The organism is Martinezella sp. CNPSo 3890, assembly GCF_057784455.1.
This window is the reverse complement of record NZ_JBXSOR010000001.1, coordinates 617409-729882: the sequence shown is the minus strand read 5'-3', so window position 1 is coordinate 729882 and position 112474 is coordinate 617409. Positions and strand designations below refer to the sequence as shown.

Annotated in this window: 110 protein-coding genes and 1 tRNA gene (1 of these 111 running past the window's edge); 61 read left to right on the top strand and 50 right to left on the bottom strand. The window is 59.8% G+C overall.

Annotation, left to right across the window (positions count from 1 at the left end):
- Positions 1-54: 54 nt before the first annotated feature.
- The gene (gene ndk, locus AC13RC_RS03595) at positions 55-477 is read right to left on the bottom strand and encodes a nucleoside-diphosphate kinase (protein ID WP_069616210.1); all 423 of its coding nucleotides are present in this window, start codon (positions 475-477) and stop codon (positions 55-57) included.
- A 192-nt stretch (positions 478-669) separates the two neighbouring features.
- On the opposite strand from ndk, the gene AC13RC_RS03590 reads away from it, so the two are divergent.
- From AC13RC_RS03590 to AC13RC_RS03565, 6 genes are all read left to right on the top strand, one after another.
- Positions 670-1179 carry a DinB family protein gene (locus tag AC13RC_RS03590; RefSeq protein ID WP_488556511.1) on the top strand — a complete coding sequence of 170 codons (510 nt, stop codon included), beginning with the start codon at positions 670-672 and terminating at the stop codon, positions 1177-1179.
- Positions 1180-1335: 156 nt separating this feature from the next.
- Positions 1336-1836: a hypothetical protein gene (locus AC13RC_RS03585; RefSeq protein WP_488556510.1), complete on the top strand. Its 501-nt coding sequence runs from the start codon at positions 1336-1338 to the stop codon at positions 1834-1836.
- 49 nt (positions 1837-1885) lie between these two features.
- Positions 1886-3775, top strand: coding sequence for an ABC-F family ATP-binding cassette domain-containing protein (locus tag AC13RC_RS03580; RefSeq protein ID WP_488556509.1), 1890 nt, complete (start codon positions 1886-1888; stop codon positions 3773-3775).
- A gap of 104 nt (positions 3776-3879) precedes the next feature.
- A complete protein-coding gene (locus AC13RC_RS03575) occupies positions 3880-4773 on the top strand; it encodes a polysaccharide deacetylase family protein (RefSeq protein WP_113329071.1) in 894 nt (297 codons plus the stop codon).
- Between the two features lie 116 nt (positions 4774-4889).
- Entirely contained in the window at positions 4890-6950 is a 2061-nt protein-coding gene (locus AC13RC_RS03570) for a prolyl oligopeptidase family serine peptidase (protein ID WP_152096027.1), read from the top strand.
- A 143-nt stretch (positions 6951-7093) separates the two neighbouring features.
- The gene (locus tag AC13RC_RS03565; RefSeq protein WP_069616205.1) at positions 7094-8203 is read left to right on the top strand and encodes a TRAP transporter substrate-binding protein; all 1110 of its coding nucleotides are present in this window, start codon (positions 7094-7096) and stop codon (positions 8201-8203) included.
- Positions 8204-8298: 95 nt separating this feature from the next.
- Here the strand turns inward: AC13RC_RS03565 and AC13RC_RS03560 are convergent, their stop codons facing one another.
- Together AC13RC_RS03560 and AC13RC_RS03555 are read right to left on the bottom strand one after the other, a co-directional pair.
- Entirely contained in the window at positions 8299-10059 is a 1761-nt protein-coding gene (locus AC13RC_RS03560; protein WP_488556508.1) for a TRAP transporter large permease, read from the bottom strand.
- The gene (locus AC13RC_RS03555; RefSeq protein WP_488556507.1) at positions 10059-10634 is read right to left on the bottom strand and encodes a TRAP transporter small permease subunit; all 576 of its coding nucleotides are present in this window, start codon (positions 10632-10634) and stop codon (positions 10059-10061) included. The genes AC13RC_RS03560 and AC13RC_RS03555 overlap by 1 nt, the downstream gene beginning before the upstream one ends.
- Before the next feature lie 227 nt (positions 10635-10861).
- On the opposite strand from AC13RC_RS03555, the gene AC13RC_RS03550 reads away from it, so the two are divergent.
- Positions 10862-11785, top strand: a complete 924-nt coding sequence (locus AC13RC_RS03550) for a Gfo/Idh/MocA family protein (protein WP_488556506.1) — start codon at positions 10862-10864, stop codon at positions 11783-11785.
- Positions 11786-11860: 75 nt separating this feature from the next.
- Entirely contained in the window at positions 11861-12406 is a 546-nt protein-coding gene (locus AC13RC_RS03545) for a GrpB family protein (protein ID WP_183811695.1), read from the top strand.
- Between the two features lie 21 nt (positions 12407-12427).
- Here the strand turns inward: AC13RC_RS03545 and AC13RC_RS03540 are convergent, their stop codons facing one another.
- Together AC13RC_RS03540 and AC13RC_RS03535 are read right to left on the bottom strand one after the other, a co-directional pair.
- The gene (locus AC13RC_RS03540) at positions 12428-12877 is read right to left on the bottom strand and encodes a DNA polymerase III subunit chi (protein ID WP_488556505.1); all 450 of its coding nucleotides are present in this window, start codon (positions 12875-12877) and stop codon (positions 12428-12430) included.
- Between the two features lie 135 nt (positions 12878-13012).
- Positions 13013-14509: a leucyl aminopeptidase gene (locus AC13RC_RS03535; protein ID WP_488556504.1), complete on the bottom strand. Its 1497-nt coding sequence runs from the start codon at positions 14507-14509 to the stop codon at positions 13013-13015.
- 202 nt (positions 14510-14711) lie between these two features.
- On the opposite strand from AC13RC_RS03535, the gene AC13RC_RS03530 reads away from it, so the two are divergent.
- From AC13RC_RS03530 to rsmA, 7 genes are all read left to right on the top strand, one after another.
- Entirely contained in the window at positions 14712-15494 is a 783-nt protein-coding gene (locus tag AC13RC_RS03530) for a phosphatase PAP2 family protein (RefSeq protein ID WP_488556503.1), read from the top strand.
- Positions 15495-15596: 102 nt separating this feature from the next.
- Positions 15597-16775, top strand: a complete 1179-nt coding sequence (gene lptF, locus AC13RC_RS03525; protein ID WP_113329079.1) for an LPS export ABC transporter permease LptF — start codon at positions 15597-15599, stop codon at positions 16773-16775.
- On the top strand, positions 16772-17857 hold the full coding sequence (gene lptG, locus AC13RC_RS03520; protein WP_113329080.1) for an LPS export ABC transporter permease LptG: 1086 nt from the start codon (positions 16772-16774) through the stop codon (positions 17855-17857). Before lptF ends, lptG begins: the two co-directional genes overlap by 4 nt.
- The gene (locus tag AC13RC_RS03515) at positions 17858-20251 is read left to right on the top strand and encodes an LPS-assembly protein LptD (RefSeq protein WP_113329081.1); all 2394 of its coding nucleotides are present in this window, start codon (positions 17858-17860) and stop codon (positions 20249-20251) included.
- A 310-nt stretch (positions 20252-20561) separates the two neighbouring features.
- The gene (locus AC13RC_RS03510; RefSeq protein WP_069616195.1) at positions 20562-21506 is read left to right on the top strand and encodes a SurA N-terminal domain-containing protein; all 945 of its coding nucleotides are present in this window, start codon (positions 20562-20564) and stop codon (positions 21504-21506) included.
- A gap of 6 nt (positions 21507-21512) precedes the next feature.
- A complete protein-coding gene (pdxA, locus tag AC13RC_RS03505; RefSeq protein WP_488556502.1) occupies positions 21513-22538 on the top strand; it encodes a 4-hydroxythreonine-4-phosphate dehydrogenase PdxA in 1026 nt (341 codons plus the stop codon).
- Entirely contained in the window at positions 22538-23365 is an 828-nt protein-coding gene (gene rsmA / locus AC13RC_RS03500) for a 16S rRNA (adenine(1518)-N(6)/adenine(1519)-N(6))-dimethyltransferase RsmA (protein WP_488556501.1), read from the top strand. Before pdxA ends, rsmA begins: the two co-directional genes overlap by 1 nt.
- Before the next feature lie 6 nt (positions 23366-23371).
- Here rsmA and gmk read toward each other — a convergent pair whose 3' ends face one another.
- The 7 genes from gmk to fabD all read right to left on the bottom strand — a co-directional run bounded on the left by gmk (position 23372) and on the right by fabD (position 30071).
- Complete coding sequence (gene gmk, locus AC13RC_RS03495; protein ID WP_488556500.1) at positions 23372-24034, bottom strand: guanylate kinase; 663 nt, start codon at positions 24032-24034, stop codon at positions 23372-23374.
- Between the two features lie 3 nt (positions 24035-24037).
- Positions 24038-24925 (bottom strand): YicC/YloC family endoribonuclease, encoded by an 888-nt coding sequence (locus AC13RC_RS03490; protein ID WP_488556499.1) that lies wholly within the window; start codon positions 24923-24925, stop codon positions 24038-24040.
- A 110-nt stretch (positions 24926-25035) separates the two neighbouring features.
- A complete protein-coding gene (gene mltG, locus AC13RC_RS03485) occupies positions 25036-26250 on the bottom strand; it encodes an endolytic transglycosylase MltG (RefSeq protein WP_113351698.1) in 1215 nt (404 codons plus the stop codon).
- A 213-nt stretch (positions 26251-26463) separates the two neighbouring features.
- Complete coding sequence (gene fabF / locus AC13RC_RS03480) at positions 26464-27726, bottom strand: beta-ketoacyl-ACP synthase II (protein ID WP_488556498.1); 1263 nt, start codon at positions 27724-27726, stop codon at positions 26464-26466.
- Between the two features lie 114 nt (positions 27727-27840).
- Entirely contained in the window at positions 27841-28077 is a 237-nt protein-coding gene (locus AC13RC_RS03475) for an acyl carrier protein (protein WP_004122114.1), read from the bottom strand.
- A gap of 286 nt (positions 28078-28363) precedes the next feature.
- The gene (fabG, locus tag AC13RC_RS03470) at positions 28364-29101 is read right to left on the bottom strand and encodes a 3-oxoacyl-[acyl-carrier-protein] reductase (RefSeq protein WP_092710547.1); all 738 of its coding nucleotides are present in this window, start codon (positions 29099-29101) and stop codon (positions 28364-28366) included.
- A 25-nt stretch (positions 29102-29126) separates the two neighbouring features.
- Positions 29127-30071: an ACP S-malonyltransferase gene (gene fabD, locus AC13RC_RS03465; RefSeq protein WP_488556497.1), complete on the bottom strand. Its 945-nt coding sequence runs from the start codon at positions 30069-30071 to the stop codon at positions 29127-29129.
- A gap of 194 nt (positions 30072-30265) precedes the next feature.
- On the opposite strand from fabD, the gene AC13RC_RS03460 reads away from it, so the two are divergent.
- The gene (locus AC13RC_RS03460) at positions 30266-31309 is read left to right on the top strand and encodes an aldo/keto reductase (RefSeq protein WP_488556496.1); all 1044 of its coding nucleotides are present in this window, start codon (positions 30266-30268) and stop codon (positions 31307-31309) included.
- A 48-nt stretch (positions 31310-31357) separates the two neighbouring features.
- Here the strand turns inward: AC13RC_RS03460 and AC13RC_RS03455 are convergent, their stop codons facing one another.
- Both AC13RC_RS03455 and AC13RC_RS03450 read right to left on the bottom strand, forming a co-directional pair.
- A complete protein-coding gene (locus AC13RC_RS03455; protein ID WP_488556495.1) occupies positions 31358-32539 on the bottom strand; it encodes a hypothetical protein in 1182 nt (393 codons plus the stop codon).
- 156 nt (positions 32540-32695) lie between these two features.
- Positions 32696-33442, bottom strand: coding sequence for a histidine phosphatase family protein (locus AC13RC_RS03450; RefSeq protein WP_488556494.1), 747 nt, complete (start codon positions 33440-33442; stop codon positions 32696-32698).
- A 388-nt stretch (positions 33443-33830) separates the two neighbouring features.
- On the opposite strand from AC13RC_RS03450, the gene rpsF reads away from it, so the two are divergent.
- The 4 genes from rpsF to rplI all read left to right on the top strand — a co-directional run bounded on the left by rpsF (position 33831) and on the right by rplI (position 36281).
- Positions 33831-34277: a 30S ribosomal protein S6 gene (rpsF, locus tag AC13RC_RS03445; RefSeq protein WP_069616186.1), complete on the top strand. Its 447-nt coding sequence runs from the start codon at positions 33831-33833 to the stop codon at positions 34275-34277.
- 13 nt (positions 34278-34290) lie between these two features.
- On the top strand, positions 34291-34539 hold the full coding sequence (gene rpsR, locus AC13RC_RS03440) for a 30S ribosomal protein S18 (RefSeq protein WP_004122103.1): 249 nt from the start codon (positions 34291-34293) through the stop codon (positions 34537-34539).
- Positions 34540-34704: 165 nt separating this feature from the next.
- On the top strand, positions 34705-35682 hold the full coding sequence (locus AC13RC_RS03435) for a DUF2232 domain-containing protein (protein ID WP_113351693.1): 978 nt from the start codon (positions 34705-34707) through the stop codon (positions 35680-35682).
- Positions 35683-35702: 20 nt separating this feature from the next.
- Positions 35703-36281 (top strand): 50S ribosomal protein L9, encoded by a 579-nt coding sequence (gene rplI / locus AC13RC_RS03430; protein WP_069616184.1) that lies wholly within the window; start codon positions 35703-35705, stop codon positions 36279-36281.
- 97 nt (positions 36282-36378) lie between these two features.
- On the opposite strand, the gene AC13RC_RS03425 is transcribed toward rplI, so the two are convergent.
- The 3 genes from AC13RC_RS03425 to AC13RC_RS03415 are packed head-to-tail and all read right to left on the bottom strand — an operon-like array spanning position 36379 to position 39562.
- Complete coding sequence (locus tag AC13RC_RS03425) at positions 36379-37446, bottom strand: HlyD family secretion protein (protein ID WP_488556493.1); 1068 nt, start codon at positions 37444-37446, stop codon at positions 36379-36381.
- Positions 37447-37463: 17 nt separating this feature from the next.
- Positions 37464-39110 (bottom strand): MFS transporter, encoded by a 1647-nt coding sequence (locus AC13RC_RS03420; protein ID WP_488556492.1) that lies wholly within the window; start codon positions 39108-39110, stop codon positions 37464-37466.
- 8 nt (positions 39111-39118) lie between these two features.
- Positions 39119-39562, bottom strand: coding sequence for a MarR family winged helix-turn-helix transcriptional regulator (locus AC13RC_RS03415; protein ID WP_069616181.1), 444 nt, complete (start codon positions 39560-39562; stop codon positions 39119-39121).
- 329 nt (positions 39563-39891) lie between these two features.
- On the opposite strand from AC13RC_RS03415, the gene AC13RC_RS03410 reads away from it, so the two are divergent.
- Positions 39892-41388 (top strand): replicative DNA helicase, encoded by a 1497-nt coding sequence (locus AC13RC_RS03410; protein WP_069616180.1) that lies wholly within the window; start codon positions 39892-39894, stop codon positions 41386-41388.
- A gap of 60 nt (positions 41389-41448) precedes the next feature.
- On the opposite strand, the gene AC13RC_RS03405 is transcribed toward AC13RC_RS03410, so the two are convergent.
- The 3 genes from AC13RC_RS03405 to AC13RC_RS03395 form a co-directional block, all read right to left on the bottom strand.
- Positions 41449-41751 (bottom strand): AzlD family protein, encoded by a 303-nt coding sequence (locus AC13RC_RS03405; protein WP_488556491.1) that lies wholly within the window; start codon positions 41749-41751, stop codon positions 41449-41451.
- Positions 41748-42452, bottom strand: a complete 705-nt coding sequence (locus tag AC13RC_RS03400) for an AzlC family ABC transporter permease (RefSeq protein ID WP_488556490.1) — start codon at positions 42450-42452, stop codon at positions 41748-41750. The genes AC13RC_RS03405 and AC13RC_RS03400 overlap by 4 nt, the downstream gene beginning before the upstream one ends.
- A 115-nt stretch (positions 42453-42567) precedes the next feature.
- Positions 42568-43389 carry an AraC family transcriptional regulator gene (locus tag AC13RC_RS03395; protein ID WP_145631826.1) on the bottom strand — a complete coding sequence of 274 codons (822 nt, stop codon included), beginning with the start codon at positions 43387-43389 and terminating at the stop codon, positions 42568-42570.
- Positions 43390-43615: 226 nt separating this feature from the next.
- Here AC13RC_RS03395 and AC13RC_RS03390 point away from each other — a divergent pair, with 226 nt between their 5' ends.
- Both AC13RC_RS03390 and alr read left to right on the top strand, forming a co-directional pair.
- Positions 43616-44116, top strand: coding sequence for a GFA family protein (locus tag AC13RC_RS03390; RefSeq protein WP_069616177.1), 501 nt, complete (start codon positions 43616-43618; stop codon positions 44114-44116).
- Positions 44117-44431: 315 nt separating this feature from the next.
- Positions 44432-45595, top strand: coding sequence for an alanine racemase (alr, locus tag AC13RC_RS03385; protein ID WP_488556489.1), 1164 nt, complete (start codon positions 44432-44434; stop codon positions 45593-45595).
- 21 nt (positions 45596-45616) lie between these two features.
- Here alr and AC13RC_RS03380 read toward each other — a convergent pair whose 3' ends face one another.
- Positions 45617-46252, bottom strand: a complete 636-nt coding sequence (locus AC13RC_RS03380) for a LysE family translocator (protein WP_488556488.1) — start codon at positions 46250-46252, stop codon at positions 45617-45619.
- Between the two features lie 151 nt (positions 46253-46403).
- Here AC13RC_RS03380 and radA point away from each other — a divergent pair, with 151 nt between their 5' ends.
- The 12 genes from radA (at position 46404) to rarD (ending at position 58384) form a co-directional block, all read left to right on the top strand.
- Complete coding sequence (radA, locus tag AC13RC_RS03375; protein ID WP_113351685.1) at positions 46404-47807, top strand: DNA repair protein RadA; 1404 nt, start codon at positions 46404-46406, stop codon at positions 47805-47807.
- A 92-nt stretch (positions 47808-47899) separates the two neighbouring features.
- Positions 47900-48520, top strand: a complete 621-nt coding sequence (locus AC13RC_RS03370) for a CvpA family protein (RefSeq protein WP_069616173.1) — start codon at positions 47900-47902, stop codon at positions 48518-48520.
- A 164-nt stretch (positions 48521-48684) separates the two neighbouring features.
- The gene (gene purF / locus AC13RC_RS03365; RefSeq protein ID WP_113351684.1) at positions 48685-50169 is read left to right on the top strand and encodes an amidophosphoribosyltransferase; all 1485 of its coding nucleotides are present in this window, start codon (positions 48685-48687) and stop codon (positions 50167-50169) included.
- 69 nt (positions 50170-50238) lie between these two features.
- A complete protein-coding gene (locus AC13RC_RS03360) occupies positions 50239-50979 on the top strand; it encodes an SDR family NAD(P)-dependent oxidoreductase (RefSeq protein WP_488556487.1) in 741 nt (246 codons plus the stop codon).
- A 221-nt stretch (positions 50980-51200) separates the two neighbouring features.
- Complete coding sequence (cysS, locus tag AC13RC_RS03355) at positions 51201-52592, top strand: cysteine--tRNA ligase (RefSeq protein ID WP_488556486.1); 1392 nt, start codon at positions 51201-51203, stop codon at positions 52590-52592.
- A gap of 260 nt (positions 52593-52852) precedes the next feature.
- Positions 52853-53173 carry an endonuclease domain-containing protein gene (locus AC13RC_RS03350; RefSeq protein WP_488556485.1) on the top strand — a complete coding sequence of 107 codons (321 nt, stop codon included), beginning with the start codon at positions 52853-52855 and terminating at the stop codon, positions 53171-53173.
- A complete protein-coding gene (locus AC13RC_RS03345) occupies positions 53170-53652 on the top strand; it encodes a GFA family protein (RefSeq protein WP_488556484.1) in 483 nt (160 codons plus the stop codon). The genes AC13RC_RS03350 and AC13RC_RS03345 overlap by 4 nt, the downstream gene beginning before the upstream one ends.
- Entirely contained in the window at positions 53649-54140 is a 492-nt protein-coding gene (locus tag AC13RC_RS03340) for a GFA family protein (protein WP_488556483.1), read from the top strand. The genes AC13RC_RS03345 and AC13RC_RS03340 overlap by 4 nt, the downstream gene beginning before the upstream one ends.
- Positions 54133-54609, top strand: a complete 477-nt coding sequence (locus AC13RC_RS03335) for a GFA family protein (RefSeq protein WP_069616166.1) — start codon at positions 54133-54135, stop codon at positions 54607-54609. The genes AC13RC_RS03340 and AC13RC_RS03335 overlap by 8 nt, the downstream gene beginning before the upstream one ends.
- On the top strand, positions 54606-55565 hold the full coding sequence (pip, locus tag AC13RC_RS03330; protein ID WP_488556482.1) for a prolyl aminopeptidase: 960 nt from the start codon (positions 54606-54608) through the stop codon (positions 55563-55565). The genes AC13RC_RS03335 and pip overlap by 4 nt, the downstream gene beginning before the upstream one ends.
- Before the next feature lie 182 nt (positions 55566-55747).
- On the top strand, positions 55748-57364 hold the full coding sequence (gene cimA / locus AC13RC_RS03325; RefSeq protein ID WP_488556481.1) for a citramalate synthase: 1617 nt from the start codon (positions 55748-55750) through the stop codon (positions 57362-57364).
- A 108-nt stretch (positions 57365-57472) separates the two neighbouring features.
- Positions 57473-58384 (top strand): EamA family transporter RarD, encoded by a 912-nt coding sequence (rarD, locus tag AC13RC_RS03320; protein WP_488556480.1) that lies wholly within the window; start codon positions 57473-57475, stop codon positions 58382-58384.
- Between the two features lie 126 nt (positions 58385-58510).
- Here rarD and AC13RC_RS03315 read toward each other — a convergent pair whose 3' ends face one another.
- Positions 58511-59134, bottom strand: a complete 624-nt coding sequence (locus AC13RC_RS03315) for an LOG family protein (protein WP_113329107.1) — start codon at positions 59132-59134, stop codon at positions 58511-58513.
- Between the two features lie 155 nt (positions 59135-59289).
- On the opposite strand from AC13RC_RS03315, the gene AC13RC_RS03310 reads away from it, so the two are divergent.
- From AC13RC_RS03310 to AC13RC_RS03285, 6 genes are all read left to right on the top strand, one after another.
- Positions 59290-61341: a LysM peptidoglycan-binding domain-containing protein gene (locus AC13RC_RS03310; protein WP_488556748.1), complete on the top strand. Its 2052-nt coding sequence runs from the start codon at positions 59290-59292 to the stop codon at positions 61339-61341.
- 203 nt (positions 61342-61544) lie between these two features.
- Complete coding sequence (locus AC13RC_RS03305; protein WP_488556479.1) at positions 61545-63431, top strand: ABCB family ABC transporter ATP-binding protein/permease; 1887 nt, start codon at positions 61545-61547, stop codon at positions 63429-63431.
- Between the two features lie 133 nt (positions 63432-63564).
- On the top strand, positions 63565-64263 hold the full coding sequence (locus AC13RC_RS03300; protein ID WP_488556478.1) for an acid phosphatase: 699 nt from the start codon (positions 63565-63567) through the stop codon (positions 64261-64263).
- A 306-nt stretch (positions 64264-64569) separates the two neighbouring features.
- Positions 64570-65268: a phosphatidylserine decarboxylase gene (locus tag AC13RC_RS03295; protein ID WP_488556477.1), complete on the top strand. Its 699-nt coding sequence runs from the start codon at positions 64570-64572 to the stop codon at positions 65266-65268.
- A 20-nt stretch (positions 65269-65288) separates the two neighbouring features.
- Complete coding sequence (pssA, locus tag AC13RC_RS03290) at positions 65289-66149, top strand: CDP-diacylglycerol--serine O-phosphatidyltransferase (RefSeq protein WP_015339321.1); 861 nt, start codon at positions 65289-65291, stop codon at positions 66147-66149.
- Positions 66150-66476: 327 nt separating this feature from the next.
- Positions 66477-66617, top strand: coding sequence for a hypothetical protein (locus tag AC13RC_RS03285; RefSeq protein WP_015339320.1), 141 nt, complete (start codon positions 66477-66479; stop codon positions 66615-66617).
- Positions 66618-66693: 76 nt separating this feature from the next.
- Here the strand turns inward: AC13RC_RS03285 and AC13RC_RS03280 are convergent, their stop codons facing one another.
- Both AC13RC_RS03280 and AC13RC_RS03275 read right to left on the bottom strand, forming a co-directional pair.
- Positions 66694-67458, bottom strand: coding sequence for an SOS response-associated peptidase (locus tag AC13RC_RS03280; protein ID WP_113329111.1), 765 nt, complete (start codon positions 67456-67458; stop codon positions 66694-66696).
- 43 nt (positions 67459-67501) lie between these two features.
- Positions 67502-67822: a YnfA family protein gene (locus tag AC13RC_RS03275; protein WP_145320590.1), complete on the bottom strand. Its 321-nt coding sequence runs from the start codon at positions 67820-67822 to the stop codon at positions 67502-67504.
- A 162-nt stretch (positions 67823-67984) separates the two neighbouring features.
- On the opposite strand from AC13RC_RS03275, the gene AC13RC_RS03270 reads away from it, so the two are divergent.
- From AC13RC_RS03270 to AC13RC_RS03240, 7 genes are all read left to right on the top strand, one after another.
- Complete coding sequence (locus AC13RC_RS03270) at positions 67985-68404, top strand: NUDIX hydrolase (protein ID WP_069616156.1); 420 nt, start codon at positions 67985-67987, stop codon at positions 68402-68404.
- A 94-nt stretch (positions 68405-68498) separates the two neighbouring features.
- Entirely contained in the window at positions 68499-68933 is a 435-nt protein-coding gene (locus tag AC13RC_RS03265) for a TIGR02301 family protein (RefSeq protein ID WP_488556476.1), read from the top strand.
- A 104-nt stretch (positions 68934-69037) separates the two neighbouring features.
- The gene (locus AC13RC_RS03260) at positions 69038-69295 is read left to right on the top strand and encodes a hypothetical protein (protein WP_068385602.1); all 258 of its coding nucleotides are present in this window, start codon (positions 69038-69040) and stop codon (positions 69293-69295) included.
- 16 nt (positions 69296-69311) lie between these two features.
- A complete protein-coding gene (locus tag AC13RC_RS03255; RefSeq protein ID WP_488556475.1) occupies positions 69312-70070 on the top strand; it encodes a hypothetical protein in 759 nt (252 codons plus the stop codon).
- A 177-nt stretch (positions 70071-70247) separates the two neighbouring features.
- Positions 70248-71087, top strand: coding sequence for a CAF17-like 4Fe-4S cluster assembly/insertion protein YgfZ (ygfZ, locus tag AC13RC_RS03250; protein WP_488556474.1), 840 nt, complete (start codon positions 70248-70250; stop codon positions 71085-71087).
- Positions 71084-71701 (top strand): YfbR-like 5'-deoxynucleotidase, encoded by a 618-nt coding sequence (locus tag AC13RC_RS03245; RefSeq protein WP_488556473.1) that lies wholly within the window; start codon positions 71084-71086, stop codon positions 71699-71701. The genes ygfZ and AC13RC_RS03245 overlap by 4 nt, the downstream gene beginning before the upstream one ends.
- A complete protein-coding gene (locus AC13RC_RS03240) occupies positions 71698-72231 on the top strand; it encodes a tyrosine phosphatase family protein (RefSeq protein ID WP_488556472.1) in 534 nt (177 codons plus the stop codon). The genes AC13RC_RS03245 and AC13RC_RS03240 overlap by 4 nt, the downstream gene beginning before the upstream one ends.
- Positions 72232-72289: 58 nt before the next feature.
- Here the strand turns inward: AC13RC_RS03240 and AC13RC_RS03235 are convergent, their stop codons facing one another.
- The 3 genes from AC13RC_RS03235 to AC13RC_RS03225 form a co-directional block, all read right to left on the bottom strand.
- On the bottom strand, positions 72290-72922 hold the full coding sequence (locus AC13RC_RS03235; protein WP_488556471.1) for an EF-hand domain-containing protein: 633 nt from the start codon (positions 72920-72922) through the stop codon (positions 72290-72292).
- Positions 72923-73193: 271 nt separating this feature from the next.
- Positions 73194-73706 carry a superoxide dismutase family protein gene (locus AC13RC_RS03230; RefSeq protein WP_113329117.1) on the bottom strand — a complete coding sequence of 171 codons (513 nt, stop codon included), beginning with the start codon at positions 73704-73706 and terminating at the stop codon, positions 73194-73196.
- Positions 73707-73853: 147 nt separating this feature from the next.
- Complete coding sequence (locus tag AC13RC_RS03225) at positions 73854-74192, bottom strand: hypothetical protein (RefSeq protein ID WP_113351666.1); 339 nt, start codon at positions 74190-74192, stop codon at positions 73854-73856.
- Between the two features lie 294 nt (positions 74193-74486).
- Here AC13RC_RS03225 and AC13RC_RS03220 point away from each other — a divergent pair, with 294 nt between their 5' ends.
- From AC13RC_RS03220 to AC13RC_RS03210, 3 genes are all read left to right on the top strand, one after another.
- A complete protein-coding gene (locus tag AC13RC_RS03220; RefSeq protein ID WP_488556747.1) occupies positions 74487-77246 on the top strand; it encodes a DUF2339 domain-containing protein in 2760 nt (919 codons plus the stop codon).
- A gap of 70 nt (positions 77247-77316) precedes the next feature.
- A complete protein-coding gene (locus tag AC13RC_RS03215; protein ID WP_488556470.1) occupies positions 77317-77970 on the top strand; it encodes an HD domain-containing protein in 654 nt (217 codons plus the stop codon).
- Positions 77971-77979: 9 nt separating this feature from the next.
- Positions 77980-78828 carry an MOSC domain-containing protein gene (locus AC13RC_RS03210; protein ID WP_488556469.1) on the top strand — a complete coding sequence of 283 codons (849 nt, stop codon included), beginning with the start codon at positions 77980-77982 and terminating at the stop codon, positions 78826-78828.
- Positions 78829-78858: 30 nt separating this feature from the next.
- Here AC13RC_RS03210 and recO read toward each other — a convergent pair whose 3' ends face one another.
- From recO to rpoZ, 11 genes are all read right to left on the bottom strand, one after another.
- The gene (recO, locus tag AC13RC_RS03205) at positions 78859-79638 is read right to left on the bottom strand and encodes a DNA repair protein RecO (protein ID WP_152093491.1); all 780 of its coding nucleotides are present in this window, start codon (positions 79636-79638) and stop codon (positions 78859-78861) included.
- Between the two features lie 58 nt (positions 79639-79696).
- Positions 79697-80179, bottom strand: a complete 483-nt coding sequence (locus AC13RC_RS03200; RefSeq protein WP_488556468.1) for a response regulator — start codon at positions 80177-80179, stop codon at positions 79697-79699.
- Between the two features lie 219 nt (positions 80180-80398).
- Positions 80399-81154, bottom strand: a complete 756-nt coding sequence (locus AC13RC_RS03195; protein ID WP_113329121.1) for a Crp/Fnr family transcriptional regulator — start codon at positions 81152-81154, stop codon at positions 80399-80401.
- An 84-nt stretch (positions 81155-81238) separates the two neighbouring features.
- On the bottom strand, positions 81239-82183 hold the full coding sequence (era, locus tag AC13RC_RS03190; RefSeq protein ID WP_113329122.1) for a GTPase Era: 945 nt from the start codon (positions 82181-82183) through the stop codon (positions 81239-81241).
- A gap of 20 nt (positions 82184-82203) precedes the next feature.
- Positions 82204-82923 (bottom strand): ribonuclease III, encoded by a 720-nt coding sequence (rnc, locus tag AC13RC_RS03185; RefSeq protein ID WP_113351662.1) that lies wholly within the window; start codon positions 82921-82923, stop codon positions 82204-82206.
- Positions 82920-83666: a signal peptidase I gene (gene lepB, locus AC13RC_RS03180; RefSeq protein WP_113351661.1), complete on the bottom strand. Its 747-nt coding sequence runs from the start codon at positions 83664-83666 to the stop codon at positions 82920-82922. The genes rnc and lepB overlap by 4 nt, the downstream gene beginning before the upstream one ends.
- 114 nt (positions 83667-83780) lie before the next feature.
- Positions 83781-84185, bottom strand: coding sequence for a holo-ACP synthase (acpS, locus tag AC13RC_RS03175; protein WP_488556467.1), 405 nt, complete (start codon positions 84183-84185; stop codon positions 83781-83783).
- Positions 84186-84224: 39 nt separating this feature from the next.
- Entirely contained in the window at positions 84225-84812 is a 588-nt protein-coding gene (locus AC13RC_RS03170; protein ID WP_488556466.1) for a DUF2062 domain-containing protein, read from the bottom strand.
- Positions 84813-85033: 221 nt separating this feature from the next.
- Positions 85034-85183: a DUF3563 family protein gene (locus tag AC13RC_RS03165; RefSeq protein WP_015339295.1), complete on the bottom strand. Its 150-nt coding sequence runs from the start codon at positions 85181-85183 to the stop codon at positions 85034-85036.
- Positions 85184-85374: 191 nt separating this feature from the next.
- Positions 85375-87597 (bottom strand): RelA/SpoT family protein, encoded by a 2223-nt coding sequence (locus AC13RC_RS03160; protein WP_113329125.1) that lies wholly within the window; start codon positions 87595-87597, stop codon positions 85375-85377.
- 100 nt (positions 87598-87697) lie between these two features.
- Entirely contained in the window at positions 87698-88096 is a 399-nt protein-coding gene (gene rpoZ, locus AC13RC_RS03155) for a DNA-directed RNA polymerase subunit omega (protein WP_069616142.1), read from the bottom strand.
- Positions 88097-88407: 311 nt separating this feature from the next.
- Here rpoZ and AC13RC_RS03150 point away from each other — a divergent pair, with 311 nt between their 5' ends.
- The gene (locus AC13RC_RS03150) at positions 88408-88992 is read left to right on the top strand and encodes a LabA-like NYN domain-containing protein (protein WP_069616141.1); all 585 of its coding nucleotides are present in this window, start codon (positions 88408-88410) and stop codon (positions 88990-88992) included.
- A gap of 284 nt (positions 88993-89276) precedes the next feature.
- On the opposite strand, the gene smpB is transcribed toward AC13RC_RS03150, so the two are convergent.
- Positions 89277-89756, bottom strand: a complete 480-nt coding sequence (gene smpB / locus AC13RC_RS03145) for an SsrA-binding protein SmpB (RefSeq protein WP_069616140.1) — start codon at positions 89754-89756, stop codon at positions 89277-89279.
- A gap of 128 nt (positions 89757-89884) precedes the next feature.
- The gene (gene dapA / locus AC13RC_RS03140) at positions 89885-90769 is read right to left on the bottom strand and encodes a 4-hydroxy-tetrahydrodipicolinate synthase (RefSeq protein WP_095434357.1); all 885 of its coding nucleotides are present in this window, start codon (positions 90767-90769) and stop codon (positions 89885-89887) included.
- 217 nt (positions 90770-90986) lie between these two features.
- Here dapA and AC13RC_RS03135 point away from each other — a divergent pair, with 217 nt between their 5' ends.
- Both AC13RC_RS03135 and AC13RC_RS03130 read left to right on the top strand, forming a co-directional pair.
- Positions 90987-93038 (top strand): lytic transglycosylase domain-containing protein, encoded by a 2052-nt coding sequence (locus AC13RC_RS03135; protein WP_488556465.1) that lies wholly within the window; start codon positions 90987-90989, stop codon positions 93036-93038.
- A gap of 126 nt (positions 93039-93164) precedes the next feature.
- Positions 93165-94058: an alpha/beta fold hydrolase gene (locus AC13RC_RS03130; protein ID WP_488556464.1), complete on the top strand. Its 894-nt coding sequence runs from the start codon at positions 93165-93167 to the stop codon at positions 94056-94058.
- Between the two features lie 125 nt (positions 94059-94183).
- Here AC13RC_RS03130 and AC13RC_RS03125 read toward each other — a convergent pair whose 3' ends face one another.
- The 4 genes from AC13RC_RS03125 to AC13RC_RS03110 all read right to left on the bottom strand — a co-directional run bounded on the left by AC13RC_RS03125 (position 94184) and on the right by AC13RC_RS03110 (position 98350).
- Complete coding sequence (locus tag AC13RC_RS03125) at positions 94184-95251, bottom strand: porin (protein ID WP_112723018.1); 1068 nt, start codon at positions 95249-95251, stop codon at positions 94184-94186.
- Positions 95252-95698: 447 nt separating this feature from the next.
- On the bottom strand, positions 95699-96760 hold the full coding sequence (locus AC13RC_RS03120) for a porin (protein WP_145320617.1): 1062 nt from the start codon (positions 96758-96760) through the stop codon (positions 95699-95701).
- A gap of 541 nt (positions 96761-97301) precedes the next feature.
- Positions 97302-97586, bottom strand: coding sequence for an Atu4866 domain-containing protein (locus AC13RC_RS03115; protein ID WP_488556746.1), 285 nt, complete (start codon positions 97584-97586; stop codon positions 97302-97304).
- Between the two features lie 35 nt (positions 97587-97621).
- The gene (locus tag AC13RC_RS03110) at positions 97622-98350 is read right to left on the bottom strand and encodes an SDR family oxidoreductase (protein ID WP_145320621.1); all 729 of its coding nucleotides are present in this window, start codon (positions 98348-98350) and stop codon (positions 97622-97624) included.
- Positions 98351-98468: 118 nt separating this feature from the next.
- Here AC13RC_RS03110 and AC13RC_RS03105 point away from each other — a divergent pair, with 118 nt between their 5' ends.
- Complete coding sequence (locus tag AC13RC_RS03105; protein WP_488556463.1) at positions 98469-99383, top strand: LysR family transcriptional regulator; 915 nt, start codon at positions 98469-98471, stop codon at positions 99381-99383.
- A 72-nt stretch (positions 99384-99455) separates the two neighbouring features.
- On the opposite strand, the gene AC13RC_RS03100 is transcribed toward AC13RC_RS03105, so the two are convergent.
- The 3 genes from AC13RC_RS03100 to AC13RC_RS03090 form a co-directional block, all read right to left on the bottom strand.
- Positions 99456-99545 (bottom strand) — tRNA-Ser (locus tag AC13RC_RS03100).
- A 129-nt stretch (positions 99546-99674) separates the two neighbouring features.
- Positions 99675-100892, bottom strand: coding sequence for an NAD(P)/FAD-dependent oxidoreductase (locus AC13RC_RS03095; RefSeq protein WP_488556462.1), 1218 nt, complete (start codon positions 100890-100892; stop codon positions 99675-99677).
- Between the two features lie 136 nt (positions 100893-101028).
- Positions 101029-102147, bottom strand: coding sequence for a Gfo/Idh/MocA family protein (locus AC13RC_RS03090; RefSeq protein ID WP_488556461.1), 1119 nt, complete (start codon positions 102145-102147; stop codon positions 101029-101031).
- Positions 102148-102380: 233 nt separating this feature from the next.
- On the opposite strand from AC13RC_RS03090, the gene AC13RC_RS03085 reads away from it, so the two are divergent.
- The 5 genes from AC13RC_RS03085 (at position 102381) to iolB (ending at position 109200) form a co-directional block, all read left to right on the top strand.
- Positions 102381-103253 carry a MurR/RpiR family transcriptional regulator gene (locus AC13RC_RS03085; protein WP_488556460.1) on the top strand — a complete coding sequence of 291 codons (873 nt, stop codon included), beginning with the start codon at positions 102381-102383 and terminating at the stop codon, positions 103251-103253.
- A 179-nt stretch (positions 103254-103432) separates the two neighbouring features.
- Complete coding sequence (locus AC13RC_RS03080) at positions 103433-105367, top strand: bifunctional 5-dehydro-2-deoxygluconokinase/5-dehydro-2-deoxyphosphogluconate aldolase (RefSeq protein WP_488556459.1); 1935 nt, start codon at positions 103433-103435, stop codon at positions 105365-105367.
- A gap of 25 nt (positions 105368-105392) precedes the next feature.
- Positions 105393-107243 (top strand): 3D-(3,5/4)-trihydroxycyclohexane-1,2-dione acylhydrolase (decyclizing), encoded by a 1851-nt coding sequence (gene iolD, locus AC13RC_RS03075; RefSeq protein WP_488556458.1) that lies wholly within the window; start codon positions 105393-105395, stop codon positions 107241-107243.
- A gap of 65 nt (positions 107244-107308) precedes the next feature.
- Entirely contained in the window at positions 107309-108226 is a 918-nt protein-coding gene (gene iolE, locus AC13RC_RS03070; protein ID WP_488556457.1) for a myo-inosose-2 dehydratase, read from the top strand.
- 176 nt (positions 108227-108402) lie between these two features.
- Positions 108403-109200 (top strand): 5-deoxy-glucuronate isomerase, encoded by a 798-nt coding sequence (gene iolB / locus AC13RC_RS03065; RefSeq protein ID WP_113354087.1) that lies wholly within the window; start codon positions 108403-108405, stop codon positions 109198-109200.
- 462 nt (positions 109201-109662) lie between these two features.
- Here iolB and AC13RC_RS03060 read toward each other — a convergent pair whose 3' ends face one another.
- Both AC13RC_RS03060 and AC13RC_RS03055 read right to left on the bottom strand, forming a co-directional pair.
- Positions 109663-111030 carry an MATE family efflux transporter gene (locus AC13RC_RS03060; RefSeq protein ID WP_488556456.1) on the bottom strand — a complete coding sequence of 456 codons (1368 nt, stop codon included), beginning with the start codon at positions 111028-111030 and terminating at the stop codon, positions 109663-109665.
- A gap of 64 nt (positions 111031-111094) precedes the next feature.
- Positions 111095-111529, bottom strand: coding sequence for a glyoxalase superfamily protein (locus AC13RC_RS03055; RefSeq protein ID WP_488556455.1), 435 nt, complete (start codon positions 111527-111529; stop codon positions 111095-111097).
- 310 nt (positions 111530-111839) lie between these two features.
- Between AC13RC_RS03055 and AC13RC_RS03050 the strand changes: the two genes are divergently transcribed.
- A complete protein-coding gene (locus tag AC13RC_RS03050) occupies positions 111840-112238 on the top strand; it encodes a PilZ domain-containing protein (protein WP_173002491.1) in 399 nt (132 codons plus the stop codon).
- A gap of 16 nt (positions 112239-112254) precedes the next feature.
- On the opposite strand, the gene AC13RC_RS03045 is transcribed toward AC13RC_RS03050, so the two are convergent.
- Positions 112255-112474, bottom strand: the end of a protein-coding gene (locus AC13RC_RS03045; RefSeq protein WP_488556454.1) for an AraC family transcriptional regulator. 689 nt of this gene lie beyond the right edge of the window; only the last 220 of its 909 coding nucleotides appear in the window; the start codon falls outside the window, past its right edge; its stop codon occupies positions 112255-112257.

Below are 112474 nucleotides of genomic sequence, written 5' to 3'. Positions count from 1 at the left end.
CCCGGCTTTCATGAGTCAATTCAAATCGTTCAGCGCTGAAGCTGAGAGGCTGATTCAGCCGACGATTTCGGTTTCGGAGAACCAGTAGGCGATTTCGACGGCAGCCGTTTCCGGAGCGTCCGAGCCGTGAACGGAGTTTTCGCCGATCGAAAGGGCGAAGGTCTTGCGGATCGTGCCTTCGGCAGCGTTGGCCGGGTTGGTCGCGCCCATGATTTCGCGGTTCTTCAGGATGGCGTTTTCGCCTTCCAGAACCTGAACGACGGTCGGGCCGGAGGTCATGCCTTCGACGAGTTCGCCGAAGAACGGACGTTCCTTGTGAACGGCGTAGAAGCCTTCAGCTTCGCGCTTGCTCATCCAGACGCGCTTGGAGGCGATGACGCGCAGGCCGTTGTCTTCAAAAACCTTGGTGATGGCGCCGGTCAGGTTGCGCTTCGTCGCATCCGGCTTGATCATCGAGAAAGTACGTTCAATCGCCATGGGTCCATTCCTTGTAATCAGAGAAAAGTGGGCGGTCTTTACCTGCCCCAAGGCCCGAAAACAAGGGGGATCGGCCAATTTCACGCCGCTGTCACAGTCCGAGCAGCTGATTCGCGATCTGCTGGGTGGCGAAGCGGCTGTCCGCCACCAAACTTCGCGATAAAATCACCACCACTATAAGAGGAGACGCATATGCTCAAACATTTCAAGATGCTTGCCGACTATAATCGCTGGGCCAATGTCCAGGTCTACAATGCCGCAGTAGACCTCAGCGACGCCGAATTTCACGAAGACCGCGGCGCCTTCTTCGGCTCGCTCCACGGAACGCTCAATCATCTGCTGATAGCGGACCGGCTGTGGATGCACCGTTTCAACGGCACTGGCGGCGTACCTGCGTCACTCGATACCGTCCTACATGACACCCTTGGAGGGCTTTACAGCTTACGGGAGGCGGAAGATCGAAATATCATTACTTGGTTGGAAACGCTCGATGCCGATGCACTTGCCTCCGACATCACCTATACCTCGATCCTGCGCCCGGGCGCCATCACCGTTCCCCTCCATGCGGCGGTATCCCATATGTTCAACCATCACACCCATCACCGCGGCCAGTGCCACACTATCCTCACATCCATGGGCAAGCCGTCACTGGTGCTGGACCTCCTGCATTTTCTGCGCAGTGAAGGACAGCACTGGATGTAGCCAAGGGGAGAACCGTCGTTTCCATCTTCGCCCAGACGTTGATCACATGCCTCATTTTGTTGCGCTGCGGCGAGGATCGGCCGTCTTGTTCATGTTCCCTTAACCTGCCGACCTGCAGATTGATAAGATATATCAGCTCACGGTCCAAAGGCAGGCATGAAGAACTCGCAGACAAGCGTTTCGGCATATTCCATCGATGACGATGAAACGGAAACCGAGCTTGAGGTTATCGGCCGCTTCATGACGCGGCTGAAGGTGAAAAACCTGCCGCGCAACTATCAGCTCTTCTATGAAGCGCTCTATGGCCAGGACCGCTGTCTTGCCGAAGAAATCGAAGCACTTGGCCCCCTTCCCCCGCAAAGCGGGCTCGACGAGATTGGCCTGAAGCATCGCCTTGTCAGCCATTGCAAGCTGGTGGCGCGCAAATCCGAGAGCGACGCGGCCGAGATGCTGCGCGAAGTCGCCGATCAGCTCGCCAAGGGGCTGATGAAAAAGCAGCATTTTGCCCGCGGGATCGACACGACTCCGCATGCCAATGCTGCACTCGACAGCCTCAATGCCTCCCTCAGCAATCTCATGCTCTATGAAACGGAGCTGACCGAGCGGCTGCGTAACTGCGCCAATCTCTCGAAATCCTCGCAGAAGGCCGGCGCCTAAGCGCCGTCCCGCTCTTGCCTTCAGCGTCGAGTTCGGCCAAAACCGCGCCATGATTTCGATTTCAGACCTTTCCGCCCGCATTGCCGGCCGCCTTCTCATCGACCATGCCAGCGTGACGCTTCCGGCGGGCACGAAGGCTGGCCTCGTCGGCAAGAACGGTGCTGGCAAATCCACGCTGTTCAGGATCATCACCGGCGATCTCGCTGCCGAGAGCGGCTCGGTCTCGATCCCCCGCAATGCCCGCATCGGCCAGGTGGCGCAGGAGGCACCCGGCACCGAGGAGCCTTTGATCGATATCGTCCTGGCAGCCGACAAGGAACGCTCCGCATTGCTTGCGGAAGCCGAGACCGCGACCGATCCGCACCGCATCGCCGATATCCAGACGCGTCTGGCCGATATCGATGCTCATTCGGCCGAAGCACGTGCCGCCAGTATCCTTGCCGGCCTCGGCTTCGACCACGAAGCGCAGAAACGCCCCGCCTCCTCCTTCTCCGGTGGCTGGCGCATGCGCGTGGCTCTCGCGGCCGTCTTGTTTTCCGAGCCGGATCTGTTGCTGCTCGACGAACCGACGAACTATCTCGACCTTGAAGGCACGCTCTGGCTGGAGGACTACATCCGCCGCTATCCGCACACGGTCATCATCATTTCGCACGACCGCGATCTGCTGAACACGGCGGTCAATTCCATCGTGCATCTCGACCAGAAGAAGCTCACCTTCTATCGCGGCTCCTACGATCAGTTCGAGCGACAGAAGGCTGAGGCCGACGAGTTGCAGATGAAGGCGAAGGCGAAGAACGATGCAGCCCGCAAGCACCTGCAGAGCTTCATCGACCGCTTCAAGGCCAAGGCCTCGAAGGCGCGGCAGGCGCAATCGCGCATCAAGGCACTGGAGCGCATGGGAACGGTCGCCGCCGTCATCGAAGACCATGTGATGGGCTTCAGTTTTCCGGAACCCGAAAAGCAGCCCGCCTCGCCGATCATCGCAATCAGCGGCGGTGCCGTCGGCTATGAGCCGGGCAAGCCGATCCTGAAACGGCTGAACCTGCGCATCGATGCCGACGACCGCATCGCGCTGCTCGGCTCCAACGGTAACGGCAAATCGACCTTCGCGAAGTTCATTTCCGGGCGGCTGGGCGCAGAAAGCGGCGAAGTCAGGCTCGCACCGAACCTGAAGATCGGCTTCTTCGCCCAACACCAGCTCGACGACCTCATCCCCAACCAGACGGCCGTCGAGCATGTCCGCCGCCGCATGCCCGAAACGCCGGAAGCGAAGGTGCGCGCCCGCGTCGCGCAGATGGGGCTGGCGACCGAAAAGATGGATACGCAGGTCAAGGATCTCTCCGGCGGCGAGAAGGCACGGCTTCTCATGGGCCTTGCCGCCTTCGACGCACCGAACCTGCTGATCCTCGACGAACCGACGAACCATCTCGATATCGACAGCCGCAACGCGCTGATCCAGGCGCTGAACGATTATTCCGGCGCCGTCATCCTGATCTCGCACGACCGTCACCTGATCGAAGCCACCGTCGATCGGCTGTGGCTGGTGCGCGACGGCACCGTCTCGACCTTCGACGGCGATCTTGAAGAATACCGCAGCCTCGTTGTTGCCAGCCCGAAAGCCAAGGACGACAAGGCCAAGGCAAATACCAGCGACGATTCCGTTTCCAAAGCGGATCAGCGCAAGCTTAATGCCGATCGGCGCGCCTCGCTGGCGCCGCTCAAGAAGAAGATCAATGAAATCGAATCCTTGACCGGCAAGCTTGAGAAACTGATTCAGGCTCTTGACGCAGAACTTGCGGACCCCGCCCTCTATGAGAAGGCACCGGCCAAGGCTGCGGAAAAGGCAAAACAGCGTGCCGATGCGGCAGAAAAGCTCGCGGCGGCCGAGGAGCAGTGGCTGGAACTTTCATCGGAATATGAGAGCGGCATGGCCAGTTGAAGCTGACCGCTTGTTAAGGAATTCGCGGCCGCTCCTAACCGATCATTAACCATAACTGCAGAATATGCGCTCAACTTTCATAGACATAGTGTTGAGCGATTCTGATGAACTACCGTGTGTTGCTGGCTGGCCTCGCCGTGTCCCTGGCTCTCGGAGGATGTGCCACGAAACCAGGCAATGAAGCGTCGCTCAAGAGCAGCTATGCCGCCGAAGAGCCGCGTCACAAGCCGCTGAAGGCCAACGATCCCATCGAGATGGAGCCGAAGAAATGGCTCGTCGCCGATCTCGAAACAAGGAGTGACCTGGCGGGCATGAATGGCCCGCACAATCTCGCCGGCCGGACGCTGGAGGTCTCGTCGCTCAAAGATATCAGGCTCGCCGACAAGGAGGTCATCCTGACCTTCGATGACGGCCCGGCTCCCGGCAAGACGGAGCGCATTCTCGCCACGCTCGACAAATTCGGCGTCAAGGCCGCCTTCATGATGGTCGGCGAAATGGCGCAGGCACATCCGGCGACGGCACGCGAGGTGCTTGCGCATGGCGATGCGATCGGCAGCCACACCTTCCGCCATCCGGATCTCGACAAGATGACCTTCGACGCGGCGATGACCGAGATCGCCCGCGGCAAGGATGCCGTCACCAAGGCGATCGGCACGGACGTTCCCTTCTTCCGCTTCCCCTATCTTGCCGACTCCAAACGCCTGCGCACGGCGATTGCCGCTCGCGACATGATCGTCATGGATGTCGATATCGACAGCAAGGATTACTTCACTTCGACCCCAGCCTCAGTGGTCGATCGCACCATGAAGCAGCTCCATCAGCGCGGCCGCGGCATCGTTCTGATGCACGACATCCACCAGCGCACGGTTAGGATGCTGCCCGTTCTCCTCAGCCGACTGGAGAATGAGGGCTACAAGGTCGTCACGCTGAAATACAAGCGCGAACCGGCCCCGGCGAGCAATATGGTCGCACAGGCCGACACAAAGATGGTCCGCTAAGGCGGGTCGACACCGAAAAATCTATGACCGATACGGGCGCGGAAGCATGGTTGCTTCAGCGCCCGTATTTTGGTTTGCTGAGGGCGACCACCACCAACAATGGAATGGCGAGCCCCATGCACCTTCACCTTGAACGCGACGACGACCCACAAACTCTGCAGTTCGTTGCAGAGAAGGATACCGAATCCGAGCGGCTGCTAATGACGCCGGAATTCGAGGCGGATCGCAACGCGATCAAGGAGATGATCGAACGCGAGGATCGGCTGATCGCCACGACCCGGCGCGGCAGCTGGCTGTTCGATTTTCATCGCAGCGCCGATCATCCGCTCGGTTGCTGGTATCGGCTGCCGGCCGATCTTACCCCTCTACCCGACGCTCCCTGGGAACCAATCTTCGATCTCGACGCCTTCTGCGCCGAGGAGGGCAGAAAATGGCTCTGGCGCGGTGCGCTCACCTGCCCCTGGGAGCCGACGCGCGTGCTGCTTTGCCTTTCCGATGGCGGCTCCGATCCCATTCGGATGCTCGAATTCGATTGCGAGACGAAGAGCATCGTCGAAGGCGGCTTCGACACGCCGGCCGTGCGCAGTCACGCGACCTGGCTCAGCCGCGACGAAATCGCCTATTTCGGCTCCATCGACCGCGAATCCTCGACGCGTTCCGGTTGGCCGCGTGTCGGCCGCCGCCTGAGGCGTGGTCAGGTGCCGTCCGATGCACCGGCACTCTATGCCGCCGATGACAGCGACATCTATGGCTCCTGTTCGGTCTTCGATCCGCAACTCGCCGGTCTGGCGACGGGAGATGCGGCTAGGCCGATCCGTATTTTTAGCGCAGGTCACGAAATCGGCAGCGCCAGCCATTTCATCGAGGATGGGGACGGTTCGCTGCGGCGGATCGACCTGCCGAAGGATGCCGAGTTCGGGTTCAACCACTCCCATCTGATCTGGCTTGCCAAGACAGACGAACGGATCCCGGCCGGCAGCCTGGCCCTGCAACCCCTGCCTCGAGAGCCCGGCAAGACCGGTATCGATGCAAGACGCATCCTGTTTTCGCCCAATGACCGACAATCGGTTTCGCAATTCCTTTTGATGCGCGAATGGTGCGTCTTCATCGTCTCGGACAATATGCAACCGCATCTCTTCGTTCTCGACCTGACGAGCGCCGATGCCGAAATCCGCGAAATCGCACTGCCTGATGATGTTCAGACGGTGTCGGTCGCCCCGCTCTATTCCGATCTGCATCTCGGTGACGACACGCTGCAGGTCTATGGCGCGGGCTTTCTGCAGCCGCCCTCCTCCTACCGGCTGGATCTTGGCGATCGCAAGGCCCCGCTTGAACTCAAGCACATTGCCAGTTCGCCGACCTATTTCGACAGCGAAGGCATGACGTCCCTCCTGCTGGAAGCTACCTCCGAGGACGGGACGAAGGTGCCCTATCATATCGTACTGCCGAAGGCCTGGACCAAGGGCGAACTGCCGGTGCTGCAATATGGCTACGGCGGCTTCGACGTCCCGCTCGGCCCATATTATTCCGGGGTCATCGGCCGCTGGCTGGAACAGGGTAACGCCTTTGTGACGGCCTATATTCGCGGCGGAGGCGAATTCGGGCCGAACTGGCATCGCGTCGCAAAAGGCCAGGGTCGCCACAGGGCATTCACGGACTTTGCCGCCGTCGCCCGCGACCTCGTCGCCCGCGGCTATACCAAGCCATCGCGCATAGCCGGCAATGGCGGCAGCAATGGAGGTTTGCTGACTGGCGTCATGGCGACACGCTATCCGCAGGATTTCGGCGCGATCTGGTGCCAGGTGCCTGTTCTGGATATGACCCGCTTCCATGTCTTCCCGGCCGGAAAAGCCTGGATCGACGAATATGGCGATCCCGACAATCCGGCTGATCGCGATTACCTGCTGAGCTATTCGCCGCTGCACAATGTCAAGCCTACCTCCGAGATCACGTATCCGTCGATCTACATCGAAAGCTCGAGCAATGACGACCGGGTTCATCCTTCGCATGCCCGGCGCTTCGCCGCCCAGCTGGAAGCGCTCGGCCATCATCCGCTGTTCCACGAATTCGGCTCGGGTGGCCATGGCGGCGACGGCGCATCAATCGAGCTCGCGACGCGCACGGCTCTGGGCTACAGTTTTTTGCGGGAGACGATCGTGAAGGGCAAAAGCCTTTAGATCACGCTTACGGCTCGCAGCAAAAATCAATGGTTGCACCAGCTTCCGATACGCTTGAAACGCGCCGAGCGGCATGATTAGCTGCGGCCGTGATCACGAAGAGCGGGCGAGTCCGCCCCGCTCGTATCCGGGGGGAGTAATAGATGGATCGTCGTTCATTTCTGCGGAAAGCCGGCGTCGCCGGCGCCGGGTCCGTGGCAGCGGCTGCAACACTTGCAGCACCGGCCATTGCGCAGAGCAATCCGAAAATCAACTGGCGCCTCACATCGTCGTTTCCGAAGTCGCTCGATACGATCTATGGCGGCGGTGAAGTGCTATCGAAATATGTTTCCGAGGCTACCGACGGCAATTTCAACATCCAGGTATTTGCAGCCGGCGAAATCGTGCCTGGCCTGCAGGCTGCAGACGCAACTTCGGCCGGAACCGTCGAAGCCTGTCATTCGGTCGCCTATTATTATTGGGGCAAAGATCCGGTCTGGGCATTGGGAGCTGCCGTTCCTTTCGCGCTCAATGCCCGTGGCATGAATGCCTGGCAATATCACGGCGGCGGCATCGATCTCTTCAATGAATTCCTGGCGACGCAGGGGCTGATCGGCTTCCCGGCCGGCAATACCGGCGTGCAGATGGGCGGCTGGTTCCGCAAGGAAATCAACACCGTTGCCGATCTCAAGGGTCTGAAGATGCGTATCGGCGGCTTTGCCGGCAAGGTGGTCGAACGCCTCGGCGTCGTGCCCCAGCAGCTCGCCGGCGGAGATATCTACCCAGCGCTCGAGAAAGGCACGATCGATGCGGCCGAATGGGTCGGCCCCTATGACGACGAGAAGCTCGGCTTCTACAAGGTAGCACCCTATTACTATTATCCCGGCTGGTGGGAAGGCGGCCCGACCGTGCATGTCATGTTCAACAAGGCGGCTTATGAAGGCCTCCCGAAGGCTTATCAATCGCTGCTGCGCACAGCCGCGCAGGCGACCGACGCCAACATGCTGCAGAAATACGACTACCTGAACCCCGCCGCCATCAAGCGGGTCGTCGCCGAAGGGGCGAAGCTCAGGCCTTTCAGCACCGAAATCTTGAATGCCTGCTTCGACAAGGCCAACGAGGTCTATGCCGAAATGGAAGCCAACAACCCGACCTTCAAAAAGATCTGGGAATCAATCAAGGGCTTCCGCGGCCAGCATTATCTCTACACTCAGGTCGCCGAATACAGCTACGACGTCTACATGATGACGCTGCAGCGCTCAGGGAAGATTTGAGCAACCGGTAGGTCCAAAAGAGAAAACCCCGGAGCGATGCTCCGGGGTTTTTCGTTGCGTCAGATCGACAAGCAGGCCGATGCAGACCGTATGCCTCAATTAAACGACGGTGGCTGGCTGAGATCGTTGGCCGGCGGGTTTGACGCGCCGCCGCCCCTATCGGCTGGCTTGCTGTCAAGCGGATTGCCCCCTGGAAGCTGCAGTCCCGGCAGGCCATTGGTATTGTCCTGGCCCGGTGCGCCGAAGCCGGGGACCTCGATCTTGATCGTGTTGGGATCGACGCCGGTGCCGGCTCCCTTGTAGTGCATGACCATCTGCGGGAACATGATCGTCAACGCCACCATCAGGATCTGAATGCCGACGAAGGGCACGGATCCCCAGTAGATCTGCCCGGTCGTGACGGGCGCGATCTGCTTGCCGGTCACCCTGTCGAGATAGGGCACGCGCGCGGCCACCGAGCGGAGATAGAACAGCGCGAAGCCGAAGGGCGGATGCATGAAGCTCGTCTGCATGTTGACGCCGAGCAGCACGCCAAACCAGATGAGATCGATGCCGAGCTTTTCGGCAGCAGGTGCCAACAACGGTACGATGATGAAGGCAAGCTCGAAGAAATCGAGAAAGAAGGCCAGCACGAAGACAAGGATGTTGACGGCAATCAGGAAGCCGACCTCCCCGCCGGGCAGCGATACCAGCAGATGCTCGACCCAGACATGGCCATTGACGCCATAGAAGGTCAGCGAAAAGACGCGCGAGCCGATGAGGATGAACAGCACGAAGGCCGAAAGCCGGGTGGTCGAGGTCAGTGCCGAACGGATGACCTCCATGTTCAGCCGGCCTTTCGCAGCGGCCATTATGAGCGCGCCCACTGCCCCCATTGCGCCGCCTTCCGTCGGCGTCGCGATGCCGAGAAAGATCGTGCCAAGCACGAGGAAGATCAGCGCCAGCGGTGGAATGAGGACGATGATGACCTGCTGGGCCAGCCGCGACATCACGTTGAGCTTCATCCCCTTATCGAGCACGGCGATCGCGTAGATGAAGGCGACGCCAACCGTTGCACCGAGAATATCGGCGTTTTCGCCATAGGCGGGCGTCAAGTAAACGTGGGCGGCATAGGCCACGCCGGCGCATATCAGCAATGCGATCAGCAAGGACGTGACGCCGGAGCCAAGCGAGCGAGCTTCCTTCGGCAATGCCGGCATGGAGTTCGGCTTCACGATCGACATAATCAATACATAGAGCATGTAGAGACCGGTCAGCACCAGGCCGGGAATCAGGGCGCCGGCATACATGTCACCGACCGAACGGCCGAGCTGGTCGGCAAGCACGATCAGGACGAGCGACGGCGGGATGATTTGCGCCAGCGTGCCGGAAGCGGCGATGACGCCGGAGGCGACCCGCCGGTCATAGCCATAGCGCAACATGATCGGTAGGGAGATCAGACCCATGGCAATGACCGAAGCGGCAACGACGCCGGTGGTGGCCGCCAGCAGTGCTCCGACGAAAATCACCGCATAGGCAAGCCCCCCGCGGATCGGCCCGAACAGCTGGCCGATCGTGTCGAGCAGGTCTTCGGCCATGCCAGATCGCTCCAGCACGATGCCCATGAAGGTGAAGAACGGGATCGCCAGCAGCGTGTCGTTCGACATCACCCCCCAGAATCGATCCGGCAACGCGTTGAGAAGCGGCCATGAGAGATTGATGGTGCCGCCCGAATAGGGTGCGAGCTCGACACCGATCCAGAAGAACAGCAGTCCGTTCGCAGCAAGCGCGAAGGCGACAGGATAGCCCAGAAGCAGGAAAATAATCAGCGAGGCGAACATGATCGGCGCCATGTTCACGGCAATGAATTCGATCATCAGCGCGCCTCCCCGGCCGGGGTTTCGACATCGAGCGGCGCATGCGTCGGCACATAGGGGGTCGGATCATCCATATCGCCGCGCATGACGGCGATCTTCTTGATGATTTCGGAGATCCCCTGCAGCGCCAGCAGAAAGAAGCCCGCCAGCAACAAGGCCTTGCCCGGCCAGATGATCAGGCCGCCGGCACTCGAGGAAACTTCCCCTGATAGGAAGGAGGTGCGGACATAGGGCACGAGATCGTAGACCATCAGCAGCACGAAAGGCATCAGGAACAGGCAGTGGCCGATGAGATCGATCCAGTGCTGCACGCGGCGCGGCAGGGAGCCGTAGATGATGTCGATGCGGATATGCTCGTTCTGGCGCAGCGTATAGGCGGCGGCGAGCATGAAGGCGGCGCCGAACAGATACCATTGCGCTTCCAGCCAGGCATTGGACGATGTGTTGAAGACCTTGCGGACAACGGCATTTCCGGCGCTGACCAAGACAGCGACCAGAATAAGCCATGAGACTGATTTTCCGACGATCTCAGTCACATAGTCCACGATTCGGCTGAAGCCGAGCAATGTTTTCATGATTTCCCCCCGCAGCGATTCTTCCCGGATCTTTTGGCTGCGCAGAGGAAGAGTGCCGATTTCAGGCTGTGAATCAAGAGCCGGCACCCGTTTTCCAAGCATGATAACGCCTGGGTACAATGATCCAAGATTGGACCTGACGGCTGCATTTGCGATTTGCCGCCCTTGCCCGCATGCGGCATTCTGATAAAGATCGCATCAATAATCATACTAATCGAGAGACACCCATGTCCCCCATCAACCTCGCTATCGTCGGTGTCGGCAAGATCGTCCGCGACCAGCATCTTCCGTCCATCGCGAACAATGCGGATTTCAAACTGATCGCTACGGCAAGTCGTCATGGCACTGTCGAAGGCATTCCCGCCTTCACGACCATCGAAGCCATGCTCGATGCTGTGCCGGAGATCGACGCCGTTTCACTTTGCATGCCGCCGCAATACCGCTATGAAGCCGCCTACAAGGCGCTGTCGGCCGGCAAGCATGTTTTCCTGGAGAAGCCGCCGGGCGCGACGCTCAGCGAAGTGGCCGATCTCGAGAACCTGGCAAAAGGTAAGGGCGTCTCGCTCTTTGCAAGCTGGCACTCGCGCTATGCGCCGGCCGTGGAGGCTGCAAAGAGCTTCCTCGCCAGCACAAATATCCGCAGCGCTCATGTGATCTGGAAGGAAGATGTCCGTCACTGGCATCCGAACCAGGAATGGATCTGGCAGGCTGGCGGTCTCGGCGTCTTCGATCCCGGCATCAATGCGCTGTCGATCGTCACCCACATTCTGCCGCCGCTCTTCCTGACCGGCGCGACGCTCGAATTCCCGGAAAACCGTGATTCGCCGATCGCGGCCGATCTGCGCTTCAAGAGCGGAACCGGCCTTCCCGTCCACGCCGAATTCGACTGGCGCCAGACCGGCAAGCAGAGCTGGGATATCGTCGCCGAAACGGACGCCGGCCAGATGCTTCTTGCCGAAGGCGGTTCCAAGCTTTCCGTCAATGGCGAGCTGAAATTCTCGGCGCCCGAGGCAGAATATCCCTCGCTCTATCGCCGCTTTGCCGAGATCGTCAAAGCCAGTACATCCGACGTCGACGTTTCGCCGCTGCGCCACGTCGCCGATGCCTTCATGCTCGGCAAGCGCAAATTCGTTGAAGCATTTTACGATTGATGAGGCTTTCCCGGTGAAGACAATGCCGCCCACGGCGTGCTAGCGTGGCGCATCGTCTTCACTGGAGAGATGCCTATGGCATCGGAGCATGAACAATCTTTTGGCCTCGGCGTCGGCAACAAGTCCGTCAAGCTCGCCGACCCGAACCAGAGCTGGCACGAAGCCTATTTGCTGGAGGAAGCTGCCATTCGCAAGGCTCTCGGCGACCTTGCCGTCGATGTCCAGCATTTCGGCAGCACGTCGATCCCAACGATAAAAGCCAAGCCGATCATCGATATTGCCGTTGGTGTGCGGCGCTTCGAGGATGGGCTTGCCTGTGTCGAGCCCATGGCCTCCATCGGCTACGTCTATGCCGGCAGCAATATCGTGCCGGACGACCATATTTTCGGCCGAGACATAGAAGGGGACACCCGCACGCATCTCGTGCATGTGGTCGAATATGGCGGCCCGACCTGGCGCAACTTCCTCATCTTTCGCGACCGGTTGCGTAGAGAACCGGATCTGGCGCATGCCTATGAGGCACTGAAGATCGAGCTTGCGGCAAAATATGCCAATGATCGCGCATCCTATACGGCAGCGAAGAAGGATTTCATTCAGAAGATCCTGTCGGAAGGCGCGTAGCTCTTCACGAGGGGAAAAAGGTCAGGCCTTCTTCTCCCACCGGCCGTCCTGCGTCTGCTGCCAATAGGTGAGGTTATGCCCCTCGCCTTTCAGGCGTTTCCATTGGGCCCGCGCGCTTTCCAACTGTTCCTGATCGTAACCGTCGAACATCAGCACGACACGCTGATAGGCTCCGACATCCGTCACCTCAGCGCCGTCGATGAAGAAACGTACGGTGGCATCATTTATATTATCAGGCGAAATCGTCAGCAGCACGGGCTGGCGACTTGCCATCTCATCTTCATCGGTGCCATGCGGCAGAAAGCTGTCCTCGCGATAGGTCCAGAGATGGCTGTCAAGGAGATCGCACCTAGCCGGCTCGCGCATCTGCACAGCCACCTGCCAGCCGCGTTCGACACTCTTGTCGATCAGCGGCGGCAGGGCGTCTTCAAGCTTCGATTCCGTCAGATGATAGAAGAGAACGTCGGTCATGACGCCTCTTCTAAAGCAATTCCAGGAAAAGTGCGAAGCGGTTTTCCGTTCGGAATTGCGTCGGAAAAAAAAGGATAGAGCGTTTTCGCGATTCGAAGAAAAGCGGAAAGGCTCTATCCTACAAAATCCGGCTGGTTACGATTCGTAGTTGGCGCGGACCAGCTGATCGAGCAGACGCACGCCGAAGCCGGAACCCCAGGACTGGTTGATCTCGTCCTGAACCGAGCCCATCGCCGTGCCGGCGATATCGAGATGCGCCCAGGGCGTGTCGCCGACAAAGCGCTTGAGGAACTGGGCAGCGGTGATCGAACCTGCGTGGCGTCCACCGGTATTCTTCATATCGGCGAACTTGCTGTCGATCATCTTGTCGTAGTCCTTGCCGAGCGGCATGCGCCAAAGGCGCTCGTCGGTCACAAGGCCTGCCGCCGTCAGCTCGCCCGCCAGCTTGTCGTCATTGCAGAACAGGCCGGCTTGCAAATTGCCGAGCGCGACGAGGATCGCGCCGGTCAAGGTCGCCAGATTGATCATGAACTGCGGCTTGAAGCGGTCGTTGGTGTACCAAAGCGCATCGCAGAGAACGAGCCGGCCCTCGGCATCCGTGTTGATGATCTCGATCGTCTGGCCGGACATGGAGGTAACGATATCGCCCGGGCGCTGTGCATTGCCGTCGGGCATGTTTTCCACAAGACCGATGACGCCGATGGCGTTGACCTTGGCTTCGCGCGCGGCAAGCGTATGCATGAGGCCGGTCACGGCCGCAGCCCCTCCCATGTCCCCCTTCATCTCCTCCATGCCGGCAGCCGGCTTGATGGAGATACCGCCGGTGTCGAAGACGACGCCCTTGCCGATGAAGGCGACCGGCTTGTCTTTCGCCTTGCCGCCCTTCCATTGCATGACCACCAGCCGCGGCGGCCGGGCCGACCCTTGCGCGACGCCCAGCAGGGCCGCCATGCCGAGCCGGCGCATCTCACGCTCCGTCAGGATTTCGATCTCGACGCCAAGCTTCTCCAATTCCTTGGCCTTGGCCGCAAACTCGACGGGACCGAGAACATTCGGCGGCTCGTTGACGAGATCACGCGCGAGAATCACGCCGCCGGCTACGGCTTCGGAGGTCGCATAGAGCTTCTTGGCCGCAGCCGCTTCCTGGGTAACGATCGTCACCTTCACCGCCTTGCGGGAGGCCCCCTTCTCGTCCTCATCGCCCTTCTTCGTCTTGTAGGTATCGAAGCTGTAGGCACGCAGAAGCATGCCCAGGGCAAAATCGGCCGCTTCCTTTGGTCCGACTTCGACGCTGGGTGCATCGAGGAAAATCGCGACCTTCTCCGTGTTGCGGATTTTTGCAGCGGCGGTGCCGCCAAGCTTCAGCCAGTCGTGCGCGGTGAGGTCCTTGGCCTTGCCGGCACCGATGACGATGATCCGGTCGACGGGCGAGGCTTCGGGCGCGATGATATCCAGACTACTCAACGCTTTGCTCTTGAAGCCGAATACCGGCGCCGCCTTGGCGAAAACATTCGCCGGATCGGCGCTTTCGGCACCAGCCGGCAGCTCACTGTCCGTTCCTTTCAGGAGAATAGCCAGACCGCCGCTGAGACGAGCTGACTTGGCGAAGGAAATCTCGAATTTCACAGACATTTCTGCTCCGATATTATGCGTCGTAGTGAGAGAACTTTGCACAACCATCATTCAAGGTCTGGCTAAGGAATACAAGCGTTTGGCGTTGCATTCCTTATATATGGCGGTTGGCGGCTTCAAATCCCTGTCATTTAGCGAGGCTAGACTATACGCGATGGTGTTTTAGCCGCCTCGGCGGCGCAATTCTTGTCGGAAAGCCGCCTTGATCATAGATTTCAACAGCCTCAATCGCGAAGATCGCTTTCCAGAGATTCTACGGCCGCGCACGGCAGGTGATGCCTTCATCGCTCTCTTCTGTCTCTGGTGGGCTTTGCTGGGACTGTTTTCACTTTTCCCACAGATCGATCTCGGCGTCGCGACCATGTTCTTCCAACCGCAGCAATGCCTCGGAAGCACCAAGCCCGATCAGATCTGCGGCATTTTCCCTTATAGCGGCGATCAGCACATGCGCCTGCTGAGGGAAATATTCTTTCAGCTACCCTACGTCGTCGCCTTCGTGCTGCTCTGGATGCTTCTCAGATGCTGGCAGGATCACGGCGCAACCTTCAACGCGCTGAGAGCCCGCAATCTCAAGGTTGCGCTCGGCTCCCTGCTCTTGGGGCCGGTGCTGATCGTCAATCTGTGGCTGAAAGCCTTCTCCGGGCGCCCGCGCCCACGACAGACCGATCTCTTCGGCGGCACGCTCGACTTCGTGCATGCCGGATCCTTCGCCGGCAAATGTGTCAGCAACTGTTCCTTCATCTCGGGCGAAGCAGCAGCGGCAGGCTGGCTGTTCTGTCTGATCCTCATCATTCCGCAGCCGTTCCGATCGGCGGCCGCCCTGCCGATCGCGGCAGTTTCGCTGCTGATTCCGGCACTTAGAATAGCCTTTGGCGGACACTATCTTTCCGATGCCGTCCTCGGCTGGCTTTCCTCGCTTGTCATATTCGCCGCGCTGCTCGCTTTATCCCAAACGACACACGACAGAAGAATCTCGGAAAATTAACGAATTTTTTTCGAGTTGGTTGTCGCCAAAAAAACGTAAACAGCGTAGAGGAGGGTGAATCTCTGTCGGCTCGTTCGGCAGCTGTTGCGTTTAAGGGCCGGCATGAAGTTATTCGAGACATATATCGTACGGCGTGTCGGTATGATGTTCCTGGTAGCGCTGCTGCCAGTGCTCGCCATTATTTGGACCACCCAGGTCCTGCAACGCATCAATCTCGTGACCGATAGCGGCCAGTCGATGGGCTCGTTTGCGAAGCTCGCGACGCTCATTCTGCCGACGATCATCCCGATCGTTCTGCCTTTCGCATTGGTCATCGGCATCACGCAGACCTTGACGGCGATGAACAGCGATTCCGAGCTGACCGTCATGGAAGCTGCCGGCGCGAAGCGCAGCATCATCATCCGCCCGATCATGATTCTCGCCATTGCGATTAGCGTCTTCTCCTTTTTCGTCGACAATGTCGTCGAGCCGAGAGCGCGCGTTGCCGCCCGCCAGATGGTGGCCGAAGCTTATGCCGATCTTCTGTCCACCGTGATCGAAGAGAAGAACTTCCGGCGCATCGAGGATGGGCTCTATGTGCAGATCTCGCAGCGCCTTTCGGGACGAATCCTGAAGGGGCTGTTCGTCGTCGATTCCCGCGACCCAGCCTTTGACCTCATCTATTATGCCAAGGAAGGCGCCGTCGATCCGAGCGGTACGTCGCTGCTGATGAAGGATGGCGAGGTGCACCGCAAGACGCCCGATGGTAGCGTCTCGGTCATCAAGTTCGATTCCTACTCCTTCGACTTGTCGGATATGACGCAAAGCCGCGGCCAGGCAAATGCGCGCGCCAGCGACCGCAGCCTCGGCTTCCTGTTCAATCCGGATACGAACGATCCGGACTACAAGCAAAGACCTGGCGATTACCGCGCCGAATTGCATCGCCGCCTCAACGACTGGGCGCTGCCGGCAATCTTTGCGCTGATATCGCTTGTTATCGCCGGTGATGCGCGATCACATCGCGAGGCGCGGCTACATCCGATGGTATCGGCGCTGACCCTATCCTTCGCGTTGCGCTGGGCGGATTTCTACGCTGCCAACCAGATCGACCATTCAGCCAAATTCATCGGCGTTCTCTACGCAATCAATATCATCGCGGCGCTTATCGCGATCATCCTCTTGCTGCGGAACCGGAAGATGACGATGCCCGTCTCGATCCGCAACCGCCTCAGCAACTGGCGGCAAAGAGTTCAGGACCGCATGCCGACCGCACCAGGCAGCTCGAACGGGGGCGGTGCATGATTTTCGGCACGCTCGGGCGCTACTTCTTCACGCGTTACATCGTGACGACGTTCTGGTTCTTCCTCGGCGTCCTCTCGATCGTTTATCTCGTCGATTTCAGCGAGACCGCTGGGCGGCTTGCCGGCCTGCCCGGCTATACCGTCTCCATCGGCTTGCTGATGACGGCGGTCAGACTGCCATTCATCCTGCAGCAGACGGTGCCGTTCATCGCGCTCTTCGTGGGCATGACGGTACTGATCGCCCTCAATCGCCGCCGCGAGCTGGTTATCGCACGCGCTGCCGGCATTTCCGTCTGGCAGTTCATGACGCCCTTTCTGATGGGGGCTTTCTGCGTCGGGCTTCTGACCATGCTTGCCCTCAATCCGGTAGCAGCATGGGGCCAGCGACATGCCGAAGCGATCGAAGCCGATCTGCGCGGCGACCCGTCCTATCGCAATACACTTTCGATTCCGTGGCTGCGCCAGTCCAACGGAAAAGACGACACGATCATTGGTGCAAAGGCCATTCTGAATAACGGAACGACCCTGACGGGCGTCGTGTTTATCCACTTCGATTCACAGGGAAATATCGTCCTGCGACAGGATGCGGACTCGGCAAAGTTGGAAGATGGTTACTGGCTTCTTAACAATGTTGTCGAACGGCGGCCGGGCGAAATTCCGGATCACAAAAATTCGATACAGGTCCGTACGAATCTGAAACAGGATTTCGTCTCGCAACGTTTGGCGCAACCGGAAACCATTGCTTTTTATGATCTTTCTAATCGAATAAAGGTCGCACGCTCCTTCGGCATCTCGACCAACGCACTTGAGACACAGTTTCATTCGCTGCTGTCACAGCCATTCCTTCTCGTGGCAATGACTCTGATTGCGGCAACCGTGTCCCTAAAATTCAGTAGATTCAATCAATCGCGCTCTGTGATTCTGGGTGGAATCCTCTCCGGCTTCGTGCTTTATGTTGTCACCGTGCTTGTAAAGGCATTCGGGAGCAGCGGAGTGGTTCCTCCCTACGTGGCGGCATGGATACCCGTGATCGTCGCATTGGCATTCGGGGCAACGATCCTGCTTCATCAGGAGGACGGCTAAGTGGCGGCAGGCAACCGCAAGAGTATCAGAAAGTATGTGGCTGCCCTCGTTACGGGCACGGCCGCGTGTGCATATATTTTGAGTCCGGTCGTCGCTTACGCCCAGGCCAATAATAATAATGCCAACACCAACAATGGCGGCGCCGGCGCTGCGACCTCCCCTATCAAGGTGAAGGTGCCGGAAGGCTCTAAGCTAGTCCTTTCGTCCAACGAATTGGTCTATAACAAGGATACGCAGATCGTCACGGCGACGGGTGCGGTCCAGATCAACTATGGCGGCTATAGAATGGTCGCCCAGAAGGTTGAATATAATCAGAAATCCGGGCGGATGACGGCTCTCGGCAATGTCGAGCTGATCACCCCGGACGGCAATCGCATGTACGGTGACAAAATGGACGTCACCGACAGCTTCTCCGACGGTTTCGTCAACGCTCTGCGCATCGAAATGCCCGACAACACCCGTATGGTCGCCGAAAAGGGCGAGCGGGTCGGCGGCAATCAGCTGATTCTCACAAAGGGCGTCTATACCGCTTGCATGGCCTGTTCCGAGCAAGGCCGCGCGCCACTGTGGCAGGTCAAGGCACAGCGTGTCGTCCAGAACGGCGTGACACACACGATTCGTCTCGAGCACGCCCGTTTCGAGTTGTTCGGACAGCCGATCGCCTATGTTCCGTGGGTCACGGTTCCCGACAATACGGTCAAGCGCAAGTCCGGCTTCCTGTTTCCGTCGGTGACTGTCTCCCAGCGTCTCGGCGTCGGTGTAACGGTTCCTTATTATTACGTCATCTCGCCGAGCATGGATGCGACGGTCACCGCTACGGGCTACAGCAATCAGGGTCTGCTGCTCCAAGGTGAATTCCGCCAGCGCTTCGAGAACGGTACTCACACCCTGCGTGTTGCCGGCATCAGCCAGATGAATCCGGACGCCTTCACGGCCGGTACGACCGATGCCGAGCACAAAACGCGCGGCATGATCAGCTCCAAGGCAGATTTCAGGATCAATCCTCGCTGGACTTTCGGCTGGGATGTCATGGCGCAGAGCGATAATAACTTCTCGCGCACCTATGGCCTGGATGGTCTCAACCAGAGCACCCATACGAACCAAGCCTATCTGACCGGCATCGGAAAGCGCAATTTCTTCGATATGCGCGCCTTCTACTATAACGTGCAGGACACAGACGATAACGCCACGGCGCAGAAGCAGCAGGCATATGTCTATCCGAGCGTCGATTATCACTATGTCGATCCGAACTCGGTTTACGGAGGCGAGCTGTCGGCAACGATGAATTTCACGCATCTGTCGCGTGATAAGACGTCTGTGCTCGATAATGTCGCAAATCTCGGCGACGCCAGTCTGAATGACCGCTACCTCGGTCTTTCCGGAGATTATACGCGTCTGAGCACCGAGCTGCAGTGGCAGCGTACCTTCACCACGGATCAGGGTCTGGTTTTGACGCCGCTGGCAGCACTTCGCGGCGACGTCTACGGCCTGGACATGAACGGGCCGGCGGCCAACACCTACTCCGGCAATTATGACAACAGCGACTATGCCGCGCGCGGCATGGCGACCCTGGGTCTCGAAGCCAAGTATCCGTTCCTCATTACGACAAGCAATAGCACCCACGTGTTCGAGCCGATCGCACAGATCTATGTGCGCCCGGACGAGCAACTTGCCGGACGGCTGCCGAATGAAGACGCGCAGAGCTTTGTCTTCGATGCGACCAACCTGTTTGATCGTGACAAGTTCTCGGGCTTCGACCGCATTGAAGGCGGCACGCGTGCCAATGTCGGGTGGCGCTACACCGCCAGCTTCGACAGCGGTTACAAACTGCAGCATATTTTCGGACAGTCCTATCAGCTCGCGGGACGCAACTCCTTTGCGACCGACGATCTGGTCGGTGCAGGTTCGGATTCGGGACTTGAAACCACCCGTTCTGACTATGTCACCATGTTCGGCTTGACGACGCCGCAGGGCATTTCGCTGTCGCAGTCCTACCGCTTCGACGAGAAGGATTTCGCCTTCCGTCGCGGGGATACGGCAGTCGGCTTCTCGAACGATGTGTTCCAGACATCCTTGATCTACACGCATATTGCGGCCCAGCCGCAATATGGTTTCACCAGCAATCAGGACGAAATCCAGTCGCGCGCGCAGATCAAGTTCAAGGAATACTGGTCCGTCTTCGGCACGGTCAGCTATGATCTCAACAGCAATGAGATCACTCGCCAGGGCGTCGGTCTTTCCTATGAGGACGAATGCACGATCTTCACCGTGTCATTCCTCGACAAGAAGGATTCGACAGCCAGCTCGGCCACCAATTGGTCGATCGGCGCTCGCCTGACCTTCCGTACGCTTGGCGACGTCAACCTCGGCAGCGTTCAGGACGCAACATTCTGATCTGAATCGAAACTGCAGAGAGCCGGCTTTATCGCCGGCTCTTTTGCATGGATGCGGTTGGCCGCTGCCTACCGCGCAATTCCTTAAATCTGGATCGATTTAAGGAATTGCGCGGCAGATTTAAAATACTACAACGACCTTTGCGCGTCACATATGACGCGCGGCGCTGTCGTGTCATTGTTTCGCCGCAAGGATTTTGCAATTCATCGCGCTTGATGTAGACATGTGGCGCGAAGTTGCCGTATTGCGCCGACAGACGCACCAAAACGGCGCCATGCTGGCAGGAAATACCTTTGGGAAGGGGTAATTGATGTTTTCTGGAAAGACACCGATGCGCGCTCTGTTGTTCGGAGCCGCGGCCTTGGTTATGGCGAGCTTCGCCGTGCCGAGCAGCGATGTTGCTTTCGCAGCAAGCGAAGTGAAAGTCCTCGTCAATAGCCAGGTAATCACATCCGGCGACATAGCCAGGCGCGTCGCCTTCCTCAAATTGCAGCGCCAGAAAGGCGATCTGAACAAGCTTGCCAAAGAGCAGCTTGTTGACGAAACGCTGAAGCGCGCGGAGATCTCCCGCCTGCGCATGTCCGTTTCGACGACGGACGTCGATGCCGCCTTCGGCCGTTTCGCCTCCAGCAACAAGATGACACCGGCACAGCTTAGCCAGATTCTCGAAAAGGCCGGCGTCGGCGTCGATCACTTCAAATCCTATATCGCCGTTTCCATGAGCTGGCCGCGGGTCGTCAATGCACGTTTCGGCGCAAGAAGCCGCATGTCGAACGACGATCTCGTGACGCGCATGACGGAAAACAAGACGAAGCCGGTCACGACGGAATATTTCCTGAAGCAGATCGTCTTCGTCGTTCCGGCTGCGAAGCGGAACGCCATTTTGAATCAGCGCAAGGCGGAAGCCGAAGCATCGCGGTCGAAGTTCCCGGGCTGCGACCAGGCAAAGGTTTTCGCCGCGACCATGCGTGATGTCTCCGTCCAGGACCTTGGCCGCGTCCTTGCACCAGAAGTTCCGGAAATGTGGAAGCCGCTCCTGGAGAAGGCATCCGGCAACACGACCACGCCGATCGTAACCGATCGCGGCGTCGAATATGTCGCCATTTGCTCGCAACGTCAGGTGAATGATGACGTCGCCGCCGCTGCCGTGTTCCGTGCCGAGGATATCGGTAAGGACAAGGCAACGGGTGTGAGCGCCAATGACAAGAAGTATATGGATGAGCTGCGCTCCAAGGCGCAGATCGTCTATCGCTGATTGACGATGCCACCGCGCTCCTCCCTCCCCCTCGCGCTCACGCAGGGGGATCCGGCTGGCATAGGTCCCGACATCACCCTCGCCGCCTGGCTTCACCGCCGCGAGCTGGATCTGCCGCCCTTCCTGTTTCTTGGCGATGCCGCCGTGCTTGAGGCGCGAGCTTCTCAGCTCGGCCTGACCGTACCGCTTGCGACTGCCGATCCGGCGAATGCCTGCAATATCTTTCCCGATGCGCTGCCGATCCTGCCGATCGACGCTGGCATGGATATCATCGCCGGCGAGCCGCATGTGGCGACCGCAAAAGGTACGATTGCCGCCATCGAAACGGCCGTTTCCCTCAGCATGAGCGGCCGGACATCCGCAGTCGTCACCAATCCGATCGCCAAATCGGTGCTCTATGACGCCGGTTTCGGCTTTCCCGGCCATACGGAATTCCTGGCGGATCTTGCAACGCGCGCCACTGGAAAGCCGGTCATGCCGGTCATGTTGCTTGCCGGTCCCAAGCTTCGCGCGATCCCAGTCACCATCCATATTCCGCTGAAGGAGGTGCCTGAAACGTTGACCTCCGATCTGATCGCCGAAACCTGCCGGATTACCGATCACGACCTCCGCGTCCGTTTCGGCATCTGCAAGCCGCGTCTTGCCGTTGCCGGTCTCAATCCGCATGCGGGAGAGAATGGCGCGCTCGGCAAGGAAGACGACGAAATCGTACGGCCTGCGATCGACAGGCTCCGCTCCGAGGGCATCGACGCATTCGGGCCCCTGCCCGCCGACACCATGTTCCATGACGACGCCCGTCGACGTTACGATGTAGCCATCTGCATGTATCACGATCAGGCATTGATCCCGGCCAAAGCGCTCGGCTTCGACGATTCCGTCAATGTCACGCTCGGCTTACCTTTTGTCCGCACGTCTCCGGATCACGGCACGGCTTTCGGCATCGCCGGTAAAGGTATTGCCAAGGAAGACAGCCTTGTCGCTGCGCTGAAGCTGGCCAGCGAAATCAGCAGCACGACCGGAAACAACCCCTGATGGCCGCTCTCGATGGCTTGCCGCCCCTTCGCGATGTAATCCAACGCCACGGCCTCGATGCGCGCAAGGCGCTTGGCCAGAACTTCCTTCTCGACCTCAATCTGACCCAGAAGGTCGCGCGCACAGCCGGATCACTTGAGGGCGTCACCGTTTTCGAGGTCGGGCCTGGGCCGGGCGGACTGACGCGCGCCATCCTGGCGCTCGGTGCGGCCAAGGTCATCGCCGTCGAGCGCGATGCGCGCTGTCTGCCGGCGTTGGCCGAAATTGCCGATCACTATCCGGGCCGACTAGAGGTGATCGAAGGCGATGCGCTGAAGACGGATTTTGCCTCCCTTGCCCCGCAAGGGCCGGTGAAGATCATCGCCAACCTGCCCTATAATGTCGGGACGCAGCTTTTGGTGAACTGGCTTCTGCCGGCGCAATGGCCACCCTTCTGGCAATCCCTGACCCTGATGTTCCAGAAGGAAGTCGGCCAGCGGATCGTGGCGCAGGAAGATGACGATCATTATGGCCGGCTCGGCGTGCTCTGCGGCTGGCGGACAGAGGCCCGCATGGCTTTCGACGTGCCGCCACAGGCCTTCACGCCGCCGCCCAAGGTGACCTCGACCGTGGTGCATCTGACGCCGAGGGAAAACCCTAATCCTTGCGCCGTCGACAAGCTGGAGAAGGTAACCCAGGCCGCCTTCGGCCAGCGCCGCAAGATGCTGCGACAGAGCCTCAAGCCGCTTGGCGGCGAAGCCCTGCTGCTAAAGGCCGATATCGACCCGCAGCGCCGCGCCGAAACGCTTTCGGTAGAAGAATTCTGCCGGCTGGCAAACTGCCTGTAACCAGCTTTATAGCTTCGGCGTCTCTTCCAGCAGACCGCGGACGAAATCGAACATGCCATGCCGACGGTCGCGGCGCAGGCGCTCGGCCTTGACGATCGACTGAACCGCGTCGAAAGCAATGTTCAGATCGTCATTGACGATAACATAGTCGTATTCGCGCCAGTGAGCGATCTCGGCCCTGGAATTGGCGAGACGCATGGCGATGACCTCTTCGGAATCCTCTGCGCGGCGATGCAGCCGCGATTGCAGCTCCGTCATAGTCGGCGGCAGCACGAAGATGGAGACGACATCTGCCGGCATCTTCTCCTGCAACTGCTGGGCGCCCTGCCAGTCGATGTCGAAGAGCATGTCGCGGCCTTCCGACATCGCCGTCTCCACGGGCTCGCGTGGCGTGCCGTAGAAATTGCCGTGCACCTCGGCCCATTCGAGCAAGGAGTCGGAATCGCGCAGACGCTCGAATTCGCGCGGCGAGACAAAATGATAGTGCACGCCTTCGATTTCGCTCGGCCTGCGCTGCCGCGTCGTGACGCTGACCGAGAGGCTCACCTGCTTGTCCTTGTCGAGCAGTGTGCGCGCGATCGTCGACTTGCCGGCTCCCGAGGGCGAGGAGATGGCAAGCATCAACCCCCGGCGGGCGATCGGAATGGATGTGGATGTCGCCGGCTTCATGGCCTACTCCAAATTCTGGACCTGTTCGCGGAACTGGTCGATGACTACCTTCAGCTCGATGCCGGCGGCAGTCACGGCCGCTGCATTCGATTTCGAACAGATGGTATTCGATTCCCGGTTAAATTCCTGTGCAAGAAAATCGAGCTTGCGGCCGACAGGGCCGCCCTTGGAGATCAGATCGCGCGCGGCGGCCACGTGGGCCTTCAGGCGATCGATCTCCTCCCGCAGATCGGCCTTGGTGGCGAGAAGGGCAGCTTCGGCGTGGAGCCGGTCACGATCAAGGCCCGACGAGCCGTCCAGAAGTATCGAAACCTGCGTCGCCAGTCTCGCAGCAATTTCCTGCGGGGAACGGGACGGATCGCGCTCGACCGTTGATGTCAGCGCCTCGATCGTCGCGACATGACCGAGCAGAACCTTGCCGAGTGCATCGCCTTCCTGCCGGCGCATGTCGCGGAGATCGGCGAGTGCCGCCTCGAGGCCGGCCATGATATCTGCGTCGCGCGCGGCGACGGCGTCCTCGTCTTCCTCGGCTTCCTTGAATTCCACCAGGCCGCGCACAGCCATCAGGCTTTCCAGGCGCAGCGGAGCGGGATCCACGATGCCGGCCAGCTGATCGCGTAGCGCCAGGACCGCCGTCAGCGCATCCTGGTTCACGACGACCTCGATACGGCTTTCTTCCACCGAGAGCGACAGGCTGACCTGAAGATTGCCGCGCGAGAGCCGATCCGCGATCGACTTGCGGACATCAGTTTCGAGGCGCTCCAGGCCTGGCGGCAAGCGCAGGCGGATATCCAACCCCTTGCCGTTCACCGAGCGCAGTTCCCATGCCCAGCGGCCACGACCACTCGTTCCCTCACGCCGGGCAAAGCCGGTCATGGACTGCAACGCCATGCAAGCCTCCGATAGTTCCTATCCCCAATCCATCGAAAATCTTCGGATTACGGGCCAATGTAAAGTGAATCCACGCCGGGCACTCTATGCAGACCACGGCGTGGCGAGGATTAGTTGGTCTTCTTCTTCTGCTGCGTGCCCGAACCGGGGGCTACGGCAGCATCGTCGGGCTGACCATCAACGGCAATGGCGCTGGGATCTTCGCCCTTCTCGGCAACCAGCTTGCGCCAGCGCCTGACATTGGCATTGTGCTCGTCCAGCGTTGCGGCGAAGACATGTCCACCGGTGCCATCCGCCACGAAATAGAGGTCCTGCGTCTTCCAGGGGTTGGCGACGGCCTCCAGAGCATCCTTGCCCGGATTTGCGATCGGCGTCGGCGGCAAGCCCTTGATGAGGTAGGTATTATAAGGCGTGTCCTTCTTCAGGTCGGACTGGTAGATGGGGCGATCGGACGGCTTTCCTTCACCACCGAAGAGGCCATAGATGACCGTCGGGTCGGACTGCAGGCGCATACCCTTGCCCAACCGGTTCAGGAAGACGGAAGCGACATGGGCGCGTTCGTCCGCCACACCGGTTTCCTTCTCCACCATGGAAGCCAGCGTAATGAAATCCTGCTTGCTCGCCAGCTGGACGCTGGAATCGCGCTTCTCCCAAATCTGATCGACCAGTTTGGCCTGTGCCGCCGCCATCTGCTGAACGATTTCGGTGCGCTTGGTGCCGCGCGTGAACTTATAGGTGTCCGGTCTCAGACTGCCTTCCGGCGGCAGGGCCGACGGCAGATCGCCCTCCAGCACAACATCGGCCTGCAGCTTGTTGAACATCTGCCGAACCGTCAGGCCCTCAGGCAGAGTAACCGAATAGAGGATCGACTTGCCGGACTTCAGCAGCTCCATGATGTCCTTCATGGAAGCGCCGGCCTTGATCTCGTATTCGCCGGCGCGAAGCGTTTCACCATCACGCAGATAGGTGGCCGTCAACCAGCGGAAGATGCGCTGATCGGTGATGATATTATTGGATTCCAGGCGGTTGGCGATCTCGCTGAGGCCAGCACCATTGCGCACGATGAAATTGGTGTTGGTCGTCAGAGGACCGGGACCCTGATAGATCGAAAACGCGTAATAGGCGCCGCCGATGGCGGCAACGGCGACGAAAACCGCAAGCGTCATCAGAAAGTTCAGGAAGATGACCATCTGGCTACGGGCCTTGCGCGAACGCTTCGGCGGATCCGGAACACGCTCCGGACGCAAGGCTTCATTCGCCGATTTCGGGATAATCGGTCCTTTCTGCCCGTTCGGAGTTCCGTTGCTCTGGTTCGTATCGCTCACCGGCAATCCCTTCCTTTTTGTGATTGCCTGCTCTTTGGCCAAGCAATGCGGCAAAAAGCAGGTTCAGAAGATAAGGCGGAGCTCGAGGCTCCGACTTCGACCGATCAGGCGTTCCCGCACCACATTCCCGAGAAAGACGAAGGCGCAGCAACAATCAAGGATGCGGGCGAGATTGCCGCAAGGCACCCTCCCCCCAACAGTGACGCGTTGTTATTAAGCCTCATAACGGCGCAGGACAAGCGACGCATTCGTGCCACCGAAGCCGAAGGAGTTCGACAGCGCGACGTTGATTTCGCGCTTGCGAGCCTTGTGCGGAACGAGATCGATGGCGGTCTCGCGCTCCGGATTGTCCAGATTGAGCGTCGGCGGGGCGACGTTGTCACGAATGGCGAGGGTCGTAAAGATCGCTTCGATGGCACCGGCAGCGCCAAGAAGATGACCGGTTGCCGACTTGGTGGACGACATGGAAATCTTCGACGCGGCATTGCCGACCAGCCGTTCGACAGCGCCGAGTTCGATCGTATCGGCCATCGTCGATGTGCCATGGGCATTGATGTAGTCGATATCGGCAGGCGTCAGGCCCGCGCGCTTCAGCGCAGATGTCATGCAGCGGAAAGCGCCTTCGCCGTCCTCGGACGGAGCAGTGATATGATGGGCGTCGCCCGAGAGGCCGTAGCCGACGACTTCTGCGTAGATCTTGGCGCCGCGCGCCTTGGCGTGTTCCAGTTCTTCGAGAACGACGATGCCGGCGCCCTCGCCCATGACGAAGCCGTCACGGTCGCGGTCATAGGGGCGCGAGGCCTTTTGCGGCGTATCGTTGAAGTCTGTCGACAGCGCCTTGCAGGCAGCAAAGCCTGCAAGCGAAATGCGGCAGACCGGAGCTTCGGCACCGCCTGCTACCATGACGTCGGCATCGCCGAGCATGATCAGACGAGCGGCATCGCCGATCGCGTGCGCACCGGTCGAACATGCGGTAACGACCGCATGGTTCGGTCCGCGCAGCTTGTGGCGGATCGAGACCTGACCGGAGACGAGATTGATGAGACGACCAGGGATGAAGAAAGGCGAAATACGGCGCGGACCCTTGTCGCGCAGCGTGTAGCCAGCCTCGACTATGCCTTCGAGGCCGCCGATGCCGGAACCGATCATGACGCCCGTCGCGATCTGATCCTCATCCGTGGCCGGATGCCAATTCGCATCGGCCAGCGCCATGTCGGCGGCCGCCATGCCGTAGATGATGAAGGGATCGACCTTGCGCTGCTCCTTCGGCTCCATCCAATCGTCTGCGTTGAACGTGCCGTCGGTGCCGTCGCCGACAGGGATGCGGCAGGCAATCTTTGCCGCGAGATCATCGACCTCAAATTCGGTCACGAGGCGGGCGCCGTTGTGCCCAGCGAGCAAACGCGTCCAGGACACCTCCGTGCCACAGCCCAAAGGTGATACCATGCCGGTACCCGTGATAACGACACGTCTCATCGCCCGCAGACCCCCGTCTTTTTATGATGATATGCGTATAAGCTTGCTTCGTCCGACGTCGCCGGACGAAATAGGGCGGACTCTTCAGCCCGCCCCGTCAAAAAGCGCGAAAGATTAGGCCTGAGCCTTCTCAATGAACTTTACCGCGTCGCCGACCGTCAGGATCGAGTCAGCAGCGTCGTCCGGAATTTCAACGCCGAATTCTTCTTCGAAGGCCATGACCAGTTCGACGGTGTCGAGCGAGTCCGCACCCAGATCGTCGATGAAGCTTGCGCTTTCAACAACCTTGTCGGCGTCAACGCCAAGATGATCAACAACAATTTTCTTTACGCGTTCTGCGATATCGCTCATGTCGGTTTCCTCGACCTTATATCCTGATGAGAATGCCTTGTGACATCCCTACCCTAATTCAAACCTGCAGCATCTGTTCCGACGCCGCTGGCAAACCCGTTCAACCCGGCATTGAGATCCGGTCCAGCGCCTTGAATGTGGCCCAGTCCGCCTGAATTTTCCGGACGACTGTTCACAGTCATGGCCCGCTTAACACGGTTTAAGTCCGTCGCAAAGCCAGAAAATAGCCGGCTCCGGGTTGCTCAACATGCTATTGGCGGGAAAGTTCCCCCCAACAGCAATTCCTTTAGATCATTGCCATGCCACCGTTGACATGGATCGTCTGCCCCGTGACATAGCTCGCCTCCGAGGAAGCGAGATAAGCAACGGCAGAAGCGACTTCCTGACCCGTGCCCATACGCTTCATGGGGATCGCCCCCATGATGGCTTCTTTCTGCTTGTCGTTCAGCTTGCCCGTCATCGCGCTTTCGATGAAGCCGGGGGCAACGCAGTTGACCGTGACGTTTCGCGTTGCGATTTCCTGCGCCAGCGACTTGGTGAAGCCGATCATGCCCGCCTTGGAGGCGCAGTAGTTGGCCTGGCCCGGATTACCCGTCACGCCGACGACGGAGGTGATGTTGATGATGCGGCCGTAGCGGCGGCGCATCATCGGATGGGTCAACTCCCGCGTCAGGCGGAAGACGGCGGTCAGATTGACTTCCAGCACGGCGTCCCAGTCCTCGTCGCTCATGCGCACGAAGAGGCCGTCCTTGGTGATGCCGGCATTGTTGACCAGGATATCGACGCCGCCGAGCTCCTCTTCCGCCTTGGCGCCGAGCGCCTTGACTTCGTCGCGGTCCGACAGGTTGGCCGGGAAGATCTTGACGCGATCGCCGAGCTCGGAGGCCAGCGCCTCCAGCTTTTCGACGCGCGTGCCGTGCAGGCCGACGATGGCACCCTGCTTGTGCAGGAGCCGGGCAATTTCTTCACCGATGCCGCCGGATGCGCCGGTTACCAGGGCCTTGCGGCCGGTCAAATCAAGCATATGTGTCCCTCGTTCCTTGAATATATCAGCCGAGCAATGCGGCAAGCGCCGTATCTATATCTGCAGCATTGTTGACGGCGATGCCGTTGACCGACTTGTCGATGCGGCGGGCAAGACCCGTCAGCACCTTGCCGGCGCCAATTTCATACAATGTTGTCACATTGTTGGCGGCAAACCATTCCACCGTCTCACGCCAGCGCACCTGGCCGGTAACCTGCTCGACCAGCAACCGCGCAATCTCATCAGCATCGGTAACCGGAACCGCCTTCACATTAGCGATAACAGGCACGACCGGGTTGGCCTTGGCGACGCCGGCGAGCGCCTCGCGCATGGCGTCGGCAGCCGGAGCCATCAACGCAGAATGGAACGGTGCGGAGACGGGCAAGAGGATGGCGCGCTTAGCGCCCTTGGCGGTCGCAAGTTCCGCTGCCTTTTCGACCGGGGCTTTCTCCCCGGAGATAACGATCTGGCCGCCACCATTGTCATTGGCGATCTGGCAGGCGCCGAGTGCAGAAGCCTCCTCGCAAACGGCGACGACATCGGCATGTTCAAGGCCGATGATTGCGGCCATGGCACCGACGCCGACGGGGACTGCCGCCTGCATGGCATTGCCGCGGATGCGCAGCAGGCGCGCCGTATCGGCAAGCGAGAAGGTGCCGGCGGCACAGAGCGCGGAGTATTCGCCGAGCGAGTGACCGGCAACATAAGAGACCTTGCTCTTCAGATCGAGGCCGCGAGCCTGCAGCACGCGGATGACGGCGAGCGAGACGGCCATCAGCGCAGGCTGCGCATTGGCCGTCAGCGTCAGCTTGTCTTCCGGGCCGTTGAAGATGACGTCGGAAAGCTTTTCACCGAGCGCTTCATCGACTTCCTCGAAGACGGCGCGCGCCTCGGCGAAATTGTCGGCAAGATCCTTGCCCATGCCGACGGCTTGGCTGCCCTGGCCGGGAAATGTGAAAGCAACAGTCATTATAAAGCGTCCTTTTGGGGGTCGTTTTGCTTCCCAATGACATTGTTTGCAGCGGAGTCAATAGTGCAAGCCCCGCAGCCACAGGCTTTTGCAGCCGCGAAGCGCAATGATTTTTTTCTTGCGCTCGCTCAGATCGGGCCTAAATTTGCGCGACCTCATTCATTTTGACCTTCTCCCATCCCCAAGGTTTTCCCATGAAATATAAGAGATTAGGCCGTACCGATATTTCCGTTTCGCAGATTTGCCTAGGCACGATGACCTGGGGCACGCAGAACAGCGAGGCCGAAGCGCACGAACAGATGGACTATGCTGTCCAGAAGGGCATTAATTTCTTCGATACCGCCGAAATGTATCCGACGACGCCTGTGGGGCCGGAGACTCAGGGCCGCACCGAGGAATATATCGGCACCTGGTTCGAGAAGACCGGCAAGCGTAAGGATGTCGTGCTCGCCACCAAAGTCGCCGGTCCGGGTCGCGAATATTTGCGCGGCGGGCAAGGTCCGGACGCCGCCAATATCAATGCGGCTGTCGACGCCAGCCTGAAGCGGCTGAAGACCGATTATATCGACCTCTATCAGGTTCACTGGCCGAACCGCGGCCATTTCCATTTCCGCCAGAACTGGCGCTATAACCCCTTCAACCAGGATCGCGAGAAAGTCATCGCCGAGATCACCGAGATCCTGGAGACGATGGGCGAGCTGGTGAAGGCCGGCAAGATCCGCGCCGTCGGCCTCTCCAACGAGACGACCTGGGGTATCCAGAAATATCTGACGATTGCCGAGCAGAAGGGTCTGCCGCGCGTCGCCACCACGCAGAACGAATACAACCTCCTCTACCGCCATTTCGACCTCGATCTGGCTGAACTGTCGCATCACGAAGATGTCGGCCTGCTCGCCTATTCGCCGCTCGCTGGCGGCATTCTCACCGGCAAATATGTCGGCGGTGCCCGTCCGGCCGGCTCGCGCGGCTCGATCAATCTCGACATCGGCGGCCGCCTGCAACCGCTGCAGGAGCCGCCGGTCAAGGCCTATCTCGAGATCGCCGCCAAATACGGTATTGACCCGTCGAAACTGGCGCTGGCCTACTGCCTCACCAAGCCCTTCATGACGTCCGTCATCATCGGCGCGACGACGATGGCGCAGCTTGAGACCGACGTGGCCGCCGCTTATGTGACGCTACCCGAGGAGGCACTGGCCGAGATCGAGCAGGTGCACCGGAAATATCCGATGCCTATGTGAGAAGCCTGTCGATAGGATTCAAAAGGATAAACGGGCAAGTTTGCCCGTTTATTCGGCCGTTACAGCGGAAGCACTGCAGCAGATTTCGCGAACGTAGTCGTTGCCATGAGTGATGATGGCATTGAGAGGGATTTTTTTACTCCCTATCAGGTGTCGATATACCAGCGGAGCGATATTTTTGTCGTAGACGTCCTTAATGGTAAGGGCATACCGCCCCTGCGCGGTCAAATGCACCACCATGGGAGGGTTTGCCCCCTTGGCCAACTGTATGGCTGTCTGCAACGAGGGATCGACGAATATTTGGATATATTGTTTGCCAAAGCGATTTTCTTCGAACTCGCGCACCCACACCGACGTTTGAAGCATATAGCCGGACTTTTTGCCGATCGACACACGATACCAGTCGCCGATGCTCTTCTTGATCGTCAACTCGCTCCCATTCGGGAAAGTCGCAATCGTCTTGGCGCTCATGTTCCGGCTGGTCTTGAGCAGGGCCGCTCCTGCGTCGTCTTGAACAATGCCGTTTCTCGGGATTGGAACTTGCAGAAGCGGCGACTCCTCGTTCAGTGGCTGAGTTGCCTTACGCGCTTCAGCACTCGCTGCCGGAGCATTGTTAGACGACGACTTTGCTGCGAACTCCTGAATCTCCTGGTATGACACGGTCGTCACTCGAAACTGTGTCATTTCGCTCGATGACAGATAACGAATATCGTTGCTGTCATATTTGAGCGTGAGCTGCAGCAAGCCCGGGTCAATGCCCATTTCGTTCATATAGGCAATCACGTCCGCAGTCTGCCGTTGGACGGCTGCTACGGCAGTCTCGACATCCATTCCTTTTGTATCGCTGACCGAAGACTTGTGAACGCCGATCGAGCCCGGTTCGGCAAACCGGCCCACTCCGCCAAGAAAGGACAAGGAACAAGCCGAGGAGCATTCGGCGCTTCTTACAGCGAGAGTGCTGGGCCCCAGAGATCTTATCAGCCGGCCAAGTTCCAATGCCTTGGATACATTGCCGCCGCCGCTGTCGAAGCCGACGTAGATAGCGTGGCTGGAAACAGCCTTATCGCGGAATAAGCTCAAATCATCGTCGGCTTCGAAACTGCCAATTACCGTAATGTAGGTAATTCCATCATCCGCAGTTCGAACGTCGTAGCTCAGCCGCGCCGCGGCATTTTGCGCAAGAAGCGCGAAACCCAGAGCAAAACCCAGCAAAGCAAAGCTTTTCTTCACAGCCCACCCCCAAATTGCAGCCAAGCCATGAATTCCATAGCTCCAGGCGCTTCACAAGCCATGATTGCAGCCCACATTCGAAAGATTCGGCCTTACCGATGAAATGAAAGCAGGCTCATATGGCAGCGGGAAAAAGCCATGCTTACGGCAAGCGGCCTATTGCTTTGTCTTCGGCGCAATCGCCAATTCGGAACCATAAGCCGCCTTCAATTCCTCCTGCCCCCTCACACGGTCCACGGACTTATGAAGCAGGATCGAGCGATAGCCTTCCGAACTCCGCCCCTCGATCAAGGTGACATCGGCGTTTCCTGGATTGTCCGAGCGCTCGAACCAATCGACGGGGTGATGCAGGAAATTCATCTCGAAGGCCCGGTTGGTCACGCCATGGCCGACGATGATGACATTGTTCTTTCCGTTTTCGGCGTCGTGCATGAGGGTCTGCAGAAACAGACGGATACGCTGGGCGACATCGGCGCGGCTCTCGCCGTCCGGCGGCCGTGCGTAGAACTTGCCGTTATTGTTGCGCAGCCTTGCCCATTTTTCGAACTCGTCGGGAAATTTTCGCTTCTGTTCGGCATGATCGTAGATTTCGGTGAAGAGGCCGAAGTCCTGCTCACGCAGGAGATAATCCTCTCTGATATCCCCGATGAGTTCGGCGGGCAGAACTTCAAGTAGGGCATCCTTGCTCTGCCGCGTCCTCAGGAAGGGCGAATACCAGACGCTCAGCTTGCGCAGTTCGGCTGATGGCAATCCCTTGAGATAGGCTGATATCGCCTGCCCTGCTTCCAGCACCTGCCGATACCCCCATTCCGTCAGGGGCACATTATGGTCGCCGAATTGCCGATAGGCGCGGTCGTCGATATTGCCAAGGGATTCGCCGTGCCGAACGAGAAAGATGCGCATGAACCGTCCCTGTTGCTGCAATTCGCATTCCATCATATGGGAGAGCGCGGCGGGTGCAACGCTGCGGCGGATGGGAGCTCGCGATTTGGCCCAAGCATCGACGCGCTCATGGGCAAAACAGCATAATTTCGCCCCTACCCTTGCCTTTCGAAGAAAAATCCGTATAAGCCGCCCTGTTCGCAACCCGGTCTTCTGGCTGGTGGCTGAACGGAGGGCCGGTTTCCGATAAGGGAATCGTTCGGAACGGAAGCGTTCCAGCCTCCCGTGTCTCCGCTCTCGACCGTCTCGGAAACGCTTTTCTTGCTTGGGTTTACCCTCTCAGGAGCAGTCGTTGAGGCTTAGCCGCCGAATATCGGGTCAGACCAACGCAAGAAAGGCAAAGCTATCCATGGCTCTTTACGAACATGTATTCCTTGCCCGGCAGGATATTTCCGCTCAGCAGGTCGACGCCCTCGTAGAACAGTACAAGGGTGTCATCGAAGCTCACGGCGGTAAAGTCGGGCGTATCGAGAACTGGGGCCTCAAGTCCCTCACCTACCGCATCAAGAAGAACCGCAAGGCTCATTACGCCCTGATGGACATCGATGCTCCGGCCGCTGCGATCCAGGAAATGGAACGCCAGATGCGCATCAGCGAAGACGTCCTGCGTTACATGACGATCGCTGTCGAGCAACACGAAGACGGCCCGTCCGCCATGATGCAGAAGCGCGACCGTGACGACCGTCCGCGCCGCGATGGCGACCGTCCGGAGCGCAGCTTCGGCGATCGTGGTCCGCGCCCGGATCGTGGTGACCGCGAAGACCGTCCGCGCCGTCCGCGCGAAGACCGCGTATAAGGAGATTTGAGAGATGTCTGAAGTTTCTTCCGCACCGGTCCGCCGTCCGTTCCATCGCCGCCGCAAGACCTGCCCGTTCTCGGGCGCCAATGCGCCGCGCATCGACTACAAGGACGTTCGCCTCCTGCAGCGCTACATTTCCGAGCGTGGCAAGATCGTTCCGTCCCGCATCACGGCCGTTTCTCAGAAGAAGCAGCGCGAACTCGCCCAGGCGATCAAGCGCGCCCGTTTCCTCGGCCTGCTGCCCTACGTCGTCGCTTAATAGCGCCTGACGCAGAATGAATTAGAGGGAAGGCAGCGATGCCTTCCCTTCTCCCTTTCGCGATGGGCGCGGATCGGAACCTTGAAACCCCATGTTGGGGATAAGCTTTCAGGCCCGTGTGGCGAAGGCATCCTCTAACTGCTCGATACGAAGCAGGACAGCGACGTGAAAAAGTTGAACGCAAAAGAGCTTGGCATCGGCGCGCTCGCCGGTCTGACCGCCGCCCTACTCGTGTATGGCGCGACGGTGCAGCCATTGCTGTTCATCCTGTTCGGCGCACTTTCCGCTCTCCCGATCCTGATCGTCGGCCTCGGCTGGGGCAATATGGCCGTCATCGTTGCCGTCGTGGTCGCCGGCATCGTCGGAACCGTTACGCAGTCGGTCTATTTCGGGCTCTTCGTCGTTCTCCTGACGCTGATTCCCGCTTGGCTCAGCCATCTCGCCAATCTGGCGCGTCCCGCCTCCGAACTCGGAGGCCCGGATAATCTGATGGCCTGGTATCCGCTCTCCGACATCATGCTGCACCTGTGCGGTCTCGCCGCCATCGTCATCATCGTCGCCGGAGCGGTCATGGGCTACGGTGCCGATCTGGTGGGCCAGGTCGTCGACGCCTACATGGCCGCGGTAAACCAGCAGTCTCCCGATCTTCAGCTCAATCCGGCTGCGATCGCGAAGATGAAGTCGCTGATGCTCTACATGATCCCGATCGCCTGGGGCATGATCTGGGTCATGATGCTGTTGGCCGCCTATTACGTGGCGACACGCATCGTTGCGGCTTCGAGCCATAATCTGCGCCCGCGCGACGATATCCCCTCGTCGTTGCGCATGAACCGCAATGCGATCTTCGTCTTTCTCGTGGCGATCGTCGCTATCTTCTTTGGCGGAGTTCTGGCTCTCATCGCCGCCGCCGTGCTCGGCGCCTTCGGTGCTGGCTTCATCGTTTCCGGCTTTGCTTCGCTGCATTACCGGACGCGGGGCAAGGACTGGCGTCTGCCGGTTCTGATCCTCTGCTACCTGGTATGCTTCTTTGTGACGCTGCCGCTCTTTATCGTTCTCGTTCTCGGTCTTTACGATACCCGCAAGGCGATATCGCTGACCCCGAACAAGAATGCCGACACATCCAAACAAGACACGAAAATCTGACATCGAAAGGAACAACGAAAATGGAAGTCATTCTCCTCGAACGCATCTCCAAGCTCGGCCAGATGGGCGAAACCGTCAAGGTTCGCGACGGCTTTGCCCGTAACTACCTGCTGCCGCTCGGCAAGGCACTGCGCGCCAATGCCGCCAACAAGGCTCGTTTCGAAGCCGAGCGCGCAACGCTCGAAGCCCGCAACCTCGAGCGCAAGAGCGAAGCCCAGAAGGTTGCCGACGTTCTCGCCGGCAAGTCCTTCATCGTCGTTCGCTCGGCTGGCGAAACCGGCCAGCTCTACGGTTCGGTCGCTGCCCGTGATGTCGTCGAAATCCTCGCCGCCGAAGGCTTCAACGTCGGCCGCAGCCAGGTTCACATGAACACGCCGATCAAGGCCATCGGCCTGCACAACGTCACGATCGGCCTTCACGCCGAAGTCGAAATCACGATCGAACTCAACGTTGCACGCTCCGCTGAAGAAGCCGAGCGTCAGGCCAAGGGCGAAACCCTCACCTCCGCCGACGCCATCTACGGCGTTGACGAAGACGCCCTGCGTCCGGAAGACTTCTTCGATCCGGAAGCTGACCGCGACGGCGACGAAGAAGCTTGATCTTCAAGCCTTTTTCGTAATTTCTAATGCAAGAAAGCCTGGGTCCCCCGACCCAGGCTTTCCTGTTTTCTGACAGAAGATGGAGCGAACGCCCAGGTCAGTCGTTATCCTTGATTTCCGGCAACGGAGCCGAATCCTTGTCGATCGAAACGACGACGGACATACCGGGCGCCAACTGGTCCGCCAGAGGCTGCCCATCCTCGATCTTGATCCTGACGCCGAGACGCTGGGCGACCTTGGTGAAATTGCCCGTGGCATTATCGGGTTTGATGACCGCAAATTCCGAGCCAGCGGCCGGGGAGAAGCGCTGGATGCGGCCCTTGATCTCGCGATGTCCGAGCGCATCCACGGAGATGGTGGCGGGCTGATCGAGCTTCATGCCATCAAGCTGCGTTTCCTTGAAATTGGCGATGACCCAGACGTCCTTCGGAACGAGGTTCATCAGCTGCGTGCCGGGCGTCACATATTGGCCAAGACGCACACCGATCTCGCCGACGCGGCCGTCCTGCGGCGCCCTGATGGTCGTATTGTCGAGATCGATATCGGCAAGCTGCACGGCCGCTTCCGCGCCACTGACACCGGCTTCCAGCGAAGCGCGGTTGACGATGATCGTCGTCAGGTTCTGCTGGGAGACATCGAGAGCGGCCTTTGCCTGATTGACCGATGCCTGCGCCTGCTGCAGCGTCGCCTGCGCCTGCTCGGAATCGCTTGTCGTCGAGACGCCTCTGGAGACGAGTGTCGTGACGCGATCGAAGGCAAGCTGGGCACGCTTCAGCGCTGCATTGGCGCTGTCGATCTGCGCCTGGCTGGAGACGATGCCGGCCTTGGCGGCCTGCTCCTGCTGCTGCGAATTGGCGAGTGCGGCCTTCTGTCCGTCCAGCGTCGCGTGGGCCTGCGCCACCTTCTGCTTGTAGATGCGGTTATCGATCTGGGCGAGCACATCGCCTTCCTTGACGAGCTTGTAGTCCTTGATCGGCACGTCGGTGATATAACCGCTGACCTGCGGGCTGATAGTCGTGACATAGCCTTTGACATAGGCGTCGTCCGTCGTCTCGACCGAGGTTTTGAACGGCGGCAGATGCCAGGCATAGAGCACCAGCATGACTCCGCCGATGCCGGCGAGAACGGCGATGACTTCGATGGGGGAGCGAACGAGCCTCGACATGGAGCTATTTCATATCCTCATGGGTTGGATGTCGCGATCTCTACCCGATCGCCGGCCAGGCGAGCCCTGACGAAACGGAAGAGAACATGGATTGAGAGGCCGGCAAGTGATAGGAAGGCGATTACGGCGGCAGTGAAGAAGGCATCTCCATAGGCAAGCATATTGGCTTCGCGGCTGACCTGCGCGCCGAGCAGCGCCAGCCCCTCCCCCTTCAGCAGCGCGCTATCCCCAATCACCTTGCCATAGGAGGATGAAAGCTGGCTGACGCGTGTGGCCACATGCGGATCCGTCAGCAGCACGCGCTCGGTCAGGACGGCCGAATGGAACTTCTCGCGAATGGTGATCAGCGTGCCGTAGAAGGCCGAGCCGACGAGGCCGCCGATGCTTTGCGTGAAGGTGAAGACGACGAAGAAGGTCACCAGATAGGGCGGGCCTTTGGATATAGCCTCCTTGAAGCCTGCCGACATGGATGGCGGCAAGAAGAGCGCCGCGCCGGCCGCCACCAGGGCCTGGCTGAGATACATCTGCTCGGGACGGGTCAGGTTCGTCACCTGAGAATCCATCAGCGAGCCCACCCCCATCAGAATAAGCGCGACGAACTGGATCTGCCACGTATAGCCATAGCTCATGAACACGGTGCAGATGAGGCCGCCGATGATCGAGAAGGCGAGGATGATCCAATAGAGCAAGGCAAGCTGGTCATAGAGCAGGCCGACCGCATTCTGATAGAAGGTCATGATGACGGAGGTCTGCTCGGCGGCAATGATGCGGAAGACCAGGAGGATCGCCGTCAGATGCAGAATTTCCGGCCGAAGCAGCCAGCGAACGTCGATCAAAGGCGTCGACCGTCTCAGTTCGACGACGATGGCAACGGTCAGGGATGCGACGGCAATAGCCAGAACGACGCCGAGCCATGGCACCTCCAGCCACCAGTAGAGGCGCCCGACCGATAGGGCGACGGCAAGACAGCCGAAACCGATCGCGACAAGAAGATAGCTGAAGATATCGCCCAGCACGATAACCTTGACGCGCGGCGGCGGCGTCAGTGGCAGCAGATAGATGATCGGCATGACGAGGAGCGCCAATGCCATTTCAAGCGTATAGAGGCCGCGCCATTCGCCATAATCGAGTAGCGAGGGCGACACGAGACGGGTGATGGGAGCGGCAAGCAGCGTGTTCATCATCGCCAGACTGACGCCGATCGTCATCTTCTTCGCCGGCTCGAAGGCCTCCAGCATATAAAGGAAGCCAAGCGTCGAGAGTGGCGCGCCGGCAATCCCGCTCAGGAAGCGGACGACGATCGCAGAATGCAGGTCGGAGACGAAGAGATTGAGCAGCGAGGCGAGCACGAAGCCGAGAATGCTGACCTCGGCGAAATTGCGCACGCCATATTGAAGGCGGATCTTTACCAGCGCGATGGCGAGGCTGACATTGGGCGCCATATAGGCAGCAGAAAGCCATGCCGACTCTGTGGTGGTCGCCGCAATGGTTCCCTGAATTTGCGTAAGGTTGGCGAAGGCGAGATTGAGACCGAGGCCCTGCGTCAGGAAGAACATGACGGACGCCGCAATATAGAGCGGCACTTTCCAGCCCGGCATAGGCGGTGGAGCGGGTGGGACGGCGTTGGCTTCCGCATTGGCGACCGGGCCCGGATCCCCGCTCATGCACTACCTCATGATTTGCCGATATTCTGAAGATTGGCAGTCATGGCACGGATAACTTTCAGCGCCATGCCGACATCCTCGTCCGAAATCCCCTCCAAGATATCCGCACGCACACTGGTGGCAAGAGCCTCAACCTCGGCGGCAACGACTTTTCCTGATTCCGTCATGAAGATCTGCTTGGCGCGGCGATCGGATACGGCGGCGCGGCGCTCAATGAAATTCTGCGCCTCCATGGCATCGAGGATGCGCACGAGCGTCGGCGTTTCCAGCTCCAGCTCGTCGGCAAGCTCCCTCTGGTTTATTCCGTCCCGGCGGGAGAGCTTGCGAAAAACCCTCGCGCGGGAAAGGGTCATGCCGTGCTCTCGAACGAGAGCGTCGAAAGCCGCCCTCAGCTTGCGATTGAACGCGGAGAGGTCGTCGAAGAGTTCTTGTCTTGATGGCGCACCTGGCATTATTGCAACTTTATACTATTAGCATCCTACCCTAATTTAAGGGGAATACCCGGATTTTCCCAGTTTTTCAAGCAGGATAGCCGCAACAGTTGATGCGCGCAGCGAAAGACCGGCTAAAATGTTCCCCACAGATAGTTTGCATAAGTGATTCGTGTGTCGATCTTTGCGTTGCAAAGTGGCCACAAGGGATTTTTTACGTGGCGGAAACTTGTCCCTGTGGACGAGTGGAACAACGTTGATAGGTCGGTATGGCCATCCGTTTGCACGGTTGACCATGACATCGGAACATCGCAAACCAGACGACACCCTAAAGCATGAAGAGATGGAAAATGAACGAAGCTGCGCGCAAGCTCGCCGCCATTGCTCCCGCCGACCAGCATTATCGCGAAGCGCCCAATAACATTGAGGCGGAACAGGCTCTGCTCGGTGCCATCCTCGTCAACAACGATGCCTATTATCGCGTCTCCGATTTCCTGAAGCCGATCCATCTCTACGAGCCGCTGCACCGGAAGATCTTCGAAGTCGCCGGTGATATCATCCGCATGGGCAAGACCGCCAACCCTGTGACCATCAAGAGCTTCGTGCCGGCTGACGAGAAGGTCGGCGACATGACGGTCGCGCAATATCTCGCGCGCCTCGCCGTAGAGGCCGTGTCGATCATCAACGCTGAAGATTACGGCCGCGCCATCTACGACCTGGCGCTGCGTCGTGCTCTGATCACCATCGGCGAAGACATGGTCAACATCGCCTATGACGCTCCGCTCGACATGCCGCCACAGACGCAGATCGAGGATACGGAGCGCCGGCTGTTCGAGCTTGCCGAGAATGGCCGCTACGACGGCGGATTCCAGTCGTTCAACGACGCCGTTGCACTGGCGATCGACATGGCGGCCGTTGCCAAGGAGCGCGACGGCGGCCTCTCCGGCATCTCCACGGGCATCCACTCGCTTGATAGCAAGATGGGCGGCCTGCAGCGCTCCGACTTGATCATCCTTGCCGGCCGTCCCGGCATGGGCAAAACCTCGCTTGCCACCAACATCGCCTATAATATCGCCGCCGCCTACGAGGGCGAAGTGCAGCCTGATGGCTCGATGAAAGCGAAGAACGGCGGCGTCGTCGGCTTCTACTCGCTGGAAATGTCATCGGAGCAGCTCGCCACCCGTATCATCTCCGAGCAGACGGAAGTCTCCTCCTCGAAGATCCGCCGCGGCGACATCAACGATGCCGATTTCGAAAAGCTGGTGGCCTGCTCGATGATGATGCAGAAGGTGCCGCTTTATATCGACCAGACGGGTGGTATTTCCATCGCCCAACTCGCCGCTCGCGCCCGCCGCCTCAAACGCCAGCGCGGCCTCGACGTTCTGGTCGTCGACTACGTGCAGCTCATGACCGGTTCGAAGAAGTCGGGCGAAAACCGCGTTCAGGAAATCACCGAGATCACCACTGGCCTGAAGGCGCTCGGCAAGGAGCTCAACGTTCCGATCGTGGCACTCTCCCAGCTCTCGCGTGCGGTCGAAAGCCGCGACGACAAGCGGCCGCAGCTTTCGGACCTTCGCGAATCCGGCTCGATCGAGCAGGACGCCGACGTGGTGCTCTTCGTGTTCCGCGAGGAGTATTACGTCAAGAACCAGGAACCGCGCGATCCGAACGACCCGAAATACGCGGAATGGGAAGCGCTGTTCGACCGCGTAAAGGGCACGGCCGATGTCATCATCGCCAAGCAGCGTCACGGACCGACGGGCACGGTGAAGCTCGCCTTCCAATCGGAATTCACCCGATTTGCCGACCTCGCCGACCCGTCTTTCACGCAGTACGAAGAACATTGACGCTTGCCGCGTCAATGTTCCACTGGGATGAGAACCGCTTCGCACTTTGCCGGAAAGGCTTCAGAGTCCCGCAGACCTCAGCAAAGCCACCGTCGCAACGCCGACGATAACGCTTGCCAGCAACGGCAAGCGGCGAGAGACGATTGCGGTGACCGTGCAGGCCAGCGTCTCCGCCCAGCCGGTAGCAAAAGCTGTGGGGGCAATGACAGCCATCAGCACGGCCGGTGGAATGGCTTCGATTGCGGTTTGCCGACGCTCGTCAAGCTTCACGTAGCGAATCAAGACGAGACCGCCAACACGGGTGAAGATCGTTGCGGCAGCCATGGCGAGGATGGCGAGCAGGGCGTGGAAATCGAGCGTCATGCCGCTTGCTCCCGCGCTCTGCCCTTCCAGAAAGCCATTGCCAGTCCCGCCAGCGCGCCGGCTGCAATATGCCAGACACCAGGCACGAACTGGTGGACCGCAACGGCTGCAATACCGCTTGCGGCAAGCACCGCCCCGGTTTCCGGTCCTTTCCAGAAGCCCATGACCAGCACGATGAAGACGGCGGGAAAAGCGAAGTCGAGACCGATGACGGCGGGATCGCCAAGAAAGGCGCCAAGCAGAGCACCCGCAAGCGACGAGCCGACCCAGGCCAAGTAGAAGGGCGTGACGATACCCGCATACCAGGCGGGACTGAGCCGCATCGTGCCGGTGCGGAATTCCGCCATGGCCCAAATCTCATCGGCGAGAAACAGCATGGCTAGATAGCGCTTGATGCCGGAGAAAGATTGCATCTTCGTGCCGATCGAAGCGCTCATCAGCAGGTGCCTGACATTGACAAGCAGGGCCGCAAAGCCGGCGCCAATCCAGCTTGCGGGATGTGTCCAGATATCCATCGCCACGAATTGCGAGCCGCCAGCGAAGACGAGCGCGCTCATCAGCGTGGTCTCCAGCGGCGAAAGCCCCTTGGTCGCCGAAACCGCGCCGAACACGAGGCCGATCGGCAGGACGGCAACGATCAGCGGAAGAATGGCACGCATCCCGGCTTTGAATTCGCCGGCCGGCCGGCTTTGCTGCAACATTGGCAACCTCCACTTCAACAATGACGGAGGGGTAGCCGACGGCAGCCGGCGCTGTATTGAACGAAAGTGATCAGACGCATTCCGGACAGAAAGCCGTTTCGCAATTGGAAATGCGCTAGCCGACGCGGAACTGGCCCGGGGTGACGCCGGTGCGCGATTTGAAGTGGCGCGTGAAATGCGCCTGATCGGCAAAACCGCATTCCATGGCGACATCGGCGGGCATGCGGCCTTCCCTGAGCAATCGGCGGGCAACGATGACACGCCGGTCGGTCAGAAAGGCATGGGGCGTAATATGATACTCCCTGCGGAAGGCGCGAATCAGGTGCGCGCGGCTCAGGCCTGCGATCTTGGCCAACTCCTCCAATCCGATATCGCTGTCGAAATTCTCAGTGAGATAATCGCGGGCGCGCGCGACGGCGCTACGCTCCTTGGTGTCGACGGGAAGGACGATCGTGCTACCATAGCGCGCAAAGAGGGCCGCCAGCACCGAGAACATGCCTTCATCGGATTCCAGCGCACCGGCGCCGCTCTCGAGTGTGCGATGCGCCTTGTGGAAGGCGCTTGCAAGCTGCGGATCGCGCAACAACGAACTGGCGAAAGATGGCGTCGCATTGAAGGCTTTGCCCGTGACGTCTTCCAGAATATCGACGAAGAGCTTCGTGTCCGGGTAGATCATGCGGTAGCGATAGCCTTCGCCGCCCGGAGCGCCGTCATGCACTACTCCAGGATTGATCATATAGAGATCGCCCGGTCCGGCTTCCTCCCGACTGCCGAGCAGCGTGGTGATCTGGCTGCCTCTTTCAATCGTCCCGATGCTGAAGGTGTCGTGCGCATGCGGCGCATATTCATGCGTCACGAAGCTTGCGCTCAGGCATTCCATGTCACGAAAGCGACCGTCTCGCCAGAAGCGGGTCGATTCCACCTTGGCAAGCGGCATGGCGTCAGCCGCCTCTTTCTGCGAAACGTTCTGCATCCCCGAAGATTAGCGCGCCGGCTCCCGCGCGTCTTGAACAAAAGTGATCGCATGTGGGAAAGGCTGGCATCCACCCGTCCGTGCTTTTTTTGAGAAGGTGTGGTCGGATCCGTCGTTCCGCTGGACGATCCGAAGATGAAAACCTAAAAAGCATTTAGGCCCAAACTCGCCTTTTGGAGGAGAAGGAAAATTGAAACGCATTGAGATGACGGTAAGCGGCGGCTGCCAGTGCGGTGCCGTGCGCTATCACGCAACTGCCATGCATGATAATTCGCATCTCTGCCATTGCCGCATGTGCCAGAAAGCCTCCGGCAACATCTTTGCCGCGCTGGTCGCCGCGCCTGATGATGCGCTCACCTGGACGCGCGGCAAGCCGAGCATCTGGAAGAGTTCTGAGCTTGTCGAGCGCGGCTTCTGCGCCAATTGCGGCACGCCATTGTTCTTCCATCACCTCGAAAACGGCCGCACCAACCTGATGATCGGTTCGCTTGATAATCCGCATGCCTTCCCGCCGCATGCCAATACCTGCACCGAGAATATGGTGACATGGTTCGATACGATCACGGGCATAGAAAATACCGGCGTGACTGAAAATAACGGCGCCGATTGGGCTGCGGCGATCAAGACGAGCAACAATCAGCATCCTGATCGCGATACCGCCTCATGGGCGGTGAGAAGGCGTGACGACTGAGCCTATTCCGGCGATCGCCAGCGGGGCACGATGCCGCTGTTCCGAAATAGCCATCATCCCGGAAACTAAAGCCTACGACAGCCTGCCTTCAAGATGATGCGCGCAGCGTGCCTGAAGGCCTGCCCTTCAGCTCATTCGTGCCGCAAAGCAGCCTGTTGGTTTCCGACCTTTAGCCGGAAGCTGTCGTCAGAAATGTGGCGGCAGTTTCTGCCTAATTCCGCATACATGCATCGCAGCACTTTTTCTTTTCATCGACGGCCAGTATCCTGACCCAAGCCAAATCACTTCCGGCCACTTCCTTGTTTAGGGCGCCCCATGACAGATAATTTCAATGACGACGATGCTTTCGCTTCCGCCGGCCTGCGGCTGACGGTGGATCTCGGCGCGCTCGTCGAAAACTGGCGCGACCTCGCGCGCCGCTCGGGGAAGGCCCGCGCGTCGGCCGTTGTCAAGGCCGATGCCTACGGGCTTGGCATCGAGGATGTCGGCGAAACGCTTTATGGCGCCGGCGCGCGCGATTTCTTCGTCGCCACCGCCGATGAAGGCGCGACCTTGCGGCTCTATGCCCCCGAGGGGCGCATCTTCGTGCTCAGCGGCATCTGGCCGGGCATGGAGCGCCGGTTCTTCGAAAACGACCTCGTACCCGTCATTGCTTCGGAAGAACAGCTGACCTTCTGGATGTCGGTTCTGTCTGATTATGGCGATTATCCCTGCGCGCTACAGGTCGACACCGGCTTCAACCGGCTCGGCCTGCCGATGGATGATGCTATCGCGCTTGCTAATGACGTCTCGCGTCCGGCAAGCTTTGCGCCGGTTCTCGTCATGAGCCATCTCGCCTGCGGCGACCATCCTTCCAATGCGATGAACTGGCAGCAGCTCGAGGCTTTCCGCAAAGTCAGTGCCGCCTTCGAAGGCATCGAGGCGAGCCTTGCCAATTCGGCCGGCATCTTTCTTGGGGCCGACTATCATTTCGATCTCACCCGCCCCGGCATCGCCACCTATGGCGGCGAGGCAGTGCCGGGCATGGCCAATCCGATGCGCCCGGTGGCGACGGCGGAGGCTCGGATCATCCAGACCCGCTCTGTCAAGGCAGGCGAGACGGTGGGGTATGGCCGCGCGCTTCAATTGACCCGCGACAGCCGACTGGCGATCGTCTCGGCAGGGTACGCCGACGGCTATATGCGCAGCCAGTCGAGTGCCGGCGTGCCATTGCGCCAAACCGGCATTGCGGGCGGTCATGGCTTCATTGCCGGGCATAAGGTACCCGTTGCCGGCCGCATCACCATGGACCTCACCATTTTCGACGTGACCGATCTACCGGAAAACCTGGTCAGAGCCGGTGACTACGTTGAACTTTTCGGCAGCAACATCTCGATCGACGAGGCCGCAAGGGCGGCAGGCACCATCGGCTATGAGATGCTGACCAGCATGGGGCTGCGGCACGAACGCCGGTATATCTCGGAAGAGACCGAGGAATAGCCCGGCTACGTCTCAGGATATTTAGCGCGCACTGATCGCCAACCGAACGCCAAGCGCCACGAACAGCGTGCCGAGACCGCGATCGAGCCAAAGGCCAAGGCTGCGATTGCGCCGAAGCGCGTCACTCAGGCGGCCGCCGAGCAGGATCAGCGGCGGCTCGATGAAAGCGGCGACGACGATAATCAGGCTTCCGTGCAGCAAAAGCTGCGCCCAGACCGGGCCGGCGCCTTCGACGACGAATTGCGGCAGGAAGGCCAGGAAGAAGATGGCGACCTTCGGATTGAGCAGCGAGACCATGATGCCCTGTCGATAGATGCGGCCCCAGGAGAGCGTCTTGCCCGCCTCCTTGATCCATGCCCCCTCGCCTTTCGAGCGCAGCGCCTGGATGCCGAGCCAGATCAGATAGGCCGCGCCGACCCATTTGACGGTCGAGAAGGCCAGCGCGGAGGCAGCAAGGATCGCCGACAGGCCGGCGGCCGCCATCAGTACATGCAGGCACGCGCCGCTCCAGATGCCGAACAGCGCTGCAAAGCCGGAGCGCATGCCGCTTCTGATCGTGTGACCGAGAATGAAGGCGATATCCGGCCCCGGCGACAGATTGAGGAGGATCGCAGCAGTCAGAAAGCCCATCCAGTGCGCAAGCGAATAGTCAAACATCGGTCATCATCCATAAAACCCGGCATAAAGGCTGACACGATCGCCGTTGATACGGAAATCATTAGTTTTGATAGGCCGGGAAAGACATTATCTGACTGCCCAAGCGATTCGTCGCGAAAAGCGAAGCATTTGAACTTGAGAATAGCATCCTATGGCTAAGGCCCGCACACAATTCATCTGCCAGAACTGCGGCACGGTCCACAATCGCTGGGCCGGCAAGTGCGACAGTTGCGGCGCGTGGAATACCATCGTCGAGGAAGATCCGATGGGCGGAATCGGCGGCGGACCAACGAAGACGCCGCGAAAGGGCAAGCCCGTCACGCTGACCACGCTTTCGGGTGAAATCGAGGAAGCGCCGCGCATCCATACCGGCATATCCGAGCTCGACCGCGCCACCGGCGGCGGTTTTGTGCGTGGCTCGGCCGTTCTCGTCGGCGGCGATCCTGGCATCGGCAAGTCGACGCTGCTGATGCAGGCGGCAGCGGCCCTCGCCCGGCAAGGACACAAGATCGTCTATGTCTCCGGCGAAGAGGCCGTGGCGCAGGTGCGCCTGCGCGCCCAACGGCTGAAGGCGGCCGATACCGAAGTGCTGCTCGCCGCCGAAACCAATGTCGAGGATATCCTGGCAACGCTGGCGGAAGGCAAGCGGCCGGATCTTGTCATCATTGATTCCATCCAGACGCTATGGAGCGAGCTTGCCGAATCCGCACCCGGCACGGTAACGCAGGTGCGTACCGGCGTGCAGGCGATGATCCGCTTCGCCAAGCAGACGGGAACTGCCATGGTGCTGGTCGGCCATGTCACCAAGGATGGCCAGATCGCCGGGCCGCGCGTCGTCGAGCATATGGTCGATGCCGTTCTCTACTTCGAAGGCGATCGGGGCCATCATTACCGTATCCTGCGCACGGTGAAGAACCGCTTCGGTCCGACCGACGAGATCGGCGTCTTCGAAATGTCCGACGCCGGGCTTCGCGACGTGCCTAATCCGTCCGAACTTTTCCTTGGTGAACGCAACGAAAAGTCGCCAGGCGCGGCGGTCTTCGCCGGCATCGAAGGCACGCGTCCTGTGCTGGTGGAGGTGCAGGCGCTGGTCGCGCCGACATCGCTCGGCACGCCGCGCCGCGCCATCGTCGGCTGGGATTCGGCGCGCCTTTCCATGATTCTCGCCGTTCTGGAAGCGCATTGCGGCGTGCGGCTCGGTCAGCACGATGTTTACCTCAATATTGCCGGCGGCTACCGCATTTCCGAGCCGGCTGCGGACCTTGCGGTCGCTTCTGCACTGGTTTCCTCCCTGGCTGGTCTTGCTCTGCCCGCCGATTGCGTCTATTTCGGCGAAGTCAGCCTGTCGGGCGCCGTCCGGCCGGTTGCGCACACCGCCCAGCGCCTCAAGGAAGCCGAGAAGCTGGGATTTTCCGCGGCCGTTCTGCCTGCCGCTTCCGCCGATCTGCCAAAGGGCAATGGCGGACGCTGGAGCGAGATCGACAGCCTACCGGATCTGGTGGCGCGCATTGCCGGATCGAAAGGTGCGCTCAAGCGCGCGGAAGACGAAGACTGAGCCTTACTTCAGCCGTTCTTGGCGAAGAAGAGGCTCATGAATTGAGGCCGATGCCGACCATGAGGTCCGGCAAGTCTTGAAGTGGATTATAGATGCCCATTACGATTTTCGACGGTATTGTTATCGGCGTTCTTCTCTTCTCCGCCATTCTGGCCATGGTTCGCGGCTTCTCGCGCGAAATTCTCTCGATCGTCAGCTGGGGCGGCTCCGCAGTCGCCGCATACTATCTCTATCCGCTGCTCGTTCCCTATGCTCTGCAATACAAGGCCGACACCAAGATCGCCACGATTGCGTCAGCCGCCGTCATCTTCCTGCTGGCGCTCATCATCATTTCCTTCATCACCATCCGGATTGCCGATTTCATTATCGACAGCCGCATCGGCGCGCTCGACCGCACGCTCGGCTTCCTCTTCGGCGCGGCACGCGGCCTGCTGCTGATGGTCGTCGTCGTTGCCTTCTGGAACTGGCTGGTGGCACCGGCCGCACGTCCGGATTGGGTCAATAACGCCAAGTCGAAGCCTTTCCTCGATTCAATGGTCGAGAAGCTGACCGCGGCGCTGCCCCAAGACATTCAGGCAAGGCTGCCGGCCGAAATCCTCAACAAGATCGCGCCAAACCAGCAGCAACAGCAGCAGCAGGGAAGCGGCGACAACGCCACGCCGAACGATACCGCGCCGTCGGATGACGCACCGGCGCCGCAGACAAACAATTGACGGTGCGTTTACAGGCTTGACCTGCCGCCCGAGAATCGCCATTTGAGCGGCGTGACAATAGAAGATCCGGCCCGATATTTTTTCCGGCCGGATTTTAAGTTATTTTAATGGTCACTCGTGACGCCGCCCCGATCCGCCCACGTTGAGAGCAAAGGCCCGCAGCCATGAACCATTCCGTTTCCTTCGAGGACGATATCGACGGCGACACGCTGCATGAGGAATGCGGCGTCTTCGGCATCTTGGGGCACCCGGATGCGGCAACACTGACGGCGCTCGGCCTGCACGCCTTGCAGCATCGCGGCCAGGAAGCGGCCGGCATCGTCTCCTTCGATGGTCAGCGCTTCCACTCGGAGCGGCGGATGGGTCTGGTCGGCGACCACTACACCGACCCCGCCACCCTCGCCCGCCTCCCCGGTGACCGCTCGATCGGTCATGTACGCTACTCCACCACCGGCGAGACCATCCTTCGCAATGTCCAGCCGCTGTTTGCCGAGCTGGAAGTCGGCGGCATCGCCATTGCCCATAACGGCAATTTCACCAACGGCCTGACCATGCGCCGTCAGCTGATTGCCGATGGTGCCATCTGTCAGTCGACCTCGGATACCGAAGTCGTCCTGCATCTCATCGCCCGCTCCAAGCATCCCTCCTCCTCGGATCGTTTCATCGATGCTATCAGGCAGATGGAAGGCGGCTATTCGATGCTCGCCATGACGCGCACCAAGCTGATCGCCGCCCGCGATCCGATCGGCATCCGGCCGCTGGTCATGGGCGAACTCGACGGCAAGCCCATCTTCTGCTCGGAGACCTGTGCTCTCGACATCATCGGCGCAAAATATGTCCGCGACGTTGAAAACGGCGAGGTCATCATCTGCGAGATCCAGCCTGATGGTTCGATCACCATCGACGCCCGCAAGCCGGAAGTTTCACAACCCGAGCGTCTCTGCCTGTTCGAATATGTCTATTTCGCCCGTCCCGATTCCGTCGTCGGCGGCCGCAACGTTTATGTCGCCCGCAAGAACATGGGCATCAACCTTGCCAAGGAAGCGCCTGTCGCGGCCGACGTGGTCGTGCCGGTGCCGGATGGAGGCACACCGGCCGCCATCGGCTATGCGCAGGCAAGCGGCATTCCCTTCGAGCTCGGCATCATCCGCAACCATTATGTCGGCCGCACCTTCATTGAACCCACGCAGCAGATCCGCGCCTTCGGCGTCAAGCTCAAGCATTCCGCCAATCGCGAAATCATCGCCGGCAAGCGCGTGGTGCTCGTCGACGATTCCATCGTGCGCGGCACGACATCGGTGAAGATCGTGCAGATGATCCGCGATGCCGGCGCCAGCGAGGTGCATATCCGCGTCGCCAGCCCGATGATCTTCCATCCGGATTTCTACGGCATCGACACACCGGACGCCGACAAGCTGTTGGCAAACCAGTACACGAGCCTGAAGGCCATGTGCGAGTATATCGGCGCGGATTCGCTGGAGTTCCTGTCCATCGACGGCCTTTACCAGGCCGTCGGCGGCGAGCCGCGCAACAATGCGCAGCCGCAGTTCACCGACCATTACTTTACCGGTGACTATCCGACGCGTCTGCTCGACAAGGAAAGCACCAGCAACGTGCGCAAGCTCTCCGTCCTCGCGAGCAACGGCTGACAAGCCCAAGTAACGGCTGACAGGGGCGCCCTGCCCCTTTCTCTTTCCACGCATTCGGATCAAGGCAGCATGAGCGTCAATCTCAAGGACAAGATCGCCCTCGTCACCGGCGCATCGCGCGGTATCGGCTATTTCACGGCACTGGAGCTGGCCAAGGCCGGCGCGCATGTGATCGCCTGCGCCCGCACGGTCGGGGGCCTTGAGGAGCTTGACGATGCCATCAAGGCTGCCGGCGGCTCGGCGACCCTTGTGCCCTTCGATCTTGCCGACATGAATGCCATCGATGCGCTCGGCGCCTCCATCTACGAGCGCTGGGGCAAGCTCGACATCCTCATCGCCAATGCCGGCGTGCTTGGCGTGATCTCGCCGATCGGCCATGTCGAAGCCAAGGTGTTCGAAAAGGTGATGACGATCAATGTCACCGCCACTTGGCGGCTGATCCGTTCCGTGGAGCCGCTGCTGATGCGCGCCGAGGCGGGCCGCGCCGTTATCCTCTCTTCGGCCGCCGCCCATCGCTGCCGGCCCTTCTGGGGGCCCTACTCCGCCTCCAAGGCCGCCGTCGAGGCGCTGGCCCGCACCTGGGCCGGGGAAACGCAGAGCACGCCGCTGCGCATCACCAGCGTCGATCCGGGCGCTACCCGCACCGCCATGCGCGCCCAGGCCATGCCCGGCGAAGATCCGGATACGCTGCCGCATCCGCGAGAGGTCGCTCAGGCGATCCTGCCTCTGGTCGGCCCCGACGCCACCGAAACCGGCAAGCTTTTCGTCGTGCGCGAGAACAGGCTCGTCGACTATCGAATGCCGGAATAAAAACGTCTCAGCCTTTACGTGAGACACCTTATCCCTACTTGACCAAATTCATCCGGCGCGCGATAAAGCCGCCCATGAAAACGGTTATCTGCATTATCTGCCGGAAGATTATTCGCTAGCGTTTCGCTGGCCTGGCCGTTTTCGTCTCCCAAAATCCAAGATGACAAACGTCCGGCCTGCCGGTGACGGTATTTTTTCGGATTATGCCTTGGGAGAGTGACATGGCCGCCGAGCCGCAATTGAAGTTCTACAACACGCTGACGCGCGAAAAGGCCGATTTTCAGCCGATTGACCGCAATAACGTCCGCATGTATGTCTGCGGCCCCACGGTCTATGACTTCGCCCATATCGGCAATGCCCGCCCGGCGATCGTCTTCGACGTGCTGTTCCGGCTGCTGCGGCACGTCTACGGCGAGAGCCGTGTCACCTACGTCCGCAACATCACCGACGTCGACGACAAGATCAATGCGCGTGCGCTGCGCGACCATCCCGGCCTGCCGCTGAACGATGCGATCCGCCTGGTGACGGAGAAGACCGAACGGCAGTACCGCGAAGACACGACGGCGCTCGGCTGCCTGGAGCCATCGGTGCAACCGCGTGCGACCGACAATATCGCACAGATGATCGCGATCATCGAAACGCTGATCGAGAAAGGTCATGCCTATCGGGCGGCCGGCGAGGTGCTGTTCGATACCAAGTCGATGGCCGATTATGGGCAACTTTCGAAGCGCAATCTCGATGAGCAGCAGGCCGGCGCACGCGTCGCCGTCGACGAGCACAAGAAGAGCCCCGGCGATTTCGTTCTGTGGAAACTTTCGGACGAGAACGAACCCGGCTGGGAAAGCCCCTGGGGCCGCGGTCGTCCGGGCTGGCATATCGAATGCTCGGCCATGAGCGGACGCTATCTCGGTGATGTCTTTGACATTCACGGCGGCGGGCTCGACCTGATCTTCCCGCATCATGAAAACGAAATCGCGCAATCGCGCTGCGCGCATGGCACGCATGCCATGGCCAATGTCTGGATGCATAACGGCTTCGTGCAGGTCGAAGGCCGCAAGATGTCGAAATCGGAAGGCAATTTCGTCACCATCTACGAGCTGCTGCAGACGGAAAAGCTCGGCGGCCGGACCTGGCCGGGCGAGGTGCTGAGGCTTGCCATGCTGATGACACATTATCGCGAGCCGATCGATTTCTCTGTGAAGCGTCTGGAAGAGGCCGAACGGCTAATCGCCAAATGGCCGGCGGGGGATGCCAGCGGTGCCGCGCCGGATCAGACAGTCCTTGCCGCTCTCGGCGACGATCTCAACACCGTCGCCGCCATCCAGGCGCTGCATGCCCTGGCGCAAGCAACCAATGCCGATGCCAATCTCCTGCCTGTCTTCACGGCCAGCGCCGATCTTCTCGGCCTGCTGCCGAAGAAGGCGGAGATGGACGAAGCTGTGGTCGCGGAGATCGATACCAAGGTACGTCAGCGACTGGAGTTGTTGAAGGCAAAGAACTTCGCCGAAGCCGACAAGCTTCGCGAGGAGCTGACGGCCATGGGTATCCAGCTCAAGGATGGTAAGGATCCAACGACGGGCGAGCGTATCACGACTTGGGAGATCAAGCGGTGAGTCTGGTTACCCCCCTCTGTCACTTCGTGACATCTCCCCCACAAGGGGGGAGATTGGGGGAGTTTGCCGACCGCTCTAGTTCCAAGCTGCCTTCTATTTCAGCAGCAATACGTTTCCGCCTGCGCGGGAAAGAAGATGGAGGGCTAACAGCTCGCCGCGAACAATCTCCCCCCTTGTGGGGGAGATGTCACGAAGTGACAGAGGGGGGTACTTTGCCGCATACTCCAGTCCCGCCGAAAGCCCGAAGCAATGCACGCCGCATGCGCAAGGTCAGGACGGATGCGGAACTGCGTCTATGGAACGAATTGCGTGCCCATCGCCTCATGGGCCTCGGCTTCCGCCGCCAGTTGCCCATCGCTGGATATATTGTCGATTTCGCATGCCCTGCCGAAAGGCTGATTGTCGAAGTCGACGGCTCCCAGCACGGCAATGATCGTGATCAGACCTATGACCAGATTCGCACCCGCCGCCTCGAAGCCGATGGCTGGACTATCCTGCGCTTCTGGAATGACGATGTCCTGAAGGATATCGATAACGTCTGCATGCATATCCTGATCGTCAGCGGAAAGGATAAGTTATGACCGTCTCGACCTACACCGGCGGCTGTCAGTGCGGCGCGGTTCGCTTCCGGGTGCGGGGCGAGCTGAAGGATGCGTCGATCTGTCATTGCCGCATGTGTCAGAAGGCTTTCGGCGCCTACTACGCGCCGCTGGTCTCGACGCGTGGTGCCGAGCTCGCATGGACACGTGGCGGGCGGAAGCTGTTCCAATCGTCCAATTATGTGAAGCGCGGCTTCTGCGGGGATTGCGGAACGCCGCTGACCTATGAAGCGCCCGATGGCATTGCAATCGCGGCTGGTGCTTTCGATAACCCCTCGCAGCTGCCGCCTGTCGTCCAATATGGCACGGAAGCCAAGATCGGCTTCGTCGATCGGCTGCATCTGCTGCCCGGACACTCGACGGAGGAGGATGCCGCGCAGGCACCCTTCGTATTGAACATCATATCCAACCAGCATCCCGATCACGATACGGCAACGTGGCCACCGGAGAGCAGCAAATGACAATGGCAGCGGGATATAGCGGCGGATGCCAATGTGGCGCGGTTCGTTATCGCACCGCCGGCGCGCTCGGCTATCCGCATCTTTGTCATTGCCGCATGTGCCAGAAAGCATCCGGCAATTATGCCCTGCCGCTGGGAAACGCCAAACGGGCCGATTTCGAGCTGACACGCGGCGAACCCTCATGGTTTCATTCGTCCGATCTCGTGCGCCGCGGCTTTTGCGGCACCTGCGGCACGCCCCTGTTCTATGATGTGCCCGGCACGGATTCCATCAATGTGACGCTTGGTTCACTGGATGAGCCAACGCTGGTCCAACCCATCGCGCAATCGAACCGCGCGGCAAAGATGCCCTGGTTCCATGCACTCGATGCGCTGCCGATGGAACCGGACGAGGATAGCTCGGACCGTGCGATATCGATCAAGCTGTCCAATCATCAGCATCCTGATCACGATACCTCAAGCTGGCCAGAGGAGAAGAGCCATGAGTGAAGCTACCAGAAGCGGAGGATGCCAATGCGGCGCGGTACGGTTTCGCATCCGCGGCCAGCTCGGCCGCCCCTCAATCTGCCATTGCCGCATGTGCCAGAAGCAGTTCGGCAATTTCTTCTCCGCGCTTGTTACCGCCCCTGAAGACGGCGTGGAATGGACGCGCGGCGAACCGAGCTATTTCCAGTCTTCCGTCAATATCGACCGCGGCTTCTGCAAGAACTGCGGCACGCCGTTGACCTACCGTCATCCGGGCGGCCTCGAAATCGCCATCGGCGCCTTCGACGAGCGCGACGATCTCGCCCCGCAGATCCAGGTCAACCATGCGTATCGACTGCCTTGGGTAGAGACGATTTTCGAAAAGCCCATTCATCAGGATCCGGATTTCTATTCGCGGCAGGAGCAGATCATTTCCTTCCAGCATCCCGATCATGACACCGATGTCTGGCCGGCCGAGGGGCTGAAAATATGACCGAAGTCCTGCGCACATTCTATCCGGAGATCGAACCTTACGCCTCCGGCCATCTCGATGTCGGCGATGGTCATGTGATCTATTGGGAACGGGTGGGAACGCCTGGCGCCAAGCCCGCCGTCTTCCTGCATGGCGGACCCGGCGGCGGCATTTCGCCCAGCCATCGCCGCGTGTTCGATCCGGCGCTTTACGACGTGACCCTATTCGATCAGCGCGGCTGTGGGCGCTCGACGCCGCATGCCGACTTGGAAGCCAATACCACCTGGCATCTAGTCGACGATATCGAGCGGCTGCGCAAAATGGCCGGCGTTGAGAAATGGCTTGTTTTCGGCGGCTCCTGGGGCTCGACGCTGGCGCTCGCCTATTCCGAAACGCATCCGGATCGCGTTACCGAACTGGTCGTGCGCGGCATCTATACGCTGACGAAAGCCGAACTGGACTGGTACTATCAGTTCGGCGTCTCCGAAATGTTCCCCGACAAATGGGAGCGTTTCGTGGCACCCATTCCGCCGGAAGAGCGTCATGAGATGATGGCCGCCTATCATCGGCTGCTGACGCATCCGGACAAGGCTGCCCGCCTGGAAGCCGCAAAGGCATGGTCGATCTGGGAAGGCGAGACGATCACGCTTCTGCCGGAACCTGCCGTCAGTGCCCAGTTCGAAGATGCGGAATATGCGCATGCCTTCGCCCGTATCGAGAACCATTTCTTCGTCAACGCCGGCTGGCTCGAAGAGGGCCAACTCCTGCGCGACGCCTACAAGTTAAAAGACATTCCCGGCGTCATCGTCCATGGGCGCTACGACATGCCCTGCCCGGCGCGATATGCCTGGGCGCTGCACAAGGCTTGGCCGAAAGCGGAATTTCACCTGGTCGAGGGTGCCGGCCATGCTTCGTCGGAGCCTGGCATTCTCGATCAGCTAATCCGCGCGACGGACAGGTTTGCCGGGAAAGTATAATGCCGAATAAGGCCCCTCACCCTAGCCCTCTCCCCGCATGCGGGGAGAGGGAACAAGCTCACAAGCCCCTTCGCCCCGTGTAAACGGGGAGAAGGTGGACTCGAACAGTTTCGCAAAGCGAAACCGAGAGAGGACGGATGAGGGGCATCCCACCATCAAACCGGTTCGCCGGAGGAAACAGTATGACACGCGAAAAAATCTATCTCTTCGACACGACGCTCCGCGATGGCCAGCAAACACCCGGCATCGATTTTTCGGTCGAGGACAAGATTGCCATTGCGACCATGCTGGATGAATTCGGCCTGGATTATGTCGAAGGCGGGTACCCCGGCGCCAACCCGACCGATACGGCCTTCTTCAACGAGAAGCGCACGACATCGGCCTCCTTCGTCGCCTTCGGCATGACGAAGCGCGCCGGCATCTCCGCCTCCAACGATCCCGGCCTTGCGAGCCTGCTGCAGGCGAAATCAGACGCGATCTGTTTCGTTGCGAAGAGCTGGGACTATCACGTCCAGGTGGCGCTCGGCTGCACCAACGAGGAAAACCTGGAAAGCATCGCCGAAAGCGTCAAGGCGGCCATTGGCGCCGGCAAGGAAGCCTTGGTCGATTGCGAGCACTTCTTCGACGGCTACAAGGCCAATCCGACCTATGCGCTTGCTTGCGCCAAGATGGCCTATGATGCCGGAGCGCGCTGGGTCGTGCTCTGTGACACCAACGGCGGCACACAGCCGCCGGAGATTCGCGCCATCGTCGAGGCCGTCATCGCCTGCGGCGTTCCTGGGCACTGTCTCGGCATCCATGCCCATAACGATACCGGCCAGGCGGTCGCCAATTCGCTCGCGGCGGTCGAGGCCGGCGTGCGGCAGATCCAGGGCACGCTGAACGGCATCGGCGAGCGCTGCGGCAATGCCAACCTGATCACACTGATCCCGACCCTGGCGCTGAAAAGAGCCTATAGCGAACGCTTCGAAACGACGATCGACGCCGAGCGGCTGGTGGGCTTGACCGGCCTTTCGCATGCCTTCGACGAGCTTCTGAACCGCTCACCCGACCATCAGGCGCCCTATGTCGGTGCCTCCGCCTTTGCCACCAAGGCTGGTATCCACGCCTCGGCGCTGCTGAAGGACCCGCGCACCTACGAACATGTGCCGCCGGAAAGCGTCGGCAACTTCCGCAAGGTCATGGTCTCCGACCAGGGCGGCAAGTCGAACTTCATCAATGCGCTGAAGCGGCGCGGCATCGAGGTCGGCAAGGACGATCCGAAGCTCGACCAGCTGATCCACATCGTCAAGGAACGCGAAGCGACAGGCTATGCTTACGAAGGCGCGGATGCGAGCTTCGAACTTTTGGCGCGCCGCACGCTCGGTACCATCCCGGAATTCTTTGCGATCGATGGTTTCCGCGTCATGGTGGAACGCCGCTTCGATTCCCACGGCCGGGTGAAAATCGTCTCGGAAGCCGTCGTCAAGATCATCATCGATGGCGAAACCATCATGTCGGTTGCCGAGGGAGACGGCCCGGTCAACGCACTCGACCTGGCGCTGCGCAAGAATTTCGGCAAATACCAGCACGAGATAGACGATCTGGAACTGGCCGACTTCAAGGTGCGTATCCTCAATGGCGGCACGGAGGCCATCACCCGAGTCCTGATCGAATCCACCGATAGCGATGGCGTACGCTGGTGGACGGTCGGCGTCTCCGAAAACATCATCGATGCGTCGTTCCAGGCTCTGATGGATTCCGTCATCTACAAGCTGATGAAAAACCGGCATATGGCAGGCAAGATTGCGGCGGAGTAATCCGCCGCCCATCAAAAAGCTTGACGATGCCGTCAATGAAATGAATTAGCCATGCCGCATGCATTGGAGTAATCCCGTCTCAAATAACAGAGAATGACGGGAAAATTCATGGCCACTGACGCGGTCAAACCTGAAATCAAGAACAACGACGCTATCCGCGGCTTCGGCTTTGCGATGACGGCCTATCTCTTCTGGGGCGTTCTGCCACTCTATATGAAGGCGCTGGCGCATATCCCGGCTTTCGAGGTCATCGCCCATCGCATCGTCTGGTCGGTTCCCGTCGCCGGCATCGTGCTGCTGGCGCTCGGCCGCCTGGGTGACGTAAAGGCGGCGTTTCGCAACCCGCGGACAATCGCCATGGCGTCGCTGACGGCAGCGCTCGTCACCATCAACTGGGGAACCTATGTCTGGGCCATCGGCGCCGGCCATTCGCTCGATGCGGCCCTCGGTTACTTCATCAATCCGCTGTTCAGCATCGCGCTCGGCGCCGTCCTGCTCAAGGAAAAGCTGGCGCCGACGCAGATCGTCGCGATCTGCCTTGCAGCAGCCGCCGTCATCATTTTGACGGTGAAAGCCGGCACCCTGCCCTGGGTCGCGTTGTCGCTGACCTTCTCCTGGGGCTTCTATGCCTTTTTCCGCAAAACCCTGCCTGTTGGAGCCAACCAGGGCTTTTTCATCGAGGTGCTATTGCTCTGCATCCCGGCAGCATTTTACATCCTCTATCTGGAAGCGCACGGCGAAGGCCACTTTTACCAGACCGGCCTTTCGGATACCGCGCTCCTGCTCGGCTGCGGGCTCGTGACGGCGCTGCCGTTGATGATCTTCGCCAATGGTGCGAAGCTTTTGAGGATGTCAACCATCGGCATCATGCAATACATCGTTCCCACAATGGTCTTCCTGATCGCCGTTTTCCTGTTCAAGGAACCCTTCGGCACGACGCAGCTCGTTGCATTCTCGCTGATATGGGCCGGTCTCGTGCTCTACAGCTGGTCGATGCTGCGTCAGAGCAGAGGAGCATAACCAGACGATATGGTTAGCAAATCGCTATTTGTGGCGGTTTGGCTTTCAAGAAAGCCGTGAACCGCCTCGTCCCTTGTCATCACGCAGCCCTAAGCGAAAACCGCTGCTCGTTTGCCGGAACAGCTTTTAGAGCTTGGAAATCACGGCCTCTTCTCCGCCGCGGTCGCCGCGCGTCTCTGCGGCATGCTTGCGGATCGCCGGAATGATATCGGCCACCTTGTCGATCACAAGCGGCTGGACACGATGGGCGGTATGGATGAAGCCCTCGTCCCGCATATGACGGACGATTTCCATCATCGAATCCCAAAAGCCGTTGATATTGGCAAAAACCATCGGCTTTTCGTGACGGCCCAGCTGGCCCCAGGTCATGATCTCGACGATCTCCTCCAGGGTGCCTATACCGCCCGGCAAGGCCACGAAAGCGTCGGCGCGCTCGAACATGCCATGTTTGCGCGTATGCATATCCGGCGTTATGATGAGTTCGTCGAGCTGACCGAGCGAGTGGCGCGTCGCTTCCATATCGACCAGAAATTCCGGAATGATGCCGGTGACCTGACCGCCGTGCGACAGCACGCCGCTTGCGACAGCGCCCATGATGCCCTTCGTTCCGCCGCCATAGATCAGGCGCAGGCCGTTTTCGGCAATGCTTTTGCCGAGTTCGCGGCCAGCGGCCATGTAGGAAGGATCGCGTCCCGGCTGTGAGCCACAATAGACGCAAATGGTTCGAATTGGCGCGGAATCGTCGGTCATGGATGCAAAGAACTATGCTGCAGGTGCGCAGTCAAGATTTTTCAAAGGAAAACTTGTGCCGGGACATGCGAAAATGGCTGAGAAAGCTTGTAAAAGCAGGCGAAATCGCTAGCAATTTCAGGAGTTGCGATGACTTCGCCGCGTGGAGATGAATGATGATGAAGAACCGTGCCGGTTGGCTGGCTCTGTTGGTGTTGGCAATTGCGACCTTGTTGATGGTCTTCTTCGTGATGCCGCGCATCAACGGTGACAAGACCCCGATCGGCAACGTGGTCAATCAAGCCAGCAATGCGGTGAAAAATACGATCGACCAAAACGCGCAGAAGGCTGGCGAGGCCGCCGAGAACGCAACCAAGGCCACGCAGAATGCCGTGTCGACCGCCGTCAATACGGCAGACCTCGCGAAAAAGCTGACCGACCTGACGGGCGCGGCAACTGCTTCGCTGGCCGATTTGAAGGCGCTCTTCAAGGATGGCAATGTACCGGCCCAGGATGTCTTCACGGCTGCGAAGACAAAGGCGATTACTGCCCTGCAATCGATCGTCGGCTTCGCGCTTCCCGAAGGGATCGACGCAACGACAACGGGACTCGTTAAGAAAGCGCAGGACGGTGCAGGCAAGGCTCTCGCCATCATCCAATCTCTCCCCGAGAATGCTGCCGAAGCCAGTGCGGCGATCGACAAGGCTCTTGCAACGCTGACAGGGCAACAGGCGCCCGGGAACAACTCGGCTGCCAATCCTCGCGTACCATCATTCGATGTGTTGCGCGTCGAACCGGATGGCTCCACTGTTATCGCAGGCTCAGCCGAGCCGAATGCCAAGCTAGAGATCGTCGACGGCGAAAAGGTTGTCACGACGACCAATGTCGGCCCGAGCGGCGACTTTGCCGCCGTACTCGACAATCCGCTGCCGCCTGGAGACCACGAATTGGTGCTGCGCGCGACCGGCAAGGACGGTAAGGCCGTCAGTTCCGAGGAAATCGCAACCGTCTCCGTGCCGAAGGACAATTCCACCCAGGTTCTCGCGATGGTGTCGAAGCCAGGCGCTGCAAGTCGCATCATCACCGCGCCTTCCGCCAAGCAGGGCCGCGTGCCCGCCGGCGAACAGGACGCGTCCGCAGCCGGCACTCAGGCCAAAGCGACCACGACAGATGCCAAGCCGCAACAGGATGGTACGGCGGTCGCATCCGCCAATCCCGCGGCAGGCACGGCAACACCGCCAGCAGCGAAGGTAGAGGCGAATCCAGACGTCATGGTCAATGCGGTGGAGATCGAAAACGATCATATCTTCGTTGCCGGCACCACGAGGCCGAATGCCAAGGTCCGCGCCTATGCCGACGACAAGCTCATCGGCGAGAACGTCGCGGGTGCGGACGGTCACTTTGTCGTGGACGGACCCATGCCTCTTGCCGTCGGCGATCACAAGATCCGCGTCGACGTACTCGATGGCGCCGGCAAAGTCGTCGTGCGGACCAGCGTCAACTTCACGCGCCCCGAGGGCAATCAGGTGACGGTCGCGGCGCAGACACCCGCCGCCGCAAATGGTCAAGGGCAGACGGCCACGGCAAACATGGTGCCGCTCGACGAGGGCGAGCTTGCCAAGCTCAAGGAAGGCGCGGGCAAGGCTTTTGCGCTGCTCAAGGGCCTCTTTACCGACGGCAAGCAGCCGAATACGGAGCAGCTCGCAGCCGCCCGCTCCGGCACGGAAATCGCGCTCAAGTCGCTGTCTGAATTCCGGCCGACCATCAACGCCAGTGCTGCGTTGAAGAAGGCTGCTTCCGACGCTTCGAGCACGGCCTCCAAGGCGCTTGCCACCTTGCTGGCTTTGCCGAAAGATCCGAAATCGGTCGGCGCGGCGCTGCCTGGGCTCGAACAGATGATCGCTGTTATCACGCAGCCTGCTCAGACGGCACCGGCGCAGCCGAACACAGAGGTCTCATCCAACGACAGTGGCCCGAAGACGCTCGAACAGGCACCGCTGTCGCAGGACACCAATGCCGTCATCATCCGTCGCGGCGATACGCTGTGGCAGATATCACGCCGCATCTACGGTGCGGGCGTGCGCTACACGACGATCTATCTGGCCAACGAGGACAAGATCAACAATCCGGACCGCATCCTGCCGGGTCAGGTCTTCGGTCTGCCGAAGGATGCATTGCCGAATGCCGAGGAGCTTCACCGCAAGCGGCTTTCGGGCGAGCACCTCTAGCGCAACGACAGCCCATCGTGAACATTGGCAGCGGCCAGGCTCATCAACGCCTGGCCGCTGCTTTTATACCGCATGAAAATAGTATAAGCGTCGCCCGACCCCATAGCCTTCCCACAACGGCCATGTCTTGGCCATGAAGGCTTGCCAGTCGGCTGTGCAAACGCTGCCACATCCGGCTGCCCAATCATTCGCCGGAGACGGACATGGCAGGCCAGAAGAAAACCATATCGGCGGATTCCAGCAATCCATTGAACACGATCGTCAATCTCTGGCCCTATATGTGGCCGAGCGGGCGCATGGATCTGAAAATGCGGGTGGTCTGGGCGACCGTCTTCCTGTTAGTGTCGAAATTTTTCCTGCTGCTGGTCCCCTACTTCTTCAAATGGTCCGTCGATGCGCTGAACGGCAAGGTCGACATGCAAGGCATTCTGCCTGCTTTCCTGGTCGGCGCCATCGCTTTGATCATCGCCACGAACGCGACGCGTCTGATCCAGCTCGGCCTCAACCAGCTGCGCGATGCCCTGTTTGCGAGCGTCGGCCAATATGCGGTGCGCCAGCTCGCCTACAGAACCTTCGTGCACATGCACGAGCTCTCGCTGCGTTTCCATCTGGAGCGCAAGACCGGAGGCCTCTCGCGCATCATCGAGCGCGGCACCAAGGGCATCGAGACAATCGTCCGCTTCACGATCCTCAACACGTTTCCGACCTTCATCGAATTCCTGCTGACCGCCATCATCTTCTGGCGCGGCTATGGCTTTCCCTATCTCGCCGTCACGGCCGTCACGGTCTGGCTCTATATCTGGTTCACCGTCAAGGCGAGCGACTGGCGTATCTCCATCCGCCGGACGATGAACAACAGCGATACCGACGCCAACACCAAGGCGATCGATTCGCTGCTGAACTTCGAGACGGTCAAATATTTCGGCAACGAGGAGATGGAAGCCAGACGCTTCGATCAATCGATGGAGCGATATGAAAAGGCAGCCACCAGCGTCTGGACGTCGCTTGGCTGGCTGAACTTCGGCCAAGGCTTGATCTTCGGCCTTGGCACGACGGTGATGTTGGTCATGTCGGGCTGGTCCGTCTTGAACGGCCATCACACGGTCGGCGACTTCGTGTTCATCAACGCCATGCTGCTACAGCTCTCCGTGCCGCTCAACTTCATCGGCTTCGTCTATCGCGAAATACGCCAGGGCCTGACCGATATCGAGGAAATGTTCGACCTGCTCGAGGTCAAGCCCGAGGTGGTCGACGCGCCTGACGCCAAGGAGCTCGTCATCGGCAATGGCGCGATCACGTTCAAGGACGTGCATTTCGCCTATGATCCGGCGCGGCCGATCTTGAAGGGCATCTCCTTTGAGGTGCCGGCTGGCAAGACGGTCGCCGTGGTCGGGCCTTCGGGCGCCGGTAAATCGACGCTGTCGCGCTTGCTCTATCGTTTCTACGATGTGCAGAGCGGTACGATCACCATCGACGGTCAGGATCTGCGAGCCGTCACGCAGAAGAGCCTGCGCAAGGTCATCGGCATGGTGCCGCAGGATACCGTGCTCTTCAACGATACCATCGCCTACAACATCCGCTATGGCCGTCTGAGCGCCAGCGAAGGGGAAGTTACCGCGGCCGCGGAGATCGCGCAGATCGGCGAGTTCATCCGCAATCTGCCGGAAGGCTTCGAGACCAAGGTCGGCGAGCGTGGCCTCAAATTGTCTGGCGGCGAGAAGCAGCGCGTCGCGATCGCGCGCACCATTCTCAAGGCGCCGCCGGTCCTGATCCTCGACGAGGCGACCTCGGCGCTCGATACGACGACCGAGCGCGAAATACAGGCAGCCCTCGACGTCGTCTCCAAGAACCGTACGACGCTTGTCATCGCTCACCGCCTGTCGACCGTCATCGGAGCGGATGAGATCATCGTGCTGAAAAGCGGCGTGATCGCCGAGCGCGGCACACATGCCGAGCTTCTGGCGCGGAACGGGCTTTATGCGTCCATGTGGAGCCGCCAGCGCGAGGCAACGCAGGCGGAGGAGCATCTGAAACAGGTACGCGAAAACGACGATCTCGGCGTTGTCGACCGACTGGCGCCTGCAAGCTGAGAAAACCCGTGGAAGCGTGGAACTCCACCGCCCATGACAGCATCGGGTGCGCAGCGGTTATGCACCGATTGTTGTCACGAGACTGAGATGACAGCTTGCTAGGTACGAGGGTCTTTTCAACGGAGCCCCTCAAATGCGTAGTTTTGCCAAAGCTTTCAGCCTGTTGCTCGTCGTCGGCCTGGCCTCGCCGGTTTTCGCCGAAGATGCCAAGCCTTTCACCGATGCCAAGGAGATCAACCTCCTCGATCTGCTGCCGCCTCCGCCCGCCAATGATTCCGCACAGATGAAGGCTGAGCTCGGCGAAATCCTGACGATCCAGGTGACCCGCACGCCGGAAATGGGGGCTCGCGCCGTGGCCGATGCCGAAGAGAACGTCTGGCGCTTCTCCGACGTCATCGACAATCCGAAATTCACCAAGGAAAACCTGCCGAAGTTTTCGGCCTTCTTCGATCGCGTCGTCGAGACCGAAGGCGCCGTCGTCGATCCCGCCAAGGATGTCTGGAAGCGTCCGCGCCCCCATCTCTACAGCGATCTGGTCAAGCCGATCGTGCCGCTCTCCAAGTCCGGCTCCTATCCATCCGGCCACACCACGGTCGGCACGCTGATGGGCATCGTGCTTGCCAACATGGTGCCGGAAAAGCGCGCCGCCATCATGGCTCGCGCCTGGGAATACGGCCATAACCGTATCGTCGGCGGCATCCACTATGCTTCCGATATCGAAGCCGGCCGCATTGCAGGCACCGTCATCGCCGAAACCATCATGACGCATGAGGACTACAAGACCGAGTATGAGGGCGCCAAGGCTGAACTGCGCGCCGCTCTCGGCCTCTGATTTCCGATCGGCCGACGCGGGACACAGGAGGCCGCCGCCATCGGCGGCCTTTTCATTGCGTCCCGCACGGGTTTCCACAGGCTGCACTTTTCAAGTCAGGGGAACGTTGGCATCTTGCTCGACGCGGATTGCGTTGAGGACGAGCGCGCGAAAGCATTGCCCATGACAGAGTTTGCCTGTAGTCACGCTCGACTGGTATTCAGAGCAAGACCGCTTATCTTGTTCTCATTCTTTTGACTGGCATGATCTTGCCGAAGAACCGGAGCCCGGTTCCTGGTGAGCATGCCCTAACGGAGTAGGCCATAGATGAGCTTGATGAACAGCGTACGCAACGTCATCGTTCCCATACACAAGGAGGGCTATCCCTTCGTTGCAGGCTTCTTCGTCGCGTCGCTGGTGCTCGGTTGGATCTTCAAGCCGCTCTTCTGGATCGGCCTGATCCTGACGCTGTGGTGCGCCTATTTCTTCCGCGATCCCGAACGTATGACGCCTCAGGACGATGATCTGGCGATATCGCCTGCCGACGGCAAGGTTTCGAGCGTGCAGATGGTGACGCCGCCGGCCGAGCTCAATCTCGGCAGCCAGCCGATGCTGCGTATCTCGATCTTCATGAACGTCTTCGATTGCCATGTGAACCGTTCGCCGATGCGCGGTCGCATCACCAACGTCGCCTATCGCCAGGGCAGCTTCCTCAATGCCGAACTCGACAAGGCCAGCGAACAGAATGAACGCAACGGCCTCGTGATCGAAACGAAGCATGGCGAAATCGGCGTCGTGCAGATTGCCGGCCTCGTTGCCCGCCGCATTCTTTGCTTCGTCCATCCGAACGAGCCGCTGGATGCCGGCGAACGCATCGGCCTCATCCGCTTCGGCTCGCGCCTCGATGTCTTCCTGCCGGAAGGCGCTTCGTCGCGCGTTGCCGTCGGCCAGCGGGCGATCGCCGGCGAAACCGTCATTGCCGAATTCGGCTCGGCCAAGGGCGCAACCCTTAGCCGCCGCAGCTGAAGTGTAGGAACACGAGCGAGATGAAGACGCCTTTTCCGCCTTTCGAGCCGCACGGGCCCAATGACGAAGCGCGTGGACCGCGTCTCCGGGAAATTCCGTTGCGGCTGATTGTGCCGAACATGATCACCGTGCTGGCGATCTGCTCAGGCCTGACGGGCATTCGCCTCGCTTTCGAAAACCGTTACGAGCTCGCCGTCGTGGCGGTGCTGGTTGCCGCCTTCCTCGACGGCATCGACGGGCGCGTCGCGCGGCTGATGAAGGCCACCTCGAAATTCGGCGCGCAGATGGATTCGCTCGCCGACATCGTCAATTTCGGCGTTGCGCCGGCGCTCGTCGTCTACGTCTTTCTGCTGGATCAGGCCCGCTCGCTCGGCTGGATCGCGGCGCTGATCTATACGATCGCCGCCGGACTGCGGCTCGCCCGCTTCAATGTCATGGCGGAACGCGAGCATAAAGCCTCGTGGCAATCCGAATATTTCGTCGGCGTACCGGCGCCTGCCGGCGCCATGCTGGTGCTGCTGCCTGTTTATCTCGGCTTTCTCGGCCTTACGCCGGACCGCACCTTCGCCTTATGGGGCGCAGCCTACACGGTTCTCATCGGCTTCCTGCTGGTCAGCCGATTGCCCGTATGGTCCGGCAAATCGGAAGGCAACGGCGTAAGGCGCGATCTGGTGCTGCCGATCATGCTCGGCCTCGTCGTCTATGTCGCGCTGCTCATGAGCTATACGTGGCATGTCATGGTCGTGACCGTCGTCATCTATTTGCTGTCCCTACCCTTCGGCGCACGCTCCTGGGCAAAGAAATACGGCACCTATACCATCAACGGCCCCGCCGATCCCAATGTCGATGATTCCAACGACGACATCGGCCGGCATATCTAGCGCCGGCATATCAAACCGCTGCACAACAGTCCTCTGGCGGCATCGCCGGGCTGCAACCGCTAGTCTGTAAGTCTCCCTTATCAATCAGAGACATGACGGTCGCTCATCGGCGCAACGGAAGGCCAGCTCGGCGCGACATTTCCGCAGATTCAAACATTGCGGCAGTGCGGATTCTACACGAGGTTTCGGCGCTAATCTCTCGAAATATGGTCGTTGTTTACAAAAGCTGATTGGAAAACGCCTTCGATTTGTCATGATTTACGACAAAAAGCACTACTCGACTGTGAATCGAAAAATGCTCCGTGGGAGCATGGTGAGGAGTGAAACATGACGCAGAAAAAGGACCAGCCGGCACAACCACAGGCAAAGATCGATCCCAGCAAGCATTATCGTCCGCTGGGGCTGAAAGCCGTTCTTGCAGCCCATCTGATGCTGAAGACAAAGCCTCTCAAGAAGAAGATCGCCTGAGAATATAGTTCTGCCCACCGCCGACCAATGCCGGCAGGCAGCATTTCCGTTCACTGGCCGCTAAAATGGCGGCCGCTCAGAGAAGGCTTAGTTGGCCATCGTCCGGATCCGTTTTCTTCGGCGGTTTCCTGACCGGATCGAGCACCACGGGTGTCTGCACATCCGGCCCCATATTGGCAACTTTGTTGACGCGATCCGAAACCGGGATCGCCTCGAAAAAATCCTCCTGGACCGGCTTCATCAGACCAAACACATCGCGAGGCTCCTGCGTCTTGCAATCAAGCCAGCGCGCAAAATCCTCCGGCTTGATGACGACGGGCATACGGTCATGGATGGATCGAATGGCGCTGTTTGCCGCCGTCGTCAGGATCGCACCCGTATCGACCTCGGAACCATCTGCCGACGACCAGGTTTCCATCAGTCCGGCAAAAGCGATGACGCCGCCGCTACGGGGGCGGATCCAGTAGGCTTGCGGCTTCTCGCCGCTTTCCTTCGGCGGCCGATGCCATTCATAGAAGCCGGATGCCGGGATGAGGATGCGGCGATGGCGCATAGCCGCGCGGAAGGAAGCCTTGCCTATTGCCGTTTCCGCCCGCGCATTGATCAGCAGCGGGAAATCCTTGGGGTCCTTCACCCAGTCGGGCATAAAGCCCCAGCGCACGAGCAAGGCGCGACGATCCGGCAGATTGCTTCCCGGTCGCTGCCGATCGCCCGATATCACGACAAGGATCGGCTGCGTCGGCGCGATATTGTAGCGCGCGGGAAAAGCCTCGTTCAGCAGGACGCCGAGCGCTTCCCCCACGTGATCTGCCGTCGATGTCAAAGCGAAACGTCCGCACATCAGGCCTGTGTTGCACCCGAAAAGCGGCTGGTCAAGCCTAACGTCAGCCGCGCGGACCGAGCAGAATGACCGCCGCCCCGACGAGGCAGATGACGGCGCCCGAAATATCCCATCGGTCCGGTAGCCGCCCTTCGGCGAGCCAGAGCCAGAAAATGGAGGCAACAATATAGACGCCGCCATAGGCAGCAAAAGTGCGGCCGGCCGCCTCGCTCGGCACCAACGCCAGCAGCCATGCAAAGAGCGCCAGCGAGACAAGGCCGGGTGCCAGCCACCAGACGGGCTTCGACAGACGCAACCACGCCCAGAAGGCAAAGCAGCCTGCAATTTCGGCAAGAGCCGCCAAAGCATATAGCCCGTAGATCATTCCCGATCGTCCCCATATTCGGCGCATTCAGAATCGCGGCTTCCGCTGGAAGCGAGTTAAGGGGCTTTCCCATGGGACAGCAAGCGCCGTTTCCTGTAGAAATGGGCCGCAGATGGCTCCTTGCCATCGCGCATCGATCTTCATCCGAATGCAAAGTGATCCATGACTTCCAACCCTCGCCCTGCCTCCTCCGCCATTCTCGAACGCAACGGTCGCTTCCTGCTTGTCTTGCGCAGCAATCCGCCGTCCGCCGATATGTACGCCTTTCCGGGAGGGCGGGCCGAAGACGGAGAGACACCGGCCGACGCGGCGCTGCGCGAGTTCAAGGAGGAGACAGGCATATCTGCGCGCAATCCCCGCCTGTTCGAGACTTACGACCTGCGCTCCCACGCGGCGGACGGAACGCTGACGAGCCACTTCCTGCTCTCGGTCTTTCTTGTGGATGCCGATGAGGATGCGGTCGCCGAAGCCGCCGACGATGCAGCCGCCATTGGCTGGTACACGCTGGAAGAGGTGCGCACCCTGCCCGTTCCCGCCAGTGTGCTCGAATGCGTGGAACGACTTGCTGCAGAAAACGCATAGCTCGGCGCCGAAATTAACGATGCTGAGCAATATCGGCGTGGAAACCGCCCCTCGCGCCTTGTTCCCGTCATGCTTGTCCGGTCAACATGGTTACATGATTCATAACAGCCTTGGCCGACCGCTTCTGATCTGCATCGCGCTTGCCGCAGCCCTTCCCGCTGCCGCACAGCCGGCAGCAAGCGCGCCGCCGGCACAGGCGACCGATAATGCGAATGCCGAACAGTCTGCGCCCTATGACGAGCAGCTCTCCCGGCTATCCGAAATTCTCGGTTCGATCGACTATCTGCGCAATCTGTGCAGCCCGACGCGGGAAGACGGATGGCGCGGCGACATGCAGCACTTGCTCGACACGGAGGCCAAGAGCGAGCCGAAACGAAAGGAAAGGCTCACTGCGGCCTTCAACCGTGGATATCGGTCCTTTGCGTCGGTTTACACGAATTGCACGCCGCAGGCCCGCGTCGCGGAAGAGCGATACCGTAACGAAGGTGCAACACTGGCGACAGAAATCACCGCACGCTTTGGAAATTGACGATTTATTAACCTCTTTTCATAGCGAGCCGTGTCGTTTTGGGAAAAGGCTGATAGAGTTATTAAGCAAGTGGTAAGGACATGAACGTCTCAAGGAAAGAAACAATGGAAACCAGCCTGAACGAAATCGACGACATGATCGTTCATGAAAAGATGCAGGCAGCGCTGGAATACCAGAATGAAGCTTGGGCCGACGGCATGGCAGATGGCATCGAGCCCGAAATCATCGCCGACGCCGCCATCGCCCACGCGATTCGCGAGACGATCCGGAATCAAGGGGAACAGGGCGCCGAAGCCTTGCTCGAATCGCTGCGTGAACGCATGCTCGCTGGCGAGTTCTCTCCGAACCGTACCCTGCAATAACACTCAGAGATTGCTAATGCGTATCTTTCCAGGCAATGCGCTCACCTGTTCCATTGCCTCGTTCGCTGCCGTAACCCTGCTTTTGGGCAGCACCGCCTTGCCGCTACCGGCCAATGCCTTTTCCCAGCTCAACCCGCCGGCTCCCCAGGCGAAAGACGCAGCACGGTCCACTCCCAAAAAGAACGAGAAGCCGATCGAGCAGGCGCTGGAAGCGCCTGCCAATAACACGCTGCCAATGCCCGATCCGCTGATCAACAAGCAGGCAAGCCAGAGCAGCGGCGATGCTTCGAACACGAATAAGTCAGTCGAATTCCTCTACGATATCGACAAGGCGCCGGAGCCGGTAAAGAAGCTGCGTGCGGCGATCGTCGAGGCTGCCGCTTCCGGTGATCTCGAGCGCCTGCGCCCGCTGATGAATGTCGGCGGCGGGCTCAAGCAGACGCAGGTCACCGCCGACGACCCCGGCGAAGATCCGATCAAGACCCTGCATGATCTTTCAGGCGATCCCGACGGCATTGAGATCCTGTCCATTCTCCTCGACATCATGTCGACCGGCTTTGCCCATGTCGGCCAGGGAACCCCTGATGAGGTCTATGTCTGGCCCTATTTCGCCGAGAAGGACATCAAGACACTCTCCACGCCGGAGAAGGTCGATCTGATGCGTATCGTGACGGCCGGCGACTATGCCGACATGCAGGAATTCGGCGGCTATAATTTTTATCGCGTCGGCATCACGCCGGACGGCCGTTGGAAATTCTTCACCTCGGGCGAATGATCCGGCCAGGGAACTTGCGGTTCTCTGCCGAAGGCCCTACCTCTGCGTGATGAAGCATGTCGCGCAAAAAATGCGCAGCGGTTTTGCGACAACGACATGCGCAAGATCAAAGACCTGAAGCGCAAGAAGCGATCTGAAAGATCGCGACGTGCTTTAGGCCAAATCAGCGGAACCATCATGCCAGCCGTATTCCTGAGAGAGCGCTCCTTCATCCGCATCGCCGGCGCGGAGGCGGAGACGTTCCTGCACAATCTCATCACCACCGATCTTGCCTCGCTCGGCGCCGACGAGGCGCGCCCGGGAGCGCTGCTGACGCCACAAGGCAAGATCCTGTTCGACTTCATGATCTGGCGGGATGGCCCTGGCTTTCTGCTCGAAACGGACACGGCGCAACGGGAGAGCCTGCTCAAGCGGCTCACCATGTATCGCCTGCGCGCCAAGGTCGATTTCGTCGCGGAGGAGATGCAAGGCGTCACGGTCGCATGGGGAGATGCCACAGGCGACAGTCCCAAGGACAGCCGCTTCGCGAGGGCGGGAATTGTGCTGACCCGGACGCCCGGCGAGCACGGTAGCGATCCAGAGACACTTTATGACGCCCTGCGTATCGACAACGGCATCGCCGTTTCCGGCCGCGATTTCGCATTGCAGGACGCGTTCCCGCACGATGTGCTGATGGATCTGAATGGCGGTCTCGGCTTCCGAAAGGGCTGCTATATCGGCCAGGAAGTGGTTTCCCGCATGCACCATCGCGGCACGGCGCGCAGGCGTGTCGTCATCGTCAACGGCAGCGCCGAATTGCCGCCCTCCGGCACGGAACTGACCGTCGGCAGCAAGCCGATCGGAACGCTCGGCTCGACCGTCGGCAATATGGGCCTAGCCATCATCCGCATAGACCGGGCCGGCGAAGCCATCGCCGAAGAGGTTCCGATAAAGGCTGGCGAGGTCGACGTCACCGTGTCTATTCCGGCTTGGTCCGGCCTCTCCTTTCCCACCCGCTCCGACGAGGCGTCGGCATGACATCGGCGACGACCGCGCGCGCCTGGCAGCGCATGTTATCCGGGCGCAGGCTCGACCTTCTCGATCCCTCGCCGCTCGACGTCGAGATCAGCGACATTGCCCATGGGCTTGCCCGTGTCGCGCGCTGGAATGGACAGACCGCCGGCGATCACGCCTTTTCGGTGGCGCAGCACAGCCTTGTCGTCGAGGCGATCTTTCGCCATCTCAATCCGGCAACGCCCGACGAACTGCTTGCCGCCTTGCTGCATGACGCACCGGAATATGTGATCGGCGACATGATCTCGCCGTTCAAGTCCGTCGTCGGTGGCGATTACAAGGTCGTGGAGAAGCGGCTCGAGGCGGCAATCTACCGGCGCTTCGCCCTGCCCCCGCATTGCGCGCCGAAGCTCAAGGAAAAGATCAAGAAGGCCGATACGATCTCGGCCTATTTCGAGGCGACGCTGCTTGCCGGTTTCACGCCCGATGAAGCTCGCAAATTCTTCGGCCAGCCACGCGACATCACGCGCGAGATGCTGCCGATCGACCCCATGCCGGCAATCGAGGCACAACGGCTGTTCCTCAAGCGCTTCGAGGCGATCGAGGCGGAGCGTGCCGCCATGAGGGTCGGCGCGTGACAGCAATCATCGTATCGCCGCTTGCGCGCATCGCCGAAATGGCCGTTCGCCATGGCGCGCGCGAAATGATCAGCCTGATGGCCAAGGAGCAGAATTTTCACCGTCCCGCCGTCATCAAGGCGGATCGGCATCTGCTGCTCAATATGAACGACATCAGCTTTGCCGGAACCGGCGATCTCGTCGCCCCGCAGGAGACGCATGTTCGCGCCATCATCGATTTCGCTACCGGTTGGGATCGAGGCGCGCCTCTGCTCATTCATTGCTGGATGGGTATTTCACGCTCGCCGGCGGCGGCACTGATTGCAGCTTTGGCCGTTCACCCGGAGGAGAACGACCTTGTGCTGGTGCGCCGCCTGCGCGCGAGCTCGCCGTTCGTCACGCCGAATGCCCGGCTCGTTGCCATTGGCGACGACATGCTCGGACGCCGGGGGCGGCTGGTTGCTGCAGTCAAAGAAATCGGCCGTGGCGCAGATGCTGACGGCAATGCACCTTTCATGCTGCCCTTGACCGATTTGAGCGCCGGCGCTTGAAAAAACGGAGACCGCGTTTCGTAATCTCCGCTCGCTTCAAAGCAATGAACCACCGCGATCACACGGCGACGCTATCCGTTTGATCCGGGTCATACTGACCGTAAGTATTCTGATAAAGCGACGACGGATCCTGCATGTCGCTCAGCAGGACATCTAGCGCCTGATCCTTGGCAAATGTCGCGGCATCCGCTGGGCTGCTGTCGCTCGTATCGGGCTCCAGCGACAGCATATCGGCAGCTGAGGCATCCGACGATTTCAGGGCATCGAGACCCTCGGCGAACTGATCCTTGGTCAGGGAGCCGGCGTTTTGCGTATCCAGGCTCTTGAACAGGTTTTCAGCATCGCTCTCGCTCATATCCTTCGGACGGCCAGCGACGAACTCGTCCTGCGAGACTCTGCCGTCCTTGTCGGTGTCCAGGCTGGCAAACAGTTGGTCCATGGGCGATTCGCCGGAAGAGCCGTCGGGCGACGTGGAACCGCTTGACTGGCTGTTCTGCTGCATCTGTAACAGCATCGAGGCCAGATTGCCGGAAAAGACATCCGTTGCGCTGGGATCGCTGCTGCTGTTGCTATCCTCATCGTTGAGCATGCTCGCCGACAGAAGGCCGGACTGCGCCGCCTCCTCCAGCTCCTGAGCATCCACGACGCCGTCCTGATTCTTATCCAGGGGACTGTACGAGGCAACCGTCATGCTGCTTCCAATTGAAGAAACCCCGCTCATCCAAATCTCCTACGGCAAATGCCATCGCGTGTTTGATAGACCCCGGCACGCTTAGTCATCTGCAGATAGGATAGGCCTGTTTGCCCTGCCGGTTGAAGATTGGTGTTAATTCACTATTAACCATAATTGACAGACACCGAATCATATCGCCGATGGGCGCCTACGCAGCGGAAACAACCGCTGCTTGGCATCCGCCGCTTCAGTGGCACGAATCATCTTCGCTTGCTTAAGGACCCGCTTCCTATTGGATGACGGCACATGCCAGGCGCTTGCCGGCGCCGCCGACGGGCTGACTGCGGTAATCATCCGAGTCGGCATGGATCATCAGCGTGCGGCCGCGGATGCCGTTTTTCCCGTTCAGCGATACCATGCCATTGAAGACCTGGGCACGCAGCTTGCCATCCTGATCGACATACTGGTTGGGCATATCGCCGGCATGCGGACCGTTGGCGGCCAGAAAGCCGTGTTCCGCCTTGGTTGGGTTGAAATGACCACCAGCGGACTCGAAGCCGTGCGCATGGTCGCAACGGCTATTTTCATGGATGTGGAAGGCGACCCAGCGATTGGCCGGCATGCCGGACACTTCCATCTCGATCAGCACGCCCTTTTTGCCCTCAGTCAAGGTCGCCCGGCCGGCTTGTTTACCGTCGAGACCGACGAAATCAGCAGTGGCGGTGTTTTGATTTTGGGTTTGCGCTGCCGCGGGCGCGGCTGCGGCAAGGGCAAGAATTGCAACGATCGTCATCCGCTTCATGGAACACCCTCCCTGTTCTGCGTGGCAATTGCCCAACGCGTGGCAGGCATGAGGGTTCCGGTGAATGGAAAAAATGACCCTAATCAAAATGATAAGGCGACTTGCCGGCATTACGGCAGGTCGCCTTGCATCAGACGAAAGTGCTTGTCAGGCCGCTATACTGTCGACGTCATACTGGCCGTATGTGCTGTTATAGGCATCCATCGGCGACAGCAGATCCAGGTCGAAATTGACATTGGATTCCGGTGACTTGGCCGTGGAAGCGATATCGGCGCCCGGCAATTGCATGAGCTTGGCAATGAAGCCGCTCAGTGCACCATTCGAACCATTGGCAGCAGCGTCGGTATTACTGGCCTCGAGAATGCCGGGGCGCTCGTCCACCGCGCGCTCCTCTTGGCTCAAAAGACCATCGCCGTTCGAATCGAGGCGCGAAAGCGTGCCACGATATGGGTAGGAGCTATTGGATACGGAAGAAACATGGGACATACAAACCTCCTAAGGTAGGAACCGCCTCATGCGACGTCGTTTGTACGCAATACATTCAGAGTTGGACTATGAGCCGTTATTAAGCTGCTTCGCGCTGCCGGTAAAGACAAATTATTAATGAGTATTAACCATAGTTCCCAAGCGGTAAATCTGAATTTCCTAATGTTGCCTTTGCAATCCGTTATAAGGTAGTCCGGCATAATCCACTGGAATCATAGGGGAATCTGACTATCTAATCTTACCCGGCGAGCGGTTTCGTATATGCTACGGCGGATCGCCCATGGAGAAGACATGATGGAATTGTTACCGCTCGTCATCCTGGTCGTCGGTATCATGGTACTGCGAGGCCACAACCTAAGGATAAGACAGCTGGAAGCGCGCGTTCAGGAGCTGCAAAATGCTCTCGCGGACAAGGTGCTGACAGCGGAAACGGGCGAATCGATTCCTGCAACGGATTCGATGGCTCTTGCTGCTGGACAGCCTGTCGAAGAAGAGCCGAAAGCGGTGATCGAAGACACCTCCGCGCCCGATACCGAGCAAGCGGCCCTCGCCGCAAACAATGTCGCGGATGTGGTCGAGGAAAAGACCGCCCCTCTTGCCACCCAGACATCCGTGCAGACGAAGGAAAGCCTGGAGAGTACGATCGGTGCACGCTGGGCCGTCTGGGTCGGCGGCATCGCGCTGGCGCTCGGCGGCGTCTTCATGGTCAAATATTCGATCGAGAGCGGTCTTCTCAGCCCCGGCGTCCGGCTTGTTCTTGCGGCGCTCTTCGGTCTCGTCCTGATTGCCGCCGGTGAAGTGATCCGCCGCCGCGCCGCACCGGTTCTGAACAATGCCTTCCAGAATGCGATGATTCCTGGCGTCTTGACGGCGGCTGGCGTCGTTGCCCTGTTCGGCGCGACCTATGCCGCGCATGCCATTTACGAATTCATCGGCCCCACGACCGCCTTCATTCTTCTCGCACTGATCTCGCTCGCGACGCTCGGACTATCGCTCTTGCATGGACAAGCGCTTGCCGGCCTCGGTCTGCTGGCATCAATGGCAACGCCTGCCCTGATCGCATCGACTGCGCCACGCCCTTGGACACTCTTCAGCTATCTCGTTCTGACCTGGCTTGCGACCCTATTGGCATCTCGCCTGCGCCGCTGGCTGATCGCGCCATCCCTAGCAAATGGGCTGCTGAGCCTCTGGCCTCTGCTCTACATCACCTTCAGCCCCACCGTCGATCTGGCGCCGGTTACGCTTGCTATGCTTGCGATGATCGGCGGCACTATCTTCCTCTGGCCGGGGCGCTATCCGATCTCCGAGGCAGCAAAGGAAGACAGCGCAACGGCGCCCACCGATGATGTGCCTCAGCAATTGAGTGCCGGCATGGGATGGGCGGCGTTTCTCGCCCGTCCGCCGCTCGGCACGACGCTGACGGCAGCGATTGGTGCGCTTATGGTATCGCTCTTTATCGTCGGCTACAGCCTTCGATATGGATATCCCATTGTCGACGCCACATTCATGTTTGCGGCGATCGTTGCGGCGGTAGCGGCCTTCGGTGCCGGTCGCCTGCATGCAGCCTGGGCAACGGTCCTGTCGGCACTTGTCGCCGTCATCGGCGCGTCCGGCATTCTGACCAACTGGATCGCCGGGATCGAATCCACGGGTGCGGATGGAACCGCCAGCCTGCAAAGCACGGTGCTCTATGAAATGCTCGGCCTCGGCGCCTTCTTCGTGCTGATCGGCGCCTTCTTCCTCAGGCGCTTCGCCCTGGCGGAGAAATCCTATGCCGCACTTTGGAGCCTCGTCATGGTCGTTACGCCGCTGGCGATCGCGACGATCAGCTTCGCCAACTTCGGCAACTGGACGCTCGACTGGCTGCATGGGCTTTACGGTATCGGACTGGCCCTAGTTCTCGTCGGGCTTGCGGAATGGCAGGATCGCCGAGACGGAGAAGCGTTGAAGCTGCCGACGAATATCCTGGCGGCCGGCTCTTTTGCCGCCGCAGTCTTTGCCCTGCATACGCTTGCGCATCATGCCACCGCGACGATCCTGCTGCCGGTTCTCGGCATCGTCTATCTGCTGGCGGAACGGCTGCGCAACTGGCCCGTTCTGCCATGGACCATGGTTGCTGCACTGGTCATCGCCATGGGGCGCATCGCCTGGCAGCCGACGATTGTCAATCCTTCGGAACTCGGCACGACACCGGTCTTCAACATGCTGCTTGCCGGCTACGGCATTCCGGCCGCCCTTGCCGTCCTAGCTGCCTTTATCACACGTCTTTCGCCGAGCCAGCGCCTGCGCAACGCCTTACAGGCGCTCGCCTGCTTCCTCGTGCTGCTGACGATCGCTATCCTCGTGCGTCATGCCATGAATGGCGGCGTCCTGAACGATGCGGTTCCGACGCTCGGCGAACAGTCGATCTACACGCTGCTGGCGATCGGTGCTTCGGCGACGCTGATGGCGCTCGACCTCAGCGCCGCAAGCCCTGTCTTCCGCTATGGCGGCATGGCGCTCGGCGTCATTTCGGTCTTCATGATCCTGACCCTGCATCTGCTGGGGCTGAACCCGTTCATGACGGGTGAGAGCACAGGTGGCATCCCGCTCTTCAACCTGCTGCTGCTCGCCTATCTCCTCCCAGCCATCGCTTATGCCGGCCTGGCGCTCTTTGCCCGCAATCGTCGTCCCCTACCCTATGTTGGCATGCTGGCGGTCGCGGCGGCCGTCATGGCCTTCGCATGGGCGACCCTGTCGGTGCGACGCTTCTGGCAGGGCGAGTACATTCCCTTCTGGAACGGTTTCATCCAGGGCGAACTCTATTCCTATTCCGTCGTCTGGCTGCTGATCGGCATCGCGCTTCTCGGGCTCGGGACCCGCCTCGAGGCCCGGAGCCTGCGCATCGCCTCGGCGGTGCTGGTCTTCATCGCCGTCGTCAAGGCCTTCCTGATCGACATGGCGAACCTTGAAGGCTTTCTCCGGGCGCTATCCTTCATCGGCCTCGGCGCTGTCTTGATCGGTATCGGCCTGTTCTACCAGAGAATCCTGACGCGCAAGAAAGCGACGGAGTGATTGCGGCGAATCCATTCGCCCGGTAGGAGGAAAGAACCTGCCGACTGATCATCCCGGAGCAAGTGCGACCATGGATACCGACAAGATGGCGCGGGCTTTCGCCCCCTTCGAAGCACTGGCTGCGGATCTCATCCCCCACGCCGCGGATGGCGATGACGGTTCGCACGATATTGCCCATATCCTGCGCGTCTTCCGCAATGCCATGGCCATCCAGGCCGAAGAAGGCGGCAATGCCCGTATTCTCGCCGCGGCCGTGCTGCTGCACGATTGCGTTGCAGTCGAAAAAAATTCGCCGCATCGCGCGCAGGCCTCGCGGCTCGCAGCCGAGAAAGCTTCGGGCATTCTGCGACAGCTCGGTTGGGCGGAAGAGGATATTGCGGCTGCCGCGCATGCGATCACCACGCATAGTTTCTCCGCCAACCTGCAGCCGGAAACGCTCGAAGCGAAGATCCTGCAGGATGCCGACCGGCTGGATGCCATCGGCATGATCGGTGCGGCACGTTGCTTCTACATTGCAGGCCGTCTCGGTTCCGGCCTTTACGACCCGTTCGATCCGCTTGCGACAGAGCGGCCGCTTGACGACAAGCGCTTCGCCATTGACCATTTCGAGACAAAGCTGTTCAAACTTGCGGATGGATTCCAGACCGAGACGGGGGCCAGGTTTGCCGAAGCGCGGCATGACCGGCTGAAGACCGTGCTGGCAATGTTCATCGACGAAATCTGAGGGCCACCCATGCGCGTCAGCGATCTTTTCATCTATCCCCTCAAGAGCGCCCGCGGCATCGCCATTCCGTCGGCAGCCATCGATGCCTTCGGTCTCGCGGGCGACCGCCGCGCCATGCTGGTCGATCCCTCGGGCAACTTCATCACCCAGCGCGAATTGCAGGCACTGGCCCGGATCGATATCCAGCCTGCGCCTTCCTATCTGCGTCTGAAGATGGAGGGCAAGGCTGACATCATCGTGCCGCCGCCACACCCCGACAACCGCATGGATATCATCGTCTGGAAATCAGCCGTCAACGCCTCCGTCGCGGATGAAGAAACCAACAAGGCCCTGTCGGCCTGGCTGGATCGCGAGGTCAGGATGGTGTTCTTCGACAGGCTCGCGAAGCGCATCGCCAACCCGGAATGGGCCGGCGAGGATACGCCTGTTACGTTTTCCGATGGCTACCAGATTCTGGTCACCACCACCGGCTCGCTGAAGGCGCTCAACGCCAATCTTGCCGCGCACGGCGAAGGCGCAGTCGGCATGGAGCGCTTCCGCCCCAACATCGTCATCGATATCGACGAGGAATGGCCGGAGGATCGCTGGGCCGCCATCGAAATCGGCGGCATCCGTCTCGATCTCGTCAAGCCCTGCTCGCGCTGCATCATGACGACGCAGGATCAGCAGACCGGTTCGCGCGACGTGCCGAATCCGATGCCCGCCATGGGCCGTATCCGCATGTCCGCCGACCGGCGCGTGCCCGGCCCGCTCTTCGGCTGGAATGCCGTGCCGCGTGGCGAAGGCGCTGTGAAGATCGGCGATACGGTGACGGTGCTCGAGGAACGGCCCGAAGGCTGGGCACTCAAGCGGCGCTAAAACTGACCCTCTGTGCAGGCCTTTTACTGCTCAGCCTTTGACGACAAGGCCCGGGGATACCATGCCCTCGTTCAGCGAAGCGACGGCAACCGCCTTCAGTGCGGCTTGCATAAAGCCGTCGCGCGCCGCGGCGATCTCTATGCCGCGCGGTTCGTAGACGTGTCGATGCAGAAAGAAGCCAGTGAGACGGAAAGCGGCGGAAAGGCTTTCCCTATCTGCGGCGATCATGGCCCCTGTCGCCAGAAACGGCGGCAATGCCAACATCTTGTCCGCCCAGGGCATGCCGGCTGCCCGGCAGACGGCACGCCCGGACTTCGGCGAAACGAAAGCCAGATCCTCACGCACGCCAGTTGCCGCGCATTCCGTCAAATCGAGGCCGAAACCAAGATCATTCAAGACGGCAAGCTCGAAGCGCACGAAGAGTTCGCCGGCGTCGGCGGGATTCTGCAGGTTTTCAAGGATGACATCGAGGGCATCGTAGAGGTGCGGGTGCGGATCGCGCTCCGGCAGCAGCCGCAGCAAAGCGGCCATCGCCTGCACGCCATAGACAGCGGTCGCTGTCTCCATCAGCCGCGCAGCCCTCAGTGTCACCGGCTCCATGCGAAATTCGCCGAGATGCTCATGCAGTCTTGCCCGCCAGGTGACTTCGACGAGATTGCCGGCCTGCAGCACCGGCTGCATGGCGCGCGAGCGGCCGGATCGCACCAATCCCATATGGCGACCGCGGGTACGCGTCATCACCTCGGCGACCACGCTGGTCTCGCCGAGACGTTTGACGCCCAGAATGATCGCATGGTCCTGCCATTGCATCGGCCGGTTGCCCCGAAAGATTTCTGCGATTCGAGTTTAGGACAAATGACTGCCGCTGTCACATGGCGAGCGGGGAACTGCCGGCCAGCGTCTCGACGAAGAGGCGCATGGATTGCTCGTCGAAAGGCTTGTTCAAAAGCGGCACATGCCGCAGATCTGCCGGAAAATCGAGTGTATCGGAATAGCCGCTGACGAAGCCGAAGGAAATGCCGCGTTCCATCAGCAATCGGGCAAAGCCGAAACTGGTCGACTCCCCAAGATTCACGTCGAGCATTGCAAAATCATAATGTTCCGAATGAATGGCGTTGACCGCCTGCTCCAGATTCGAAGCAATCTCAATTTGTTGAATTCCGACGAGGTGAAGAATTTCCTCCGCCTCCATGGCAATGATAAGATTATCTTCCAGTATAAGGACGTGCTGAAACGTCATATCAGCGCCATCCTTGCACGTACGCGCCAATTGGCGCACCCCGTAAAAAGTCCCGCATCTATCCCTCCGGCGCCAATCATCGGCCCGTCTTGAATGGATGGCTTTGCCCATCCGTTTTGGCTCAGTCTCTTGTGACATGACTTCGCCTCCAATCCGCTTCGCACTTTTTGCACTGCGGGACTATGGGCTCGTCCCCATGCTCCAATCGCTTTTGCCGCCGCGGTTAGTAAAAGGTGAAACTGGTCGAAAAGTGACGATAACAATAATCTATGCTGATACAGTTGTCGTCAGCATTTAAAAAAGACATGTCGTTTGTGCAAAAGGCTGCCCTCAAATGAAGGGGCGCCTGACCGAATCAAGGCCGTCCCAACCGGCGAGCTCAGCAAGGCCTTCGCTGTCCAAAACCTCACAGCCTCGCTCGTTCCAGAGCAGCAGCTTCCGCGCCGCCAACTTTTTCAATGTCTTGTTGGTATGAACCACCGAAAGACCAAGCGTGTCGGCGACGTGCTGCTGCCGGATGGGGATGGTCTTGCTGCCATTGAACAAGCGGAGTGCGCGGGCACGCTGATGCAGATACGCGATCAGATAGGCTGCACGCTCGAGCGCGGAGCGGCGACCTATGCTTAGAAGATGTTCATCCAGTATCCGCTCCTCTCGCGATGCGATCCAGGTCAGATCATAGGCCAGCGAAGGATGGGAATTGTAGAGCGCCATCAATTCCGTGCGCTCGAAGACGCAAAGCGATATCGGCGAAAGCGCCTCCGTCGAGTGCTGCATCTCGCCCATGATCGAACCTTGCAATCCGATGAGGTCGCCGGGCATCACATAGTTCAGAATCTGGCGGCGCCCATCCTCCAGCGTCTTGTAGCGGAAGCCCCAGCCGGAGAGGATGGTGAAAAGGTGGGCGCTATGCGCGCCTTCAAGAAAGATCGTGGCACCGGCGTCGACGAGAAGTTCGCCCTTCTTGAAACCGCTGATGAAATTCAGCTCGTCGCGCTCGAATTCTCGGAAATGCGGCAGGGATCTTAGTGGACATTGCTGGCAGGGCGTGCGTTGTCCATGCACAGTCGCAGCTGCCTTCGTCATGAAATGCTCCCCTCAGTTGCAGCGGCAAAGCGACATGCCCGATAAACCGCTGCAATATAAAGCGCTCAGGGAAGCAAAGTTCCATCAATGCGGGAAATCGAGCCCCATCTCACGGAAACGCTCGGGATCGTCTCCCCAGTTTTCGCGGACCTTGATGAAGAGGAAGAGGTGCACGGGCTGTTCCAGAATTTCGGAGAGTTCCTTGCGCGACGCGGTCGAGATCGCCTTGATCGTCTCGCCGCCCTTGCCGAGCGCGATCTTCTTCTGGCTCTCGCGCTCGACATAGATCACCTGTTCGATGCGCACCGAGCCATCCTTGCGCTCCTCCCATTTCTCGGTCTCGACATGCGAGGAATAGGGAAGCTCCTGGTGCAGGCGCAGGAACAGCTTTTCCCGGGTAATTTCGGCGGCGAGCTGGCGCATCGGCAGGTCCGAAATCTGATCCTCGGGATAGTACCAGGGGCCTTCCGGCAAGGTCTTTGCTAGATAATCCATCACGTCGTCGCAGCCGGAGCCGTTCTCCGCCGAGATCATGAAGGTCTGCTCGAAGGCGATCTTCTCGTTGGCGGCGGCGGCAAGTGCCAGCAGATCCTCGCGGCGGACGCGGTCGATCTTGTTCAAAACCAGGATCTTCGGCTGGGAAACGTCCTTCAAGCCTTCCAGAATGGCCTCGGCATCGCCGCGCAAGCCGCGCTCGCTGTCGATCAACAGCATGATGAGGTCGGCATCCTTGGCTCCGCCCCAGGCAGACGTCACCATGGCGCGATCCAGCCGGCGGCGCGGCTTGAAGATGCCCGGCGTGTCCATGAAGACGATCTGCGCATTGTTGTGAATGGCAATGCCGCGCACGATGGCGCGCGTCGTCTGCACCTTGTGGCTGACGATCGAAACCTTGGCGCCCACAAGCCGGTTGACCAGCGTAGACTTGCCGGCATTGGTGGGGCCGATAAGGGCGACGAAGCCTGAATGCGTCGGACCGATATGTTCAGCCGCGCCGTCTTCGGCTGAGGTGTCCTGTTGATTGCTCATTTGTCACTATTCCCCGGCAGTCACTTCTCAGTCAACTGAGGCTGCCATACACCTTCGCGCTCCAGGATCCGTGTCGCCGCCATCTGTTCGGCCGCACGTTTGGAGCGCTCTATTCCCGTTTCGGGCGCTGTACCCTTGACTTCCACGGTCACCGTAAAGCGCGGATCATGATCCGGTCCGCTGCGATCATCAACCCTATAGACCGGAGTGACGCCAAATTTCGCATGCGCCCATTCCTGCAATTCCGTCTTTGCATCGCGCCTTGCGCCTTCCGGCCGAATAGCCCGGCGCTCCCAGAAACGCAGGATGAACGCGCGGGCGACTTCAAGGCCGCCATCCAGATAAAGCGCGGCAATCAGGCTTTCGACGACATCGGCGCGCACGTTGAGCATGCGCTTGCCCGTGAGCTTCTTCACGTCGGCGCCAGTGCGGATGTAAAGATGCAACTCCATCTCATCGGCGACTTCGGCGCAGGTCTCTGCACTCACCAGCTGGTTGAGACGTACCGAAAGCTCGCCTTCCGTCGCCGCGCCGAAGGTCTTGAAAAGCAATTCTGCAATGCACAGGCCGAGAACACGGTCGCCGAGAAATTCCAGCCGTTCATAGTTGCCCGTCTTGTGCGTCCGCGCGCTGGCATGGGTCAGCGCGCGATCGAGACGCTCCTTTTCGGCGAATTCATGGCCTATAACGACCTCAAGCTTGGCACGATCCGCCTGGGAGAGCGTCTGCGCCTTCGTCATTCGACAACCTTGAAAATACGGTCCCAACGCATGTTGGTCGGCCATTTCCAGACTTCGCGAAACGAGGTGTCGTGGCCCAGCGAGAAGAAGATGATGCTGGCGCGGCCGATCAGGTTCTCGGCAGGGACATAGCCGACATCGAAACGGCTATCGTCGGAATTGTCGCGATTGTCGCCCATCATGAAGTAATGGCCCGGCGGAACGACATATTCCTGGGTATTGTCGCCACGCGAATTCGGCGAAAGATCCAGCGTGTCATAGACCTTGCCGGTATCAGGCAGGCGCTCGCTGTAGACGGCGATGTTGTCGCCCGGCTCCTGACTGTAGTCCGAGGAGAAGGTGCCATGCGGCTCGCGCGGAACGGCCTGACCGTTGATGTAGAGGATATCACTCTTCACCTGGATGCGGTCGCCCGGCAGACCGATCACGCGCTTGATGTAGTCTACATCCGGATTCGGCGGGAAGCGGAAAACCACGACGTCGCCACGCTTCGGTTCGCTGCCCAGGATGCGGCCGCTAAACAGATCCGGCGAGAACGGCATTGAATACTTGGAATAGCCGTAGGCGAACTTGTTGACGAAGATGTAATCGCCGACAAGAAGCGTCGGCATCATTGAGCCTGACGGGATGGTGAATGGCTGAAAGAGAAACGTGCGGATGATCATGGCCAGGACGAGCGCCTGTACGATGACCTTGATGTTCTCCCACAGGGCGTTCTGCTGTTTTACGGCTTTCTCGGACACGCAGTCTTATTCCTTTTTCGCACCCCACCGGCGCACTTGCATTCAGGCACTGTCTACTCGCTTCACATCATCGCGGCAATGGCGCGGTTGCCAAAAGCGACATACAGTCGTGATTCAGGCATCCATCGGCAGGGCTTCGATGATCACAAAAGCCTGAGCAAGAGGAAAATCATCCGTTACCGTCAAATGAATGGCGGCGCGATGATTTGGTGGCAGCATGGCCGCCACTCTTTCGGCGGCACCGCCGGTCAATTGCATCGTCGGCTTGCCGCTTGGCAGATTGACGACCCCCATGTCGCGCCAGAAAACACCCTGCGCCAACCCCGTGCCCAAAGCCTTGGAGCAGGCTTCCTTGGCAGCAAAACGCTTGGCATAGGAGGCCGCCTTGTTCTTGCGGCGCTCGGACTTGGCGCGCTCAATATCGGTAAAGCAGCGCTCGGTGAACCGGGCGCCGAAACGTTCGATCGTCTTCTCGACCCGGCGAATGTCGATAAGGTCGCTGCCTATGCCGATAATCATGGGAAGGCCCTCCTGGCGGCCCGGACAAGGTCAGGCACGTCAGACGCTCGATGCGTTTTCGGCGAGCGCGATCCGCTCGCGCGCACGTTCCATCAAACGCTCCTTGCGGCGCGTCTTGAAGGTCTTCACACCATAATAGGTAAGCGCATAGACGATCACACCCGTCACGATGGCGGGCGGAATGCCGCCGATCAGCATCGGCTTCAAAACCGGGTCCCAGATTTGCGTGAGATCGCCCTTGTGCCACAGCGCTGGCAGATCGATGCTGCCGCCCTGGCCACCACTGTCACGCGCCAGGATCAGATGACCGATTTCCCAGGTCAAAGCCCAGATGAAGGGGTAGGTAATCGGATTGCCGGCAGCCAGACAGCCGAGCGCGGAGGCAATGACATTGCCACCGACGAGATAGGCTATGATGATCGCCATGACGAAATGTACACCGATGAACGGCGTCCAGGACACGACAATGCCCGCCGCAAAGCCGGCCGCAACCGAATGCGGCGAGGCGGCGAGGCGAACGAGGCGCTTACCGAAATATTGGAACGAACGGACAAAACCCTTGCGGGGCCAAAGGTGTTCCCGCAGTTTTTCCTTGAATGTCAGTGGTTTTCGGCGACGAAACAGCATGCGGCTTATCTAGTGCAATGGAGGCCGTCGTGACAAGAGCGGCCGAGCGTATCATGCACTGATTAAGACCCGAAAGTGCGGCTCTTTTTGGGAACGTCATCTGCGCGGCGCGCAGAAAATGGACGCTCTCTTCATTTGCAGGAAGCAATCCCGCAAGATCGGGATGCTCCAAGGGCGCAACAACGACGCGCCCCTTCTGGTCTTTCAAGTATTAACAGCGATTAACGCGTGCGGAACAGACCGCGGTCGACCTGACGCTGACGATACTCAAGGTCAAAACGGTCATGCGAACCATTCAGGTAAGCCATTTCGCGTTCTTCAACACTCGGAACACGCAGGGCACGGGCGATTTTCTTGATCGGGCTAAACATTGTCTTTCTCATCTCAGTTTCGTTTCTTCGATGATCAGAAGATAGGCCTGACAAAGGTTAATTACCACCGCTCTAAAATATACGCAGCCATGCACTCCATGCATATCTATCCAAAAAGGCGCTCGAATTTGGTCATAAAATGATCACAAAATATGCAGCCTGCCTCGGATCGACAGCAATCCCGGCGGATCTCATTCGTAGAGGCGCTTTACTGTCGCGATGCAGTCGAGTTCCTTGAGCTGCACCAGAAGCTGATTGAGCTGGCGCAGATCCCAAACTTCGACGTCGAGGGCCATTTCGGTGAAATCGGCTGCAACCCGAACGGTGTTGAGCACCCGGATATTGACGTCCACATCCGCCACGGTTTGCGCCACTTTCGCCAGGGTGCCCGGCTCATTGAGGGCATTGATCAGGATGCGGGCGGCAAAGCGGGACTTGTTGGCCTCGTCCAGATCCCAACGCACATCGATCCAGCGCTCCGGCTCGTCATCGAACCGCTGCAGAACAGGCGACTGGATCGGATATATGGTGATGCCCTTGCCTTTTTCCATGATGCCGACGATGCGGTCGCCGGGGACAGCGCCGGTCGGCGCGAAATGCACCTCGACATTCGAGGAGATGCCGCGGATCGGCGGCGCATCGAGATCGGCACCGTCGGAAACCTCGGCCTTGTTCTTGCCGGGGATCTTGAAGATCATGCCCGAGGCGCTGCGAACGTTGAACCAGCCCTCGTCGCCGGCGGGCTTCACGGTCACGCGTTCGTCCTGATGATCCGGGTAGACGGCGCGTAAGACATCAAGCGACGACATCTCCCCTCGCCCGACTGCGGCAATCGCATCCTCGACGTCCTTCTGGCCGAGACGATGCAGGGCCGGCTTCAGGGCATCGCGCGAGAAGACCTTGCCGGCGCGCTCAAAGGTACGCTCCAGAATGCGATGGCCGAGGCCGGCATATTGCTTGCGGATGGCAAGGCGGGTGGCGCGGCGAATAGCGGCGCGCGCCTTGCCGGTGACCACGATCTCTTCCCAGGCGGCCGGCGGCACCTGCACGCCCGAGCGGATGATCTCGACCTCATCGCCATTGTTCAGCCGAGTGACGAGCGGCATGATGCGGCCGTTGATCTTGGCGCCGACCGTGGTGTCACCGATATTGGTGTGGACGGCATAGGCAAAGTCGATCGGCGTCGCGCCGCGCGGCAGGGCGATCAGCTTGCCCTTGGGCGTGAAACAGAAGACCTGGTCCTGGAACAGTTCGAGCTTCGTGTGCTCTAGGAACTCTTCAGGGCTATCGCCCTCGGCCAACGCCTCGATCGTATGGCGCAGCCAGGAATAGGCGTTGCTTTCCCTCGACAGGAGCTCGCTATCGCCATTGGTGTTGGCGCCATCCTTATAAAGCGTGTGGGCGGCAATGCCGAATTCGGCGATCTCATGCATGCGCTTGGTGCGGATCTGCAGTTCGATGCGCTGGCTCGAAGGGCCGACGATCGTCGTGTGCAGCGAGCGGTAATCATTCTGCTTAGGCGTCGAGATATAATCCTTGAAGCGGCCGGGAACGACGCGCCAGCGGGTATGGACGATGCCGAGCGCCCGATAGCAGGAGGGAATATCGTCGACCAGAAGGCGGAAGCCGTAGACATCGGAGAGCTGCTCGAAGGAGAGCGACTTCGACTGCATCTTGCGAAAGACCGAATAGGGCTTTTTCAGCCGGCCCTTGACCATGGCGTTGGCAAGGCCATTGGCGACAAGCAGATCGCGCAGCTCGGTCTCGATCTTCTTGACCAGGCCCTCGTTACGGCGCGACAGTTCCTCAAGGCGCTTGGTGACGGTATCATGCGCTTCGGGATTGATATGGCGGAAGGAAAGCTCCTCCAGCTCCTCGCGCATGTCCTGCATACCCATGCGGCCGGCAAGCGGCGCATAGATTTCCATCGTCTCCTCGGAAATGCGCGCGCGCTTTTCCGGCGACATGTGATCGAGCGTGCGCATATTGTGCAGGCGGTCGGCAAGCTTCACCAAAAGCACGCGCACATCGTCGGAAATGGCGAGCAGCAGTTTGCGCAGATTTTCGGCCTGCTTGGCCTTCTTGGTGACGAGATCCAGCTTCTTGATCTTCGTCAGACCCTCGACCAAGCGACCGATGTCTTCGCCGAACATCTCATCGATTTCGGCGCGCGTCGCCGTCGTATCCTCGATCGTGTCGTGGAGAAGAGCGACCGCGATGGTCGATTCATCCAGGCGCATATCCGTCAGGATCGCAGCAACTTCGAGAGGATGGGAAATATAGGGGTCGCCGCTGGCACGTTTCTGCTGGCCATGCTTCTGCATCGCATAAACATAGGCTTTGTTGAGGAGAGCTTCGTTGGCATCGGGCTTGTATTTCTGCACGCGCTCAACAAGCTCGTATTGCCGCATCATTCCAAAGCTACTCCAGCAAAAACAAAAGCGCGCCAGTCATATGACCGGCGCACGCATTTTCCCATCATATCGCTCCTGCCCGGAGCATCAAGATCGACGATCAGTAATCGTCGCTTTTTTCCGGCGGAACCAGACCTTCGATACCGGCCAGAAGCTCTTCTTCCGACATCTGATCGAACGTAACAGTTTCCGGCAGATCTTCCTCCTCGTCGCTGGAGGCGGAAGCGCCGGCGGCGAGCAGGCTTGCGGGATCGGGCTCAGGCTCATCCACTTCGACATGCTTCTGCAGCGAATGGATGAGATCTTCCTTGAGATCGTCCGGCGACAGCGTCTCGTCGGCGATTTCGCGCAGAGCAACAACCGGGTTCTTGTCGTTGTCGCGATCGATGGTGATCGACGAGCCCTGCGAAATCAGGCGGGCGCGATGGCTGGCGAGCAGCACGAGCTCGAACCGGTTCTCTACTTTATCAATGCAATCTTCTACTGTGACACGGGCCATTGCCTGTCCTTTGCGGTCGTGATGTCGTCATCATGTCTCGGAGTAGCACGCCGATACAAGCAAACGATGGCAAATTCAAGTTTTTCCTGTTTCAGCGCCTTTGCACCCTTCCGGAAAGTGCTAAAATTCCCCCAGACAAACAACGATTTCTACCTTGGATTGCTTGGAATATCGCATTGCGTGCCCTAAATCTGGGTTATATGAATAATTCATAAAGTAATACGAATTATTCTGCAACGCCCTACAAGGCATTGTTTTAGCTTGTGTTTGAATGAAGTGATTACGTTTTTATAACAGTGGATATGTAAGAGATGTTTGACCCACGCGAAAAAATTGCACTCTTTATAGACGGCGCCAATCTCTACGCTGCATCCAAGAGCCTCGGCTTCGATATCGACTACCGGAAGCTCCTGAAAGCATTTCAGAAACGCGGCTATCTGCTGCGCGCCTATTATTACACCGCCCTCATCGAAGACCAGGAATATTCCTCCATCCGGCCGCTGATCGATTGGCTCGATTACAACGGCTACAAGGTGATTACCAAGCCGGCCAAGGAATTCACCGATTCCATGGGACGCCGAAAGATCAAGGGCAATATGGACATCGAGCTGGCGATTGACGCCATGGAGCAGTCCGAAACCGTCGATCATCTGGTGATCTTTTCCGGCGACGGCGATTTCACGACCCTCGTTGAAGCTCTCCAGCGTCGCGGACGCAAGGTATCGGTCATCTCGACCATGGCGACCCAGCCGCCGATGATCGCCGACGATCTGCGCCGTCAGGCCGATCATTTCATCGATCTCGTATCGCTGAAGGCCGAAATCGGCCGCGAGGCTTCCGAGCGTCCACAACGTCCCGCCGAACCGACACCGGCCGCTTCGGATGACGAAGAATAATTGGGACTGGCTGCATCTGACAGGTTACTGGCCGCCGAAGAGTAGTTGCCGCGCAGCGGAAGGGTTTGTTGTTGCCGCGGCCGCCGGTCCTTCGCTAAGGCTCAGGGTGTTCGTCGCTGAAATCGATTGACGCGCAGCTGTGGTTGCGCAGGGATGGTTGTGGACGCCGGGAAGCGTTTCGTATTTGCCGCGACAGCCGGCCCTTCGCTAGGGCTCAGGGCGTTCGTCGCTGCAATCGATTCACTGAATCGATTGCTCGGGCTTTGCCCGACCGCTCCTCACCCTCACCCATTGTCCTTGAGCAGGCGGCTCTTCTGCCTGTTCCAATCGCGCTCCTTCTCGGACTCGCGCTTGTCATGCAGCTTCTTGCCCTTGGCGAGGGCCAGTTCCAACTTGGCGCGGCCGCTGTCGTTGAAGTAGATTTTCAGCGGCACGAGCGTCATGCCTTCGCGATTGATGGCCGAGCGCAGCCGGCCGATTTCGCGGCTGGAAAGCAGCAGCTTGCGGCGGCGGCGCGGCTCGTGATTGAAGCGGTTCGCCTGCAGGTATTCCGGCAGATACGAGTTGATCAGCCAGATCTCGCCATCCTCGTCCGAAGCGTAGGACTCTGCAATATTCGCCTTGCCTTCGCGCAGCGACTTGACCTCGGTGCCCTTCAGCACGAGCCCTGCTTCATACGTATCGATGATCTCGTAGTTGAAGCGTGCCTTGCGGTTCTCCGCCACAATCTTCTTCACCACACGCTGGCTGCCTTTGGGTGCCATGATTCTTCTTCTTTTCTTGCGTCATTCCGGCAGCGGCCGAACGCGCGCCTGTCCCCTAAATAAGCGAGACCGCCCTCCTTGTGAAGAGAGCGGTCCGGCAGAGTTTCGGCAGCGCGGCTGTGACGCCGTTAGTTCAGGAGACCGGCATGGCGCATGGCCGCGTCGATCGCTGCCTCCGTGCCCGGCTCCAGGGTCGACAGGAGCGGCGAGCGCACGTTGCGGCTCATGCGGCCAAGACGCGAAAGACCGTATTTGGCGCCGCAGAGACCGGGTTCGAGGAAGATCGCCTTGTGCAGAGGCATCAGGCGATCCTGATATTCGAGAGCCTTGGCATAATCGCCTGCAAGGGTGGCCGCCTGGAATTCGGCGCAAAGGCGCGGCGCGACATTGGCGGTGACCGAGATGCAGCCGACGCCGCCATGGGCATTGAAACCGAGCGCCGTCGCATCCTCACCGGAAAGCTGGCGGAAATCGCGGCCGCAGCTGATGCGCTGTTCGGAGACGCGTTCGATCTTGCCGGTCGCATCCTTTACACCGACGATATTGGCGTAGGCCTTGGCAAGCGCGCCCATCGTCTCCGGCGTCATATCGACCACCGAGCGGCCGGGAATGTTGTAGATATAGATCGGCAACTTCACCGCTTCCGCGATCGCAGCGAAATGCGCGTAGAGGCCCTTCTGCGTCGGCTTGTTGTAATAGGGTGTCACGACCAGCACCGCATCGGCGCCGACCTTTTCGGCATGTTGCGCCAGCTCGATCGCCTCGCGCGTGTTGTTCGAGCCAGCGCCCGCCATCACCGGGACGCGCTTGTTGGCGATCTCGATGCAGAGCTCGACGACGCGCTTGTGTTCATCATGCGAGAGGGTGGGCGATTCACCCGTCGTTCCAACGGGCACCAGTCCCTTGCTGCCCTCTTTTATCTGCCAATCCACATGCGAGGCGAAGGATGCCTCGTCCACCTTGCCGGCGTCAGTAAAGGGCGTAACGAGAGCGGGAATGGATCCCTGGAACATGCAAGTCTCCTAGCGGCGCGGCATTCATGCTTCAGCCGCAATCCATGGTTATGAATCCGCGCACCATAAAGCGCCGGCTTGACGGCGACAAGCACGCTTTGAATGGTTAAGGGCAGTTTCCGATATCATAATTGATTGAAATTCGGACCACCGGTAAGGTTTCGTTAATATAGCATTTGGCAAATGGAAGGGGCCTGTTTGTTTTGTGAGTAGCCGGATGAAGAGACCTGTCATGATCTGGACCGCCGTGGGCTTGGCGGTCGCCTGGGGCGCGGTTGCCTCGCAACTTCCCGGCCAGCAGATACCAACGACCGCCAACGCCTATGTCGCCATGGCGCCGGACCCCATGAGCACGGCCGCGATCCCGCGTGGCGGCACCATCGCGCCGGTGAGCGGAGACCTGAAGGCAGGCCTCGACGCCCTTTCCAACAAGAACCCGATGCAGGCGCTCGCCATCCGCAACGGCATGGGTGAAGGCACGCTCGATCGCCATATCCTGACCTGGGCAATTGCGACTTCGGGCCAACCAGGCATTCCCTCCGGCGAGATTGCCGCCGCCGCCCGCGAGCTTCAAGGCTGGCCGGGCCTCGGCAGCCTGCGCGCCAATTCCGAGCGGGCGCTCTACATAGAAAATCCGGCAACGGATCAAGTCCTTGCCGCCTTCGGCAGCTCGCAGCCGGAGACCGTGGAGGGCAGCATCATCCTCTCGCGTGCTCTTATGGCACGCGGCGCGTCGGCACAGGCCGGAAAGCTGATCCGCAAGATCTGGCGCGATGAGCCATTGGACAAGCCTCTCGAGGACAAGATCCTTGCGGAATTCCCCAGCCTGCTTTCGCCTGCCGATCACAAGGCGCGCATGGATTATCTGCTTTACCGCGACCGGACCGCGCAGGCCAAACGCTTCGGCGATCTCGGCAAAGCGCAATCGCTCTATAAGGCGTGGGCGGCGGTCAATGATCGCTCGCCGAAGGCCGATGCGCTGATCGCAGCCATCGACGCGCAGTGGCGCAAGGACCCCGCCTATCTCTTCATGCGGATCGAAAACCTGCGTCGTCAGAACAAATATGACGATGCCGCCAATCTTCTGGCGCAAATGCCCAAAGACCGCAGCGTGCTTGTCAGCCCCGGCGCATGGTGGGCCGAGCAGCGCATCGTCAGCCGCGGCCTGGTGGATCAGGGTGAGTTCAAGGCCGCCTACCGCGTCGTCGATGCCAGCGTCGCAGAAAGCCCGCAGGATGTCGGCGAGGCCGAGTTCCATGCCGGCTGGTACGCTCTGCGCGGCCTGCAGGACGGCGCAAACGCGTCAGCCCATTTCCGCAAGATCCTGCAGGTCTCGAACGGCCCGATCTCGCAATCGCGCGGCTGGTATTGGCTCGGCCGTGCCGCCGAAGCGGGCGGACCGGGCAAGGCTGCCGATTTCTACGCGAAGGCCGCCTCTTATCCGAGCACCTTCTACGGCCAGCTTGCCGCCGAGAAGCTTGGCCGCCGCACCCTCAACGTCACCTATCCCTCGCCCTCGGCTACGGATCGCCAGCGCTTCCAGGGGCGTGAGGCGGTACAGGCGATTTCGCGGCTTGAGGCCGCAGGGCACGGATGGCGTGCCGATGCGCTCTATCGTGCGCTCGCGAAACAGCTGGATAGTCCCGGCGAAGTCGCCATGCTGGCTGCCAGCGCGGAGCGTTCCGGCAATCACCAGCTTTCGCTGCAGATCGGCAAGATCGCCTATGGGCGCGGCATCGACGTCGCTGCACTCGCCTTCCCGATCGGCGTCATTCCGGACAATGCGAATATTTCCGGCTCCGGCAAAGCGCTAGCCTATGCCATTGCCCGGCAGGAGAGCGCCTTCAATCCGGCCGCCGTTTCCTCTGCCAATGCCCGAGGCCTGCTGCAGCTGCTGCCGAAGACGGCAAAGGCGGTTGCCGGCCGGCACGGAATGGCCTTTTCAGCCGACAAGCTGACGCAGGATGCGGGCTACAATGCCACGCTTGGCGCTCATTACCTCGGCGAGCAGATCGACACTTTCGGCGGCTCCTACATCCTGACCTTCATCGCTTACAACGCAGGGCCGAACAAGGTGCCGGAATGGATCAGCCGCTATGGCGACCCGCGCGGCAAATCGCTCGACGATGTGATCGACTGGATCGAGCGCATCCCCTTCCCCGAGACCCGCAACTACGTGCAGCGCGTGATGGAAAACTATCAGGTCTACAAGGCCCGGCTGGGACAGAAGACCGACATCGTACACGATCTGGTTGACGGCCGCGGCTAAGCCCCAGCACTATCGCAAAGCAGCCGTCCGGCCTTGCGCGATATGCTTCAGTCAACAACCGCAGTTGTGAAGGCTAAAAAAATGACGTTACATCCCTCGTGATAGCCAGAGCACGAGGGATGGCGCATGCGCAGCGACGACGAAAGCGGTTTTCTTGTCAGAACGATCGCAGCGGAAGATGGCCTGAAGCTCCATGTGCGGGACTATGCCGGTGACGAGACGACCACGAAGGCCAGAGCACCCGTCTTCTGTCTGCCCGGCTTGACGCGAAACTCGCGGGACTTTCATCAACTGGCGCTGCTTCTGTCACAGGACCCGATAGCCCCGCGCAGGGTGATCACGCTCGATGCCCGCGGGCGCGGGGCATCCGAATGGGATGAGGACAAATCTCACTACAATCTCATCGTGGAAGGGCAAGATGTCCTCGCGGTTTGCGCTGCGCTCGGGATTCATCAGGCCATCTTCATCGGCACCTCGCGCGGCGGCCTGGTCCTTCATATGCTCGCAGCCAGTCGGCCCGATATCCTCAAGGCGGTGATTCTCAACGATATCGGTCCAGTCCTTGAGAAGATCGGATTGGCGGATATCCGCGATTATCTCAACCGGGACAAGAAACCCGCCAATTGGGACGAGGTGATCGAGATCCTTCGGGAGAACCATGGCAGCGCCTTTGGCGCGCTTGACGAGGAGGATTGGCAGGACATGGCACGGGCGATCTATGCCTTTCGTGACGGCAAGCCGATTGCCGATTACGATCCCGCCATCGCAGCGCAGATGCAGGCACTCGACCTGAAGGCGCCGATTCCAGACCTCTGGCCGCAATTCCAAGCGTTTCAACATATTCCGCTGATGGTGATTCGCGGGGAGAATTCGAAGCTTCTGACACAGACCACAACGGACGAGATGGCAAGCCGTCATCCGGGAACGGTCATCAAGATCGCGAGAGGACAAGGACATGCCCCGATTTTACATTTGGGCGATGTTCCGGATGCGATCCGGCATTTCATCTCGGGGCTTTAACAACAGGCACCCGCGCACTATTCGACGTCTGGCCAAAGCAAAAGGCCCGGTTGGGAGACCGGGCCTTTCCTCTTCCGATCGGAGGTCTGACCAGAAGATTTATCAAACTTGTTCGGCGAACCGAATTAGAACGTGCGCTGGAAGCGGAGGATACCAGCCCAGGTATCCTTGTTGACGGCGTCGTAGTTGACGTAGGTCACTTCCGGCTCGATCAGCAGGTCCTTGACGGGGTTGAACTTGACGTTCGTCGTCGCAGCGAAAGTCTTCAGATCGTCGTAGGCGAGCTGCAGGTTCCACTTCAGCTTGTCGTTGATCGGAACGCCAACGCCGCCCCAGACAGCCCAGTCACCCCAACCGAGACCAGCACCGCCGGCGCCGGCATACTTGTTGAGCTTGTCGCCATCAGTGTTCCAGCCGCCCATAACGAAAGCGGTGAGAACGCCGAAGTCGGCATCGACGCGAGCCTTAACCGCGCCTTCTTCAACGATGGAGTCATAGCCGCCAACGACGCGGAACTGCCAGGCGCCGGCCTTGTAGCCAACACCGGCAACGACGTCCGGAGCGTAGTGGTCGGAGCTGTCTTCGCCGTTTGCACCGGTCGCGCCCGTGCCGGAATTGGAATCTTCCAGCGAGATCACAGCCGTGAAGCCGTTGCCGGCGTCATACTTGTAGGTGATCTGGTTCAGTTCGTCGGTGTTATTGATGCCGTATTCGATCACGTCGTCGTTGATGACGTCGCCGGCATAGCCGAGGAAGGTCGAGTAGACCGAATCGGCCTTACCGACGAGGAAACCACCCAGGCTGATATTAGCCCAAAGCAGCTTGGTCGTGGTGGCGTTGCCGTCATTCCAGTCCCAACGAACAACGGTATTGGTCTTCAGCGGGCCGTATTCGGTGTCGGTGGCAGTGTCGAGAGAGAGTTCGGCGCGGGTATGCCAGTAGGTACCACGGGCACCTGCGTCCTGGCCAGCCTTGTAGGCGTTGTACCAGCCGCCTTCGGTACGGACGCGGCCGCCGATCTTGAGGCAGGTTTCCGTGCCCGGGATGAAGAAGTAGCCAGCGCCATAGGCATCGCAGATGCGGACGTATTCCAGCGGCTCCGGCTCAGCAGCGACGATCGCGTCAGCAGCATGAGCACCGGATACTGCTGCCAGCGCAGCAGCGGAGCCGAGAAGAAGGCTCTTGATGTTCATAGTAACTCCAGTTCCAATATCGATTAGGTATGACAATTCACGCCGAGAAAATCGACGCGCCCTACCCCACCTGGTTTTAAAGTTGACCCCTGATCTGGGAGAACCAAGACGCTAAGTCTCGCTTCCGATTTGGAACCTACAGATCGTTTTTTTCAGAGCAATATCAGAGATAAACTATGAACAATTGTGACGGCGGTTTCAAACGCGTGCGTTGCACAAAAATCACGTCGCAAAACTGTCATACTATCGACACGTTAGCAGCCGAAAACTACTTCAGATTACTTGAAAGAGATGCGCAACCACGGGTCGATCGCGCCGAAAAAGAGCATAGAGCGCTCTCAAGACTGAACTCTAATTGTCGATATTCTCAAATAAAGAAAGCCCAGCTATTCGCCGGGCTTTCCATCATCGTAGTGAACAATCTTAAATGACCGAGGTCAGATCAGATTAGAAAGTGCGCTCGAAGCGGAGGATACCAGCCCACTGGTCCTGATTGATGGAGTCCCAGTTGGTGTAGGAGACTTCCGGCTCGATAAGCAGGTTCTTGACCGGGTTCCACTTGACGTTCGTGGTAGCGGCAAAGATCTTCGAGTCGGTGTAGGCGAGCTGGAGGTTCCACTTCAGCTTTTCGTTGATCGGAACGCCAACGCCGCCCCAAACAGCCCAGTCACCCCAGCCGATACCGGCAGCATCGCCAGCGCCGTTCGAACCAGCGTACTTGTTGAGCTTGTCGCCATCGGTGTTCCAGCCGCCCATCAAGAAGGCCGAGAATGCGCCGAAGTCGGCGTCAACACGAGCCTTAACGGCGCCTTCTTCGACGATCGAGTCGTAACCGCCGACGACCTTGAAGCCCCATGCGCCAGCCTTGTAGCCAACACCTGCGACAACGTCAGGAGCGTAGTGGTCGGAGCTGTCTTCGCCGTTGGAACCGGTAGCACCAACGCCCGAGTTGCTGTCTTCGAGCGAGATCACAGCCGTGAAGCCGTTGCCGGCGTCGTAGTTGTAGGTGATCTGGTTCAGTTCGTACGGGCCGTCATAGACCACGTCGTCGTTGATGACGTCGCCGGCATAGCCGGTGAAGACGTTGAACTGCGAGTCCGTCTTACCAACCGTGAAGCCGCCGAGGCTGATGTAAGCCCACAGCAGGTTGGTCTTGGTGGCGTTGCCGTCGTTCCAGTCCCAACGGATGATGGTTTCAGTCTTCAGCGGACCGTATTCGGTGTCGGTCGCGGTGTTGACGTTCAACTCAGCGCGGGTATGCCAGAGCGTGCCCAGACGAGAATTCGGGTTGTAGGCGTCGTACCACTGACCTTCGGTACGAACCTTACCGCCGATCTTGAGGCAGGTTTCCGTGCCCGGAATGAAGAAATAACCAGCACCGAATGCATCGCAGATACGGACGTATTCGAGCGGCTCCGGCTCAGCAGCGACGATAGCGTCAGCCGCATGAGCACCGGATACTGCTACGAGTGCAGCAGCGGAGCCGAGAAGAAGGCTCTTGATGTTCATATTGACCTCCAGTCAAAGTTTTATCTCGAGAATGAGAACTACCCGAAGGTATTCCCTGTCCCATCCTCGTGTTTCAAGAAGTGGACGATCAATCGCCCTCGCTTCCGAGAGTGAAAATACAAGACGTGCACTGTCACGCAATCGACATTTTCGCGGAACAGGGGATTTGCGTAAGCCTTCCGCAAGTCCTGTTGCCGAAAGGACACAAGTCAGCAACACGGCGGCCGCAATTATTTAGACTTCATTAAGAAACTCCTTAATCTACCGGCACTTACGCGCGCAGTGAAAATGGTCCCCGCTGATTGGAAAAAGGCATTGGAATGGCCTTTCCATGGCTAACCGGCGGATTTTGCTGGGTTTGGTAAGCTCTGTATGACGCTTGCCTCGCCGACCCACCCGGGATCGACAGCCACTGGCGGGTCTGGCCCTCGTCCCAAAACGACGCAAGGACGGGGTGATTCCTTGAAATGGCCGATTCGACTGCGACGTGTAGGCATTGAGCAAGGCCGAGCCGCCAATGACCAGATATCGCCTCACACCGTCATTTCCTTCGATAGAGGATCATTCCGGCGTGATGAAGCACCCCATCGATGAAATCGCCATCGGCAGTGAAACCGGTATCGTCCCAATAGTCGATATGATCGCCCGTCACCACGTAGCGCCCCTGATAGGCACGCTCGCGGCTTCCCCGCGCTTCGATATATCGGCCATTTGGCAGGAGTTCATGACGGATATGATTGTCGGCCGTCGTCCACATGCCGACGTAAGCATGTATCGGTGTCTTCATTTCGATTCGATCCTCGGAAAGGGCAGGCAGCGCGAACACGACGCCGGACAGGGTGAGAGCAAAGAGAGCGCGAATCAATGTGCCGCCCGCGTCGGGCGAACGACGATCTCATTGACATCCACATCATCGGGCTGCTCGACGGCGAAGCGTACCGCGCGACCGATGGCATCGGGCGTTAGCGCGACGGCCCGATAGGACTTCATCGCTTCGGCGGCCACTGGGTCGGTGATCGTCTCGGCCAGCTCGCTCTCGACGACGCCCGGATGGATGCAGGTGACCCGGATATCGCGGCATTCCTGGCGTAGCCCATCGGAGATAGCCCGAACGGCGAACTTGGTTGCGCAATAGACGGCGGCAGTCGGTGAGACAGCCAGCGCGCCGATCGAAGCGATATTGATGATGTGGCCGGTGCCGCGTGCCGCCATTTCCGGCAGCACCGCCGCAATGCCGTAAAGCACGCCCTTGATATTGACGTCGACCATTCTGTCCCATTCCTCGACTTTCATCGAAGCCATCAAGGAAAGCGGCATGATGCCGGCATTGTTGACGATCACATCGACGCGTCCCCAGACCAGGCGTGCCGCCTCTGCAAAGGCGGCTACGTCAGCCCTATCTGTGACGTCGAGCCGGCGGGTCATGACCGTGCCGCCCATTTCCCGAATCTCGGCCGCCAATGCTTCCAATCTATCGATGCGCCTGGCGCCCAACATGACCTTTGCGCCGGCGGAAGCGAGTTCGCGGGCGATGCCCGCACCGATGCCGCTGGAGGCACCCGTGACGAGGATGACTTTATCGATAGGCATACGATCACTCCTTGCTATGTGAACGGTTCTCGCCTGGAACCGCTATAGGGAGGATACAGAGTCTCATTGTCGTGATAAGCGATCCATTCAGTGACAGCTTGGAAAGTAATAATTACCAATGTGGCCTGATCTCAATGCTCTCTCCGTCTTCATTCTCGTCGCTCAAGAGCGCAATTTTCGCGCTGCTGCCGATAGGCTCGGCGTCACCCGGTCGGCAGTCAGCCAGACGATCCGGCGATTGGAGGAGAGCATGGCCATCGCGCTGCTGCAGCGCACAACCCGCAGCGTCAGCCTGACAGAGGCTGGCGAACGGCTTTATGCGGACATAGAGCCGGCGGTATCGGACATACGCACCGCGATGGAAAAGACGGACGCATTGCGGACGCGGCCCCGCGGCCAATTACGGCTCGCCGTTTCATCGATCGCGGAGCGATTTCTCTCCGGCGATTTTCTAGCGGGCTTTGCGGCCGCCAATCCCGAGATCCAGCTCGACATCACCGTCACGGACGAGGAATTCGACATCGTCTCGGAAGGCTATGACGCCGGCGTCCGGCTTGGTGAAGTCATCGATCAGGATATGATTGCCGTACCCGTCGCCGGAGACGAACGGCAATTGGCCGTCTGTTCGCCGGCCTATCGCGACCGATTCGGCATCCCCGCGCATCCGAAAGAACTCTCCCTGCATCGATGCATAGGCTGGCGCCCCTCGCCAAAGGCTGCCCCCTACCGCTGGGAGTTTACGGAAGAAGGCAAGGAATTCCGGATGGAAGTCGCGCCGGAGGTGACGACGAATGACATGGGCGTAATGATCAAGCTGGCTGTCGCCGGAGCGGGAATCACATTCGGCATGGAGGAAAGCTTTCGTGCTTTCATCGAGAGGGACGAGCTAGTGCCGATCCTGGAGGAATATTGCCCCTATTTCCCTGGCTTCTACCTCTATTATCCCAATCGACGGAACATGGCTCCGAAGCTGCGGGCGCTCATAGCATACCTGAAGCGCTACGAAGGCTTTGCAGGCCGAAATTCCCGATAACAACTGGCCTTGATCGGTTTGGCAGCGCCAAGATCGCGGGCCGTCGTCTGTAGGGTACGAAAATCGGGAAAATGGCGGAGAAGATGGGATTCGAACCCACGATACCATTTCTGGTATACTCCCTTAGCAGGGGAGCGCCTTCGACCACTCGGCCACCTCTCCGGTGCGGCCCTGATAGGGCCATTCATTTATCGACGCAAGCGCTTTTTCGCGCTTGTGTACGTTCTTTCTGTGATTCAGCAACAGGCGATTGTCGCCCGAAGCATACTGCGGCCGGCTCGAAAATTCACATCAAGCCAGCAGCTGCTTCAAATCCGCGGCCGGGTCGGCGAGGATCTCCCTGGACGGATTGGCGCCGATTTCCAGCAGCTTTTTGCCGGTCACATAGGCCTTTGCATCATTTATCGCGTCGACGGCTATGAAACGGCCCTGCTTGAAATACCAGACGGAAGCAGCACCCTCGCGCGCGCCCGGACGCAGCAGCGTCTCGTCGTAACCCAGATTGAAACCGGCGATCTGCAGCTTGACGTCATATTGATCCGACCAGAACCACGGCTTCGGGTCATAGGCCTTTTCGTTGCCGGCTATGATTCCCGCCGCGGCTTCCGCCTGATCGACAGCATTCTGCACGGATTCGAGCCTGATACGGCCACCCTCCCATGGCAACTCCACGCAATCCCCCATGGCGAAGATTGCGGGATCGGAGGTGCGGGCAAACGAATTGACGACGATGCCGTTGCCGACCTCAAGGCCGGCCTCCTTGGCAAGCCTATCATTGGGAGCAACGCCGATGCCGACGACAACGAAATCGACATCGATGGTGGACCCATCGGACAATTCGGCGGCGGCGACATGGCCGTTGCGGCCGATGAGCTGTTTCAGGCCGATCTTCTCACGAATGACCACGTCGTGCTTTTGATGAATGGCTCTGAAAATATCAGCCGTTTCCTTGGCCGCCACCCGCTGCAATATTCGGTCGCCCATCTCGATGAGCGTGACCTCAAGGCCGCGATGGCGCGCGACAGCGGCTGCCTCGAGCCCGATATAGCCGCCGCCGATGATAAGCACCCGGCGTCCAGGGCGCATCTCGCCGGCAAGAAGATCGGCATCGCGCTTGTCGCGGGCCAGATAGACGCCTTCGAGCGCGCCGCCGACGGAGGGCGGCAGGCGGCGTGGCGTCGAGCCCGTCGCAAGCGCCAGCGTCTCATAATCCAGCCTGGAGCCGTCCTGCATGACGATCTGCTTTGCGGCACGATCGATCTGCTCGACCCAGGTGGACACACGAATCTCGACATTATTGTCGGCATACCAATGTTCAGGCCGGAACAGCAGGCGATCAAAAGTCATTTCGCCGAGCAGATACTTCTTGGTCAGTGGCGGTCGCTGATAGGGAAGATTCTCTTCAGCACCGACGATGGTGATCGGCCGCGAATCACCCAACCCGCGCAATTTGGCAGCGAGCGCGAAACCCGCCTGCCCGGCCCCGATAATGACCAATCTGCCCGTCACGATCCGTACTCCATTGTTATTATGGCGAGCCCCAGTATGGACGCGCTCGTAGGATTCAGGGGTAACGCCTGCATCCGCAAGCGTCAATCACGACTGACCCTGCGCCCCGGATCGGGAGAAAGTTAGGCCGACAGGCTCAGCCTGATATTTCGACCCAGCGGCGCTCGTGGAAGGATTGCGCCATGGCGTGCACCGATTTCTCGATTCGCAGCCCATCCTTGAAAGCCACGACTGACGCAGCTTCGCCCCCTATGGCTCGGATCAGCTCGCGGCATTCGATGATCTTCAGATCGTTGAAGCCAAGGCCGTGGCCGGCCGCCGGGATGAAGCGGTCATAGGGTTTGTGCGCGGGTGCGGCCAGCACCTTGCGGAAGCCCTGTTCGCTGTCCCTGCCCTCGGCTTGGTAGAGCTCGAATTCGTTCATGCGCTCCTGGTCATAGGAGATCGAGCCTTTGGAGCCGAAGATCTGCAACGCGATCCGTCCCTTGCGGCCCCAAGCGGAGCGGTTGGCCATGAGAACCACGGAAATGCCGCCGCCAAGCCGCATCAGCACATTGGCGAGATCGTGATTTTCGACCGCGCGGCTGCCACCATCCTTCAACGGCCGTTCGGCATAGGGCTTCACCATGTCGGTAATGACGGCTTCCACATGGCCGAACAGGAACCAGAGCAGCGAAAGCGGATGCACGGCGAAATCATCGAGAGCGCCATAACCGGAGGCAAGTTCGCTCTTCCAATAGAATAGGCCGTTCGGATCGGCCATGAAGTCCTCGTCCATCTCGACGCGGACGTGATTGACCGCTCCGATCGCGCCTTCCGCAATCAGCGCCTTGATGTGCCGCATCACCGGGTTCTGGATATAATTGTAGCCGAGAATGGCAACCTTGCCCGAGGCCTTGGCCGCAGCCAGCATGCGTTCGGCATCGCCATAGGATGGCGCCATCGGCTTTTCACACCAGACATGTTTGCCGGCTTCAAGGGCTGCGATCGCCATTTCCGGGTGGAACTGGTTGGGAGTCGTGACCGAGACAACGTCGACATCCGGGTCTGCAATCAGATCTCGCCAGTCGGCCGTTGCCTTTTCGAAGCCGAATTCGTCGCCGCGCGCCTTTGCCAGATCGGCATTGGCTTCGGCAAGATGCACCAGGCGCGGCCGCGCGACATCGCCGAATACGGTTTTGACGGCATTCCATGCCAGTGCATGGCATTTGCCCATATAACCGGTGCCGATCAATCCAACGCCCAACGGCTTCATTTACCCTTCCTCCTCAAATCCGCTCCCGAAGTTGCGCGATTTTTGGAATATTTAGACCGTTTTGACAAGCACACTCATGGCATCGGCATCTCTTCCGCAGGCAGAAATTCATATTTACACGTTTAAAATCATAAACTTAAAATTATTCGTGCCGAACGATTCAAAATCCGGTATCGTTGGAAATATGGAACGTTTGTTTCATTACGGGCATTGGGGGAGCTAAAGGACGGTGCATGGACAACAATATCGAGACGCAGACCAAGGTACCACGCGACTTCGAAAGCCTGCGCAGCACCATTATAGAGCGCAAGAATGCCATGCCGAAGCGGTTGGCCCAGGTTGCCGCCTTTGCGCTCGGCAATCCCGATGAGATCGCCTTCGGCACGACGGCCAGCATCGCGGCTGCCGCCGAAGTTCAGCCTTCCACATTGGTGCGCCTTGCTCATCACCTCGGCTATGAGGGCTTTTCCGATCTTCAGAGCATCTTTCGTGAACGGCTGCGCGACCGGACGCTGAGCTATGAGGAGCGGCTGGTAACGCTCGAACGCTCCGGCATCGAGAACGAAGAGGCCAGCATTCTCTCGGGCTTCCTCTCTGCGGCGAGCCAATCCGTCAACAAGCTCGCCGCAACCATCGAGACCGACACCTTCGCCAAGGCCGTCGACGTGCTTGCAGCGGCCGAGACGATCTATCTCATCGCCAAGCGCCGCTCCTATCCGCTGACGGCACATATGACCTATGCCTTCTCCAAGCTGAACATTCGTCACCAGATCGTCGCCTCGCCGAACGGCATCGACGGCGAGATCACCCGCTTCGCAACGGAGAAGGACGCCGCCATCGCCGCGAGCTTTTCGCCCTATGCCGCCGATAGCCTGGCGCAGGCACAGGATCTCTCCTCGCGCAACGTCCCGGTCATCGCCATTACCGATTCGGCCTTTTCGCCGCTTACCGCTTGCGCCGACTACTGGTTTGAAGTGGCGGAAGCCGATTTTGCGGGTTTCCGCTCGCTATCGGCATCGATGGCGCTGATCATGGCCTTTCCTGTCGCCATCGCCGAGCGCCGTCGAAAAGCTGCGACAAAAGCCGATAAAACGAAAATGGAATAAACATTCCGAATTGACAAAATCTCGGAACCAATGTTTCACTACAACCAAGATCACGGCCGCGGGAGATGGCTGCCAGATCCATAGCAACCGGGACGAAACGAACACCGGCACTTTCAATAACGCATGATCTCGGCGCAGGCTGAAAAGCAAAAGAGGTCATGCTCCGACGGGAGGACATCATGGCACACGACAATTCTGGCGCTGGGCCGGACGCAAAACTCGATGTGATCACCATCGGCCGCTCCTCCGTCGACCTTTATGGTCAGCAGATCGGCTCGAAGCTCGAAGACATCGCCTCTTTCGCCAAATCGGTCGGCGGCTGCCCGGCCAATATCGCCATCGGCACGGCGCGGCTCGGCCTGAAATCCGGCCTTATCACCCGTGTCGGCGACGAGCAGATGGGCCGCTTCATCCGCGAGCAGACCGCCCGCGAAGGTGTGGCCGTCGACGGGATCGCAACAGACAAGGAACGGCTGACGGCGCTGGTATTGCTCGCGGTCGAGGCCGAAGGCGTCTCGCCGATGATCTTCTATCGGTCAGATTGCGCCGACATGGCGCTGAACGAAGACGATATCGACGAAGGCTTCATCAAGTCCTCGGGCGCTGTTCTGGTCTCCGGCACGCATTTCTCCAAGCCCAACACCGAAGCGGCCCAACGCAAGGCGATCCGTATCGCCAAGGCGAACGGCCGCAAGGTGATCTTCGATATCGATTACCGGCCGAACCTCTGGGGCCTCGCCGGCCATGCCGAAGGCTTCGAGCGCTATGTGAAGTCGGATCGCGTGTCCTCCAAAATGAAGGAGACCTTGCCGGATTGCGACCTGATCGTCGGCACGGAAGAAGAGATCATGATCGCCTCCAGTGCCGACGACGTGCTCGGCGCCTTGAAGGAAATTCGCCGTCTCTCGTCCGCCGTCATCGTGCTGAAACGCGGCGCTATGGGCTGCATCGTCTATGAAGGCCCGATCTCCGACGATCTCGAAGCCGGTATCGTCGGCCAGGGTTTCCCGATCGAGGTCTTCAACGTTCTCGGCGCAGGCGATGCCTTCATGTCCGGATTCCTGCGCGGCTATCTGCGCGGCGAGCCCTTGAAGACCTGCGCCACCTGGGCGAATGCCTGCGGCGCCTTCGCCGTCTCGCGCCTGCTCTGCTCGCCGGAGTATCCGACCTGGACGGAGCTCGATTTCTTCCTGAAAACGGGCAGCAAGCATAGGGCGCTGCGCAAGGACGAGGCGATCAACCACATTCATTGGGCGACGACCCGCCGCGCCGATGAAATCCCGCTGCTGATGGCGCTTGCGATCGACCATCGCTCGCAGCTCGTCAGCGTCTGCGATGAACTGGGCATCGGCCATGACAAGATCGTCGCCTTCAAGCGACTGGCCGTCGAGGCGGCGGCGCGGGTGGCCGACGGCCGCCCCGGCTATGGCATGCTGATCGACGAGCGCTTCGGGCGCGACGCCTTCTTCGATGCGGCAACAAAGAATTTCTCCTGGATCGGCCGCCCTGTCGAACTGCCGGGATCGAAGCCGCTCAAATTCGAATTCAGCCAGGACATCGGCTCCCAGCTCGTCGAATGGCCGCTCAATCATTGCATCAAATGCCTATGCTTCTACCATCCGGACGATCCGCAAGAATTGAAGGCGGAGCAGCAGGAGAAGCTGCGGACCCTGTTCGAGGCCGCGCGCAAGGTAGGACGCGAACTGCTGGTGGAAATCATCGCCAGCAAGAACGGACCACTGACCGACGATACGATTCCGAGGGCAATGGAAGAGCTCTATGCACTCGGCATCAAGCCGGACTGGTGGAAGCTGGAGCCGCAGGAATCGACGGCTGCCTGGAAAAAAATCGATGCCGTGATCGCCAAAAATGATCCATGGTGCCGTGGTATCGTCCTGCTCGGCCTGGAGGCGCCGGCGGAAGAACTGATCCGCAGCTTCGAGGCGACGCTGGCGGCTCCCTCGGTCAAGGGCTTCGCCGTTGGGCGGACCATCTTCTCCGATGCGGCCCGTGCGTGGCTCTCGGGTGGCATGAACGACGAGGAAGCGATTGCCGACATGGCCGGCCGTTTCCGGCAACTGACGGACGCGTGGCTCAAGACTCGCGGCCTGTGAGAATCTAGCATTTGGGAGGCGCCCGATGGGCAAGACGATCCGATTGACGATGGCGCAGGCCGTCGCGCATTTCCTCAAGAAGCAGATGACCGTCATCGACGGGCAGAAGCAGCCGATTTTCGGTGGCGTCTGGGCCATCTTCGGTCACGGCAATGTCGCCGGCATCGGCGAGGCCCTCTATCAAGTGCGCGAGGAGCTACCGACCTTCCGTGCCCACAATGAGCAGGGCATGGCCCATGCCGCCATCGCCTATGCCAAGGCGAGCTTTCGTCAGCGCTTCATGGCCTGCACGACCTCCATCGGCCCCGGCGCGCTGAATATGGTGACGGCCGCCGGTGTAGCACATGTTAACCGCATCCCCGTTCTCTTCCTGCCCGGCGATATCTTTGCCAATCGCGCTCCAGATCCGGTGCTGCAGCAGATCGAGGATTTCGGCGACGGCACCGTCTCCGCCAACGACGCCTTCCGCCCGGTATCGCGCTATTTCGACCGCATCACCCGCCCGGAGCAGATCATGACGGCGCTGAAGCGCGCCATGCAGGTGTTGACCGATCCGCTCGATTGCGGCCCGGTAACGCTCTCGCTCTGCCAGGATGTGCAGGCCGAAGCCTATGATTATCCCGAAAGCTTCTTCGAGGAGCATGTCTGGGTGCCACGCCGCCCACAGCCGGATGCCGACGAACTCGCCGGCGCCATCGCCTTGATCCGCCGCTCGGAAAAGCCGGTCATTCTGGCCGGCGGCGGCGTGCTCTATTCGCAGGCGACCAAGGAACTAGTGGCTTTCGCGGAAGCGCATGACATTCCCGTCGTCGTCACGCAGGCCGGCAAATCGGCGATCGACGAGACACATCCGCTCGCACTCGGCTCTGTCGGCGTGACAGGCACCTCTGCCGCCAATGCCATCGCCGAAGAAACCGATCTGGTGATTGCCGTCGGCACGCGCTGCCAGGATTTCACCACCGGCTCCTGGGCGCTGTTCAAGAACGAGAAGCTGGCCATGATCGGCCTGAACATCGCGGCCTATGATGCGCTGAAGCACAACAGTCACCCATTGGTGACGGATGCGCGCGAAGGGCTGAAGGCGCTTTCCGCGGGCCTGACCGGCTGGCGCGCACCGGCATCGCTTGCCGAAAAGGCGACGAAAGAAAAGCAGATCTGGATGGAAGCCGCCGCAAAGGCCATGGCGACCACCAATGCCGCCCTGCCCTCCGACGCCCAGGTCATCGGCGCCGTCACCCGCACGCTCGGTGGCGAAAACAGCATTCTGGTCTGCGCAGCTGGCGGCCTCCCCGGCGAGCTGCACAAGCTCTGGCCGGCGACCGCACCCGGCAGCTATCACATGGAATATGGCTTCTCCTGCATGGGCTATGAGATTGCCGGTGGCCTTGGCGTCAAGATGGCGCGGCCGGAGAAGGATGTCGTCGTCATGGTCGGCGACGGCTCCTATATGATGCTGAATTCCGAACTGGCGACCTCCGTCATGCTCGGCCTGAAGATTACCGTCGTGCTGCTCGACAACCGTGGCTATGGCTGCATCAATCGCCTGCAGATGGCGACCGGCGGCGCGAACTTCAACAATCTTTTGAAGGATGCGCGCTTCGAGGTGATGCCGGAGATCGACTTCCGGGCGCATGCGGCCAGCATGGGCGCGATAGCCGTGAAGGTCTCGTCCATCACCGAGCTGGAACAGGCCATCGAGGCATCGAAGAAGAACGACCGCAGCTCGGTCATCGTCATCGACACCGACCCGCTGATTACCACGAATGAAGGCGGCCACTGGTGGGATGTCGCCGTTCCCGAAGTCAGCCCGCGCGCCGAGGTCAACAAGGCTCGCGCCGCCTACGAACAAGCCCGCACCGCCCAGCGCATCGGCTGATCCATTTCCGTCATTTTTCTGGAGGAGCTTTCGGCTCCTCCAATAGCTTTTCAAGGAGACCATTGATGAAGGCCAAACTCGGCATGTCGCCCATCGCCTGGTGGAACGACGATCTTCCGGAGCTCAGCGACGACGTATCTCTGGAAGAATGCTTACGCCAGTCGCGCGGCGCCGGCTTTACCGGCATGGAACAGGGCCGGCGCTTCCCGAGCAATCCCGATGAGATGCTGCCAATCCTGCGTGCCGCCGACGTGACGCTTTGCGGCGGCTGGTTTTCCGGCACGCTCGTCAATGAGGAGCTTGCCGCCAACAAGGATCGTATCGCGCCGATGATCGAGCTGTTCAAGGCCGTCAATGCGCCCTGCATCGTCTATGGCGAAGTCGGCCGCTCCATCCAGGGCGACCGCTCTAAGCCGCTCGCCACCAAGCCGCGCCTTTCGGATGACGAGATGAAGGCCTATGCCCGCCGGGTCACCGAATTCGGCGAATGGTGCGCCGAGCAAGGCATGCCGCTTTCCTATCATCATCATATGGCAGCCGTGGTCGAAACCGAGCCGGAACTCGACGCCTTCATGCGCAATTCCGGCGAAGGCATTCCGCTGCTGCTCGATGCCGGTCACCTGGCCTTTGCCGGCGGCGACGTGCTGCGCGCCATCGACAACCACCACGCCCGCATCAACCACGTTCACGTCAAGGATATCCGCACGTCCATCGTCGACGGGCTGGATCGCAGCCGGCAATCCTTCCTCGATGCCGTCGCGCTCGGCGCGTTCACGGTGCCGGGCGATGGCTCGCTCGATTTCGGCGCCATCGTCCAGCGCTTCGCCGATTACGGCTATGAAGGCTGGTTCGTGGTCGAAGCCGAACAGGACCCGCGCAAGGCGCCGCCACAGAAAATGGCCGAGATCGGCCATGCCGAGCTGATGCGTGTCATGACGGCCGCAGGCTACACGGTGGAAACCGAAGGCTTTCCCAAGGGATAGCTAGAGCGCTTCCGCTTTTCTTCGAATCGCGAAAACGCTCTAGCTCTTTGTTTTCATGCAATTCCGGACGGAAAACCGCTGCGCACTTTTCCTGGAATTGCTCGAGAGATGAGCGCCTCCTCGCCCACATCGAAGGCAGCGAGGAGCGTTTTCCCAAGCAATGGAGGAACAGACCCATGCCCAATCTCAAGGTCAAACCTGACGGTTCCCATGGCCGCGTCACCCATGTCACGCCCGAAAGCGCCGGCTGGACCTATGTCGGCTTCGATCTCCACCGCCTGAAGCCGGGCGAAACCGCTTCGGCCGAGACCGGTGATCGCGAGGTCTGCCTCGTCTGGGTTAGCGGCAAGGGCAGCGCCAAGGCGGGTACGAAGGATTTCGGCTCGCTCGGCGGCCGCATGAGCCCCTTCGAGGGCGCGCCGCATGCGCTCTATATTCCAGCAGGCTCGAGCTGGTCGGTGACCGCCGAGACCGATCTGGAACTCGCCGTCTGCTCGGCACCGGGCGGCGGCTCCTATGAAGCACGCGCCATCCCGCCGGGCACGCATCCGGCGCTCACGCGCGGCAAGGGCACCAATGTTCGCTACGTCAACAACATCATGCCGGAAGATGATGGCGCGGCACATTCGCTGCTGGTCGTGGAAGTGATTACGCCCGGCGGACACACCTCCTCCTACCCTCCGCACAAGCACGATCAGGACGATCTTCCGAACGAAAGCTTCCTTGAGGAGACCTATTACCACCGCCTCAACCCGCCGCAGGGTTTTGGCTTCCAGCGGGTCTATACCGACGACCGGTCGCTCGATGAGGTGATGGTACTGGAGGATGGCGATGTGACGCTGGTGCCCAAGGGATATCACCCTTGCGCTGCCTGCCATGGCTACGATCTCTATTACCTGAACGTTATGGCCGGGCCGAAGCGCATCTGGAAATTCCATAATGCCGTGGAACATGAATGGCTGCTGAAGTCCTGAGCTGGTGGCGCTGTTCTCAACCATCCGCCCTCGTGCTTCGAGACGGCCCTTCGGGCCTCCTCAGCATGAGGGCTAATCTTTGCACCCAGCCGCTACGGGCTCATTTCTTCATTGCCTCTGCATTGCGATGGCGACGAGCCTGCTCCATCCTCACCCTGGCAGGTCTATCGCATACGAGCTGAAATTGTTGCCACCTCCCCTTCTCCCCTCGGGGAGAAGGTGCCGACAGGCGGATGAGGGGGTGCCTGCCAAATGCACGAAAATCCATGAATTCAAATCGATAGCCCCCTCATCCGACCCTTCGGGCCACCTTCTCCCCGAGGGGAGAAGGAGCTTCCGGTGCTCATCCGCTCCATATGCGATAGCCCTGCTCACCCTGAGGAGCGAAGCCTCGAAGGGCGAGGATGGCCCCGAGCTTTCAGCAAAAGGAGGCCGCGCCCTGAAAGCGCGGCCTTTCTCATATCATGCGGGCAACAAGCCGTAGCGCCATTTCCGATCCCTGGCATTGCGCGACAGCACCAGCCAGGTCAGCAGAATCATCCCCATTTCTGCAAAGATCGGCGTCATCCATATCCCGCGTTCGCCGAAGACAAGCGGCAGGAGGAATGTCAGCGGCAGGGTGAAGAGGTAAGACCGTGACAGGCCAAAGATCGCGCCGCGTTTCGCATCGCCGATCGACTGGAAATAGGACGACAGGATGATCGCCTGGCCGAAGAGGAAATAGGCGCCGATCGTCCAGGGCAGGATGCGGCCCACTTCCGCGACGATCAGGGGATCGGCGACGAAGACCGAGCCCAGATGCCCCGCCAGCAGCTCGACGACGAATTCGACGGCGGCGCAATAGACCAGAGCCGAAATCAGGGCGATGACAACGCTATGACCGACGCGCGCCGGAAGCGCTGCGCCATGGTTGTGGCCCGATATGGTCTGGAGAGCGATGCTCAAGCCCAGTAGCGGCAGATAGGCGAAGGTCATGACACGGGTCACGATGCCATAGGCGCCGACGGTTGCGACATAATCGCCCTGATGCCAGATCGACACATTGAAGAGGATGGCGGCCGAGCTTAGCGAAATGCCGATGAAGCCGAGGCTCATCGGCGCGCCGAAGGCAAAGATGCCGCGCCACTCGCGAACATGCAGCGCCATATCGACCCAGAGCCCGTTCGGCCGACGCAGGCGATAGATGACGACGAGCGCCAGGCAGATGAATTGCGCCAGGATCGAGCCGCCGGCGGAGCCGACCACGCCCCAATGAAGGACGGCCATCAGCAGCCAGTTTGCCACGATATTCAGCAGCGTCGAGGCAAGCGTCACCAGCGTCATGAAACCGAGCTTTCCTTCGCAGCGCAGCCCATCGAGATGCACCGACAGGAAGAAGCTGATCGGCGCGAAGGCGATCATGGTGCCCATGAAGGCCTCGGCGTTGCGGGCGACATCGACATTTCCCGCCGCAGCCACGGCAATGAACTGCCGACCGGCGAGCCAGTAGACGAGGTTGATTACGACCACGATGGCAAGTGTCAGCGTGTGGGCGCCGGTGAATACCGACTTCGCGCCCTTGCGATCACCGGCGCCGAGGCGGCGGGCGAGAATGCTCGCCATGCCGTTCGAAACCAGCGTCTGCAGCGCGATCAGCAGCATGAGCGCGGGAAAGATGAGGCTGACGGCGGACAGCGCGTCGCCGCCGACATAGACGCCAAGAAAATAGGCGTCGACGACGGCGAAGAGGCCGCTGACCGTGGTGATGATGATGATCGGCGCGGCCGTCCTGGCAAAGACGCCAGGCAGCCAGCCGGTGAGGAACATGTTGTTTTCGTTCGTGTGCGCCATGGTGGTATCCGGACGGAATCGCTCGCAAGCGGCGAGGATAGTGGTCTAGTGATGAAGGATGAAATCAGATGTCGAGAACGAGGTGCGGTATGCCGTTCGATGTCCGGCGCGGCGAAATGCCATCGGCGTCGACCTGGGCATTGATGCGCTGGCGGAATGCCGAGAAGCTCTCGAACTCCACCACATCGACAGGCTCGTCGAAATGGATCGTTATCCTGTAGAGCCCGCCAGACTTCGCCGACATCGCCAGAACCTTGCCCGTGAAGGGCTTGTTCAGATAGCGCCCGCGCACGGCGGAACCGACATCGAAAGGCGCATCCGGCCCATCGTTGGGTTTTGCGGCAAGCGCCGACAGCGTGTTCCAGTCGCGCAGCCCGTGTTGCTTGGCGATGAGCTCCAGTGCCGTCGAGTGGCTCATGTCGTCGCCGCGTTCGGCCATCGCCTGACGCAGACGCCGGGCCTGAGCCTTCAATTCATCTATGGACGGATACGTCGTCATAGGATCAGCCTTTGCTAAGGCACGCAATTACGACCGTGAAACGGGGCTCGCATTACCGTCAGTCAGCATGCCCTGAATGGCCGTGACCTAAAACAGCGAGGACTTCACCTTGGATTTTCATCCGCGAGCGGCAGGCGCCTCGAACCGAGCTTTCGTATGATCGAAGCCGCTCCCGCTGTCAAGATGCGGCCAAATCGGCACAAAAGACGAACCCGTTAAAATTCTACCAATGCAATTGACGCTTCCGCAAAATCTCCGTGCAAGGTTCGTAGTGTAACCGAGATGAATTCGGTCTGTTCTTCAACAGGGAATGACAATGCTTCGCGCAACCCATCTGGCGAAAGTCAAATCCGAAGTCTACGAACGCAGCTGGGAACGGTTCTACGTCCAGAGGCCGGCGCGTCTCGTAGCGGTTCGTCCCTGTCTGACGGGTATTTCCGTACGCAGCGCCGAGATTACCGACATTTCGCGCGGCGGCGCGAGCTTCACCGTCGCCACGACCGTCGGCCTGCCGACCCACTACTATCTGAACATCCTCGGTCTTGCCTACCGCATCGCCTGCGCTGAAACGAGCCGCAACGGCAACCGCGTCCATGTGCGCTTCATCAACCTGATCGAACCGGAAACGCTGCGTCGCGTCGTGCGCGCCGATTTCATGATCGGCAATGTTGAAGCCCTGGCTGCGCGCGGCAAGAGGCGGCCGGTATAAATTCGGCTTCACATCCTCAATCGCTTCGCACGTCCCCGCGGGCATATCGTGCAGGCGGCATACCTGTGTATCGCGCAAAGGCAGCACTGAAAGTGCTTGCCGATCCGTAGCCAACGCGTTCAGCTACCTGATCCATCCGCATTTCGCGGCTGCGCAATAGCTGCTTTGCAAGAGCCATGCGCCAAGCCATTAGATATTCCATTGGCGGCAGGCCAACGACGCGGCTGAAACGCGCA

What these genes read in the sequence shown, in the direction of transcription:
- ndk (WP_069616210.1), bottom strand. Translation starts at nt 477, where the DNA reads ATGGCGATTGAACGTACTTTCTCGATGATCAAGCCGGATGCGACGAAG.
- AC13RC_RS03590 (WP_488556511.1), top strand. Translation starts at nt 670, where the DNA reads ATGCTCAAACATTTCAAGATGCTTGCCGACTATAATCGCTGGGCCAAT.
- AC13RC_RS03585 (WP_488556510.1), top strand. Translation starts at nt 1,336, where the DNA reads ATGAAGAACTCGCAGACAAGCGTTTCGGCATATTCCATCGATGACGAT.
- AC13RC_RS03580 (WP_488556509.1), top strand. Translation starts at nt 1,886, where the DNA reads ATGATTTCGATTTCAGACCTTTCCGCCCGCATTGCCGGCCGCCTTCTC.
- AC13RC_RS03575 (WP_113329071.1), top strand. Translation starts at nt 3,880, where the DNA reads ATGAACTACCGTGTGTTGCTGGCTGGCCTCGCCGTGTCCCTGGCTCTC.
- AC13RC_RS03570 (WP_152096027.1), top strand. Translation starts at nt 4,890, where the DNA reads ATGCACCTTCACCTTGAACGCGACGACGACCCACAAACTCTGCAGTTC.
- AC13RC_RS03565 (WP_069616205.1), top strand. Translation starts at nt 7,094, where the DNA reads ATGGATCGTCGTTCATTTCTGCGGAAAGCCGGCGTCGCCGGCGCCGGG.
- AC13RC_RS03560 (WP_488556508.1), bottom strand. Translation starts at nt 10,059, where the DNA reads ATGATCGAATTCATTGCCGTGAACATGGCGCCGATCATGTTCGCCTCG.
- AC13RC_RS03555 (WP_488556507.1), bottom strand. Translation starts at nt 10,634, where the DNA reads ATGAAAACATTGCTCGGCTTCAGCCGAATCGTGGACTATGTGACTGAG.
- AC13RC_RS03550 (WP_488556506.1), top strand. Translation starts at nt 10,862, where the DNA reads ATGTCCCCCATCAACCTCGCTATCGTCGGTGTCGGCAAGATCGTCCGC.
- AC13RC_RS03545 (WP_183811695.1), top strand. Translation starts at nt 11,861, where the DNA reads ATGGCATCGGAGCATGAACAATCTTTTGGCCTCGGCGTCGGCAACAAG.
- AC13RC_RS03540 (WP_488556505.1), bottom strand. Translation starts at nt 12,877, where the DNA reads ATGACCGACGTTCTCTTCTATCATCTGACGGAATCGAAGCTTGAAGAC.
- AC13RC_RS03535 (WP_488556504.1), bottom strand. Translation starts at nt 14,509, where the DNA reads ATGTCTGTGAAATTCGAGATTTCCTTCGCCAAGTCAGCTCGTCTCAGC.
- lptF (WP_113329079.1), top strand. Translation starts at nt 15,597, where the DNA reads ATGAAGTTATTCGAGACATATATCGTACGGCGTGTCGGTATGATGTTC.
- lptG (WP_113329080.1), top strand. Translation starts at nt 16,772, where the DNA reads ATGATTTTCGGCACGCTCGGGCGCTACTTCTTCACGCGTTACATCGTG.
- AC13RC_RS03510 (WP_069616195.1), top strand. Translation starts at nt 20,562, where the DNA reads ATGTTTTCTGGAAAGACACCGATGCGCGCTCTGTTGTTCGGAGCCGCG.
- pdxA (WP_488556502.1), top strand. Translation starts at nt 21,513, where the DNA reads ATGCCACCGCGCTCCTCCCTCCCCCTCGCGCTCACGCAGGGGGATCCG.
- rsmA (WP_488556501.1), top strand. Translation starts at nt 22,538, where the DNA reads ATGGCCGCTCTCGATGGCTTGCCGCCCCTTCGCGATGTAATCCAACGC.
- gmk (WP_488556500.1), bottom strand. Translation starts at nt 24,034, where the DNA reads ATGAAGCCGGCGACATCCACATCCATTCCGATCGCCCGCCGGGGGTTG.
- AC13RC_RS03490 (WP_488556499.1), bottom strand. Translation starts at nt 24,925, where the DNA reads ATGGCGTTGCAGTCCATGACCGGCTTTGCCCGGCGTGAGGGAACGAGT.
- fabF (WP_488556498.1), bottom strand. Translation starts at nt 27,726, where the DNA reads ATGAGACGTGTCGTTATCACGGGTACCGGCATGGTATCACCTTTGGGC.
- AC13RC_RS03475 (WP_004122114.1), bottom strand. Translation starts at nt 28,077, where the DNA reads ATGAGCGATATCGCAGAACGCGTAAAGAAAATTGTTGTTGATCATCTT.
- fabG (WP_092710547.1), bottom strand. Translation starts at nt 29,101, where the DNA reads ATGCTTGATTTGACCGGCCGCAAGGCCCTGGTAACCGGCGCATCCGGC.
- fabD (WP_488556497.1), bottom strand. Translation starts at nt 30,071, where the DNA reads ATGACTGTTGCTTTCACATTTCCCGGCCAGGGCAGCCAAGCCGTCGGC.
- AC13RC_RS03460 (WP_488556496.1), top strand. Translation starts at nt 30,266, where the DNA reads ATGAAATATAAGAGATTAGGCCGTACCGATATTTCCGTTTCGCAGATT.
- AC13RC_RS03450 (WP_488556494.1), bottom strand. Translation starts at nt 33,442, where the DNA reads ATGCGCATCTTTCTCGTTCGGCACGGCGAATCCCTTGGCAATATCGAC.
- rpsF (WP_069616186.1), top strand. Translation starts at nt 33,831, where the DNA reads ATGGCTCTTTACGAACATGTATTCCTTGCCCGGCAGGATATTTCCGCT.
- rpsR (WP_004122103.1), top strand. Translation starts at nt 34,291, where the DNA reads ATGTCTGAAGTTTCTTCCGCACCGGTCCGCCGTCCGTTCCATCGCCGC.
- rplI (WP_069616184.1), top strand. Translation starts at nt 35,703, where the DNA reads ATGGAAGTCATTCTCCTCGAACGCATCTCCAAGCTCGGCCAGATGGGC.
- AC13RC_RS03425 (WP_488556493.1), bottom strand. Translation starts at nt 37,446, where the DNA reads ATGTCGAGGCTCGTTCGCTCCCCCATCGAAGTCATCGCCGTTCTCGCC.
- AC13RC_RS03420 (WP_488556492.1), bottom strand. Translation starts at nt 39,110, where the DNA reads ATGAGCGGGGATCCGGGCCCGGTCGCCAATGCGGAAGCCAACGCCGTC.
- AC13RC_RS03415 (WP_069616181.1), bottom strand. Translation starts at nt 39,562, where the DNA reads ATGCCAGGTGCGCCATCAAGACAAGAACTCTTCGACGACCTCTCCGCG.
- AC13RC_RS03410 (WP_069616180.1), top strand. Translation starts at nt 39,892, where the DNA reads ATGAACGAAGCTGCGCGCAAGCTCGCCGCCATTGCTCCCGCCGACCAG.
- AC13RC_RS03405 (WP_488556491.1), bottom strand. Translation starts at nt 41,751, where the DNA reads ATGACGCTCGATTTCCACGCCCTGCTCGCCATCCTCGCCATGGCTGCC.
- AC13RC_RS03400 (WP_488556490.1), bottom strand. Translation starts at nt 42,452, where the DNA reads ATGTTGCAGCAAAGCCGGCCGGCCGGCGAATTCAAAGCCGGGATGCGT.
- AC13RC_RS03395 (WP_145631826.1), bottom strand. Translation starts at nt 43,389, where the DNA reads ATGCCGCTTGCCAAGGTGGAATCGACCCGCTTCTGGCGAGACGGTCGC.
- alr (WP_488556489.1), top strand. Translation starts at nt 44,432, where the DNA reads ATGACAGATAATTTCAATGACGACGATGCTTTCGCTTCCGCCGGCCTG.
- AC13RC_RS03380 (WP_488556488.1), bottom strand. Translation starts at nt 46,252, where the DNA reads ATGTTTGACTATTCGCTTGCGCACTGGATGGGCTTTCTGACTGCTGCG.
- radA (WP_113351685.1), top strand. Translation starts at nt 46,404, where the DNA reads ATGGCTAAGGCCCGCACACAATTCATCTGCCAGAACTGCGGCACGGTC.
- AC13RC_RS03370 (WP_069616173.1), top strand. Translation starts at nt 47,900, where the DNA reads ATGCCCATTACGATTTTCGACGGTATTGTTATCGGCGTTCTTCTCTTC.
- purF (WP_113351684.1), top strand. Translation starts at nt 48,685, where the DNA reads ATGAACCATTCCGTTTCCTTCGAGGACGATATCGACGGCGACACGCTG.
- AC13RC_RS03360 (WP_488556487.1), top strand. Translation starts at nt 50,239, where the DNA reads ATGAGCGTCAATCTCAAGGACAAGATCGCCCTCGTCACCGGCGCATCG.
- cysS (WP_488556486.1), top strand. Translation starts at nt 51,201, where the DNA reads ATGGCCGCCGAGCCGCAATTGAAGTTCTACAACACGCTGACGCGCGAA.
- AC13RC_RS03350 (WP_488556485.1), top strand. Translation starts at nt 52,853, where the DNA reads ATGCGCAAGGTCAGGACGGATGCGGAACTGCGTCTATGGAACGAATTG.
- AC13RC_RS03345 (WP_488556484.1), top strand. Translation starts at nt 53,170, where the DNA reads ATGACCGTCTCGACCTACACCGGCGGCTGTCAGTGCGGCGCGGTTCGC.
- AC13RC_RS03340 (WP_488556483.1), top strand. Translation starts at nt 53,649, where the DNA reads ATGACAATGGCAGCGGGATATAGCGGCGGATGCCAATGTGGCGCGGTT.
- AC13RC_RS03335 (WP_069616166.1), top strand. Translation starts at nt 54,133, where the DNA reads ATGAGTGAAGCTACCAGAAGCGGAGGATGCCAATGCGGCGCGGTACGG.
- pip (WP_488556482.1), top strand. Translation starts at nt 54,606, where the DNA reads ATGACCGAAGTCCTGCGCACATTCTATCCGGAGATCGAACCTTACGCC.
- cimA (WP_488556481.1), top strand. Translation starts at nt 55,748, where the DNA reads ATGACACGCGAAAAAATCTATCTCTTCGACACGACGCTCCGCGATGGC.
- rarD (WP_488556480.1), top strand. Translation starts at nt 57,473, where the DNA reads ATGGCCACTGACGCGGTCAAACCTGAAATCAAGAACAACGACGCTATC.
- AC13RC_RS03315 (WP_113329107.1), bottom strand. Translation starts at nt 59,134, where the DNA reads ATGACCGACGATTCCGCGCCAATTCGAACCATTTGCGTCTATTGTGGC.
- AC13RC_RS03310 (WP_488556748.1), top strand. Translation starts at nt 59,290, where the DNA reads ATGATGAAGAACCGTGCCGGTTGGCTGGCTCTGTTGGTGTTGGCAATT.
- AC13RC_RS03305 (WP_488556479.1), top strand. Translation starts at nt 61,545, where the DNA reads ATGGCAGGCCAGAAGAAAACCATATCGGCGGATTCCAGCAATCCATTG.
- AC13RC_RS03300 (WP_488556478.1), top strand. Translation starts at nt 63,565, where the DNA reads ATGCGTAGTTTTGCCAAAGCTTTCAGCCTGTTGCTCGTCGTCGGCCTG.
- AC13RC_RS03295 (WP_488556477.1), top strand. Translation starts at nt 64,570, where the DNA reads ATGAGCTTGATGAACAGCGTACGCAACGTCATCGTTCCCATACACAAG.
- pssA (WP_015339321.1), top strand. Translation starts at nt 65,289, where the DNA reads ATGAAGACGCCTTTTCCGCCTTTCGAGCCGCACGGGCCCAATGACGAA.
- AC13RC_RS03285 (WP_015339320.1), top strand. Translation starts at nt 66,477, where the DNA reads ATGACGCAGAAAAAGGACCAGCCGGCACAACCACAGGCAAAGATCGAT.
- AC13RC_RS03280 (WP_113329111.1), bottom strand. Translation starts at nt 67,458, where the DNA reads ATGTGCGGACGTTTCGCTTTGACATCGACGGCAGATCACGTGGGGGAA.
- AC13RC_RS03275 (WP_145320590.1), bottom strand. Translation starts at nt 67,822, where the DNA reads ATGATCTACGGGCTATATGCTTTGGCGGCTCTTGCCGAAATTGCAGGC.
- AC13RC_RS03270 (WP_069616156.1), top strand. Translation starts at nt 67,985, where the DNA reads ATGACTTCCAACCCTCGCCCTGCCTCCTCCGCCATTCTCGAACGCAAC.
- AC13RC_RS03265 (WP_488556476.1), top strand. Translation starts at nt 68,499, where the DNA reads ATGATTCATAACAGCCTTGGCCGACCGCTTCTGATCTGCATCGCGCTT.
- AC13RC_RS03260 (WP_068385602.1), top strand. Translation starts at nt 69,038, where the DNA reads ATGGAAACCAGCCTGAACGAAATCGACGACATGATCGTTCATGAAAAG.
- AC13RC_RS03255 (WP_488556475.1), top strand. Translation starts at nt 69,312, where the DNA reads ATGCGTATCTTTCCAGGCAATGCGCTCACCTGTTCCATTGCCTCGTTC.
- ygfZ (WP_488556474.1), top strand. Translation starts at nt 70,248, where the DNA reads ATGCCAGCCGTATTCCTGAGAGAGCGCTCCTTCATCCGCATCGCCGGC.
- AC13RC_RS03245 (WP_488556473.1), top strand. Translation starts at nt 71,084, where the DNA reads ATGACATCGGCGACGACCGCGCGCGCCTGGCAGCGCATGTTATCCGGG.
- AC13RC_RS03235 (WP_488556471.1), bottom strand. Translation starts at nt 72,922, where the DNA reads ATGACGGTTGCCTCGTACAGTCCCCTGGATAAGAATCAGGACGGCGTC.
- AC13RC_RS03230 (WP_113329117.1), bottom strand. Translation starts at nt 73,706, where the DNA reads ATGAAGCGGATGACGATCGTTGCAATTCTTGCCCTTGCCGCAGCCGCG.
- AC13RC_RS03225 (WP_113351666.1), bottom strand. Translation starts at nt 74,192, where the DNA reads ATGTCCCATGTTTCTTCCGTATCCAATAGCTCCTACCCATATCGTGGC.
- AC13RC_RS03220 (WP_488556747.1), top strand. Translation starts at nt 74,487, where the DNA reads ATGGAATTGTTACCGCTCGTCATCCTGGTCGTCGGTATCATGGTACTG.
- AC13RC_RS03215 (WP_488556470.1), top strand. Translation starts at nt 77,317, where the DNA reads ATGGATACCGACAAGATGGCGCGGGCTTTCGCCCCCTTCGAAGCACTG.
- AC13RC_RS03210 (WP_488556469.1), top strand. Translation starts at nt 77,980, where the DNA reads ATGCGCGTCAGCGATCTTTTCATCTATCCCCTCAAGAGCGCCCGCGGC.
- recO (WP_152093491.1), bottom strand. Translation starts at nt 79,638, where the DNA reads ATGCAATGGCAGGACCATGCGATCATTCTGGGCGTCAAACGTCTCGGC.
- AC13RC_RS03200 (WP_488556468.1), bottom strand. Translation starts at nt 80,179, where the DNA reads ATGGGCAAAGCCATCCATTCAAGACGGGCCGATGATTGGCGCCGGAGG.
- AC13RC_RS03195 (WP_113329121.1), bottom strand. Translation starts at nt 81,154, where the DNA reads ATGACGAAGGCAGCTGCGACTGTGCATGGACAACGCACGCCCTGCCAG.
- era (WP_113329122.1), bottom strand. Translation starts at nt 82,183, where the DNA reads ATGAGCAATCAACAGGACACCTCAGCCGAAGACGGCGCGGCTGAACAT.
- rnc (WP_113351662.1), bottom strand. Translation starts at nt 82,923, where the DNA reads ATGACGAAGGCGCAGACGCTCTCCCAGGCGGATCGTGCCAAGCTTGAG.
- acpS (WP_488556467.1), bottom strand. Translation starts at nt 84,185, where the DNA reads ATGATTATCGGCATAGGCAGCGACCTTATCGACATTCGCCGGGTCGAG.
- AC13RC_RS03170 (WP_488556466.1), bottom strand. Translation starts at nt 84,812, where the DNA reads ATGCTGTTTCGTCGCCGAAAACCACTGACATTCAAGGAAAAACTGCGG.
- AC13RC_RS03165 (WP_015339295.1), bottom strand. Translation starts at nt 85,183, where the DNA reads ATGTTTAGCCCGATCAAGAAAATCGCCCGTGCCCTGCGTGTTCCGAGT.
- AC13RC_RS03160 (WP_113329125.1), bottom strand. Translation starts at nt 87,597, where the DNA reads ATGATGCGGCAATACGAGCTTGTTGAGCGCGTGCAGAAATACAAGCCC.
- rpoZ (WP_069616142.1), bottom strand. Translation starts at nt 88,096, where the DNA reads ATGGCCCGTGTCACAGTAGAAGATTGCATTGATAAAGTAGAGAACCGG.
- AC13RC_RS03150 (WP_069616141.1), top strand. Translation starts at nt 88,408, where the DNA reads ATGTTTGACCCACGCGAAAAAATTGCACTCTTTATAGACGGCGCCAAT.
- smpB (WP_069616140.1), bottom strand. Translation starts at nt 89,756, where the DNA reads ATGGCACCCAAAGGCAGCCAGCGTGTGGTGAAGAAGATTGTGGCGGAG.
- dapA (WP_095434357.1), bottom strand. Translation starts at nt 90,769, where the DNA reads ATGTTCCAGGGATCCATTCCCGCTCTCGTTACGCCCTTTACTGACGCC.
- AC13RC_RS03135 (WP_488556465.1), top strand. Translation starts at nt 90,987, where the DNA reads ATGAAGAGACCTGTCATGATCTGGACCGCCGTGGGCTTGGCGGTCGCC.
- AC13RC_RS03130 (WP_488556464.1), top strand. Translation starts at nt 93,165, where the DNA reads ATGCGCAGCGACGACGAAAGCGGTTTTCTTGTCAGAACGATCGCAGCG.
- AC13RC_RS03125 (WP_112723018.1), bottom strand. Translation starts at nt 95,251, where the DNA reads ATGAACATCAAGAGCCTTCTTCTCGGCTCCGCTGCTGCGCTGGCAGCA.
- AC13RC_RS03120 (WP_145320617.1), bottom strand. Translation starts at nt 96,760, where the DNA reads ATGAACATCAAGAGCCTTCTTCTCGGCTCCGCTGCTGCACTCGTAGCA.
- AC13RC_RS03110 (WP_145320621.1), bottom strand. Translation starts at nt 98,350, where the DNA reads ATGCCTATCGATAAAGTCATCCTCGTCACGGGTGCCTCCAGCGGCATC.
- AC13RC_RS03105 (WP_488556463.1), top strand. Translation starts at nt 98,469, where the DNA reads ATGTGGCCTGATCTCAATGCTCTCTCCGTCTTCATTCTCGTCGCTCAA.
- AC13RC_RS03090 (WP_488556461.1), bottom strand. Translation starts at nt 102,147, where the DNA reads ATGAAGCCGTTGGGCGTTGGATTGATCGGCACCGGTTATATGGGCAAA.
- AC13RC_RS03085 (WP_488556460.1), top strand. Translation starts at nt 102,381, where the DNA reads ATGGACAACAATATCGAGACGCAGACCAAGGTACCACGCGACTTCGAA.
- AC13RC_RS03080 (WP_488556459.1), top strand. Translation starts at nt 103,433, where the DNA reads ATGGCACACGACAATTCTGGCGCTGGGCCGGACGCAAAACTCGATGTG.
- iolD (WP_488556458.1), top strand. Translation starts at nt 105,393, where the DNA reads ATGGGCAAGACGATCCGATTGACGATGGCGCAGGCCGTCGCGCATTTC.
- iolE (WP_488556457.1), top strand. Translation starts at nt 107,309, where the DNA reads ATGAAGGCCAAACTCGGCATGTCGCCCATCGCCTGGTGGAACGACGAT.
- iolB (WP_113354087.1), top strand. Translation starts at nt 108,403, where the DNA reads ATGCCCAATCTCAAGGTCAAACCTGACGGTTCCCATGGCCGCGTCACC.
- AC13RC_RS03060 (WP_488556456.1), bottom strand. Translation starts at nt 111,030, where the DNA reads ATGGCGCACACGAACGAAAACAACATGTTCCTCACCGGCTGGCTGCCT.
- AC13RC_RS03055 (WP_488556455.1), bottom strand. Translation starts at nt 111,529, where the DNA reads ATGACGACGTATCCGTCCATAGATGAATTGAAGGCTCAGGCCCGGCGT.
- AC13RC_RS03050 (WP_173002491.1), top strand. Translation starts at nt 111,840, where the DNA reads ATGACAATGCTTCGCGCAACCCATCTGGCGAAAGTCAAATCCGAAGTC.